This window comes from Micromonospora parva, assembly GCF_000718515.1.
Classification (GTDB): domain Bacteria; phylum Actinomycetota; class Actinomycetes; order Mycobacteriales; family Micromonosporaceae; genus Micromonospora; species Micromonospora parva.
In genome coordinates, this window is the sequence record NZ_JNZS01000009.1 from 282,948 (window position 1) to 397,440 (window position 114,493).

The following is a 114,493-nucleotide window of genomic DNA, read 5'->3' on the forward strand; positions in this document are numbered from 1 at the left end:
CGTCGTTGCCGTCCACCCGTACGCCGGGGAAGCCGAAGCCGGCGGCCCGCTGGTAGAGCGGGACCCGGGTCTGCCGCTCCAGCGGCTCGGAGATCGCGTACTGGTTGTTCTGGCAGAAGAAGACCAGCGGCGCGTTGAACACGCTGGCCCAGACGAACGCCTCGTTCACGTCGCCCTGGCTGGTGGCGCCGTCGCCGAAGTAGGCGATCGCGGCCTCGCCGTCGTCGGTGCCGGTCTTGCCGTCGATGGTGATGCCCATCGCGTAGCCGGTGGCGTGCAGGGTCTGCGCGCCGATGACGATCGTGTACATGTTGAACTTGAACTCGTTCGGGTCCCAGCCGCCCTGGTCGACGCCGCGGAACAGGCCGAGCGGCATGATCGGGTCGATGCCCCGGCAGTAGAGGACGCCGTGCTCCCGGTAGGTCGGGAAGGCCATGTCCTGGGCACGCAGCGCCCGCCCGGAGCCGACCTGGGCGGCCTCCTGGCCGAGCAGGCTGGCCCAGAGGCCCAGCTCGCCCTGGCGCTGGAGAGCGGTCGCCTCGGCGTCCAGCTTCCGGACCAGCACCAGGTCACGGTAGAGCCCGCGGTACTCCTCGTCGGTGAAGTCGACGCGGTACTCGGTGCCGTCCGGCCCGGTGGCGCTGTCGATCCGCTCGCCGTCGGGGGTGAGTAGCTGCACCAGCGCGGGGTCGCCGGCCGTGCCCTTCCTGGAGCGGGGTGCGGCCCGCCTGCTGCGGGTGGTGCCCCCGGGGTCGCCCTTTGCCATCGGTCTCTCCCTGTCGTGTCTGCGTCGGCACCGGGGGGTCACCCGGCCACGCAACTCGTGCGCCTGCCCGGCTGCTGCCGGACCGGTTCCTGGCGGCCGCGCCTAGCCCCGGTGGGGGTTGCCGCACGGCGTGAACCGGGTTCTGGCCGAACCCGGATCGGGGAGCGCCGGCGCCGGGCCGCGCCTGCCGCGAGGGTGCGCGGAGGTCACGGCTGCGTTGCCGTCGTGCTCCATATTCGCAGAGCAGGTGAGCGCGCCCACAGTACGCCTGCCCCCGCATTCCGACCGACCCTGCTTTGACGCCGTTTGTCGCCATCGTGACGGCCCGCGTCTCCCAGGCGTTGCGGCATGAATCGTCACCGTTCGGCCAGCACCGCGTGTCGACACGCGGTGGAGGTTGGCTGACGGAGGGTGACTGCGCGAGGCTGATTCCCGCAGGATCGCGCCGATCGGGTGAATTGTCGGGTTTGACCCGACGGTTTCCGTCCGCGCCCGCCAAGGACCCGACGACCCGACGACAAGGAGTGTGCGGTGTACGAGCCAGGTGACGGTCCCGGCGCACCAGCACTTGGTCGGCACCGGTCGGCCGGCGGCTATCGCGGGGTGGTCGGCGTTCACCGTGCCCCCAGCGCCGGTGGCCCCACCCGCGGTTACCTGCTCACCGTCGCGCTGCTGGCCGGCACCGCGTCGATGCCCATCCTCGCCGCGATCAGCGCGGGCTCGGCCACCCCGGGCAGCACCGCCCTGCCGGACAGCAGCACCCCGTTCATCCCGACCCCCTCCGTCGGGCCGGTGGTGATCCCGCTGCCGATGGCCAGCCAACCGCCGCCTCCGCCGCTCGGCACGCCCAGCGTCGGCCCGACCAGCGGCTGGCTGACCGCCGCCCCACGACCTCCAGCGCACGGACCCGCCGCCGCCGATCCCGGGCCGGACCTGCGCACCAGCGCTCCGCCCGTCGCGCCGAAACCCACGCGAGGCACCTCGCCGCCCGTACCCCCGCCCGTCGCTCCGCCGCCCCACGACCCCGACCCGACCGACCCGCCGGACCCGGACCCGACCGACTCCACCGATCCGCCGGACCCGGACCCGGACCCGACCGAGCCCACCACCGACCCAACCGATCCCACCGATCCGCCCGACCCGGACCCCACCGACCCTGGCCCGACCGGCTCGGCCGACCCCGATCCGACCCCGACACTGACGGTGGACCCGACGCCGGACCCGACACCCACGCCGACCGACGACGCGACCGCGACCGCCGTGCCGACCAGCACCCGGTCCGTGCCGGCCCCCACCCCCACGCCACCCGCAGTACCGACCCGCCGGCCGGGCCCGGCGAACCCGTCGCCGTCGGCCGTCGCCCCGACCCCCCACGTCAGTCCGGCTCCGCTGCCCGGACCGACACACCCCCTGGCTTCGCCGACGGTACGGTGACGATCAGGCTCGGCCCGTCCGGCGTCGGTGCTGATCGGCAACAGGCGCGTACCGGAGGGGGTGGCGTGGGCGGCGGTGCGGAACTCCGCCCGGTCACCACCCGACCCGGGCCGGGGCTGTGGATCGCCCGGCTGGTCACCGAGGTGACCGCACCGGCGGTGCTCGTGTCGCTGCTGATGCTCACGGTGAGCTGGCACAGCGCGAACCGCCCCGGTCAGGGTCTCGTCTGGGGGCTACTCGCCACGCTCTTCGTCACCGGCATTCCGTTCGCCTACATCGTCGGCGGGGTACGCCGTGGCCGGCTCACCGACCACCACGTCGGCCGCCGGGAGCAGCGCCGCGCGCCGCTGCTCGTCGGCCTCGGCTCGGTCGCCGCAGGGCTCGCCCTGCTCGCCGTGCTCGGCGCGCCCCGCCCGGTGCTGGCGCTGGCGGTGGCCGGGCTGGTCGGCCTCGTCGTCGCCGTGTCGGTCAGCCACTGGTGGAAGATGTCGATCCACTCGGCGGTGGCCGCCGGCACGCTGGTCATCCTGATGTTGACCTTCGGGACGCGGCTGGTCGCGGCCGCACCGCTGCTGGCGGTGGTCGGCTGGTCCCGGGTACGGCTGCGCGACCACACGGTGCCGCAGGTGCTGGCCGGTGGTGTGCTCGGCGCGCTGATCGCCGCTGTGGTCTTCGGCCCGTTGCGCTGACCCGCCACCCAGCAACCGAGGCGGGTCGCGGGCCGCTCAGTGACCGGGGAGGGGTCGCGGGCCGCCGCGAGGGCGGGCGGCGCGGAGCCACCCACCCCCGGGACACGGTCAGGCGCCGTCGTCGGCGAGCCGGTGCCGGTTCGCCTCGATCCAGGCGTCCAACGCGGCCGGATCGTCCGGGTCCACCCCGTCGGCCATCAGCTGCGCCACCGCCGCGGTGGCCGGGCTGCGCCGCTCACCTGTCGAGTAGAGCCGGGCGAACTCCGGCACCATCTCCTCGATCGCCTCGTCGGTGCGCGTCACCGCCGCCTCGGGCAGCCCGCGCTGGCGCGACGCGTACCGCGCCCAGGCCCGCAGCACCCGGGGCAGCATCGCCGCGTCGTCCATGTCCAGCACGGCCCGGCGGTGCACCCAGTCGAGCAGGAAGAGCCCGGACACCGCCGGGCTCCAGCGCATCGGATCGGCGTCCGGGAAGCTCGCCGAGTGGTCCAGCAGCAGGCTCAGGCAGAAGTGCAGGGAGGCCAACTCGGGGCCGTCGACGGCGTCCAGCCCGAACCGGACGGCTTCCGGCGCGGCGAGGAACCGCCGGACCAGGTCCGTGCGCTCGGCGGCGGAGAGCGGCTCGACCTCCGCCGGGCCGGTCGGACCGGCCGCGGTGGGCAGCATCGCCAGCCGGGCACCGACCAACGCCCGGTCGGTGGCGAGCGAGCCCTCACCGGGCAACTCGCCCAGGTCGTCGGTGACCGCCAGATGACGCGCCACCTCGCCCCGGAGCCGGGCCGGATCTTCGGTACGGAACCAGGTCAACTCGTCGTCGGCGCACATCTGCCGGACCTGGTCCAGGATCCGTTCGGCCGGCCCGCCCACGAAGATGTCCTTGGTGATGCCGATGTTGTGGTCCACCAGGGCCACCAGCGCGTGCTCCGAGCCGCCGGACTCGTCGTCGTAGGCGAAGGTCGCCAGGTAGGAGGTCTGATCGCCGTACACGTCGCCGTACGCCCAGCTGCCGGTGAGGTGCACCCGGCCCAGCTGCGCTGTCCAGCTGGGCGCCTGGCTGCCCGGACGGACCCGCTCGGTGCCCTCGGCGGTGGGGACGAGCGTGGCGAACACCTGCCGGATGGTGGTCGCCGCCGCGACCCGGCGGCGGCTGGTGGCGGCGAGGAAGCCGGTGACGAACTCCCGTACGGCGGCGTCGCGGTCGGTCTCCGCGATCGCGTAGACACTGCCGAGCAGGGCGCTGCCCAGCATCTCGGCGTCGAGGGCGGACTCCAGCTTGGTCACGTCGCGTGCGGCGTGCAGCACCGCGTCGTAGGGGGTCTGAGGCGTGGCCATGCTCCGACCCTACGCCGCTGTGGGCGTACGGAGAGCGGTAGCGGGCCGTGCGGAGCGTCAGCCGCGTGCGGCGTCCCGCAGCGCGTCGCGGGCCTGCGCGTACGAGCCCAGCACGATCCGTACCGGGGTCAGCACGTACTCGTCGCCCACCTGGGCCACCCGCGCCGTCAGCCGCTGTTCGGCGCGGGCCCGGGCGCGTCGGGCGGCCCACCGCACCACCGGTCGGGTCAGCACCGCCACCAGCAGCCCGGCCAGCAGGCCACCGAGCAGCAGCGCTGTGGGCAGCGGCACCGCGCCGACCATCGGGTTGTCCAGCGCGGGCAGGCCGAGAACCCGCAGCGCGTAGCCGAGCACCAACCAGCCCAACCCGACCACGGCGGCCAGGGTGACCAACCACTGCACACCGCCGACGGCACGCCACCACACCGGTCGACGGTCGAGGCCGAGGTCGGTGCCGGCGATCGTGCGGTCCAGGGCGTCCGGCAGGTCGCCGAGGCGGGACCGGGCGGCGGACGTCACCGCGCCGGGCCAGGCGGCGGGCAGGTCGGCGGCGGCCCGGTCAGCCACCGCGCGGATGGCGAGGCCGAGCGCCGAGCGTTGGGCGGCCGTCGGGTCCGGTACCGAGGTGGCCGCGACCAGGCTCTCCGCCGGGTCGCTCTGGTCGCCGGGCGGGCCCGGCAGGTGCAGCCGGCGCAGCGGGTCGGGTCGCAGCCGCCGCCAGCCCCGGACCACGGGCCAGCCGGTGGCCGCGCCGGCCCGGTGCCGGTACGCCCGCTCCACGGCCTCGGTCACCGCGGGCACCCCGGCCGCCCCGGCCAACGCCCGGTTCAGCCCGTTGACGGCGGTGTCGTCCGGCCCACCCGCCGGCCGGGCCGAACCGACAAGTTGGTCCAGGCCGGCGACGACCGTGTCCACATCACCGGCGAGGCGGCGCAACGCGGCCTGCCGTTCGGCCACCGTGCGCTCCATGGTGGCGCGCAGCCCGACCATCCCGGCCGGATCGACGGCGGTGGTGGCCAGCAGGGGAACCCCGGTCAGCCCGTCCGTGTCGAGCAGCCGGCGCAGGTCGTCCAGGACCCGCGGCACCTCGGCCGGGGACAGCCGGTCGGCCTGGTTCAGCACGACCACCGTGACGTCGCGGTGCCGGTGGAACTCGCGCAGGTAGCTGTCGTGGATGACCCGGTCGGCGTACTTCTGCGGGTCGACCACCCAGACCACCTGGTCGACGAGGCCGAGGAGCCGGTCCACCTCAAGTCGGTGCGATCGCTGCACCGAGTCGAAGTCGGGCAGGTCGAGCAGGATCAGCCCGTGCAGGGCCGTCTCGTCGTCGGCGTCCAGGGCGCTCTCCCGGACGAAGCGGTGCCGGGGCAGTACGCCGATCCAGTCGAGCAGATGGTTGGCGCCCTCCAACGGCCCCCACACGCAGGCGTGGGTGACGCCGGTGGTCGGCCGGCGGACCCCGACCGGCGAGAGTTCCAGCCGCGCCAACGCGTTGAAGAGGCTGGACTTGCCGCTGCCAGTGGCACCGGCGAGGGCGACAACGGTGTGGTCCCGGGACAGCGCGAGCCGGGTGCCGGCCCGCTCGACCAGTGTGTGCGCGGGCACCAGGTCGCCGTCCGGCAGCAGACCGTCCACGGCGGTCAGGAACCGGCGTACCGCGTCCAGTCGGGCGATCAGCGCGTCGGCGTCGACCCGCTGGTCCCCGCGGAACACCTCGCGTACCCGGCCGGCGATGTTGCTCACCGGGAACCCTCCTCGTCGCCGGCCGACAGGCCACTGCGGTGCCGGGCCAGCTCGACCCGGCCGGCGGCCCGGCGCAGCCCGTCGCCGGCGTCCGCGGCCGGGCGGGCCTCGGCGGTGCGGCTCAGGAAGCGGTCGGCCTCCGCGTCCAGCAGCGTCCGCACCCGGGCCAGCAGGTCGGTGCGGGCCTTGGCGGCGAGGGTACGCACCGCCTGGTCGCCGAAGATCGCCTGGAGGACGGCCTGCGCGGCGACAGTGGTGCCGGCCCCGGTGGCCAACTCCAGCCCGGTCGGGATGAACGCGGTGGAGGCGAAGACGGCGATCATCACGGCCAGCCCGGTGGCGTTCACCGCGTACGCGGCGGTGCGGGCCACGAACCGCTTGTCACCGCCCTCGACCCGGACCAGCTCCAGCACTCCGCGCTGCCAGTCCCGGACCATGCGCTCGGCGCGTTCGGGTAGGTCGTCGCTCGGGTGGGCGAGCGCCGGGTCGAGCAGCCCGGCGCCGGCCGGGTGTGCCTTCCACCCGGTGTACGCGGACTCGGCGGCCTCGGAGGCCACCCCGCGCAGCAGCGTCACCAGCTGGGACTCGATGGCGTTGCGCAGCTCGACGGCGGGTGCCGGGCGACCGGTGACGGCGGCCACGACCCGGTCCCGGAGGCGGCCGATCCGTGCCTCCAGCGTGCGGAACAGCTCGCCGGTCCCGACGAACTCCTGCCAGCGGGCGAGCACCTCGCCGCGCAGCAGCCGGCCGTCCTGAAGCCCCTGCTCGACGGTGCGCTCGGCACCCCGGTACGCGGCCCGGACCCGTTCGTCCAGCCCATCGGCGGCGGCTAGCTGCTCGTCGGCGGCGTCGGCCAGGTCCTCCACTGTGGGATGCAGCGCGGCCAGCGCCCCGTCGAGGGTCTGGCGGACCACCGCGGCCCGCGCGTCAGCGTCGGCGGCCAGCCGGGCGAACCAGTCGGCCAGCGGCGCTGTCACCCCCTCGGGCAGCAGCCCCTGACCGTCAACCCAGGTCTCCGGCAACACGAACAGCGGCGCCCGGTCGAGGTCCTGCTCGGCGAGCATCTCGGTCAGGTGTGCGGCGATCTCGTCGGTGGCCTCAGCGGGCACCCGGTCCAGCACCATGGCGATCACCGCGCCGCGCGCCCGGGCGCTGCGCAGCAGCTCCCACGGCACCGCGTCGGCGTACCGGGCGGCGGTGGTGACGAAGAGCCACAGGTCGGCGGCGGCCAGCAGTTGGGTGGCGAGCGCCCGGTTGGCGTCGACGACCGAGTCGATGTCGGGCGCGTCGAGGAAGGCCAGCCCGGCGGGCAGGGCCGGGGCGGTGACGAGGTGCAGGGCGCGCGGATCGTCGCTCGGCTCGGTGGTGCGGGTCAGCCCGGGCAGGAGGTCACCCTGCCGGAACCACGCCGCGTCGGACGGGTTGCAGACCAGCACCGGGGAGCGGGTGGTCGGCCGGAGCACGCCGGCCGCGCTGACCCGGGCCTTGACCAGGCTGTTGACCAGCGTCGACTTGCCCGCGCCGGTGGAGCCGCCGACCACCACGAGAAGGGGGGCGTCCAACCGGGCGAGCCGGGGCAGCAGGTAGTCGTCGAGCTGGTCGGTGAGGGCGGTCGCGGTGTGCCGGGCGGAGCTGGCAGAGGGCAGCGCGAGGGGATACCGGGTCGCGCCGATCGCCTCCCGGAGGCCCGACAGTGCGCCGGGGAGGCTGTCGTCCCCGGTGGTGGCGGGCGGCTCCTCCGCGGCGTCCGGCGGGTCGGTGCGGGCTGCGACGGCGGGCGCACCGGAACGGGTGGCGGGATCGCCGTGCGTCGTCACCGCTAAAGCGTGCCCGACCGATGCAAGGGAAGACAACCGGACGGTAATAACGGCTGGGTTGCGTCGGGTTGACTCAAGTCGACTTGACGATTGGCCAACGCGTGGCACTATTGAGTCAAGTTCACTCAACTTGTGGTGGGGCCCGCTGCGGGCGGTGCTCGCCAGCAGCCCACGGGCGACGCCCGTCACCTGCACAACCTTACGAAGCGAGGAAGCGAACATGGCACGTGCGGTCGGTATCGACCTCGGCACGACGAACTCCTGCGTCAGCGTTCTCGAGGGCGGTGAACCCACCGTCATCGCCAACGCTGAGGGGTCGCGGACGACTCCGTCGATCGTCGCGTTCGCCCGCAACGGCGAGGTGCTCGTCGGTGAGGTCGCCAAGCGCCAGGCGGTGACCAACCCGGACCGGACGATCCGGTCGGTCAAGCGCGAGGTCGGCACGAACTGGTCCGTCGACATCGACGGCAAGAAGTACACCCCGCAGGAGATCTCCGCCCGGACGCTGATGAAGCTCAAGCGGGACGCCGAGGCGTACCTGGGTGAGCAGATCACCGACGCGGTGATCACCGTTCCGGCCTACTTCAACGACAGCCAGCGGCAGGCCACCAAGGAGGCCGGTGAGATCGCCGGCTTCAACGTGCTGCGGATCGTCAACGAGCCGACCGCGGCCGCCCTGGCGTACGGGCTGGACAAGGGCTCCAAGGAGCAGACCGTCCTGGTCTTCGACCTCGGCGGCGGCACCTTCGACGTGTCGCTGCTGGAGCTGGCCGAGGGCGTCATCGAGGTCAAGTCGACCAGCGGTGACAACCACCTCGGCGGCGACGACTGGGACCAGCGGATCATCGACCACCTGGTCAAGACGTTCCGTGGTGAGCACGGCATCGACCTCGGCCAGGACAAGATGGCCCTCCAGCGGCTCCGTGAGGCCGCCGAGAAGGCCAAGATCGAGCTGTCCGCCGCCACCACCACCAACATCAACCTGCCGTACATCACCGCTGGCGCGGCCGGCCCGCTGCACCTGGACGTGACGCTCAGCCGCGCTGAGTTCCAGCGGATGACGCAGGACCTGCTGGACCGTTGCAAGGGCCCGTTCGAGCAGGCCGTGAAGGACGCCGGGATCAAGATCTCTGACGTCGAGCACGTCATCCTGGTCGGCGGTTCGACCCGGATGCCCGCCGTGACCGACCTGGTCAAGCAGCTCACCGGCCGCGACCCCAACAAGGGCGTCAACCCGGACGAGGTCGTCGCCGTCGGCGCCGCCCTCCAGGCCGGTGTGCTCAAGGGTGAGGTCAAGGACGTCCTGCTGCTCGACGTGACCCCGCTGAGCCTGGGCATCGAGACCAAGGGCGGCATCTTCACCAAGCTGATCGAGCGCAACACCACCATCCCGACCAAGCGCTCCGAGGTCTTCACCACGGCTGACGACAACCAGCCGTCGGTGCTGATCCAGGTGTTCCAGGGCGAGCGGGAGATCGCGGCCTACAACAAGAAGCTCGGCACCTTCGAGCTGACCGGCCTCCCGCCGGCGCCGCGCGGCGTGCCGCAGATCGAGGTCGCCTTCGACATCGACGCCAACGGCATCGTCAACGTGCACGCCAAGGACCTGGGCACCGGCAAGGAACAGAAGATGACGATCACCGGCGGCTCGTCGCTGCCGAAGGACGACATCGAGCGGATGCGCCGGGACGCCGAGGAGCACGCGGAGGAGGACAAGCGCCGCCGCGACGACGCCGAGACCCGCAACGTGGCCGAGGCGCTGCAGTGGCAGACCGAGAAGTTCCTCGCCGAGAGCGGCGACAAGCTGCCCAGCGAGAACCGTGAGCAGCTCAACGAGGCGCTCGGCGAGCTGCGCGGCGCCCTCGGCGGGCAGGATGTCGAGAAGATCAAGTCCGCGCACGAGAAGCTGGCGCAGGTCTCCCAGCAGGCCGGCTCGCTGCTCTACTCGCAGCAGGCCGAGCAGGGTCAGCAGCCGGGTGGCGAGCCCGGCCCGGGTGCGACCGGCGCGACCGGCGCGCAGGCCGGCGGCGCCGACGACGTGGTCGACGCGGAAATCGTGGACGAGGACGGCAAGAAGTGACCGTCGGCCTCCGACACGTGTCCACCGCGAAGGGGATGAGGTAGCCGCATGACGCAGAAGCCACGAGCCGCCGACCCGGGCGAGACCGGGTCGACGCCGGGTGGCTCCGCGCCCACGGAGCAGACCACCGGCGACGGGGAGCGGGTCGTCATCCGTAACAACCGCAAGCTCGTCGACACCGCCGAGCCGGAGGGCGCCGCCGCCGACGCTGAGGCCGGCGTGCCGGCCGAGGGTCTGGTCGAGGACGCCGAGGTCGTGGTCGACGAGATCGAGGTCGAGGTCAACGCCACCGACGGGCCGGAACCGTCCGGCCCGCCGGTGGTGGACGCCCCGGCGCAGCCGGTGGACGGCGGCGGCACGGGCACCTCGCTCGGTGCCGAGCTGGAGGCGCTCCGGGCCGAGCTCGACGAGCGGACCAGGGACCTGCAGCGGGTGTCGGCGGAGTACGCCAACTACCGCAAGCGGGTCGACCGTGACCGCAGCCTCGTGCAGGAGCAGGCGACCGGCTCGGTGCTGGCCGCGCTGCTGCCGATCCTGGACGACCTGGACCGGGCCCGGGAACACGGCGACCTGGTCGGGCCGTTCGGCACGGTGGCGGAACAGCTCACCACCGCGCTGGGCAAGTTCGGCCTGAACGCCTTCGGCGAGCAGGGCGACCCGTTCGACCCGACCCGGCACGAGGCGGTCGCGCACCAGACCTCGGCCGACGTCAGCGAGCCGACCTGCGTGCAGGTCATGCGACGCGGCTACCAGCTCGGTGAGCGGCTGCTGCGCCCCGCGCTGGTAGCGGTCGCGGATCCGGAATAGTGCCAGCCAGTGACCAGGCCGTCCCGCCCACCGCGCAGCGGTGGGCGGGACGGCCGGGCCACCAGGGTCGGAAGGAGGTGGACCGGTGAGTTCGAAGGACTGGATCGAGAAGGACTTCTACGCCGTGCTCGGCGTGGACAAGGCCGCCTCCGCGGATGACATCAAGAAGGCGTACCGCAAGGTGGCCCGGGAGTCGCACCCGGACCACAACCCGGGCGACCCGAAGGCCGAGGAGCGGTTCAAGGCCGCGTCCGAGGCGTACAACGTGCTGTCGGACAGCGGCCGCCGCCGCGAGTACGACGAGATGCGCTCGCTCTTCGGCTCGGGCGCGTTCCGGCGCAACGCCCGGGGTGGTGGCCAGCCGGGTGGCATGCCGTTCGACGTCTCCGACATGTTCGGTGGCGGCGGAGGCGGCGATCGCCGCTTCGGAGGCGCCGGCTTCCAGGACCTGTTCAGCTCGATCTTCAGCGGCGGTCAGGCCGGTGGGCAGGCCGCGCCCCGCGGTCCGGCCCGTGGCCGGGACGTGGAGACCGAGGTGGCGCTGGACTTCGGCGACGCGGTGCGCGGGGTGACGCTGCCCCTGACGCTGCGCGCGCCGGGGGTCTGCGACACCTGCCACGGCAACGGGGCCAAGCCCGGCACCCAGCCGCAGACCTGCCCGGTCTGCCACGGTGCCGGGGTGACCACCCGCAACCAGGGGTCGTTCAGCTTCTCCGAGCCGTGCCGCAACTGCCAGGGCGTCGGCACCGTGGTCGAGGAGAAGTGCCCGGAGTGCCACGGCAGCGGCGGTGTCACCAAGACCCGCACCATGAACGTGCGCTTCCCGGCCGGTGTGGCCGACGGTCAACGCATCCGGCTGGCCGGGCGCGGCGAGCCGGGCGAGCGCGGCGGTCCGGCCGGTGACCTCTTCGTGCACGTCAAGGTTCGGCCGGACGAGTTGTTCGGGCGTACCGGAGACGACCTGACGCTGACCGTTCCGGTGACCTTCGCGGAGGCCGTGCTCGGCACGGACCTGCGGGTGCCCACGCTCGACGGCGCGGTGACCCTGCGGGTTCCGCCGGGGACGCCGAGCGGGCGGGTGCTGCGGGCCCGGGGCAAGGGTGTGGTCCGCCGTGATGGGCAGGCTGGTGACCTGCTGGTGACGTTGGACGTGGTGGTGCCGGCCCGGTTGTCCGACGAGGCGCGCACGGCGCTGGAGTCGTTCGCCGAGCAGACTCCGCCGGCGGCCCGGGAACATCTCGACGCACGGGTGCGTCGAGTCAGTTAGTCCGGTGGAGGGGACGCGGAGGTGAGCGGGATGTCGGGCGAGTTCCTCGGTTCGGGCGACCCTGCCTACGAGGCCAAGGTGCTGATGATCTCGGTGGCGGCGCGGATGGCGGGGATGCACCCGCAGACGCTGCGCCAGTACGACCGACTCGGGCTGGTGCAGCCCGGTCGAGCGGCCGGTGGCGGGCGTCGTTACAGCGTCCGCGACGTGGTGCTGCTGCGCGAGGTGCAGCGGCTCAGCCAGGACGACGGGATCAACCTGGCCGGCGTCAAGCGGATCATCGGGCTGGAGCGGCTGCTGGAGCAGGCGCAGCAGCGGGTGGCCCGGCTGGAGGCGGAGCTGGACGCCGCGTACCGCCGGGTGGCCGAACTGGAGTCGCTGGCCCGCTTCCCGGGCCGGGATCTGGTGCCGACCAACCGCACCTCCACCGCCCTGGTGGTGTGGCGCCCTCGCCGCACGCCCGATCGCTGACCTGCCGCTCACCCGGAGCTGTCTGCCCGGCCCGGACCGCGCTGGATTTCCCGGCGCGGTCCGGGCCGCTTCGGTTAGCCTGTCGATAAGGGTTCAATCGGCTTAAATCGGACCCACCGGCATGGCGAGGGGGAGCGATGGCGGAGCCGGCGAAGAAGATGGCCCAGCAGACGGAGGACCGGTTGGAGAAACTGGCCGAGACCGTCCGCGAGAAGTTCGACAAGGTCACCGAGGGGACCTACCGGGACCGGATCATCGCGGGCCGGTTCGCCGAAGACGGCGAGCGCGGCGGCGAACCGGGCCGAGCCGAGACGGAACGCAAGCAGGACTGACCGGTGACCGACGTGCGGGCCGGGACCCACGGGGGGTCCCGGCCCGTTCGCCGGTTGGGTGCGGGCCGGGACGCGGGGGCGCAGCGGCGGGGGTCCTATACCGAGCCTTTGGAGCTGAATCGTTTACGACATCACGCTGTGGTCCGCACCTGTCACGTCAGGGACCCCAACCGGTGAATCGTTTGCGACATCAGCTCCACAGCGGCGCAGGAACCAACACCCCGCTGCGCAGACCGCTGGCGATCAGCCCGCTCTCAACCGAGGCGGCGGTTTTCGCGGACCAGGCCGCCCTCGCACCAGTCCCGGTAGACGAAGAGATCCGGTCGGGCCAACAGCACCCGGCCGTTGTGCGCCCAGATCTTCATCAGCTCGTCGCCGTCCCGCTCGGCCTGTTCGACGAGCTTGCGGAAGCGGCGCTTCGGGTGGGCGCGGAAATTCGTCCGGATGCCGTCGGCCGCGTAGATGTACAGGCAGTGCAGCGCGAAACGCCGGGCCGGGCAGGTCGGATCCATCGCTAACTCGAAGAGCGTCAACACCAGTCGGTCGCCGGAGACCAGCAGGTCCCAGTCGGGTGGCATCGAGGCCAACGGCACCGAATCGGGCTTGTACGCCCAAGCTCGCAACTCCGCCGGAGTCGGATCGACGGGGTTGGCGAAGCCGTGGAACGTCGATTCCTGCACGCTCACCGGCCAACCTTCCGCTCTCGCCCGCGTTTTGGCAACGCTGCCTGCGGACCCTGGCTGCTGCGGCGAAACGGTAACCCGCCCACGCTTTGCTGCGGTAGCCCCCATGAGGAGCAATTCCGCAACCGTTGGCGGGAGGGGCATTACGCCCCTCCCGGTGGCCGTCCCGCGGGTTCAGGTGGTGCTCAGTGCAGTGGGTCGGGGACCGGTGTCGACTCCCGCCGCTGGGCCGCCGCCCGAGTGCGCAACCACCGCTTGAACCACGGGAAGTCAGGCAGTCGGGCCAGAATCGGTCCGGTCACCACGGTGATCAGGACGTACGTCGCGGCCAGCGCCGCCAACCGTGGCTCGACGCTCCCGGCAGCCACCGCGAGCCCGGCGATGACGATGGAGAACTCGCCTCGGGGTACGAGTGCCAGGCCGGTCCGCCATCGACCGGGTTCCGCGATGCCGACACGGCGGGCGGCGAGGTAGCCGGTGAGCGTCTTCGTCCCCATGGTGACCACGGCCAGGGCGAGTGCCGGCAGCAGGACCGGCGGGATGTCCTGCGGGTCGGTGGTCAGGCCGAAGAAGACGAAGAACACCGCGGCGAACAGGTCCCGCAGGGGTGAGAGCAGCTCGGTGGCGTGGTGCGCCACCGGGCCGGAGAGGGCGATGCCGACCAGGAACGCACCGACCGCCGCCGACACCTGGAGCGACGCGGCGATGCCGGCGATCAGCAGGGTCAGACCGAGTACGCCCAGAAGCAGCGCCTCCGGGTCCTTCGCCGACAGGGCGGCGGAGATGAGGTGGCCGTAGCGGATGGCGAGGACCAGCACGAGCAGTACGGTGCCCACCGCGACGGTGAGCGCGATCCCGCCGCCGAGCAGGCCGGTGCCGGCCAGGACGGCGGTGACGAGCGGCAGGTAGAGAGCCATCGCCAGGTCCTCGATGACGAGGACCGAGAGGATCACCGGGGTTTCCCGGTTACCGAGCCGGCCCAGGTCGGCGAGGACCTTCGCGATCACGCCGGAGGAGGAGACCCAGGTGATGCCGCCGAGTACCAGGGCGGCGACCCAGTCCCAGCCGAGCAGCAGGGCGAACCCCGCGCCGGGCAGCGCGTTGAGGACGCCGTCGATCAGCCCTGCCGGCGCTGCCGAGCGCAGGTTGCCGACGAGTTCGTTGGCCGAGTATTCCAGGCCGAGCATCACCAGCAGCAGGATGACGCCGATCTCGGCGCCGACGGCGAAGAACTCCTCGCTGGCGTCCAGCGGCAGCAGCCCGCCGTGCCCGAACGCCAGCCCGGCGAGCAGGTAGAGGGGGATGGGAGAGAGGCCGAAGCGCCGGCTGAGCCGGCTGAGGAGCCCAAGCAGCAGCAGCAGCGCACCGACTTCGATGAGCAGCGTGGTGAAATCGTGCATCCGCCTCAGCCGTCCGGGTCACTGTCGGCGAGGATGGCGGACACGCCGTCGAGACCCCTGCGGGTCCCGACAACGACCACCACGTCGCCGGCCGCGAAGCGGAAGGAGGGGAGTGGCGAAACGATCACTTCGCCTTCGCGCAGCACTGCCACGATGGAGGCGCTGGTGCGGGTACGCGCCTTGGTGTCGCCGAGCTTCCGGTTGACGTACGGCGACCCGGCCGTGATGGCGATCTGCTCGGTGAGCAGACCGGCGGCCTGCTCGCGGAGCCCGGAGAGCTGACCGAGCATCAGCGACGCACCGAGAATGTCGGCCAGTGCCTCGGCCTCGTCGTCGGTCAGCGGAATGTCCGACTGACAGGCGTCGGGGTCGTCGGGGTCGTAGAGGACGAGATCACGGCGGCCATTGCGGTGGGAGACGACGCCCAGGCGGCGTCCGGACTCCGTCACCAGATCGTGACGTACCCCGATCCCGGGTAAGGCGGTCTGCTCGACACGTACTCGCACTCACCCAGGCTACCGCTTCGTGAACAGAAGACAGATCTTGGAGGGAGCAGGCCCAACCGTGGGTGATCGACTCAGCCTTCACGATGTCGGGGTGTCCGGACAGCCCGGACACCCCGACCCTCAGCGAACCGAGTCGATCAATTCGGTCGGCGGAGGCTGGCGAAGAACTCGCTGATGTCGGTGACCAGCACCTCGGTGGCCTGGTGGGCTGCGTAGTGGCCGCCGACGTCGCCCCGACCGGCGACGTCGGTCGCGTACGCCGTCCACCGGACGATGTTCGCGTGGTCCCGTTCGGCGAAGCGGCGGATGGACTGGAAGTCGCCGGGGAACATGGCCAGCGCGGTCGGAGCGGTGGTCGGCCCGGCCGGCGGCTCGCCGGCGTGCGCGTCCTCCCAGTAGAGCCGGATCGCCGAGGCGGCGGTCCCGGTGAACCAGTAGAGCGCGACGTTGGCCAGGATGAAATCGGCGTCTAGGCTCTCGTCGAAGAGCTGGGCGTTCCAGGCGAGCAGCCCCACCGGTGAGTCGGCCAGCCCGAACGCCAGGGTCTGCGGCTGCTGACTGTGCACCTGGTTGAAGGAGAACTTGTTCTCGTAGAACCACTGGAGGTGCCCGAGCGCCGCCTGGTCCGCCTCGGAGAGCCCGGCGAACTCGGCCGGGTCGCCGGAGGGGAACGAGAAGAGCTGGGTGACGTGGACGCCGAGCACCCGCTCCGGATCGATCCGGCCCAGCTCCGGCGCGATCATCGAGCCGGCGTCGTTGCCGACCGCGCCGTAGCTGTCGTACCCCAGGCGGTTCATCAGCTCGGCCCAGGCGCGGGCGATGCGGAACCGGTTCCAGCCGGCGTTGCGGGTCGGGCCGGAGAAGCCGAAGCCGGGCAGCGACGGGATGACCACGTGGAAGGCCGGCGCGTCCGGGTCGGTGGGCTCGGTGAGCGGGGCGATCACGTCGAGGTATTCCAGCACCGATCCGGGCCAGCCGTGGGTGAGCACCAGCGCGGTGGCGTCCGGCCGGGACGAGCGGACGTGCAGGAAGTGGATCTGCTCGCCGTCGATCTCGGTGACGAACTGGGGGTGGGCGTTCAGGCGGGCCTCGACGGCGCGCCAGTCGAACTCACCCCGCCACCTGTCGACGAGGGCGCGGACCCGCTCGGTGCCCATCCCGTAGGAGTCGCCCGCGCCGGGCAGGTCGGCGGGCCAGGTGGTGCGGCCCAGCCGGGCGGCCAGGTCGTCGAGGGCGGTCTGCGGGATCTCGACGCGGAACGGGCGGATCGCGGTGTCGCTCATGCCGGAACTCCTTCGGAACGGAATGTTTCGTTCTGCAATCACAGTAGCAGAGCGGAACGATCCGTTCCACTGTTAGGCTGACGACATGTCATCGACTTCCGGCAAGACGCTGGGCGGTCGCCGCGCCCAGGCCGCCCGCAACGACGAGGTCATCCTCGAAGCCGCCCGCGCCGTCTTCCTCGACGACCCGAAAGCCCCGATCGCCGCCGTCGCCGACCGCGCGGGCGTCGGCATCAGCGCGCTCTACCGGCGGTACGCGGGCAAGGAGGACCTGCTGCGTCAGCTCTGCCACGACGGGCTACGCCGGTACGTCGCAGAGGCCGAGACCGCCCTCGCCGAGCCGGACGACTGGGCCGCGTTCACCGGCTTCCTCGGCCGGATCGTCGACGCCGACGTGCACTCGCTCACCGTCCACCTGGCCGGCACCTTCACCCCGACCGAGGAGATGGGGCGGGACGCGGTGCGCGCCGGTGAGCTGGCCAGCGCCCTGGTCGACCGGGCACGCGCCAGTGGGCGGCTGCGCCCCGACGCCGTCGTCCAGGATCTGGGGTTGCTGTTGGAGGCGTGCGCCGCGGTGCGCGTACCCGATCCGGAGCGGACCCGCCAACTGCGCCGCCGGCAGCTCGCGGTCCTGCTGGCCGGCCTGTCGGCGGTGCCGGACGCGGACCCGCTGCCCGGCCCGCCGCCGGCGGCCGGCGAGTTCGACTGGCGGTGGCGGCGCCGGGAGTGATGGGCGTCACGCGCTAAGGTTGAGCGGAATACGCTCAACTCTGGTTGTGTCCAATCCAGTGGACAACGCCGATCCGGGGGAGCCCATGAACACCGAAAGACTCACCACCAAGAGCCGGGAAACCATCACGGGCGCCGTCGCGCTGGCCAACCAGCGTGGTCACGCAACAGTGGAGCCCTGGCACCTGCTCCTGTCACTCCTGGACACCGACGGTTCGACAGCCACCGGTCTGCTGCGCGCCGTCGGGGCCGACCCGACCGAGCTGCGCCAGGCCGCCCAGCGTGCTGTCGACAACCTGCCGGCCGCCCGCGGCTCCAGCATCGCCGAGCCGACGTTGGCTCGGGAGTTCGTCAACGCCATCGGCGCCGCCGAGCAGATCGCCCGGCCGCTGGGCGACGAGTACACCTCCACCGAGCACCTGCTCGCCGGCCTGGCCCGGGTGGGCGGGGCGGTGTCCGGCGCGCTGAAGACCGTCGGCGCCACCGAGGAGGCTCTGGTCGCCGCCTTCCCGACCGTTCGCGGTGGGGACCGTCGGGTCACCACAGCCGACCCCGAGCAGACCTACCAGGCCCTGACCAAGTACGGCGTCGACCTCACCGCCAGCGCCCGGGACGGCAAGATCGACCCGGTCATCGGGCGGGACTCCGAGATCCGTCGGGTCATCCAGGTGCTCTCCCGGCGTACCAAGAACAACCCGGTGCTGATCGGCGAGCCCGGCGTCGGCAAGACCGCGATCGTCGAGGGTCTGGCCCAGCGGATCGTCACCGGCGACGTGCCCGAGTCGCTGCGCGACAAGAAGCTGATCTCGCTGGATCTCGGCGCGATGGTCGCCGGCGCGCAGTACCGCGGGCAGTTCGAGGAGCGGCTGAAGTCCGTCCTGGAGGAGATCAAGAACTCCAACGGGCAGGTCATCACGTTCCTCGACGAGCTGCACACAGTCGTCGGCGCCGGCAAGGGCGAGGGCTCGATGGACGCCGGCAACATGCTCAAGCCGATGCTGGCCCGTGGTGAGCTGCGGATGGTCGGCGCCACCACGCTTGACGAGTACCGCGAGCACATCGAGAAGGACCCGGCGCTGGAGCGCCGCTTCCAGCCGGTGCTGGTCGGTGAGCCGACCATCGAGGACACCATCGGCATCCTGCGCGGGCTCAAGGAGCGCTACGAGGTGCACCACGGCGTACGGATCACCGACGCCGCGCTGGTCGCCGCCGCGACCCTGTCTGACCGCTACATCACCGACCGGTTCCTGCCCGACAAGGCGATCGACCTGGTCGATGAGTCCGCGTCCCGGCTCCGGATGGAGATCGACTCCCGGCCGGTCGAGGTGGACGAGATCGAGCGGGCGGTCCGCCGGTTGGAGATCGAGGAGATGGCCCTGGCCAAGGAGCCGGACGCCGCCTCCGCCGAGCGACTGGAGCGACTGCGCAAGGAGCTGGCCGACAAGCGCGAGCAGCTCACCGTGCTCTCCGAGCGCTGGCAGACGGAGAAGAGCCACATCACCAAGCTCTCCACCGCCAAGGAGGAGTTGGAGCGCCTCGGTGGTGAGGCCGAGCGGGCCGAGCGGGACGGGGAGCTGGAACGTGCGGCCGAGCTGCGCTACGGCCGGATCCCCGCCCTGAAGGTCGAGCTGAAGCAGGCCGAGGAGGAGCTGGCCCAGCTCCAGGCCGACGGCGCGATGCTCAAGGAGGAGGTCGGCGCGGACGACATCGCCGCTGTGGTCGCCTCCTGGACCGGCATCCCCGCCGGCCGCCTGCTGGAGGGTGAGACGGCCAAGCTGCTGCGGATGGAGGATTCGCTGGGCGGCCGGGTGGTCGGCCAGGGCGAAGCGGTCGGCGCGGTCTCCGACGCGGTACGCCGCGCCCGCGCCGGCATCGCCGACCCCGATCGCCCGACCGGCAGCTTCCTCTTCCTCGGCCCCACCGGCGTCGGCAAGACGGAGCTGGCCAAGGCCCTCGCCGAGTTCCTCTTCGACGACGAGCGGGCGATGGTCCGCATCGACATGAGCGAGTACGGCGAGAAGCACTCGGTCGCGCGCCTGGTGGGTGCGCCGCCCGGCTACGTCGGCTACAACGAGGGTGGTCAGCTCACCGAGGCGGTACGCCGACGGCCGTACTCGGTGGTGCTGCTGGACGAGGTGGAGAAGGCCCACCCGGACGTCTTCGACGTGCTGCTCCAGGTGCTCGACGACGGGCGGCTCACCGACGGCCAGGGCCGCACTGTCGACTTCCGCAACGCGATCCTGATCCTCACGTCCAACCTCGGATCGTCGGTGATCAGCGATCTGACGCTCGCCGACGAGCAGCGCCGGGAGGGTGTGCTGGCCGTGGTCCGGTCGCACTTCAAGCCGGAGTTCCTCAACCGGCTGGACGACATCGTGGTCTTCGCCTCGCTGCGCGGAGACGACCTGCGCTCCATCGTCGACATCCAGTTGGACCGGATGCGGCGGCGGTTGGCCGACCGCAGGTTGGGCCTGGAGGTCACCGATGCGGCCCGGGACTGGCTCGCCGAGCACGGCTACGACCCGATCTACGGCGCCCGTCCGCTGCGCCGCCTGGTGCAGAGCGCGATCGGCGACCAGCTGGCGAAGGCGCTCCTGTCCGGCCAGATCCGCGACGGCGAAACGGTAAAGGTCGACCGCACCCCGGAAACCGGAACCCTCTCCATAACCCCCGCCTAATCCCACCCCTCAACGCGGTGATCAAGAGGTTTGCGTCAGGTTCGCGTCTTCGCATGACGCAAACCTCTTGATCAACAGGGTGGGGCGGGGGTGGACGGGGAAAGGGGTGGGGCATGTTTGGGATTGGTAGGAAGTGGGAGCGGGACCTTGGTGCGGCCGCCGACGAGTTGGCGGCGGCTGACACGCTCGCCTTCGGGGGAGTTGGCCTCGCCGGCACGTTGTTGCCGGTGACGGAGGCGTACGAGCGGGTGTCGGCGGCCCTCGACGACCACCCCGAGGAGGTCCGCCGCCAACTTGACCGGGTGCTTGCCGACGGCACACCCGCTGGCCGGGCGTACGCGGCCACGCTGCTGGAGCGTGTCGACCCGGCGGCGGCCCGAGCGGCGTGGACGTCGCTGCGGGACGACCCGAGCGAGTTCACCACCTTCGTCGGCTGCGTCATGGACCGCGAAACCCTGGGCACCTACGCCAGCCGGCGGCTCGCCGCCGCCTGAGCCATGCGCAGCAGGCGGCGCCACCGGTGCCGTCGGTAGCTGAGCTGTCGGTCACGGTACGGGTCCCGCTGGTGCCGAAGGTTGTTACCGTCTGCGCCGACGAACCTGGGGAGGTAGTCGGGTGAACGCGCTGGTGACGTACCTGGCGGCGGCGCTTGCCGTGCTCGTGGTGACCGTGCTCCTGTTCGTCGCGCGGGCCCGCCGGACAACCCGGCCCGGCGGCCTGCCGCCGTCCGGCCGGCCAGCGGGCGGCCCGGCGCAGTCGCCGCGCGGTGGCCCGCTCCGCCTGACCCCCGGCGACCGCGTGCGGATCCGCGAGCGGGAGTACGCGGTGAGCGCCACCATCCGCCTGGTCGAGGGTGACTGGAGCTGGGTGCAGCACCTGCTCGACGACGGATCCGGCACCCGCCACCGGCTCTCCGTGGAGGACGGCCCCGAACTCGAGCTGGTGTTCTGGACCGCCGAACCGAGTGCCACCGTCACGCCGGGCGCCCCGACCATCGAACTCGGCGGGCGGCGCTTCACCTGGGCCGAGACCGGGCAGGCGCGATACACCGCCACGGGCGAGACCGAGCTGCCGTCGACCGGCACCATGCGCTATCACGACTACCAGTCCGGTGGCGCCGCGCGGCTCTCCTTCGAGGCGTACGGCGAAGAGGGCTGGCGGGTTTCCCGCGGTGACCTGCTCGGGCCCGCCGACCTGACGATCCACCCCACACCCGAGCTCCGCTGAGCTGGACCGGTGGGCGCGCCGAGCTCGTCGCGACATGCCGAACTGGCCGGTTGTCGATACGGTGTGGGCGCGATCTTAGGGAAGGAGAATCGTGGTCGATTCCCAGCGCACACCGGCCCGTCAGCGGCCATCCATTGTGTCGATTTCCAGCTACCTGCTCTTCCTGTTCCTGGCACTCCAGGTGATCAGCCTGATCATCACGCTCAGCACCTTCGGCAAGACGCGGGACGCGATTCGTGACGCGTATGCGGACAGCACCGCCGAGGGCGCCGACCAGGTGGCCGACGTCTTCGCCGTGATCGGCATCGGCGGCAGCGTCGTGCTGCTGCTGCTCGCGGTCGTGTTGGGCGTGCTGGCCCTCTTCAACAACCAGGGCCGCAACGGCGCCCGGATCACCACCTGGATCGTCGGCGGCATCATGGTCTGCTGCGTCGGCGGTGGCCTGCTCAGCAACGCGGCCGGCGGTCTCAACGCCGGTGGCGGGACCGGCGGCGACGGGCCCAGCCCGGAGGAGCTCCAGCGCCGCCTGGAGGAGGCCCTGCCCTCCTGGGCCACCCCGGTCAGCCTCCTGCTCAGCGTGCTCAGCCTGATCGCGCTGCTCACCGCGCTGATCCTGCTGGCGCTGCCGAAGGCGAACGAGTTCTTCCGCAAGCCCACCGCGGCCTGGGAGCCGCCGACCCCGGGTGCCAGCTACCCGGGCTACCCGCAGGCGCCGGGTCAGCCCGGCTACCCGCAGGCCTCCGGCGAGCCGGGCTATCCGTCGAGTGGGGAGCCGAGCTACCCGCCGCCGGCAGCGGACCGGCCGGACGCGACGCCGCCCACGGACCGGCGGGACGACACGCCGCCCACGGACCGGCCCGGGTCAACCCCGCCGTCGACGAGCTGACGGCTCGATAAGCACGACGCCGACGATCCCTCCGAGTAGGTTGCAACCCGACGCCTACCGGAGGGATTCGTCGTGTCGTACCCGGATTCGCCACCGGCCCGCCGGCCCGCCGCCGTCCTGTCGGCCGCGTCCGTGCTGTTGGTGATGGCGGTCGCCGCGCTCGCGTACGCCGTGGTCGATCTGGTGGTGCTGGGCGCGACGGTCGACGCGTTCCGTTCCGCCGCCGGCAACACGTCGGCGAGCCCGGAGCAGATCGACGACGTGGTGACCCTGCTCCGGGCCTCCATGGTGCTGTCGGCGGTGGTGGCGGTGCTCTCCGCGCCGCTGCTCGCCGGCCTGGCCCTCGGGCTGCTGGCCGGTCGCAACGGCGTGCGGGTGGCGACCTGGGTGGTCAGCGGGCTCGGCCTGCTCGCCGGCTGTTGCAGCGTGGCGGTGGTCGTCGGCGAACGGGCCGCGCCACTGCGACTGGGCTCGGGCGAGCAGGCTCTCGCCGAGTTGCTGGGCCTGATCGGCGACGCGTACCCGTCCTGGTGGATTCCGCTCAACGCCGGGCTTTCCGTCGCACAGGGGCTCGGTTACCTTGTAGTAGCCACGCTGCTGGCGCTGCCCGCAACGAACAGCTGGTTCGGCCGCCACCGCTCGGCCACGCCAACCGCACCGCCCACGTTCACGCCCGCCCCGCACCAGCCCGCGCCCCCGTTCCCGCCCAGGTGAGGACCGCCACGTGACGCTCGACCCCACCACCGCCGAGCGGCGAGCCCTGATCACCGGGGCCACCGCCGGCATCGGCGCGGCGTTCACCCGGCGACTGGCCGCCGACGGCTGGCACCTGGTGCTGGTTGCCCGAGACGAGGCGCGGTTGGGTGAGCTGGCCACCGAGTTGGGTTCCGCGTACGGCCGCGAGGTGGAGACGATCCCGGCCGATCTGTCCACCGACGACGGATGTGCGACGGTGGAGCGGCGGCTCGCCGAGGGCAGCCCGGTGCACCTGCTGGTCAACAATGCGGGCATCAGCCTGAACAAACCGTTCCTGCGTTCCACGGCTGAGGACGAGGCACGACTGTTGCGCCTCAACGTGCACGCGGTCATGCGGTTGACCCTCGCGGCGGTTCGACCGATGACCGAACGGCGAAATGGGGCAGTGATAAATGTCTCTTCGGTCGCCGGTTTCGGTACGGCCATGCCCGGCTCGACCTACTCGGCCAGCAAGGCGTGGGTGACCAACTTCAGCGAGTCCGTCGGCCAGTCGACGCGGCCGTTCGGCGTTCAGGTGATGGCTCTCTGCCCCGGCTACACCCGCACGGAATTCCACCAGCGGGCCGGCATCAACATGTCCAAGACGCCGGAGTGGCTGTGGCTGCGAGCCGAGGATGTGGTCGACGAAGCCTTGCGTGACCTGCGCAAAGGCAAGATGGTCAGCATCCCGGCGTGGAAGTACAAGGTGGTCGTCGCCGGTATGCGACACGCGCCGCGCCGACTGCTCCAGGCGGTCGCCCGGGACACCCGCGGCCGGATCGGTCGCGACGAGCGCTGAGCTTCGACAGGCCCGTCGGCCCCGAGCCGGCGGCGGGACGGCGTTGGCGCGCCGCTGTCAGACCAGTCGCTGAGCGTAGTCGAACATCGCCAGTCATCGGTTCCCCCCGGGGCTGATCAGGGTGGACCCCGCACACGGCGTTCAGAGTTGCGCAGTAACCTCTATCGCCATGGGGGACCACGACGACCTGCGTAAATTCATTACCGACCTGGCTGTGGTCCATGGCCGGGTCGTGCTCTCGTCGGGGCGCGAGGCAGACTGGTACGTGGATCTGCGGCGCGTCACGCTCCATCACCGGGCCGCTCCTCTGGTCGGCCGGGTGTTGCTGAACCTCACCGCCGACTGGGAGTTCGACGCGGTCGGGGGCCTCACCCTTGGTGCGGACCCGGTCGCCCTCTCGATGCTGCACGCCGCCGCTCCGACCGGCCGGGCCCTGGACGCCTTTGTGGTGCGCAAGGCGGGCAAGGCCCACGGTCTTCAGCGGCGGATCGAGGGGCCCGAGGTGGCCGGCCGCCGCGTGTTGGCGGTGGAGGACACCTCCACGACGGGCGGAAGTGTTTTGACCGCTGTCGAGGCGCTTCGCGAGGCCGGGGCGGAAGTCGTGGGTGTGGTGGTTATTGTTGATCGAGGCGCCGGCGACGCGGTGCGAGCCGCCGGATTGCCGTACCGGGCGGCCTATACGTTGGCTGACCTCGGCCTTGTGGCGTAAAAGTCTGCCGATTCGGATCTGCTGATATGCAGGCGGATCGATGCTGCTGGTGGAAGGATGGAATACGTGGGAACTGCGTTGGCCGAAATGACTATGCCTCAGATCTCGCCGCTAAACGGCGAGCCGATCGAACGTGCCGATGCCGAGCGTCTGGCCGGGGTCCTCAAGGCCCTTGCTGACCCTGCTCGGTTGCGGCTGCTCAGCCTGATCCAGTCGGCCCCCGAGGGCGAGGCGTGCGTCTGTGACCTGACCGCACCGCTCGGCCTCTCTCAGCCGACGGTCAGTCATCACCTGCGTATCCTCACCGAGGCCGGCTTGTTGCAGCGGGAGAAGCGCGGTGTCTGGGCGTACTACAGCCTGGTCCCGAGTGCGATCGCGACGATCGCCGACCTGCTGACCCCGCCGCGTAAGCGAGCCACCAAGAAGGCTCGCTGACGTAGGCATCACACGCCGCCCCGAGCCGGGGCGGCGTCCGGTGGCGAGCCAGGGGTGGCGCCACCGGTGGTTGACACCTGCTCGTCCCCGGTCGCACCGCCGGAGGCCGGGTTCGACACGCTGACGGCCGACCCCCTCGCCAGGGGGCCGGCCGTCGTCGTACCCCTCAACGGTCCTGACCGTGCTCCGGGCGCTGCTGGCCGTGCGGGTGCCGGTCGTGGTCGAACGCCTCGCGGGCCGCCTCCACCGCTCCGGCGGCACTGGCCGCCGCGACCATCGCGACCGCCTCGCCGCGCTTGCGAGCCCGCCGGTCGCGAAGGAACTCGAAGAAGATCGGCAGCACCGAGATCAGGATGATCAGGGCGACCACCGGCAGGATGTAGTGGTCGATCTTGTCGCCGATGGCCTGGTAGATCTGCTCGGCCAGCAGGTAGCCGATCAGCAGGATGCCGTCCACCCAGAGCACCGCGCCGACGATGTTCCACAGCAGGAACTTCTTGGCCGGCATGCCGAGCGCGCCCGCGACCGGGTTGAGGAACGTCCGGACGATCGGAATGAAGCGCGCCAGCACCACCGCCTTAGCCGGGCCGAACTTCTGGAAGTAGTACTCGGCCTTCTCCACGTACTCCTTCTTGAAGAGCCGCGAGTTCGGTCGTTCGAACATCGGCCGGCCGTACCGCGCGCCGAGCCAGTGCCCCAGCTGGGCGCCGACGATCGCGCAGATCGGGCCACCGATCAGCAGGCCGGCAAGGGAGAGGCGGGTGCCGTCGCCGAAGATCGCGTCCGCGACCGGTGACGAGGCGACCCCGGCGAGGAACAGCAGCGAGTCACCCGGGAAGAAGAAGCCCACCAGCAGGCCGGTCTCGGCGAAGAGGATCACCCACACGCCGATCAGCCCGAAGGTCTGCAACAGATCCTTGGGATCGAGCGGGTTCAGGGCGACGCTCTCCACGAGAGCGCGGGTCTTCTCAGCTGTGTCCACGGCCACAAAGGGTACCGAAGCCCGGGGCCCCGGCCGCGCCGGACCGGCCCCTCACCACCCGCCCGCGCCGTACGGCGCGGGCGGCAGCGTCCCGGCGTCGTGGGGTGCAATGACGGTGCCCCGCCGACCGTGGTGGTCGACGGGGCACCGGTGCCGCGGGGTGGATCAGGCGACGAAGCGGGTCCGGCGGCGCTTGGCCACCAGGTAGCCGCCGACGCCCGCGGCGAGCAGCAGCGCGCCGAGGCCGGCGATCAGGCCGGTGGACTGGCCGGTGATCGGCAGCGAACCACCGTCGCCGTCGCCGTCACCGTCGCCACCGCCCGTGCCGCCGGCCGCGTTCACCAGGATCTTGGCGACGTCGTTGGCCGGCTTCAGATCGTCGTAGAAGCCGCCCTCGCACTCGCACGGCACGTTGACCTTGACGGTGCCGGTGGCGTTGGTGATCACCTTGTCGATCCGGAACGTGAACTCACCGGCCAGCGTCTCGCCCGCAGGTGCGAACGGGCCCGGGTAGCAGCGGTACTCGCCGGCGCCGGGGCTGCCCGCCTCCGGCCACTCAACGTCGTTACCGGTCCGCGGCGCGCACTCCATCGGCACCGCGATGGCGGTGGTGCCGGTCGGCACCGTCACGTCGACGTACGTCACGTTGGCCTCGCTGCGGAGGTAGTCCAGCGTTGCCGGACCGTTGTTGCGGAAACCGAGGGCAGCGGTCAGCTCGGCGCCCTTCTTGCCGTTGAGCGTGGCACCGACGGCTTCCAGGTCGGCCCCGTTCTTGCCGGTGACGTCGACAGCCAGCCCGCTGAAGTTGTTGTTGGGTTCGGTGTCGGTCTGCACGGCACGGGCCGCGCGAGCGGCGGAGACCGCCTTCAGCGACAGCGTCTTGCCGTTGCCGCGGCGGGCCTTCTCCGCGCCGGCCTCGTCGCGGATCGCGAGGAGGTCCTCGAAGTCGGCCGGGGTCATGAACCAGGCGTAGCTGTTTTCGCGACCCGGCGCGTAGGTGTCGGTGGCCAGCTCGTAGTTGAAGGTGGCCGTCGCGCCAGCGGAGGCCGGGATCTTCTCATCGAAGATGCAGGCGAAGAGGAAGTCCTCGGCGTAGAGGCAGTTGTCGAACCGCTCCTTGGTCCGGATGCCGTAGTCGGTGTCGAACATGGCCACGACACCATCGACCTCGGTCGTGCCGACATTGAACACCGTCACCGGGGCCTGGAACTTGCCGCCGGGTGCCGCCGTCACCGTGGTGTCCGGCCCGCCCTGCAGGTCGACGCCCTCGCCGACCCGGACCCGAGAGGTGTAGCTGGCGATGTCCTTACCGGCGGCCTTGAGGCTGATCTTCAGCTCGCCGGTGTCGCCGTTCGTCGCCTTGTCGGTCGGCGCGATGACGACCTCGCCGAAGAAGCCGCCGAACAGCTCGTCAATGGTCACCGGGACCTGTTCGCGGCAGAGAAGTACGCCATCGCCGTCGGCGGCGCAGTCGTTGCCGCTCTCGCCCGCCAGCGTGATCTTGCCGGCGAGGCTGCTGTAGTCGTAACGCACCGAGACCTCGTTGAGCACCGTGGACTCGCTGCTGTACAGGGACGGAGACCGGACGACGCCAGCAGAGTCGGCGGCGACGGTGACGTCCTGGAAGTACAGGTCGAACTCGGCCGCAGGGGCGGCGAAGGCGGGGGTGGCGGAGGCGGCGACGAACGCGCCTGCGACGCCCAGCCCGGCGAGCCAACGCCGGGTGGAGTGGGTGAGCATGAGGGGGTTCCTCCAGTTGGGGGATCAGGTGGAGCCTGCGGATCTTAAGGAATCGCTCAGGCTCACTGCACCCCGTGGAGCCGCCCATTGCCTAAGACGAGCCAAAAGGTTGATCAGAGTCACCGCAATGTTCGGTCGGTCCGCTCCCGTCATCTGTGACAGGAGCCCCCGGGAGGTGCAGTGACGTACGAGGAGTTCGCGGACACGCGGCTGGCCCCGCTGCTGCGGTATGCGGTGATGCTGACCGGTGACCCGCACCAGGCCCAGGACCTGGTTCAGGAAACCATGGTCCGGGTCCAGCTCAACTGGCGTCGGGTCGCCCGCGCGGACTCGCCGGAGCGGTACGTGCGCCGGATGCTCACCAACCAGTACGTCGACTGGCGGCGCGGCTCGTGGGTTCGCCGGGTGCTGCTGCGCGGGGAACCCGACGCGTCGGTGCCGGCGCTCACCGACCATGCCCAGTCCGCCGTGGACCGGGATCAGATCTGGTCCTGGCTGTCTCGGCTGCCACGCCGGCAGCGGGCCGCTCTGGTGCTGCGTTACTACGAGGACCTGCCCGACATGGAGATCGCCGACATCCTCGGCTGTGCCGTCGGGACCGTTCGTTCGTCCATCTCCCGGGCCCTGGCGACGCTCCGGGCCGAGTACGTGGAGGCGTGACCATGATCGAGGATGACCTGCGTGCCGCGTTCGTTCGGCACGAACCGTTGACCCCGTCGACCGGCCCACTGCGGGCGTCGATCGACCGGCTCGCCGCTACCCGCCGTCGCCGCCGGCAGCGGTTCCAGGCCGCCGGTGTCACGCTCGCCCTGCTCGCCGCGCTCGGAGTCGGGGTGCCGCAACTGCGCCCCGACCGGCCGGTCGACGGCCCGTCGCTGTCCGGTCAACCGGCTGGCACGCCGTCCGAGGCGCTGAACGTCCTGCTGCTCGGGGTCGACGGCTTCGGTGAGCAACCGTCGTACCGGTTGGCGGACTCCGTCCTGCTGGTGCACATCCCGGCCGACCGGAGCCGGCCGTACCTCATCTCGTTGCCGCGCGACCTGGGGGTGTCGATCCCCGGCCGGGGGGTCGACAAGCTCAACAGCGCGTTCTTCACCGGTGCCGGCGAGCCCCGGCCCGACCTGGACGCCGGCTACGACCTGACCCGCCGGGTGGTCGCCGACCTGACCGGGGTACGCGTCGACGCCGGCGCGGTGCTGACCTTCGCGGGGCTGCGCCGGATCACCGACGCGGTCGACGGGGTGCAGGTCTGCCTGCCGAAGGAGGTCGAGTCCTGGCACACCCGTCGGACCTTCCCGGCCGGCTGTCAGCGGCTCGACGGCGCTGCCTCGGTCGACCTGCTGCGGCAACGGCGGGACCTTCCCGACGGCGCGTTCGACCGGGACCGTAACGCCCAGCGCTATGTCGCCGGTCTGATCCGAGCGGTGTCCGCTAAGGACGTGCTGAGCAACCCGGTGCGGCTCGCCGGGCTGCTGTCGGCCCCCGGTAAGGGTCTGGCGGTCGACGACGACGGCCTGCCGCTGACCAGGCTGGTGGCGGTGCTACCCGAGATGGACAGCGTCGACCCGGTGGGGCTCAGCCTCCCGGTCGGCGAGCCGGTGGACGACCGTACGCTGCTGCCGCTGGACCCGAAGCTGGGCAAGGCGTTTCTCGCCGCGCTGGCCGAGGACCGGTTGGCGCAGTGGGTGGCCCAGCACCCGGAGCGGGTCAACCCCGTTCGGTGACGGGGGACGGGGCGTTCGCGACGGTGCCCCGCCGGCCGGGTACGGGACGGCGGGGCACCGGTCGTGCGGGGTGGGTCAGGCGACGAAGCGGCTGTTCCGGCGGCGGGCGATCAGGTAGCTGCCCGCACCGGTGACGAGCAGCAGGACGCCGAGGCCGGCGATCAGGTTGGTGGGGGCGCCGGTGATGGGCAGCGAACCGCCGCCGCCGCCACCGCCGCCATCGCCGTCGTCCTGACCGCCGCCGCTCTGGGCCGCGTTGACCACGATGGCGGCCTTGTCGTTGGCCGGTTTGATGTCGGCCTTGAAGCCGCCACCGGCGGGGCATTCGCACGGCGCGTTGACCCGTACCGCGCCCCGGGCGTTGGGGATGACCTTGTCGATGCGCAGCCGGAACGCCATGGTGTAGGTCTTCCCGGCCACCAGGAGCATCTCCGACGCGCACAGGTACGTGCGGGTGCTGTCCTGCCGCAACCAGCAGTTCTTGGGAACCTCGACGGCGGAGGTGCCCGGCGGCAGCTCGACGTCGGTGTGGGTGGCGGCCTCGTACTCCTCGCTCACATTGTCGAGCGTCGCCGGGCCGTTGTTCCGGAAGCCGACGGTGGCCGTGACGACGGTGCCGGCCGTGCCCTTGAGCGCGGCCCCGATCGCCGCGAGGTCGGTGCCGTTCGTGCCGGTGGCCTTGATGGTCCACCCGGTGTAGTCGTTGCCCGGGTTGACGTCGGTCTGGTCGGCCTGCCGGGTGGCGCCGGACGTCTTGGCCAGGGTCAGCTTCGGGCCGCTGCCGGGGGTGGCCGCCCGGGCGCCGACTGCTTTCCGCACCTTGGTCAGGTCCTCGAAGTCGGCCACCGTCATGAACTGGGCGTAGCCGGACTGGTTGGTGGGGGCATAGGTGTCCCTGGCGAGTTCGAGTTTCAGCGTGGCGGCCAGCCCGGTGCCCACCGGGATCTCCTCGTCGAACTGACAGGAGACCAGGTGGTCGTCGGCGTAGCGGCAGTTGCTGAACCGGTCAGTGGTCCGGATCGAGTAGGCGAGGTCGAAGACCGCGACGAACCCCTCGACCGTCCGGTCGCCGGCGTTGGCCACGACCAGCGGCACCGAGAACTTCCCACCCGGCTTGGCCGAGGCGGTGGTGAACGGCCCGCCGGCCAGGTCGACGCCCTCGCCGACCCGGACGCGCGAGGTGTAGCTGCCGCTGCGCCCGCCGGCCGCCTGGAAACTGACCACGACGTCCCCGGAGTCACCGGGCTGCGCATCCTCGGTGAGGCCGATGCGCACCCGCTTGAGCCCGTTGCGGTAGATCCCGCTGCCGAGCGGCGGCTCCTCGTAGAGGACGACGTCGAAGGGCTCCTCGCAGACGAGAACGCCCGGCTCCGGGGCGGTGCACCGCTGGCCGTCCTCCTCGGAGACGACGGTGATCTTGTTGGCCAGGGAGCGATAGTCGTACCGCACGGAGACCTTGGACAGGGTCGTCGGCTCGTTGGCGTACAGGAGCAGGGCGCGGGTGGCCGGCTCCGAACCGACGGCCAGTGTGGTGTCCTGGAAGTAGGGCGCGATCGGGGCCGCGGCGACGGCGGGCGTGGCGGAGGCAGCGACCAACGCGCCGGCGGCGCCGAGCCCGGTCAGCCAGCGGAGCCAGTGCTTGAGCATGGGGGTCCTCCCGTGGGGATGCCTATGGCGCTCGTCCAACCTAGGGAGCCGTCAGCTCCTCCGGTAACCCTTTGGGATCGATATTTGTCGAACGGCCCGAACGGTTGAGCACCCTCTGGCGCAACGGGCAGCCGTCCCGGTGGCGGGATCAGCGGTAGTCGTCCTCGTCCCCGGTGACCACCCGGGCCTGCTCCATCGCGTCCCAGTCGTCGACCTCCAGGCCGCGGTGCGGCTCACCGTCGGTGTCGGCGGGGCCGGCGACGGTGGCCTGCTCGACCGCGTCCGCCGGATCGGCCTCCGGGTCGCGTTCGTCGGCTGCGAGGTGGTCGCCGGGGGTGAAGTCCTCATCGGGCTGACCCATCGTCCCTCCCGGGGGTCTCGGGGCACGGTTCCCACCCACCGTACGGGCTGGGCGGGCGTACCGCCCGGAAGCGGAGTAGGCCGAATCAGCCCTCGGCGACGTGACCCGATGCCAGGATGGTGCCGTGGGCTTCCTCATCAGACTGGCGATCACCGCTGTCGCGTTGTGGATAACCACGCTGATCGTGCCCGGGGTGGACGTGCACGCCCGATCGGGTGGCAACACCGCCCTCACCCTGATCGTGGTGGCGCTGATCTTCGGCGTGATCAACGCGGTGCTCAAACCGGTGATCCGGGTTGTCGGCTGCGTGTTCTACCTGCCGACCCTGGGCCTGTTCGCGCTGGTGGTCAACGCGTTGCTGTTCCTGCTCACCGACCGGATCGCCCGCGGGCTGGACCTGCCGTTCCAGGTGGACGGATTCTGGGCGGCGTTCTGGGGAGCCATCGTGATGACAGTGGTGACCTGGTTGATCAGCGTCATCGTGCCGGACAACCCGGGCCGCCGGTGAACGGCTAGCACCCGGGTCGGTTGTTCCGGCGCACCTCACCTACGGGATACTTCCGGCGGAGGACAGCGCGGTCCGGCGCACAAATGAAGAACAGCGGCCAGCACGGCCGAGAGTGGTAAGTAAGGAGCGCATCACATGCCCATCGCTTCCCCCGAGGCTTACGCGGAGATGCTGGACCGCGCCAAGGCTGGCCGGTACGCGTACCCCGCGATCAACGTGACCTCCTCCCAGACGCTGAACGCGGCGCTCAAGGGCTTCGCCGACGCGGAGAGCGACGGCATCATCCAGGTCTCCACCGGTGGCGCCGAGTACCTCTCCGGCCCCTCGATCAAGGACATGGTCACCGGTGCCGTCGCGTTCGCCGCGTACGCGCACGAGGTGGCCAAGAAGTACTCGGTCAACATCGCCCTGCACACCGACCACTGCCCGAAGGACAAGCTGGACGGGTTCGTCCGTCCGCTGATGGGCATCTCGCAGGAGCGGGTGAAGCGCGGCGAGCAGCCGCTCTACCAGTCGCACATGTGGGACGGCTCGGCCGTGCCGGTCGCGGAGAACCTGGAGATCGCCGCCCAGCTGCTCGACGAGGCAGCCAAGGCCAAGATCGTCCTTGAGATCGAGGTCGGCGTCGTCGGTGGCGAGGAGGACGGCGTCGAGAACGCCATCAACGACAAGCTCTACACCACCACCGAGGACGGCCTGGCCATGGTCGAGGCGCTCGGCCTCGGCGAGAAGGGCCGCTACATGGCGGCGCTGACCTTCGGCAACGTGCACGGCGTCTACAAGCCGGGCAACGTCAAGCTCCGTCCGGAGATCCTCAAGCAGATCCAGGACGCCGTCGGCGCCAAGTACGGCAAGGACAAGCCGCTCAGCCTGGTCTTCCACGGCGGCTCGGGCTCCCTGCTCAGCGAGATCCGCGAGGCGCTGGACTACGGCGTGGTGAAGATGAACATCGACACCGACACCCAGTACGCCTTCACCCGCCCCGTCGCGGACCACATGCTCCGCAACTACGACGGCGTGCTGAAGATCGACGGCGAGGTCGGCAACAAGAAGCAGTACGACCCGCGCGCCTGGGGCAAGGCCGCCGAGGCCGGCCTGGCCGCCCGGGTCGTCGAGGCGTGCGAGCACCTGCGCTCCACCGGCACCACGATGACCAAGTAACGACGTCCCACCCACGGCCGGCTCCCCGCACGGGGGCCGGCCGTCGTCGTCAGGTCGTCAGGTCGTCAGCAGGCGTACGGCCTCGCGAACGTCATCGGTCAGGTGGATCGTCGACGACAGGTCACCGAACGGGGACGCGGCCAGCAGCGGGCGCAGCAGCGCCTCCACCGGCAACTCCCCGGTCCAGTAGTCGCGGTCCAGGAAGATGTACGCCCCGCTGGCCCCGTCGGTGCCGTAGTAGGTCTTGGTGGCCGCCTGGAACACCTCCTGCACGGTGCCCGCCCGCCCCGGCGCGAAGACGATGCCACCCCGGGCGAGGCGCAGGATGGTGTCCTCCCGGATCGCGTTCGAGAAGTACTTGGCGATCCGCCCCGCGAACAGGTTCGCCGGCTCGTGCCCGTACAGCCAGGTCGGAATGGCCAGCCCGCCCGCCCGCGCCCAGCCCAGCTCGGCGCCACGCTGCCGGGGCACCCCCGCGTACCGTTGCCGGACCGTCAACGCCGTGGCCGTGTACCGGTGGTGGTCGGTGAAGTCCGGGGCGGTGGCCAACAGGTCGATCGCCGCCGTGACCTCGGCCGCCGGCTGGTCCGCCAGGTAGGCGCCGAGGTTCGCGGCCTCCATCACCCCGGGGCCGCCACCGGTCACCACCAGCCGGTCGGCCCGCGCCAGCTCCCAACCCAGCACGGCCGCCATCCGGTACGCGGGACTGCCGCGCCGCACCGCGTGGCCACCCATGATGCCCACCACCGACTGCGGCCCGTACGCAGCCAACCAGACCCGGGTGGCGTCGGCCAGCGCGTTGTCCACGCCGTGGTCGTGCAGCCGCTGACCCAGCGCCTCCCTGACGTCCGGCAGCGCGCCGCCGTGCGCCCGGTAGTGGTCGTACACCCGGGTGTCGTACATCCCGGTGAACCCGCCCTCGGCGAACCCGGCGGCCAGCTCCTCCGGGGTGTAGAGGTGGGTCGGCTGGGTCGGGTACGGCAACCCGGAGAACGGCGGCACCACGTTCGCGCCGCGCCGGACCAGGTCGGCGCCCACGTCCCGGGCCGCGAACCGGCAACCGACGAAGAGGGTGCCGGTGACGTCGACACCGGTCAGGTCGGGCACCGGCGCGAGGTCGAGCCGCAAACCCTGCACGGTCAGCCCGGTCAGCCGACCGGTGGTCAGCTGCTGGTCGAACTCGGCCCGGGTCTGGATCTCGCCGGCGTGCAGGTGCGGTTCGATGACGTCTGCGGGAGGTGGGGTCGGCACCGGGCCATCCTGCCCCTCCGCCGGGGCAGGTCAAACCTCGGGCCGGGGGCGGAACCGACAGGAGCCCGGCGGTCGTGGCCACCGGGCTCCTGCATAACCGGTTCCTGGGGAGGCTCCGGACCATTAGTTGTAATGGAAAACACCAGGCGGCGGCATAGGCCGCAGGCGTGACCAACTCCTCAGCCGTTCAGCGGAACACGTCGGCCGACCCGCTCGCGTGTCGCCCTGTCCAGCGGGTTGAATGGGGCGATGCAGAACCTTTTGCCAGAGCCACCGGCCACCCGCCTGCCCGTGAACGACGAGGCCGACGCCGCCCTGGCCGCCGCCAACGAGGCCGGCACCGATGAGGCGTACGCCGACGTGGCGGCCGGCTTCCCGACCTACAGCGCCGCCTGGGCGGAGCTGGCGGCGCGGGCCTTCACGCAGGGCCAGGTGGTGACGGCGTACGCGTACGCCCGCACCGGCTACCACCGGGGCCTCGACCAGCTGCGCCGCAGTGGGTGGAAGGGGCACGGCCCGGTGCCGTGGTCGCACGAGCCCAACCAGGGTTTCCTCCGCTGCCTGTACGTGCTGTCCCGGGCGGCCGACGAGATCGGCGAGGCCGACGAGGCGGCCCGCTGTGCCCAGTTCCTGCGCGACTGCGACCCGGAAGCGGCGGACGCGCTCGCGAGCAACTGACCCCACCCCGACGGCCGGCCCGACATCGGGCCGGCCGTCGGCGGGTCACAGCCCTTCGGCGACCGCGGCGGCGATCTTCAGCCAGGCGTCCCGGGTGGCCGAGGAGAGCCCGCCGTACCGGATCGGCTCGCCACTGTCGATGAGTCGCTCGTACGGGGCCAGCAGCACCGCCCGGGTGCGGGCCGCGAAGTGCTCCTGGATGGCCGGCAGGTCGATCTCCTTGCGGGACGGCGGCATCGACACCACCGTCACGGCCTGCCGGACCAGCCGTTGCCGGCCGCTCTGCTCCAGGTGGTCGAGCATCCGGGCCGCCGTCTCGGCGGAGTCGTTACGAGCCGACATCGTGACCACCAACTGGTCCGTGGCGTCCATCGACGCCTGCCAGTTCTGCGCCCGGACGTTGTTCCCGGTGTCCACGAAGATCAACTTGTAGAACCGGCTGACCACCTCACGGATCTCGGCGAACGCGGCGGCGGTCAACATCTCGCCACCGGTGGCCGACTCGTCCGAGGCCAGTACGTCGAACATCCCCTCGCCCTGGGAACGCACGTACTGCGACAGGTCACCCACCCGCCCGTGCGCGCCCTGGAACTGCCCGAGGTCACGCAGCATGTCCCGCACCGTGCGGGAGTGGAAGTCCTGCTGGGCGCGCATCCCCAGGGTGCCCTGGGTCTCGTTGTTGTCCCAGGCCAGCACGTAGCCGCCACGCTTCTGACCGAACGTCATCGCGAGCAGCAGGATCGCCACCGTCTTGCCCGCGCCACCCTTCGGGTTGACGACCGTCACCTGCCGCAGACCGCCGAAGTTGCGGCGCACCATCTCGATGTCCCGCTTGAGCTCCTGCTCGTGCCGGCCCGGGGCGAGCCGGAGCAGGCCCATCTTGTTGACCACCGCGCGTACACCCATGGTCGCCACCGGGTCGGCGGGTCGGACCTGGCGGCGTCGGGCGAAGTCCTCGGCGGTCGGCGCGGCGGTGTCCTCCGGTGTCCAGCTCGCGTCCGGGTACGCCGTCGCGTCCGGGTACCCCGGTGCCGGCACCCGGGTCACCCCGTCGGCCTCCTGGTACGGCTGCCCCGGCGTACCGGCGGGTGAACCCTGCTGCCAGGGCGGTGGGTACCAACCCGGCGAGGGCGGGAACGGTCCCGGCGGTGGGGTCGCCGGCCCGGCCTGTGACGCGACGGGCGGCGGCGCGGGAGGGCCGGGCGGCGGGTAGCTGAACTGCGTCACGTCGGGCGGCGGCGGAATCTGCGCCGAGCCGGTCTGCCCGGGGACGGGCGGCTGCCCCGGGTGCGCCTGCGCGGGACCGACGTACGGGACGACGGGAGGCGGGGGCGGAATCGGAGGCGTCGCGCTGGCCTCGTCCTGGGCGGGTGCCGCTCCAGCCGGGCGTTGCGGCGGATACGCCCACGGCGACTCGGCGATCGGCCGCCCCGGCCCATCGGCGGGCCCGTCTGCACCGGGCCCGCCTGCCTGCGGTGCCGGTCCACCTGCCTGTGCGGCCGGCGTATTGGGGTGCGCTGTTGGTCCGCCGGCCTGCACCGTCGGTCCATTGGGCTGCGCTGTCGGTCCGTCGGGCTGTGGTGTCGGTCCGGCCGCTGCGCTGCCAGCGGCCGAGGGGGCTGCCGGCGCTGGGCCGGTGGTGCTCGGGCTGCCGGTGGTGCTCGGGCTGCCGGTGGTGTTCGGGCTGCCGGCGGACGCGGTGGCGGCGGGGACGGCCCGCTCGGTGGTCGCCGCGGTGGGGTCGGTGGCTGCGGGGCGATCCAGGGTGAAGGGCAGGTCCAGGTCGACACCCCCCGGCGCGACCGGAGCGGCGGTCGGAGCCCGGTCGCCGGGCGGTACGTGCGCCGCCTCGCCGGCCCGGCTGGCCACGTCGGGCGCGGCACCGGCCGCGTCGTGCGGGGCGGGTCGGCCGTCCCCCGGCGCGGGGGCGACGTTCGGAACCGCAGCGGCAGCGGTCGCGGGCAGGCCGGCGTCACCTGACCCGCCGTTGCTTCCGGGGCCGGGTGCCGGCGGTGTCGGCTGGCCACCGGTCGCTGGCGGCGGGGGCACGGCGGCCGGATCGGTCGCCGGTGGCCAGCTCGGCTGCGCCGGCGCCCAACCCGACCCGACGCCGGACGGGCCGCCGGGCCCCCAGCCGGGGGCCGGGACGGCGCCGGTGAGCGACGGGTAGTCCGACGGCGAGGGCGGTGACTGGGCCGGGGCGCCGGGCTGGCCGGGAACCGGCGGTCGCCCGATCGGAGGCGCGGCCACCGGTGGCGTGACCGGCGCTGTGACCGGCGACGGCCCACCCCGTTGCTCGGCGACCGCAGCCCAGGGCGGGGCGGTGCCCCGGTCGCCCGGATCCGGCGGCCAGAGTGGTTCGATGTCCCGCTCCGGCGCCGGCTGCTGGCCGGGCACCTGCGCCCGGTCGGCGTTCTCGTCCATTACGGCCCTCCCCAGTCCTCCTGCGAGGATAGGCCCATTCGCCGGGCAGGGCCGATCGGCGCAGGCGGGTCGGCCGGTCGATGCGTCGAGGTCAGCTCGACCAGACCGCCCAGGCCCCCGGCTCGATCCACCAGGAACGCTTGCGGGTCAGTTCGCCCTCGACACCATCGTCGAGGTACGGCACCTTGCCCTCCCGGGGCAGCACCGACACCGCCCGTCCACGGGCCCGCCGAACTTCGAGGCGTACCCGCTTGCGTCCCCAGGCCGAGCGGACGACAACCGGCACGGCCACCGCGACCTCGACCTGGCCGTCGGCCGGGTCCGGCGCGGTCAGCAGCGTGACGTCGTCGAGCGTCGCGTACCCGCCGGCGTTGCCGACCGCGCAGGCCAGCAGCGGTTCCGCGCCGTCGGTGAGAATGGTGTCGTCGACCTCCACCCGGGCGCGCCAGTGCAGCGGCCGGCCGGCGTCGTCGGCGGCGCCGAGCAGCGCGCCGTCCAGGGTCACCGAGCCGCCGTCGTTGCGGAGCAGGTCCAGTCGGCGCGGCGTGCCGTCCAGCACCGCGGCGGCCACCGCCGCCGGGTCCCGGGGCAGCCCGAGCTGCGCCGCCAGGTCCCGGTGGGTGCCGCCACGGGCCGGGTCGAGCGGGAGTACGGCCACCGGCGGCAGGTCGGGCAGGGTCCGGTTGCCGGGCAGGTCCGCCGGGCGCTTGCTGGGCGCCGGGGCGTACCGCTTGACCAGCCGGCGCAGCACGGCCCGCAACTGCCCGTCGCTGGCCGTGGCGACGACCAGCCGGGTCTTGCTGTCCGGGTCCGGCCAGGTGAGGCCGTCCGGGCGGGCCGGGCCGTCGAACCGGGCCAACACCGCGTCGATCTCGGCGTCGGAGCGGGCGGTGATCGTCTCCACCCGGGCGCCCCGGGCGTTCAGCGCGTCGGCGCAGGCCAGCACCGGCACCCGTGGCCGTTCCGTCGCGCACTTTTCGGCTTCGGCCTGATCGCTGCTTGGCTGGCCGGCGTCGGTCTGGCCCGTCGGGGCGGTGTCGGCCCCCGTCGCGCCGCCACAGCAGGCCCCGCCGCTGCCACAGGCCCCGGGAGCGTCCCGCTCCGAACCGAGGGTGAGCAGCACCACGTCGTACACGGAAGGAGCCTCCTGCCTCTCGACGCGACCCCTGCCGGCCACGCCGTCATTACTTGTTAACCTGACACCCCGGGCTCGCCGAGCGGTCGCCACCTGGCACCCGAGCCTTCTGGAGGCGGAAAAGATGCCAGCGATCGTGCTCATCGGCGCTCAGTGGGGCGACGAGGGCAAGGGCAAGGTTACCGACCTGCTGGGTGAGCGGGTCGACTACGTCGTGCGCTACTCCGGCGGCAACAACGCCGGACACACGGTGATCACCCCGGACGGCCAGAAGTACGCGCTGCACCTGATGCCGTCCGGCGCGCTCTCACCGGACGCGATGATCATCATCGGCAACGGTGTGGTGGTCGACCCGAAGGTGCTGCTCGCCGAGATCGACGGCCTGGCCGAGCGCGGCGTCGACGTGTCCCGGCTGCGGATCTCCGGCGACGCGCACCTGATCATGCCGCACCACCGGGCGCTGGACCGGGTCATCGAGCGCTACCTCGGCTCGTCCCGGATCGGCACCACCGGCCGTGGCATCGGCCCGGCGTACGGGGACAAGGTCGCCCGGATCGGCATCCGCCTCCAGGACCTGCTCGACCCGGGCATCCTGCGCAAGAAGCTGGAACTCGCGCTGCGCGAGAAGAACCAGATCCTGTTCAAGGTCTACAACCGCAAGGCGATCGACCTCGAGGCGACAGTCGAGGAGTACCTGGAGTACGCGGAGCGGCTCAAGCCGTACATCGCGGAGACCCGGGCGATGCTCTGGGACGCCCTGGACCGGGGCGAGACGGTGCTGCTGGAGGGCGCCCAGGCCACCATGCTCGACATGGACCACGGCACCTACCCCTTCGTGACCTCGTCCAACCCGACCGCCGGTGGCGCCTGCGTGGGCGCGGGCATCCCGCCGACCGCGATCAACAAGGTCATCGCGGTGAGCAAGGCGTACACCACCCGGGTCGGTGCCGGGCCGTTCCCGACCGAGCTGTTCGACGCCAACGGGGACCACCTGCGCAAGATCGGCGCGGAGTACGGCACCACCACCGGGCGGGAGCGCCGGTGCGGGTGGTTCGACGCTGTCGTGGCCCGGTACGCCTGCCGCCTCAACGGCGTCACCGACCTGGTCATCACGAAGCTGGACGTGCTCACCGGGCTGCCCAAGGTGCCGATCTGCGTCGGCTACGAGATCAACGGCGTGCGGGTCGACGACATGCCGATGAGCCAGACGGACTTCCACCACGCCAAGCCGGTCTTCGAGGAGCTCGACGGCTGGTGGGAGGACATCACCAAGGCCCGCACCGCCGAAGACCTGCCGGAGAACGCCCGCCGCTACATCGCCCGGGTCGAGGAACTCTGCAACACCAGGGTGAGCGTCGTAGGCGTAGGCCCAGGCCGAGAAGAAAACGTCCACCTCCACCCCCTCCTGCCCTAACCCCACCCCCACCCCCCTTTCTGCGTTGATCATGAGGTTGACGGAGTGTTCGATCTACGAATGCCCCGTTAACCTCATGATCGACGGGAGAGCTGGCGGGTTTTGTCCACAGGGTTATCCACAGGGGTGGTCGGGTGGCTGGTGAACGGCCAGCGTGGTCGTCGTGGATCGTGCAGACCTTGTACGCGTCATCGCCGGCGACCAGGATGGCTTGATCACTCGAGCGCAGGCGTTGCGTGCCGGCTTCAGTCGACACGACATCGACCATCTGGTGACCGTCGGGCGGTGGCGACCACTCGCACGAGCGGTCTACCTGGTCCGCAGCCGCTCCATCGAATCACCGGACCGTCAGTGTCGTATCCGCGCCGCTGTGCTCTCGTTGGGCCCGCAGGCTCACGCGGTGTTCGGTACAGCGGCAGAGCTGCACGGCATTGCCGGTCTGCCGCGTCGCGACGAAATCCACGCGGCGCTTCCGGGCAGGGCGGCGAAGCTGGCGCGGGTGTCGGACCCTGCAATCGTGCTGCACCAACTCGAACACCCTCTGGGCGCCGTGGTGCAGGTGAACGGGATCGCGGCTACGGAGCCACGGCTGACCGTGTCCGAGATCATCCTGCGGGAGTGCCGGTACTCGGCGGTCTCGGTGCTCGATTCCGCCCTCAACCGGGGGCTACTCACGCCCGAATGCCTGGCAATCATTCCAGCGCTGATTCGAGGCCGACGTGGTGCGGTCGCAGCACGCGGCTACCTAGCTGAGGCGGATGGCCGGGCACAGTCGCCGCTGGAGACTCGCTCTCGACTGCGATGCGTCGACGGGGGAGTTCCACCGGACACGCTGCAGTTGGAGGTGCGTGACGACGACGGCTATCTGCTCGGCATCGGCGACCTGGGCTGGCGCGGTCCAAGGCTGATCGCCGAGGCGGACGGCCGAGACGCGCACGGCACCCCGGAGGCCGCCTACGCCGACCGCCGTCGCCAGAACCGCCTGGTCAACGCCGGATGGACCATCCTCCGTTTCACCTGGCAGGACACCCTCCACCCCACCTACATCCCCCAAACGGTCCGCCAAGCGATCGCAGCCCTTCACGCCCGTCGATCATGAGGTTAACCGGCCAGTGGATCATCAGATGGCCCGTCAACCTCATGATCAACTAGGCTGGGGAGGGGGACAGTAGGATCTCGGGCGTGCGGGTTCTTTTGGTGGGTGGCGGTGGGCGGGAGCATGCGCTCGCGCTCGGGTTGGCGGCGGACGCGGGCGTTTCGGCGGTGATTGCGGCACCGGGTAATCCGGGGATCGCGAGCGTGGCCGAGCTGCGGACGGTCACTGCGACAGACCCGGCCGCGGTGGCGGCGCTGGCCGTGGAGACGGCGGCTGACCTGGTGGTGATCGGGCCGGAGGCGCCGCTGGTCGCCGGGGTCGCCGATGCGGTCCGCGCCAAGGGCATCGCCGTGTTCGGTCCGTCCGGCGCGGCCGCCCAGCTGGAGGGCTCCAAGGCGTTCGCCAAGGACGTGATGACCGCCGCCGGTGTGCCGACCGCCCGGGCGTTCGTTTGCACGGACGAGGCGAGCACCGCTCGGGCGCTGGACGAGTTCGGCGCGCCGTACGTGGTGAAGGACGACGGGCTCGCCGCCGGCAAGGGCGTGGTGGTGACCGACGACCGGGCCGCCGCGCTGGCACACGCCAACGAGTGTGGCCGGGTCGTGGTCGAGGAGTTCCTCGACGGCCCGGAGGTCAGCCTCTTCGTGGTCACCGACGGCGAGGCGGCGCTGCCGCTGGTGCCGGCACAGGACTTCAAGCGGCTCGGCGACGGCGACACCGGGCCGAACACCGGTGGCATGGGCGCGTACGCACCGCTGCCCTGGGCCCCGGCTGGCCTGGTCGACGAGGTGATGCGCGACGTGGTGCACCCGACGCTGGCGGAGATGCGCCGCCGGGGCACCCCGTTCGCCGGTCTGCTCTACGTGGGGCTCGCGATCACCGCCGCCGGCCCTCGGGTGATCGAGTTCAACGCGCGTTTCGGTGACCCGGAGACCCAGGTGGTGCTCGCGCTGTTGGAGACGCCGCTGGGTGGGCTGCTGCACGCGGCGGCCACGGGCACGTTGGCCGAGCACCCGCCGCTGCGGTGGCGGGACGGCAGCGCCGTGACCGTGGTGCTCGCCGCGCCGGGTTATCCGGCCGCGCCGCGCACCGGTGACGTGATCACCGGCGCGGAGGGTCCGGGCATCATCCACGCGGGCACCGCCCGCCGGGCCAGCGACGGCGCGTTGCTCTCCGCCGGCGGCCGGGTTCTCTGCGGTACGGCCACCGGCGCCGACCTGGCCGCCGCGCGGGACGCCGCGTACGCGCTGGTGGACGGGGTGGAATTGGCCGGCTCGCAGCACCGCACCGACATTGCCGCCGCCGCCATCGACGGCCGGATCACGATTCCCGGCTGAAACCGGGCAACCCCCGGCCGCCCCGCCGCCGTTTGAGCGGTGAGACGAGGGGGTGGCCGGAATGCCGGTCGATGTCGAGGGTTACCGCGACTACGTCGGTGCGCGGCTGGAGCCGCTGCGCCGCACGGCGTACCTGCTCTGCGGTGACTGGCACACGGCCGACGACCTGGTGTCGACGGCGCTGGTCAAGTTGCTCCGGCACTGGTCGCGGGTATCAGTCATGGCCAACCCGGACGCGTACGTCCGGCGGACCCTGCTGCGGGTCTGGCTGGACGAGCGGCGTCGGCCGTGGCGGCGGGAGGCCGCCTGGGCCGAGGTGCCGGACAGCGCGGTCGCGGCCACTGGCACCGACGGCGCGGCGGACCGCCTGACCATCCTCGCTCTGCTGGCCGAGCTGCCGCCGCGTCGCCGTGCGGTCCTCGTGCTGCGCTACTTCTGCGACCTGTCCGTCGAGGAGACCGCGCAGGAACTTGGCTGTACTCCGGGCACCGTCAAGAGCCAGTCGGCGCGTGGTATCGAGGCGATGAGAGCCCGCCTCGCCCCGATGCCGGATCGAGTCGAGGAGGTACGCAACGATGGATGAGCTTCACGACCAGCTGCGTGCGGCGGTCGCCCAGGCGCCGCCGACTCGGATCGACGTGGACGAACTGATCCTGGCCGACCGGCGTCGCCGCCAGCACCGGGCGTGGGCGTTGACCGGCTCCGGGGTTGCCGTGGCGATGATCGCATTGACGTCGACACTGGTCACCGGACCGTACCGGGACGCGCGGGAGCCGACGGCGAACACCGGCCCGTCACTCTGTGCCCAGCCGAACGCGTCTGCCGGCGGGTCCGAGCCGCCGTTCGAGCGGTACGGCACGGCGCACCCGTTCCCGTCGGAGCCGCCGGCCGCCGCCGTGGTCCGACTGACCGTGGCGCTGCGCACCGCCCTGAGCGTCAACCTGCCTCGTGAGCTGACTGTCGATTCGGGGGTGCCCGGGTGTCCGCTGCCGCAGCTGTCGTACGAGCGCACGATAACGGGGTACGTCTACGGGGTGACGGTCAAGCTGTCCAGGGGTGGTGACCAGGGCGATCTGGTCATCGGGATGCGTCCGACCCTCGGGGCGGTTCTTGGATGCCGGGCCGGCCCGTCCGGTAACGACTGTTCGGTCGAGCGGTTCCCGGACGGGACCGAGGCGGCCTCGGGTACCGATGCCGACTCGGCGGGTGCCGGCTCCCTTACCGCGACGGTGCTGCGTCCCGATGGGACAACGGTGGTGGTCAAGCTGGATCAACCCGGTGCGTCCGTGGACCAGCTGTTGCTGACCGAGGATCAGCTGGTGACCATTGGCCGGTGGCCGGGTTTCAACCTGTACCCGTGAGCGACGCGCTTCCCAACCGTCAGCCGTAGTAGCGGCGGAGTTCCCTGGTGAGCACCTTCCCGGTGGCATTGCGGGGCAGGTACTTCACGAAGATCACGTCCCGGGGCATGCTGAACCGGGCCAGGAAGTGCCTGACGTATTCGCGTACCGCCTCGGGGTCGAGCGTCTCCCCGGGGTGCAGGGCGAGGAACGCGGAGAGGCGCTGGCCGTAGTCGGGGTCGGGCACGCCGATCACTGCCGCCTCGCGGACCTGTGGCAGTTGCGCGAGCAGGTCCTCCACCTCGGACGGGAAGACGTTCTCGCCGCCGGAGACGATCATGTCGTCGGCCCGGCCGTCGACGAAGAGCAGACCGTCGGCGGTGAGCCGGCCGAGGTCGCCGGTGTCGAGCAGGCCGTCGCGGGTTTCCCGGTTGGCACCGGAGGTGTAGCCCTCGAAGAGCATCTCGTTGCCGACGAAGATCCGCCCGACCTGTCCGTCCGGCACGGGTTGGCCGTCGTCGTCGAGTATCTGCAGTCTGGTGCCGTGCGGTGGACGACCGGCAGTGGTGGGCGCCTGGCGCAGGTCCCGGGGGTCGGCGATGGAGGCCCAGGAGACCTCGGTGGACCCGTAGAGGTTGTAGATGACGTCTCCGTAGACGTCCATGAACGTGGAGGCCAGCCCACCGGGCAGGGCGGAGCCGCTGACCGCGACCACGGTGAGTGGCGGGCGCGGGTCCGGCGGGGGCACCTCCAGCAGTCGCTGCAGCATCACCGGTACGGCGAAGAGCGCGTTGCACCGGTGCGCGGTCAGGGCGGCGAGCGTGGCGGTCGGGTCGAAGCGACGGTGCAGCACGATGGTGGCCCGCAGCGCCAGGCAGACCTGGAGGGCGGCGAATCCCCAGGTGTGGAAGATCGGCGCGGCGATCATCACCCGGTCCCGGGCGTGCAGGGGGATGCGGTCGATGATGGACACCAGCGGGCCGAAGCCGCCGGGCGTGGGCCGTCGGGCGCCCTTGGGCGTGCCGGTGGTGCCGGAGGTGAGCACGATGATCCGGCCGTCGCGTTCCGGCGGGTGCAGGTCGCCCGGGAGTGCCCCGGCCACCAGTTCCTCGCGGGCGCGTTCGTCGAGCCGGGTCAGTTCGGCGGGGAGGCCGAGGACGCGCTCGGTGAACTCGTCGTCGTGCACGAGTAGCCGCAGCCGCTGTTCCTCGGCGACGGTGCCCAGTTGGGCGGCGCTGAGCCCGGTGTTGACCAGCACGGCGTCGACGCCGAGCAGGGTGGCGGCGACGATGGTCTCGATCAGCCCGTGGTGGTTGCGGCAGAGCACGCCGATCCGGTCGCCGGCCTGGACGCCGAGCCCGGCCCGCATCGAGCGGGCCATCCGTTCGGCCCGGTCGAGCAGTTCGTGGTAGGTCAGCTCGACGCCGTCCTCGTCGATGACGGCTGGACGGCCGGGGTCCCGGGCGGCTGCTTGGCGTAGCTCGCCTGCCAGGCTCCACCCCCACGTCCGCAACGCGTTGAGCTGCGAGGCGACCCGGATCGGGCTGCCGGGGGTGAGCAGCCCACGACGGGTCAGCGTGGCGACGATGAACGGCAGGTCCATGCCGCAGACCTCCTTGGGGTGGTACGCGGACGGGGCAGCGGCTACCCCGTCCATCAGGGCTTCTTTCTTTGATCATGCACTGGGCGCGGCTGAGGGCCCAGTTGGCGTCGGCGTGGGGTGACGAAGACGGCACAGATCGTGGAATCCGGGCCGCGTCGGCCCGACCGGCGCGAAGGCGGTCGGGCCGACGGCGGTCAGCGGATCTGCATCCCGGAGATGGCCCGGGAGATGACCAGTCGTTGGATCTCCGAGGTGCCCTCGAAGATGGTGTAGATCTTGGCGTCCCGGTACCAGCGCTCGACCGGGTGGTCACGCAGGAAGCCGGCCCCGCCGAGCAGTTGCACCGCCTTCTCGGTGACCGAGACCGCCACCTCGCCGGCCTTGAGCTTGGACATCGAGCCCTCGCCGGCGGTGAACGGGCGGTTGTTGCGGCCCATCCAGGAGGCCCGCCAGACCAGCAACCGCGCCGCGTCGATCTCCATCCGCATGTCGGCCAGCGCGAACGCGACCGCCTGGTTCTCGATGATCGGGCGTCCGAACTGGACCCGGTCCTTCGCGTAGTCCAGCGCGTACTCGTAGGCGGCGCGGGCCACGCCGAGCGCCTGGGCGCCGACGGTGGGTCGGGACAACTCGAAGGTGCGCATCGCGGCCTGTCCGCTGGCCCGTTGCCCGGAGCGGGCGCGCGCCAACCGTTCGTCGAGGGCGTCCTTGCCGCCGAGCAGGCAGCGGCCGGGGACGCGTACCCCGTCGAGGAAGACGTCGGCGGTGTGGGACGCGCGGAGGCCGAGTTTGCGCAGCTTACGGGTGGCGGCCAGGCCGGGGGTGCCGGGCGGTACGACGAACGCCGCCTGGCCGCGCGAGCCGAGCGTGGGGTCCACCGAGGCGGTGACCACGTGCACGCCGGCGATGCCGCCGTTGGTGGCGTACGCCTTCTGGCCGGTGAGCACCCACTCGTCGGTGGCCTCGTCGTAGACGGCCCGGGTGCGCATCGCGCCGACGTCGGAGCCGGCCTCCGGCTCGCTGGTGCAGAACGCGGCGACGGCCGGCGAGTCGACGTCGCCGAAGCACTGCGGCACCCACTCGACCATCTGGTCGGGGGTGCCGGCGCCGTAGATGGCGGCGACGGCGAGGGAGGTGCCGAAGATGCTCAGCCCGATGCCGGCGTCACCCCAGAAGAGTTCCTCGCTGGCGATGGGTAGGGAGAGCCCGGTCGGGTCGGCCCAGCAGGTGGCGAGGAACTCGAAGCCGTAGAGGCCGACCTTGGCGGCTTCCTGGATCACCGGCCACGGGGTGTCCTCGCGTTCGTCCCACTCGGCGGCGGCTGGGCGCACGACCTCGGCGGCGAAGCCGTGCACCCAGTCGCGTAGATCCCGCTGTTCCTCGTTCAGGTCGAGCGAGAACTCAGCCATGTCAGGCCTTGGGGATGTCGAACAGGTTGGCGATGTTGGCGGCGAGGCCGAGGTCGCCCTTCGCCTTCAGCTTGCCGGTCATGAACATCATCACCGGGTTGGCGCCACCGGAGACGATCTTCAAAAACTCGACCGGGCCCATGGTGAGGCTCAGCTTCGGGTCGTGCTGCGGGGTCTCGTTGACGACGCAGGTGCCGTCGGCGATGACCACCTCGTAGGTGTCGCTGCCGCCGTCGGGCCGCCCGGTGATGATCCAGTGGATGACCGCGTTGGTGGAACCGGCCCGGTCGGCGCGGAACAGCGACGGCATCCGACCGAACACCTCGCCGAGGACCTTGTCCCGCATGTCACCGGACATCACCTGGGCGATCTTGTCGTCCGGGGTGGACTTGACCAGCTGGGCGAACTCCTTGGGGCCGACGTTGGCGAAGGTGGCCGGGTCGAAGTCAGTCATCAGGTGCGCCTTCCGAAGATTTGGCTACTCGCGCGTAACCCTACGCACGAGTAGGTATGCTCGCAAGGTGTCCACCGTTCCCGCCTTCAAGCGCCTGCCACGCGCCGTCCGCGAGCAGCAGATGCTCGACGCGGCCGTCAAGGTCTTCTCCCGACGCGGCTTCCACGCCGCCAGCATGGACGAGATCGCGGAGGACGCCGGCATCTCCAAACCCATGGTCTACGCGTACCTGGGCACCAAGGAGGAGCTCTTCGTCGCCTGCCTGCACCGGGAGGGCACCCGGATGATGCAGGCCATCGCCGGGGCGGCGGCCCCCGACCTGCCAGCCGACGAGCGGCTCTGGCGCGGGCTGAGGGCGTTCTTCGGCTTCGTGGGCGCGCACCGGGACGGCTGGGCGGTGCTCTACCGGCAGGCCCGGGGCGAGCAGCCGTTCGCCGGCGAGCTGGCCACCATGCGGGCCCGGCTGGTCGATGTGGTCGCCGGGATGCTCGACCACGCGCTGCGCGCCGAGGGCCGCGAGATCGCCGCCCTCGACCTGGAGGTCGTCGCGTACGCCCTGGTTGGCGCGACCGAGTCGCTGGCCGACTGGCTCGCGGACCACCCGGACGCCGACCCGGAGAAGACCGCCACCCGGATGATGAACGTGGCCTGGCTCGGTGCCGCCCAACTCCTGCACGGCGTCACCTGGCGTCCGCCGGTCGACTGACGGCCCCGGCGCGGACCGCGTCGCCGCCCGACTCGTCGGCCCGCGCCGCACGCCGTCGACGCCCGCGGAGCCAACGCACCACCTCGACGACCACCGTCACCGTCAGCGCGAGGCCCAGACCGAGCAGGAGCCCACGCAGCGGGTCCTGCTCGAAGGCCAACCCGCCCAGATAGCCGACCAGCGCCGAGTAGAGCCCCCACGACCCGGCGGCGAGCGCGTCGAAGGCCAGAAAGCGTCGCCGGGGATAGTGGACAGCGCCCATGGTGAGGGTGACAGCGGTCCGGCCGCCCGGCACGTAGCGGGCCACGGTGAGGATCAGCCCGCCGCGCGTCGCGATTCCCCGCCGGGCCCGGTCGACCGCGGCCCGGCGTCGACTTCCGGGCGGCAGCCGGTCGAGCAGCCGCGCGCCACCGCCCCGTCCGATCGCGTACGAGACGTGGTCGCCGACCAACGCCCCGGCGGCGGCCACCAGGACCACCGCCGGCAGGTACGGCGCGCCGGAGGCCGCGAAGACTCCAGCGGTGATCACCGCCGTCTCGCTCGGCACCACCGGGAAGAAGCCGTCGAGCACCGCGATCGCGAAGATCGCCAGGTACACCCAGGGCGAGGACATCGTCTCGTGCAGCAGGTCGAGTAGATCCATGATCCTGATGCTGGTGGGAGCGGCGGCTGCCGCCATCGGCCAGTGGTCAGCCGGGCCCCACTACTTAGGTCGCATCCGGCCCCGACGGCGGGTAGGGGTCATCCCTCACGCCACCCCGGTCTGGCCGCGCGGGACGCCTCGATCCGGCCGCCGAGCCCTAAGCTCGCAGCGTGGCCTCCAGCGCCGTCGCCGTCCGGCGGGCCGTCCAGCGGTACGCCTCGGTGCTGCTCGCCGTCACCGTCGCGGCAGCCGTCTGGGCCAGCTCGACCGGCGACATCGGCGTCCGCTCCCCGCTGCCGGGCGTCGTCGCGTTCGTCCTCGCGGTCGCCTCGGGTTGGGCCGCCGGCATGATCCGGACGCGCCGCTGGCCGTTGTTCCTGGTCGCGGCGGTCGGCTGGCTGGTGCTCGCCGCCGCTGCGGCCGGGGTGGTCGCCTCGTACCAGGCGGGCCTGCGGCTGCGCGGTCGACGGCTCGCCGGCTACCTCGCCGGTGCGGCGGTGGTGCTCGCCGGTGGGGTGCTGGTCGGGCTGGAGGTGGGCGGCACCCGCCGGATCACCACCGCCACCAGCGGCAACGTGCTGATCCTCGCCGCCGGTCTGGTCGGGCTTCCGTTGGTCTTCGGCCTCTGGGTGCGGGCGCGCCGGGACACCCTCGCCGCACTGCGGGACCGGGCCGAGCGGCTGGAACGCGAGCAGGAGGCCCGCGCCGACCAGGCCCGTGCCGAGGAGCGGACCAGGATCGCCCGGGAGATGCACGACGTGGTGGCGCATCGCGTCTCGTTGATGGTGGTGCATGCCGGCGCGCTGGAGGTGACCGCCGTGGACCCGGCGACAGTCGAGGCCGCCGCGCTGATCCGGACCACCGGGCGGCAGGCGCTCACCGACCTGCGTGAGGTGCTGGGCGTGCTGCGACAGGCCGGCCCGGCCGTGCTGCCGGAGCGCGGACTGGACGCGCTGGACGAGTTGATCGGGGAGTCCCGGGCTGCCGGGCTGCGGGTGTCCCGGCAGGACGAGGGTGTGCCGACGGCGCTACCGGCGACCCTGGGGCGTACCGCGTACCGGGTGGTCCGGGAGGCGTTGACGAACGTGCGCAAGCACGCCGCCGACGCCGAGACCGTCGTGGGCCTGCACTACCTGCCGGACGGGCTGGAGGTGCTGGTCCGTAACGGTCCGTCCGAGGGTGGGACGGCGCTGCCCGGTGCCGGCCAGGGGTTGCTCGGGCTGCGTGAGCGGGTGGAGTTGCTCGGCGGCCGACTGGAAGCCCGGCCCGCGGACGGCGGCTTCCTGGTTCGGGCTCTGATCCCGCTGGCGGATGCGGCGTGATCCGGGTGGTGGTGGTCGACGACGAGCACCTGGTCCGTGCCGGCCTGCGGCTGATCCTGGAGGCGGCCGAGGACATCACCGTCGTCGGTGAGGCGGCCGACGGTGCCGGCGCGGTGGAGCAGGCGCACCGGTTACGCCCCGACGTGGTGCTGCTCGACGTGCGGATGCCGGGCGTCGACGGGCTGACCGTCGCGCCCGAGGTGGTCTCCGCCGGACCGAAGGTGATCATGTTGACCACCTTCGACCTCGACGAGTACGTGCACCGGGCGTTGCGGGCCGGGGCGGTGGGATTCCTGCTCAAGGACACCCCACCCCGCGAGCTGGCCGCCGCCGTCCGGACGGTGGCGGCCGGGAACGCGATGCTCGCCCCGACGGTGACCCGGCGCCTGATCAGCTCGTTCGCCGAGCGTGGTCCGGCCCGTCGGGAAGCGGCCCGGCAGCGACTCGCGCCGCTCACCGCGCGCGAGCTGGAGATCGTCCGGGAGGTGGCGCGCGGGCTCGGCAACGCGGAGATCGCCAGACAGCTGACGATGAGCGAGGCCACCGTGAAGGCGCATGTCAGCCGGGCGCTGGCGAAACTCCAGGCGGGCAACCGGGTGCAGCTGGCCATCCTGGTGCACGACGCCGACCTGCTCTGACGAACGGCAGGCCGATCCGGCCCGGTCAGTGGCGGGCGGCGGCGCGGCGGTGCGCCCGGTGCCGCAGCCACCGGACGCCCTCGATGCCCAGCGTGACGATCACCGAGAGGCCGATCCCGGCGAGGACGCCCTTGACGGGGTGGCGTTCGAAGGCCAGCCCACCGAAGTAGCCGAGCAACCCGCAGTACAGGGCCCAGGTGACCGCCGCGATCGCGTCGTAGAGCAGGAACGACCGGCGGGGATACCGCACCGCGCCCATGGTGAGGGTGACCGCGGTCCGGCCGCCCGGCAGGTACCGGGAGGTGGTCAGGATCAGCCCACCGCGTCGGTCCAGCGCGCGGCGCGCCCACTCGGAGCTGGCCCGTCGGCGGCTGCCGTCGGGGAATCCGGCGAGCCGGTTCGCGCCGCCACCGCGCCCGATGGCGTACGACACGTGGTCGCCGGCACAGGCGCCCACCGCGGCGGCGACGATCACCGCCGCCAGGTTGGGGTTGCCGCTGGTGGAGAGCACGGCGGCGGTGATGACGGCCGCCTCGCCGGGCACGGCCGGGAAGAACGCGTCGACCGCCGTGAGCCCGAAGATCAGCAGGTACACCCACGGTGAGGTGACCAGCTGTCGGAGCAGGTCGAGCGCGGAATCCATGTCCCCATGCTCGCCGGGTACGACCCGCCCGGTGGCCGAAGCCGCGGGATCACCCCCACCTCTCCCCGCGCCGATCTTGCACTTTGTGCCTGGACCAAACCCTGCAAGTGCCGCATAACGACAACCGAAAGTGCAAGATCGACGGGTTGGGGGCGGGGCGGGGTTGGGTTGGGCGGGTGGGTTAGGCCGTGCGGGCCAGGGCCTGTGGGGCGAGCAGCGGGCCGTGTGGGGTCTTGTTGTCGGCGGTGGGGCCGTGTGAGGTGAGCACCACCGGTGTGTCCAGCTCCGCGCCTACCGCTGCTGGCCAGTCCTGCGGCGCTTCGTCGTACAGCGGGCGGGAGCGCAGCAGGCGGGCGGTGAGCGCGGCCTGCCGGTCCAGGTCACCCGGTGGGCCGGGGGTGAGCCGGTCGGTCGTGTCGTAGCGGCGGCAGATCCGTAGCCCGGGGCCGGCGAGGTCGAGGTGGGTCAACGCCAGGCCGTCGACACCGCCCGCCGCGGCGAGGGCGTACCGGTGGGCGACCGCGTCGAAGTGGCCGAACCGGAACCTGCCCTGCCACGGGTTGGTGCCGTTGTGCCGGTCGGTGAACGGCAGCGCCGGGTCCTCGGTCACCAGCGGGCCGGCCCCGTGCCGGGTGGTGACGACGCGCAACACCCCGATCCGGGTCACGTCGCCGGGCCGGCCCGCCTCGGCGAGCAGACTGTCGACGTTGGCGAACGTGGTGGTGCTCCAGGTGGTGTACGGGTGAAAGCCGTGCCACTCGTCGAGCAGCACCCCCTGCGCACCCTCGAAGACGCAGGTCCCGGTGCGCAGCGCCCCGGCCAGCCAGCTGCTGTCGACGATGGCGACCCGCCCGGCGAACCCGGTGAACGCGGGCAGGCAGTCCTCGATCGGTGGCGCGTCCAGCGGGCCCAACTCGGCGGTCAACCGGTCCCGCAGGACGGTCAGCCGACGGCGCAGCAGTGCGGGGCTGTGGCAGTCGGCGACCCGTGGCGCGTCGTCCGGGTGGGCGAGACCGTACGCGACGGCCTCGCCCACCCCCAGCCCGCAGGAGCCGTGCCGGTCGGCTCCCCGGGCGATCTCGCGGGCCCGGTTGGCGGCCCGGTGGTACGGGGTGGCGAGCAGCGCGTCCCCGTCGACGGTCAGCCGGTCGAGCGCGTCGGGCACCCCGACCGTGGCGAGGTGGTCGGCCTCGGCGGCCAGCGCCAGCGGGTCCACCACCACGTGCCGGGACAGGTGCGTACGCACACCCGGATGGAACGTGCCCGCCCCGAACTGCGCGAACGTGTGGTGCCGCCCGTCGCGCAGCACGACGTTGTGCGCCGCCTGCGCGCCCCCGTTGAAGCGGACCACGGTGTGCACTCCACGGGTGGCGCAGAGCCAGTCCACGACAGTGCCCTTGCCGGCGTCGCCGTAGCCGAGGTCGACCACCGCCACATGGTTCACAGCCGGGTCACCCCGCCGGTGGTGTCGCGGAACGCCGGCAGCGTCGACACCTCGGCCCGCCGTCCCCGGCCCAGGCGGGCCAGCGCCTTCGACACGGTCCCGGTGGCCGTGGAGCCGGCCCGGTCCAGGTGGCGGAGGCCCTCGTCCAGGTCGATCGCCTGTTCGCCGAGGCCGATGGTGAGTGCGATGGTCTCGCAGACCGCGTCGAGGTCGTCGAGGACGACGGCGTTCTGCCCGAGCAGGTCCCGCCAGAAGTCGAGCACCGTGGCGTTGCCGGCGTAGTGGCTGCCGGCGGGGAGCAGGTAGTAGGTGTCCCAGCGGCTGGTCACCTCGTCGACGACCTGCCGCAGCGGCACGTCCTCGGCGAGGTTGTCGCCGGTCAGGGCGGCCACCTCCCGGGCCTTCACCTGCGGGTACGCCAGCTCGTCGCCGATGATGAACAGGTAGCCGCGTCGACCGCGCTTCTCCCAGTTGTCGGTGACGGTGTGCCGGGCCATGAAGTACATGGCCAACTCGTACGACTCGCTCATCTGCCCGCCGCCACCGCCTTCGAGGACGATCCGGCCGAGGTCGTCGTCCATCCGGTTGTCCGACTCGAACTGGCCCACCTGCAACGGCACCCGGTCGCAGGTGGCGTCGCCGATCGCGCCGAACATGATCTGCGGGTCGCTGGCGTACCCCTGCCGTTGCAGCAGCCCGAGCAGCTGCGGCAGCTTGGTCTGCAGGATCCGTGGGACCGTGCGCATCGAGCCGGTCACGTCGAAGAGCACGGCGACGGGCGTCGAGCTGGGGTGTTCGGCGGAGTCGCGGCTCTCGCGCATCGCGTCGCGGGGGTCGAGCGCGGGGTGCACGGTGCGCGCTCCGCTGTCGCTGTAGGAGAAGGCGCTCTTGCCGGTGGACCGGCGGTAGCGGTCGGCGGCGTCGTACACGTCGGTGGACCAGATTCCACTGCCCATGACAGCTCCTTAGCGGGTGAGGGTGAAGGGGCGGAAGGTGCGGGGCCCGTAGAGCCGGTCCAGCACCTGGTCGAGTTCGCGCAGCAGGCCCCAGGCGTCGTCGGGCCGGTCGGAGAGGCGGCGCTGACGGCAGCCTTGGGCGAAGGTGAGCAGCTCGCGCGGCGCGTGGCGGTTGAGCAGCGAGGTCATGCAGCGGGTGGCCATCCAGATGTCGGTGCCCGGCCCGCACTGCCGCTTCTGGGCGATCTCGGGCGGGTACCAGTCCTCGTGGCCGGGCACCAGCGCCGGGATCGTGCTGCCGACGGGGGCGGAGAAGCACCAGTCGACCAGCACCACGCCGTGGGCGTCCGGCTCGATCAGGACGTGTCGCGGCAGGACCGCGCCGTGCACGATGCCGGCCCGGTGGGCCAGGCCGAGCACCACCAGCAGCCGCCGCCACATCCAGGCCACGTCCCGGGCGTCCAGCCCGTCCGGGTACGCGCGCCGCACCTCGTCGAGGGTGTGCAGGCCGGATGCGGTGGCGAGCACGTTGATCCGCCGTTCGGCGCCGGTCACGCTGTCGCGGTGCCGGAATTCGTCGACGAGCCTCGGCACGTACGGCAGGTAGCGCGGGTCGCCGCGCTCGGCGATGGTGTGCAGGGCGTGCGCCTCGCGGGCCATCAGGTCGTTGTCGGTGGGCTGTCGGGGCAGCTTGAGCAGCCGGTCGTCGCCGACGTCGTAGAGGTCGGCGAGATCGCCGGAGTGGACCGGCGCGCCGAGGCGGTAGTCGCCGAGGACGGTGACCCGCCGGGCCTGCCACCGGGTGGTGACGTGGATGAAGGCTTCGGTGGCTTCGGCGCGTACCGCAGGGTCGGTCGGCAGGCGGTCGGGGTGCAGGGCCGCGACCAGCTCGCGGTAGCGGCGGGCCGACTGATCGGTGCCGAACAGGTCGGTGTCGGTGCGGGCGGCAGCGACCAGGCGGATGGCCTCGGTGGTCATCACCGCACCGTCTCCTCGCGGGCGGGGCGCAGAAGCGCCGGGTGCAGCAGCCGGGCGTCGCCGGCCCGGTAGAGCCGGGCGCGGGGACCGCCCCGGGCCCCACCGCGCTCGGTGCTGGCGCCGGTGCTCTCCACGAAGCCCGGCACGGAGAGCACCTTGCGGTGGAAGTTGCCGGCGTGCAGCGGGTGCCCCCAGACGGTCTCGTAGACGGCCCGCAGCTCGCTGATGGTGAACTCGGCGGCGAGGAAGCGGGTGGCGAGCGGGGTGTACTCCAGCTTGGAGCGGGCCCGTTCCAGCGCGTCGTCGATGATCCGGCCGTGGTCGAAGGCGAGCTGTCGGCTGGTCAACGCGGTCACCGGCAGCCAGATCGCCTCGTCGGCGTCGCTGCCGGCCGCGGGGTCCGGCAGGTCGGGAGCGAACGCGAGGTGGGCGATCGAGACGACCCGCATCCGCGGGTCCCGGTCGCGAGCGCCATAGCTGCCCAACTGCTCCAGGTGTACGCGGCGCAGCTCCTCGCCGCCGAGCCCGGTCTCCTCGGCCAACTCCCGTCGGGCGCCGGCGGTCAGGTCCTCGTCGGGGCGGACGAAGCCGCCGGGCAGCGCCCAGTGCCCGGCGAAGGGTGCCTCGCCGCGCCGGATCAGCAGCAGGTGCAGCGCGTCCTCGCGGATGGTCAGCGCCACCACGTCGACGGTCACGGCGACCGACGGGTAGGCCCGGGGGTCGTACGCGGCCAGGAACTCCTGCTCGTTCATCGTGTCACTCTCATTCTGAGAACATCTCTCTGTGAGAACAACTTAACGCATGGGGGCGCCGTTGCCAAGAGGGCGCAATCAGCGCACGGGACGCTTCGGTGCGCTCAGCGCAGGTGACCCGTCAGGTGTGGTCGACCACGGGAGTCGTGCAGTGTGAAGCCGCCGTCCGGAAGCAGCGCGAAGCTCACAGTGCTCGGCAGAGGCACGGGCAGCTTGAAGGCGACCTCGACGGTGTACGCGTCGGGCAGTCGGGCCTCCAGCGCGGCCAGGCAGCGCGCCTTGCTCCACATGCCGTGCGCGATCGGCCGGCGGAAACCGAACAGCCGCGCCCCGAGTCGGGACGTGTGGATCGGGTTGTGGTCGCCGGAGACCCGCGCGTACTCCGTACCGACGCGCGGGTCCACCCGCCAGCGGGCGGTGGCCGTCGGCGGCGCGGGCCGTTCGCCCCGGTCGCGTCCGCCGGGCGTGCGCTCCCGACCGAGGTACGTCGAGACGCCGCGCCACACCTCCTCCCCGTCGACCGAGCCGACCAGCACCACGTCGACCTGCCGCCCCCGGTCGTGTGGGCGCAGATTCTCCGCGTACGTGGTGAAGTCGAGGGTCTCGTCGGCGGTGATCGGGCGGCGCACGGTGATCCGGTTGCGCACGTGCACCAGACCGAGCAGCGGGACGGGGAAGTCCGGCGCGGTCATCAGGCGTAGGGCCAGCGGGAAGCCCATGACGTGCGGAAACGTCGCGGGCAGCCGATCGCTCAGCCGGAACCCGCAGACCCGGTCGTAGTCGGCCAACCGCCCCCGGTCCACTGTCACCCCGCCCACCGTCAACTCGACCGCCGGCAGGTCGGGCCCGCGCCGCCCGCCCCCGAGGCCCGGCAGCGCGCCGAGCAACGCCCGTCGGTGCAGCGCCCCGGCCGCCGGCATCCGAGCCAGCTCGACACTGGTACGACCGCCCGGTCCCGGCTGCCCGCCCATCACGCCCCCAGCAGGCTCTGCCCGCACACCCGGACCACGTTTCCGCTGACCGCGCCGCTGGCCGGCCAGGCCAGCCAACCGATCGTCTCGGCCACGTCCACCGGCAACCCGCCCTGGGCCAGGCTGTTCATCCGCCGGCCCGCCTCGCGGACCACCAGCGGGATGCGCGCGGTGAGCCGGGTCTCGATGAAGCCCGGGGCCACCGCGTTGACGCTGATCCCCCGTTCCCGCAGGGTCGGGGCCAGTGAGTCGACCAACCCGATCACGCCAGCCTTGCTGGTGGCGTAGTTGGTCTGCCCCCGGTTGCCGGCGATCCCGGCGATCGAGGAGACCGAGATGATCCGTCCGCCGGTCGGGATCAGCTCCCGCTCCAGCAGCACGTCGTTGATCCGCTCCTGGCTGGAGAGGTTGACGTCGATGACCTGGTCCCACCGGTCGGCGTCCATCCGGCCGAGCGTCTTGTCCCGGGTGATGCCGGCGTTGTGCACCACCACGTCGACCCGGCCGTGCCGGCTGGCCAGGTGCTCGGCGAGTCGGGTCGGCGCGTCCGGCGCGGTCAGGTCGAGTTGGACGGCGGTGCCGCCGATGTCGTTCGCCACCGCGGCGAGCGCGTCGCCGGCCGCCGGGATGTCCAGGGCCACCACCGTCGCGCCGTCGCGGGCCAGCACCTTGGCCAGCGCCGCGCCGATGCCCCGCGCGGCGCCGGTGACCAGCACCACCTGACCGTCCAGTGGGCGGTCCCAGTCGGCCGGGGCGCTCGCCGTGCCGCCGCCGACCCGCACGACCTGCCCCGACACGTACGCGGACCGCCCGGACAGCAGGAAACGGAGGGTCGATTCGAGGCTGGTGGCCGTGCCCGCGGCGAGGGTCGGGCCGTCGGCGCGGCTCACGTAGACGAGTTGCGCGGTGCTGCCCCGGCCGAATTCCTTGCCGATGCTGCGGACCAGACCTTCGAGGGCGCGCTGGGCCGTCGCCTCGCGGGGTGTCGCGCACTCCCGTGGCGGGGTGCCCAGCACGATCACCCGACCGCTGGGCAGCACGGCCCGGGCCTGCGGGTGGAAGAAGTCGTAGAGCTGGCGCAGCTCGGTCGAGTCGGTGACCCCGGTGGCGTCGAAGAGCAGTGCCCCGTACCGCTGCCCGGTGGCCGCCGGGTCGGCCAGCTCGACCCCGGCGGCGGTCAGCATCTTGGCGAGCGGCTCGGCGAGCCGGCCGCCGGTGGCCGCGCCGAGCAGCGCCGGCCCGGGCAGCAGCGGGTCGCCGGGGTGGTGCCGGCGCAGTCGGGGCGGGTCGGGCAGCCCGAGGCGCTTGACCAGCGCGCGGCCGGCGGCCGATTGGACGAAGCTCGCGTACCTGTCGGTCATGGGCGTAGCCTACTGGCGAGTAGGGTTTGAGCAACACATCTTGAGGAGGCGGATCGTGCAGAGCATCCGGCGGGTCGCGGTCATCGGGGGCAACCGCATCCCCTTCGCCCGTTCCAACTCCCGCTACGCGGACGCGTCGAACGCCGACCTGCTCGGCGCGGCGCTCGACGGCCTGATCGCCCGCTACGGCCTGGCCGGGCAGCGGGTCGGCGAGGTGGTGACCGGAGCGGTGCTCAAGCACTCCCGCGACTTCAACCTCACCCGCGAGGTCGTCCTCGGCTCCCGGCTCGACCCGCACACCCCGGCGTACGACATCCAGCAAGCGTGCGGCACCGGCCTGGAGGCGACGATCCTGGTCGCCAACAAGATCGCCCTCGGCCAGCTCGACGTGGGCATCGCCGGCGGCGTGGACACCACCTCCGACGCCCCGCTCGCCGTCAACGAGGAGATGCGCCGCACGCTGCTCAAGCTCAACAGCGCCCGCACCCTGGGCGAACGGCTCAAGATCGCGGCGAAGCTGCGCCCGCTCCAGCCGTTCAAGCCGGACATCCCGCGCAACGCCGAGCCGCGTACCGGCCTGTCCATGGGTGAGCACGCCGCCCGAACCGCAGTGCGGTGGCAGATCGACAGGCGATCCCAGGACGAGCTGGCGCTGCGCTCGCACCAGCGGCTCGCCGCCGCGTACGACAGGGGCTTCTTCGACGACCTGATGACGCCGTACCTGGGGCTGACCCGCGACGCGAACCTGCGCCCGGACACCAGCGTGGAGAAGCTCGGCTCGCTCAAGCCGGTCTTCGGCACCCGTGGCCCGGACGCCGAGCACGCCACCATGACCGCCGGCAACTCGTCGCCCCTCACCGACGGCGCATCCACTGTGCTGCTGGCCAGCGAGGAGTGGGCGGCGGCGCACAACCTGCCGGTGCTGGCCTGGTTCAGCTGGTCGGAGACCGCGGCTGTGGACTTCGTCCACGGCGACGAGGGTCTGCTGATGGCACCCGCGTACGCGGTCCCCCGGATGCTGGCCCGCGCCGGCCTGACGTTGCAGGACTTCGACTACTACGAGATCCACGAGGCGTTCGCGTCGCAGGTGCTGGCCACCCTCGCCGCCTGGGAGTCGCCGGAGTTCTGCAAGGACCGGCTCGGCCTGGACGCGCCGCTGGGCGCGGTCGACACCGACCGGCTCAACGTCAACGGCTCGTCGCTGGCTGCCGGGCACCCGTTCGCCGCCACCGGCGGGCGGATCGTTGCCACACTGGCCAAACTGCTGGCCGAGAAGGGCAGCGGACGCGGGCTGATCTCCATCTGCGCGGCCGGCGGTCAGGGCGTGACAGCCATCCTGGAGCGCTGAACGCACGACGGTCCGTCCCTTATCGGGACGCCTGCCGGCGGGCGTTAACGGACCGTTCAGGAGTTGGTCCGCTGGCCGAGGGTTTACCACGCGATCGTGATCGTTGCCGCGCTCTCGGCGCGGGAACTGCTCACTCCTGCGTGCGGAACGGGGCGTGTCACCGTGGAGTCAGCCCTCAGCCGGACGACCACCCTCTCGGTGGTCATCCCGATGTTCAACGAGGCTGCGGTCATCCCAGCGCTGGTCGCCCGGCTGCGACCGGTGCTCGACGCGCTCGCCGTCGACTACGAGGTGGTCGCCGTCGACGACGGCAGCCGGGACGACACCGTGTCGGCGCTCTTCGACCACGGCCGGGAGTGGCCGCAACTGCGGGTGCTCCGGCTGCGGCGCAACAGTGGCCACCAGGCGGCGTTGACCGCCGGCCTGCACCGGGCCGTCGGCCAGTGGGTGGTCAGCCTCGACGCCGATCTCCAGGATCCGCCGGAGACCATCGCCGAGATGCTCCGGGTGGCCCGCGAGGACGGGGTGGATGTCGTCTACGGCGTTCGCGCCGACCGCAGCACCGACACGATGTTCAAGCGCAACACCGCCCGCGGCTACTACTGGGCGATGCGCCGGCTCGTCGGCGTCGACCTGCCCGCGCAGGCCGGCGACTTCCGGTTGCTCAGCCGGGACGTGATCGAGGTGCTGCGCCGGTTGCCCGAACGCGCCCCGGTCTATCGGCTGCTGGTGCCGTCGCTCGGCTTCCCCTGCGCCGAGGTGCGCTACGACCGGGAGGCCCGCGCCGCCGGCGAGACGAAGTATCCGCTGCGCCGGATGATGGCCCTGGCCTGGGAGAGCACCGCGAACTTCTCCGCCGCGCCGCTGCGCCTGGCCACCTGGCTGGGGATGTCCAGCTTCCTGCTCTGCCTCGCGCTGATCGTGTTCGGCATGGTCGTGCACGTCTCCGGCGCCACCATCCCCGGCTGGACGTCGATGTTCGTCGCGGTGCTGCTGCTCAGTGGGGTGCAGTTGATCTGCCTCGGCCTGTTGGGTGACTACGTCGGCCGGATCTACGCCACGGTGCAGAACCGGCCCGCGTTCCACATCGGGTTCGACTCCCGGGACGAGCGGGATGAGCCCGCGGGTGCGAAGCCCGTCGCACGGGGCGACGACCGTACGCCGAGCTTCGATTCGGTGGTCGGCGTCCGTGGCTGACACCCTGGTGGCCGAGCGGATCGACACCCCGACCCCGACGTCGCGCCGGACCGTTCTCGTACCGCTGCTCAGCACGCTCCCGTGGGCGCTGGTGATCGCCGCGCTGCTCGTGGTCTGGTCGCGCGGCGGCGTGCCCGGCTTGGACCTCGCCCGGTTCGGCGCGTACTGGGTCCTCGCGTTGGTGCTTCCCGGGACCCTGGTGCACCGTGCGCTGCGCGGCAGCCGGGGCAACCTCCCGGAGGACCTCGGCTACGGCGCGGCCACCGGCCTGCTGTTGGAGATCGCCGCCTGGGCGTTGGCCGCCGCGACCGGTCAGCAGTCCCTGTTGCGGTGGTGGCCGCTGCCCGTCCTCGTCGCGTTCGCCGCCGTCCCCCGGCTGCGCCGGCACTGGCGGGTCGGCGGGCGCCGTCCACTGCCGCTGGCCTGGCACTGGGGGATGGGCGCGGCGCTGCTGCTGGTGCTGGCCTGGGGCTACACCCAGTGGCGGATGGTTCCGCTGCCGCCGGTGTACGGCAGCTACTACCAGGACGTGCTCTACCACCTGGGTCTGGTGCAGGAGCTGACCCGGGCGATGCCGTTCGAGTTGCCGCACGTCGCCGGGGAGGCGCTGCGCTACCACTACCTGTCCGACGCGCACATCGCCAGCGGCAGCATGATCACCGGAATCTCGCCGGCGGTGGTGCTGCTGCGACTCTGGCTGGTGCCGGTGATCGGTACGGCGGTGCTGCTCGCGGCCGGGCTCGCCCGCGACCTGAGCGGGGCCGTCTGGGCCGGTCCGGTGGCCGCCCTCGCCGCCTTCACCGGGAGCACTGTCACGCTCGGCTCGCCAGTCGGCGTATCCGGCGAGATGCCGCTGTCGTACGCCAGCCCTTCCCAGACGTACGCGCTGGTGCCGCTGTTGCTGCTCGCAGGGCTGGTCGTCGACGTGGCCCGGGGGCGGTCTCTCGGCGCGGCCTGGCCGCTGGTTCCGGTGCTCGGGCTGGTCTGTGCCGGGGCGAAGTCCAGCGCGGTGCCGCCGCTGATCGCCGGCCTGGGTCTCACCGTCGTCGTGTTCTGGTGGCGCAGGCGACAGGTCCCCCGACCGGCACTGGTGGCGCTGGCCTGCCTGGTGGCGGCGATGGCGCTCGGTTTCCGGCTGTTCGCCGGTGGCGGGGCGGGCACGTTGCGCGTGCAGGCGTTGGCGTTGCTGCACTTCATCGCCCCGTACGCGGAGACCCTCGGCACGGGTGACGGAATCTGGCCGAGCGCGCCGCTGCCGCCGGGCATCAACGACGGTGGTGTTCTCGGCTGGCTGCTGGCGTTCGCCGTGGTCGCCTGGTGGGTGCTGGGTCAGACGCCCCGGTGGGTGGGCATGGGCCTGCTCGTCGACGGTGGGCACCGGGCCGATCCGGCCGTCTGGCTGCTCGCCGGCACGGCACTGGCCGGGGCGGGAGCCACCTGGGTGTTCCAGCACCCGTCGATCAGTCAGATCTACTTCTGGATGGGGGTCATCCCGGTCGGTGTCGTGCTGACCACCTGGTCCCTCGCCCAGGCCCGGGCGCCCTGGCCGGTGCTGGTGGTGCCCGCCGTGGCCGGCGCGCTGGCGGGGCTCGCCACGGCCGGCACGGTGGTGGGCTTCGCCGTGCCGAGGATCAGCCGTCCCGGCACCCCCACCACCTCGACCGTCGAGGGCTGGCTGCGGGTGCTGGGTCTCTCGGCGGCCCGGTACGTGCTGTTCGTGGCGGTGGCCGCCGCGCTCGCCGTCGGAGTGGCCGCCCTGTGGCGGCGCCGCGTCCCGTCGTCGGTCCCGGGGCGGGCCGCCCCGGCGGGTCGTCGGCGGGCGGCGGCGATCGCCCTGGCCGGGGTGACTGCGGCGATGCTCGGTGCCAGCGCCGCCGTCGTCGTGGGCGGGACCGTCCGTTCGGTGCTGACCGAGCCGGTGCCGGCGACCGGGCCGCAGGCGTACGCGCTGACCGCCGACGAGATGCGCGCGGCGCTGTGGCTGGACGACAACGCCGCCGACGACGACGTGGTCGCCACCAACGTGCACTGTCGGCCGGTGCGGACCACCCCGCACTGCGACGCCCGCGCGTTCTGGGTGACCGGCCTGGGCGGGCACCGCACGGTGGTGGAGAGCTGGGGCTACACCGACGAGGTGGTGGCCGCGCACGGCGTCGAGAACCTCGGGTACGCCCGACAGAGCTTCCCCGATCAGGCGTTGCTCGCGCTCAACGACGGGGTGTTCAGCAGGCCGACCCGGGCGGACCTGGACCGGCTCCGCACCGAGCACGGGGTCCGGTGGCTCTTCGCCGACAGCCGGGCGGGCGCGGTGTCGGCGGAGCTGGCCGGGTTGGCGCAGGTCCGGCTGGTCGCCGGCCCGGTCACCGTCTACGAGCTGAACCGCCAGTGACGACCTGAGCACCCCCGGCCCGGTCCCGGCGTCCACCAGCGGGTGCGGGACAATGAGGTACGTGACGACGATCCCCAACGTGCTGGCCAACCGGTACGCCTCGCCCGAACTGGCAGCCCTCTGGTCCCCGGAGGAGAAGGTCCGGATGGAGCGGCGGCTCTGGCTCGCCGTGCTCCGCGCCCAGCGCGACCTGGGCGTGCCGGTGCCGGACGGCGTGGTCGAGGCGTACGAGCGGGTGCTCGACCAGGTCGACCTCGCCTCGATCGCGCAGCGGGAGCGGGTCACCCGGCACGACGTGAAGGCCCGGATCGAGGAGTTCAGCGCGCTCGCCGGGCACGAGCACGTGCACAAGGGGATGACCTCCCGGGACCTCACCGAGAACGTCGAGCAGCTACAGGTGCGCGCGTCGCTGGAGCTGATCCGCGACCGGGTGGTGGCCACCCTGGCCCGGCTCGCCTTCCTGGCGTACGAGCACTCCGAGCTGGTGATGACCGGCCGTTCGCACAACGTCGCCGCCCAGGCCACCACGCTGGGCAAGCGCTTCGCGTCGGCGGCGGAGGAACTGCTGATCGCGTACGACCGGCTGGAGGAGCTGATCGCCCGCTACCCGCTGCGGGGGATCAAGGGACCGGTCGGCACGGCAGCCGACCAGCTCGACCTCTTCGACGGCGACGCCGACAAGGTGGCCGAGTTGGAGCGGCGGGTCGCCGAGCACCTGGGGTTCTCCCGGGTGCTGGACAGTGTCGGGCAGGTCTATCCGCGTTCACTCGACTTCGACGTGCTGGCCGCGCTGGCACAGACCGCCGCCGCGCCGTCGTCGCTGGCCACCACGATCCGGTTGATGGTCGGCCAGGAGCTGGCGACCGAGGGCTTCAAGCCGGGTCAGGTCGGTTCGAGCGCGATGCCGCACAAGATGAACACCCGCTCGTCGGAGCGGGTGAACGGCTTCGCCGTGATCATCCGGGGTTACCTGTCGATGGTCGGCGAGTTGGCCGGTGACCAGTGGAACGAGGGGGACGTGTCCTGCTCGGTGGTCCGCCGGGTGGCGTTGCCGGACGCGTTCTTCGCCGCCGACGGGCTGTTCCAGACGTTCCTCACCGTGCTCGACGAGTTCGGCGCGTACCCGGCGGTGATCAACCGGGAGCTGGAGCGGTTCCTGCCCTTCCTGGCCACCACGAAGATCCTGGTCGCGGCGGTCCGTCGGGGCGTCGGCCGGGAGGTCGCCCACGAGGTGATCAAGGAGCACGCGGTGGCGGTGGCGCTGGCGATGCGCGAGAAGGGCGCACCGGAGAACGACCTCTTCGACCGCCTGGCGGCGGACGGCCGGCTCGGCCTGTCCCGCGCCGACATCGACACCCTGGTCGCCGACCGCAACGCCTTCGTCGGTGCCGCCCAGGCCCAGGTGGCAGCGGTGACCCGCCGGATCACCAAGGTGGTGCAAACCCACCCCGACGCCGCCACCTACAGCCCACCCCCCATCCTCTAACCCCAGCCACCCCCACCCTCTCCCGGTGATCAAGAGGTTTGCGTCAACTTCGATCTCCCTGGTGACCGAAACCTCTTGATCAACAGGGCAGGGTGGGCCGGGTGTCAGTCGCCGGTCGGGGTTTCGGCGGCGGTTCTCAGGTTGGGGGCGCTGGCGGGTTCGGCGATGCCGCCGGGAGATCCGGTGAAGCCCGCCGGCTCCGCGGTCTCCGCGGCGACCGCCGGCTGGTCGGCCGGCATGACCTCGGGCATCTTGGGTACGGCGACCACGGCCGTCCCGTACGCGCAGATCTCCATCCACATCTCGCCGCAGTCCCGGCTGTCGAATCGCATGCCGATCACCGCGTTCGCGCCGAGCCGCAGGGCCTCCTCGCCGAGGCGGGCCACCGAGTCGGTGCGCCACCGGGTCAGATTGTCCGGTGCCATCGGGTCGTACGCGCCGCCGCGCAGGTTCTTGACCCCCTCGCGGTACGGGTTGCGCGTCCTGGCCATCGATGACACCACCTCACCGAGAATCTGGCGGATCTCGTAGCCGGGCAGTTGCTCTGTCGTCACGACCAGCACGTTTCCGATGCTGTCAGGAGTGGCGCGACCCGATCGTGTGCATTGTTCACCTGATCGGATGCTGCAAAACAGCGCGGCGCGGACGGCCGGCACGTGGCCGACCATCCGCGCCGCGCCGGGCGCTAACCGTCAGACACCGGCCACCGAGGTGATCCAGGCCCGGTTGTACGCAACACTGCCGTAGTTCTGGATGCTCGACCCGTCGGCGGTGGAGGCGACGCCGACCTGCTGGCCGTTGTAGAACTGCGGGCCGCCGGAGTCACCGCGCCAGGCGTTGCCGTTGATCCGGGTGCTGCGGATCGCCTGGCCGCCGTACGCGTCGGTGACGCTGTTACTGGTCACCCGGACGCTGGCGGTCTTCAGCTGGGTGGACGCCGAGCAGCCGCTGTAGCAGGTCATGCCCCAGCCGTAGATCGAGTTCGTCGAGTTGATCGGCGGGTTGCTGCTGGCCAGGCTCACCGCCGAGGTGCTGACGGGGCTGGAGAGCCGCATGAGCGCGAGGTCGTAGCGGGTGTAGGTGGCGCTGACCGTGCGGGTGACCCCGCCGGAGGTGCGGTTCACGCTTCCGATGCGCACCGACATGGTGCCGCTGATGCAGTGCCGGGCGGTGAGCACCCACTGCGCGGCGATGACGCTGCCGGAGCAGGTGAACGAGCCGTTGCTGAGCACCGCGGCGGCCCAGGGCGCGGACGAGACGGTGCTGCCGCCGATGATGAGTGGACTGACCGGGGCGGCGGACGCTGCGGACGTGACGCCGAGGGCGCCGACCAGTGCGGTGCTGAGGACGGCGAGCAGGGGGCGGATGCGCATCGGGTGGACTCCTTGGGCGGGGCGGACCCGGGGTCGCCGGGTGCGGATGGGGCGGCAACGGGGATTCCCGTGGACGCATGAATCGACCTACATCGATGTACAGTAGGTCCCGCCGCGATCATTATCAAGGACCTGATCGAGTTTGATCAATGTAACGATTCAGCCACCCGCAGCGCCGTATATGTCCTGCTGAGGCCACCTGTAGCGCCTGACGGGCCACCCTGGGCGCCGATAGTGTTGAGCACTGCCTGAACTCCAGCCGGCCGGTGCGCCCGCGGCGATATCTGCCAGGTACGCTGGCTGCGCTCGCCCATTGTGGGTCGGCACCCAACTGCGTACACAGTCAGGAGTGCCCAGTGCCTCGCGTCGTCGTCGACGTCATGCTCAAGCCCGAGATCCTCGATCCGCAGGGCCAGGCCGTCGCAAACGCGCTGCCCCGGCTCGGCGTCAGTGACGTCGCCTCGGTTCGGATCGGCAGGCGGATCGAGATCGAGTTCACCGGTGAACCGGACCTGGACCGCGCTCGGGAAATTGCCGACAAACTGCTCGCCAACCCGGTCATCGAGGACTTCACCGTCCGCCTGGTCGAGGCCGACGAGACCGCGGATGCCCGCTCGTGACCGCCCGGGTCGGTGTGGTCACCTTCCCCGGCTCGCTCGACGACGGGGACGCGGCCCGGGCCGTCCGGATCGCTGGCGCTGAGCCGGTCCGGCTCTGGCACGGTGACCCGCAGCTGCACGGGGTCGACGCGGTCGTCCTGCCCGGCGGGTTCTCCTACGGTGACTACCTGCGGTGCGGTGCCATCGCCCGGTTCGCCCCGGTGATGGAGACGATCGTGGACGCCGCCCGGGGCGGTCTGCCGGTGCTCGGCATCTGCAACGGCTTCCAGATCCTCTGCGAGGCGCACCTGCTTCCCGGCGCGCTCACCCGCAACCAGCACCTGCACTTCCGCAACCGGGACCAGGTCCTGCGCATCGAGTCGGTCGGGACGGCGTGGACCAACGCGTTCCAGCCCGGCCAGGAGGTGCTGATTCCGGTCAAGAACGGCGAGGGCTGCTACGTCGCGGACACCGCGACGCTGGACCAGCTCGAAGGCGAGGGCCGGGTGGTCGCCCGCTACGTCGGCGGCAACCCCAACGGGTCCCAGCGCGACATCGCCGCGATCACCAACGCCGCCGGCAACGTGGTCGGCATCATGCCGCACCCCGAGCACGCGGTGGAGGCGCTCACCGGCCCTTCGCTGGACGGCCTCGGCTTCTTCACGTCGGCCCTCAAGCACCTGGTCGGGGCGCCGGCATGAGTGCGAGCAGCGGCTCCGGCGGGCACCAGCGCAGCGAGGAGAGGTCATGACCACCCATCCGGACCCGGTACGCGACACCCCGGAGGCGTACTCCGCCCCGGTGCAGCCGACCGAGCCGAGCCCGGCCCAGCCGGTCGCACCCGCGACCGCTCCCGCCCAGCCGGCCACCGCCGTCTGGGCCGAGGGCGTGGACACCGTGCCGCGCGCCGGTGGCACTCCGGGCGAGCTTCAGCCGTACACCGAGCTGGGCCTGCGTGACGACGAGTACGACCGGATCCGGCAGATCCTCGGCCGCCGGCCCACGCAGTCCGAGCTGGCCATGTACTCGATCATGTGGAGCGAGCACTGCTCCTACAAGTCGAGCAAGGTGCACCTGCGCCAGTTCGGCGAGAAGGCCCCGCAGAGCGACCGGCTGCTCGCCGGCATCGGTGAGAACGCCGGTGTCGTGCAGGTCTCCGACGAGCTGGCGGTGACCTTCAAGGTCGAGTCGCACAACCACCCGAGCTTCGTCGAGCCGTACCAGGGTGCGGCGACCGGCGTCGGCGGCATCGTCCGCGACATCCTCGCCATGGGTGCCCGCCCGGTCGCCGTGATGGACCCGCTGCGCTTCGGTGCCGCGGACCACCCGGACACCGCCCGGGTGCTCACCGGTGTGGTCGCCGGCGTCGGCGGCTACGGCAACTGCCTGGGCCTGCCCAACATCGGTGGCGAGCTGGTCTTCGACCCCTCCTACCAGGGCAACCCGCTGCTCAACGCGCTCTGCCTCGGTGTCCTGCCGGTCGACCGGCTGCAGAACAAGGCCGCCGCCGGCCCCGGCAACGTGGTCGTCCTGATGGGCGCCAAGACCGGCCGCGACGGCATCGGCGGCGTGTCCGTGCTGGCCAGCGCCACCTTCGACGAGGGCAGCGAGGCCCGCCGCCCCGCCGTGCAGGTCGGCGACCCGTTCACCGAGAAGCTGCTGATCGAGGCGTGCCTCGAGCTGTACGACGGCCAACTGGTCGTCGGCATCCAGGACCTCGGCGGGGCCGGCCTGACCTGTGCGCTCACCGAGACCGCCGCCGCTGCTGGCACCGGCATGCGGGTCTGGCTGGAGCGGGTCCCGCTGCGCGAGCCCTCCATGAACCCGCACGAGATCCTGGCCAGCGAGTCGCAGGAGCGGATGCTGCTCGTCGTCGAGCCGGACAAGCTCGACGCGGTGCTCAAGACCTGCGAGAAGTGGGGCGTCCTCGCCACTGCCATCGGTGAGGTCACCGCACCGGAGCCGGACGGCCGCCCGGGTCGATTGCTGATCACCTGGCAGGACCACCTGGTCGTCGACGTGCCGCCGGGTTCGCTCGTGGACGACGGCCCGGTCTACGCCCGCCCGATGCGGGAGCCCGCCGACCTGATCCTGCTCCAGGCCGACCGCGCCGAGACGCTGCCCCGCCCGGCCGACCCGGAGGCGCTGCGGGAGACCGTGCTGCGCATGATCGCGTCGCCGAACCTGGCCGACAAGACCTGGGTCACCGAGCAGTACGACCGCTACGTCCTGGGCAACACAGTGCTCGCCCAGCCGGAGGACGGCGGCGTGATCCGGATCGACGAGCGGACCGGTCTCGGCGTGGCGCTGTCGGTGGACGGCAACGGCCGGTACGCCCGACTGGATCCGTACAACGGCACCAAGCTGGCCCTGGCCGAGGCGTACCGGAACGTGGCGGTGACCGGCGCGAAGCCGATCGCCGTGACCAACTGCCTCAACTTCGGCTCTCCCGAGGACCCGGGCGTGATGTGGCAGTTCGCCGAGGCCGTGCGCGGTCTGGCGGACGGCTGCCTGGAGCTGGGCATCCCGGTGACCGGCGGCAACGTCAGCTTCTACAACCAGACCGGTGCAGCGGCCATCCACCCGACCCCGGTGGTCGGCGTGCTCGGTGTGCTGGACAACGTCGCCGATCGGGTGCCGATGGGCTTCGTGCCGCGCGCCGGTGGCGACCACGACCAGCTCTACCTGCTCGGCGAGACGAACGTGGAGCTGTCCGGCTCGGAGTGGGCCTGGGTGACGCACGAGCACCTCGGCGGCATCCCGCCGCAGGTCGACCTCGCGCGGGAGAAGGCGCTCGCCGAGCTGCTGGCCGAGGCGGCCCGCGTCGGTCACCTCAGCTCGGCACACGACCTCTCCGACGGTGGCCTCGCCCAGAGCCTGGTCGAGTCCTGCCTGCGGCGGGGGGTCGGTGCCCGGATCGCGGTGCCGGAGCAGTTCGCCGAGGGATCCATGCCGTTCGTCTACCTGTTCAGCGAGTCCGCCACGCGGGCGCTGGTGTCGGTGCCGCGTGGCCACGACAAGGCGTTCGCGGCGCTCTGCGCCGAGCGGGGCGTGCCGTTCGAGCTGATCGGCGTCACCGACCCGTCCGGTGGGGCGCTCGAGGTGCACGGCCAGTTCCGGATCGGCCTGGACGAGCTGCGCACCGCGCACACCGAGACGTTGCCGCGCCTCTTCGGGGGATCGGCGGCCGTCGAGGTGCCCGCGCCGGCCGCCGGTGTGGCGGGTGCGGTCGAGGCTGTTCCGCTGCCGGGCGAGCCGGCCGAGCCGGTCGACGCGGCCGAGGTGGTCTCCGAGCCGATCGCCTCCTCGGGCCCGTCCCCGGAGACCGGGGCGGTCGAGCCGATCGGATCAGAACAGCCCGCTGCGGCGTCCGAGTCTGACCCCGGTGTCACCGAGCCGTCGACCGACGAGCGCTGAGGCGTTGACGGCCGCTGTCTACGGCCAACCCGGATCCGGTGCCCGGTTCGACTGGGGGCTGACCGGGGCGGCCGAGCTCGGTCGGGTCTGCGCGGCGCTGGTGGTGGTGGACGTTCTGTCGTTCACCACCACCGTGGAGGTGGCGGTCGCCCGGGGCATGCGGGTGCACCCGTTCCCCTGGGGTGAGCAGGCCGCCGAGTACGCCGTCCGGGTCGGCGCGACCGCTGCCGTCGGGCGGCGGCAGACGACCCCGGACCATCCGTGGTCGCTCTCGCCCGCCGCGCTGAGCAGCGCACCCGTGGTGGCGGACCTCGTGCTGCCCTCGCCGAACGGCTCCGCCATCAGTGCCGCCGCCAGCGCCACCGGCCTGCCGGTGGTCGCGGCGTGCCTGCGCAACGCACGCGCCGTCGGGGGTTGGCTGCGCCGCCAGGGGTACGGCACTGTGGACGCCCCGATCGGCGTGATCGCCTCGGGGGAGCAGTGGCCGGACGGGTCGCTGCGCCCGTCGGTGGAGGACCAACTCGGTGCCGCGTCGGTGCTGGACGCCCTCTCCGGCGTACCGGGTGGGCTGTCGGTGGAGGCGGCCATGGCGCTCGCCGCGCTGGCGAGCACCCCGGATGTGCCCGCCGCCGTGCGGGGCAGCGTCTCCGGGCGGGAGTTGACCGAGACCGGCTTCGCCGCGGACGTGGAGGTTGCCGTCCGGATCGGCGTGTCGGACGTGGTGCCGGTGCTCCACCAGGGCGTCTTCTCCGCCGCCTGAGCGAGCCGGCGAGACCGGTCGCCCGCCAGCCAGGCCCGTCGCAGCAGCAGGGCGGCGCGCCAGGTCAGCGGCGGCTGCCCGCCCCGCCGGCGAGGCCGGTCGCCCGCCAGCCAGGCCTGCCGTCCGCCGACGAGGCCTGCCGTCCGCCGACGAGGCCTGCCGTCCGCCGACGTCGGCTACGCCGTGGCCCCGCCCGCACCGGTCGTCTGCTGCCGACCATGATCGACTCGCGTTTCAGGAAATCGGGGTGTCCGGGTCGGTGGGACACCCCGACTCCCTGAAACGCGAGTGGATCTACTGCTGAGCAGGGGCGCTGCAACAGCCGGCCTGGAGCAGGGTAGGTCCTGGGACGGCGGCCGCCGTCTGCCACGACGAAACGGCCACCCGGATCTCCGGGTGGCCGTTTCGCTGCGCTGTGGTGGGGTCAGTCGTCCAGCCAGTCGAGGCGGCGACCGCCGCGCTCGGTCGGCGGCGGGGTGTCCGGTCGGTTCCGCCCGGCGGGTTGGCCGTAGCCGCCCTGGTCGTAGCCACGGTCGTCGTAGCCGCCGCCGCGCTGCGCCGGAGGCTCCTGGCCGTAGCTGCCGCCCTGGTCGTACCCGCCAGCCTCCGGGCCGCCGTACCCCGCGGTCGGCTCAGCGGCGCGACCACCGTACGGGGCGGGATCGGGCTGGCCGTACGCCTGCCCCTGATCTGGCTGGTAGACGCCGGTGGCGTACGGGTCGGCCGGGGCCGGGTACTGGGTGCTGTCGCCGGTGTACCGGCCGGTCGGCTCGTCGAACCGCTCGCCGTAGGCCGCTCCGCCAGCGGGAGCCGGCGGGTAGGCGGCGGTGCCGCCCGGGGCGTCGTAGTCACGACTGCCGTAGCCGCCACCGGAGGCCGGGGCATTGCCGTAGCCGCCGCCAGAGGCGGGCGCGCCGCCGTAGCCGGCACCGGAACCGGGCGCGGCACCGTAACCGTCACCGGCCGCACCGGCGCCGTAGCCGCCCTCCGGGCCGGGAGCGCCGTAGCCGCCACCCGAAGCGGGCGCGTTGTCGTAGCCGCCGGCACCGTAACCACCGGGCGCTGGCTCGTCGCCGTAGCCGGCGCCGCCCCAGCCCTGCTGGCCCGCGCCGCCGTACGCCTGCGCGGGCGCGCCGTACGGGTCCGGCGGAACGTCGTCGACCACCGGGCGGTGCATCATCGTCGGGGCCTCGCTCAGCGCCGCGCCGCCGACCATCGTCGGGTCCGGTCCACCGCCGGGACGACCGCCGACCACCCGGGTCTGGTCGTCGGCACCGCGGAATCCACCCCGCGAGGGCGGCACCACACCGCCGCCACCGGCGGCGTCCGGAGCGTCGTCGTCGCCGTTCTCGCGGCGCTTCATCCAGAGCAGCACGATCGTGCCGACACCGGCGGCGACCAGGAGACCACCGAGCAGGATGATGAGGTACGAGCCGATGCCGCCGCTGTCCTCGGTGTTCGCGGCGTTCGCCGGAGCACCCTGGCTGGGCTCCTCGGTGGGTTCCTCCTCCTCGGTGCCCTCCTCGACCGGCTCATCGCTCGGAGTGGCCTCGGGGGTGGCGGACGGGGTGGCGCTGGGCGTCACCTCGACCCTGATCGCGAGGCTGATCCGTTGCCCGGTGACGGCCTGCCCGGCGGCGGCGTTGATGGTCTTGGTGGCCACCACGTTGTCGAAGCTGGCGCCGAGATCGATCCGGCCGGGTGCGATCGGCTTGTCGGTGGTGCCGGTGAAGCGGAAGTCGCCGCTGCCGTTGCTGGTGGTGTCGAGCTGCCGGCCGGTGCTGTCACGCAGCATGACCACCGCGTTCGCGACCGCCTTGCTGTCCGCCTGCGAGATCACCTTGCCGGAGATCGACCGCACGGTCTGGTTCTGCGGCGGCGGCGCCGCCTTGGCGACCAGCGTGACGGTGGTCGACGCCTCTTCGCTCTGCTTCACGACCCCGGTGGAGTCCGTGGCCTTGACGGTGATCGTGGCGCTGCCGTTGGCGACGTCATCGGCGGCCTTGAAGGTGGCGTCGAAGGTGCCACTCGATGTCACCCGGCCGCGAGAACATCCGTCAACACAGGTCAGCTTCGAGTTGCTCGAGCTGAAACTGATGTCGGCAGGCCCCGCGTCACCCTCGAAGGAAAGCCGGTAGCTGATCTTCGTGGTCTTGCCGGCCTCGACACTGCTCGGCGAAGCCGAAACATCTGTAACGTTGGGCGCGGCCATGGCCGGTGTGGCGGGGACGGCGAGCAGAGCGCCGGCAACCAGCGCTACGACCACACCGGCCCGCTGCTTCCAGGCACGTCGGTGTGTTGACACGTCCACCGCCTTCCGGGCTGACTTCCCTCTGACCGGCGGGGCGCCGGGCCGGGGATCATCACGGTACGAATACGCCGTCGGCAACTATGCCTTGTCCGACTGCATGAGCGCGACCCAGGGCCAGCGTCGCGTCTCTGGCCCGCGGGTCGTATCGTCCCGTCGTGTCCTCTCCGCACAGTAAGTCCGCTGCCGTTACGGCCGCGTTGTCGGCGCTCGACGAGGGGCGTACACCCGAACGGCCGGTGTTCCGCGAGGCGGTCCGGTCGTTGTTGGCCGTCCTCGCGGAGCGCGCCCCCGGCCGATCGGTGGAGGTGCGCGTACCACCATACGGGGCGATCCAGTGCGTCCCGGGGCCTCGACACACCAGAGGAAACCCACCAAACGTGGTCGAGATGGCCCCGAACACCTGGTTGGAGCTGGCGACCGGCAGGGTTGGCTGGGCGGAGGCGGTCACCGACGGTCGCGTGCAGATGAGCGGCAACCGCGCGGACCTGTCGGCGTATCTGCCCCTCTAGTCGTGCGGATGTCCCACTCAGCGTGACGCTCAGCAGGGAAATCGTGACTATCTGTACTGACTGCGATTCGCGTACACTGTCAGGCGACGACAGTGGTCCCGGCAGAGGAGTGTGGATCCGCCCGTGATCCCCGCCCGGCCCGGTCCAGACCCAGCATGAGGGAGCGGTAGGTGCCCCGAGGCGACGGCCGGCTGAGCCACGACCTTGATCCCCAACGACCTGGCCCCCAGGATGCCTGCGGCGTCTTCGGCGTCTGGGCCCCCGGCGAAGAGGTCGCCAATCTGACCTATTTCGGCCTCTACGCCCTGCAGCACCGCGGCCAGGAGGCGGCGGGCATCGCGGTGAGCGACGGTTCCGGCGTGGTGGTCTACAAGGACCTCGGCCTGGTGGCGCAGGTCTTCGACGAGCCCACCCTGGCGAGCCTGCGCGGTCACCTGGCGATCGGGCACGCGCGATACTCCACCACCGGCGCGTCGAACTGGGAGAACGCCCAGCCGACGATCCGGTCGACCACCTCCGGGACGACCGTCGCCCTGGCCCACAACGGCAACCTGGTCAACACCGCCGAGCTGGAGAAGGAGGTCGCCGAGCGCGGCCTCGTCGCGGACGGTTCGACGAACGACACCTCCCTCGTGACGATGCTGCTCGCCAGCCGACCGGATCTGTCGGTCGAGGCGGCGGCCATGGAGGTGCTGCCGCAGCTGCGCGGCGCGTTCAGCTTCGTCTTCATGGACGAGTCGACCCTCTACGCGGCCCGCGACGCCCACGGTGTCCGCCCGCTGGTGCTCGGCCGCCTGGAGCGCGGCTGGGTGGTCGCCAGCGAGACGGCCGCGCTGGACATCGTCGGTGCCAGCGTGGTGCGCGAGGTCGAGCCGGGCGAGCTGATCGCGATCGACGAGAACGGCCTGCGCTCGACGCGGTTCGCCGCGCCGGAGCCGAAGGGCTGCCTCTTCGAGTACGTCTACATCGCCCGCCCGGACGCCACGATCGCCGGGCGCAACATCCACGCGGCGCGGGTGCAGATCGGCCGGCAGCTCGCCAAGGAGCACCCGGTCGAGGCTGACCTGGTGATCCCGGTGCCCGAGTCGGGCACTCCCGCCGCGATCGGTTACGCGGAGGCGTCCGGCATCACCTACGGTGCCGGCCTGATGAAGAACCCGTACGTGGGTCGTACCTTCATCCAGCCGTCGCAGACCCTGCGTCAGCTCGGCATCCGGCTCAAGCTCAACCCCTTGCGGGAGAACGTCCGCGGCAAGCGCCTGGTGGTCGTGGACGACTCGATCGTGCGCGGCAACACCCAGCGCGCCATCGTGCGGATGCTGCGTGAGGCGGGTGCGCTGGAGGTGCACGTCCGGATCTCCTCCCCACCGGTGAGCTGGCCGTGCTTTTACGGCATCGACTTCGCCACCCGGGCGGAGCTGCTGGCCAACGGGTTGGACAACGACGGCATCCGGCGCTCCATCGGCGCCGACACGCTGGGCTTCGTTTCCCTTCCTGGCCTGATCGCCGCGACCGAGCAGCCGAAGACCCGGTTGTGTCGGGCGTGTTTCGATGGGGAGTACCCGATCGAGCTGCCGGCCGGCAACCTGATCGGAAAGCACGTGCTCGAAGGGGTGGGCCGACGCGTCGCCAACTCGACGCCGGAGGCCCTGCCCACCAACGGCTCGTCCGTCGCCACTCCGGGTGGCGTTACCGCAAACCGCCCGTAGCACCAACCGGCGCGGCCCGGCTACCGCCGGCGGCACCGAGAACCAAAGGGGAGAACCGTGACGCACGTGTCCGAGCGCAGCGGCGCAGGAAGCAGCCCGACCGGCGCCGGCGGCGACCGCCAGCCGTGGACGGGCGGCGCAGGCCGCCAAGCGCGCAAACGCTCGGTCTCGTACGCCGACGCCGGCGTCTCCATCGACGCGGGTGACCGCGCGGTGGAGCTGCTCAAGTCGAAGGTCCGGCAGACCCGTCGCCCCGAGGTGCTCGGTGACCTCGGTGGCTTCGCCGGCCTGTTCCGGCTGGACACGAAGAAGTACAAGAGCCCGATCCTGGCGTCCTCCACCGACGGGGTGGGCACCAAGCTGGTGATCGCCCAGCAGATGGACATTCACGACACGGTCGGCATCGACCTGGTCGCGATGGTCGTCGACGACCTGGTGGCCTGCGGCGCCGAGCCGCTGTTCCTGCTCGACTACATCGCCACCGGCGAGGTCGTTCCGGACAAGGTCGCCGAGATCGGCGCGGGCATCGCGGACGGCTGCCGTTACGCCGGCTGCGCGCTGCTGGGCGGGGAGACCGCCGAGCACCCCGGCGTCCTGCGCCCGGACGAGTACGACATCTCCGCGACCGGTGTGGGTGTGGTCGAGGAAGCCGACATCCTCAGCCCCGAGCGGGTCGAGGTGGGCGACGTGGTGATCGCCATGCGCTCCTCCGGCCTGCACTCCAACGGATACTCGCTGGTCCGGCACGTGCTGCTCGGCGCGGCCCGGATGCGTCTGGACATCGTGATCGACGACTTCGGTCGGCAGCGGACCCTCGGTGAGGAGCTGCTCACCCCGACCAAGATCTACGCCAAGGACTGCCTCAAGCTGATCGCCGAGGCCGAGGTGCGGGCGCTGTCCCACATCACCGGTGGCGGCATCCCCGGCAACCTGGTCCGGGTGCTGCCCGAGAACGTCGACGCGGTGGTCAACCGGTCCACCTGGAAGCCGCAGCCGATCTTCGATCTGATCCAGACGAAGGGCCGGATCGACGACCAGGACATGGAGTCGACCTTCAACATGGGCGTCGGCATGTTCGCGATCGTGTCGGCCGAGGACGCCGACCGCGCGCTGGCCACTCTGACCGGCCGTGGCGTCGAGGCGTGGCAGGCCGGCGAGATCATCGAGGGCACCGGCAACGTGCAGATGGTGGGTCAGCACACCCGAGGATGATCACCCTCCGGTGATCGTACGGGCACCTGATCAGGGCTTCACCCGAGTGGCCAATGCCGCCTAGCCTGAAGGGCACCCTCAGGCTAGGCGGAGGAGGGCGATGGCTGCTCGGGGACAGTCGTTCAGCGGGATGCGCGGTCTGGCCGCCGTCCCGTCGTACGTCGTGATGCAGCCCACGACCCTCTGCAACCTCGACTGCGCGTACTGCTACCTGCCGTTTCGGGCGGCCGACCGCCGGATGCCGGTGGCGGTGGCCGAGGCGGTAGCGGCAGCGGTCAACCCGTGGGCGGCGACCGGTCGCTTCTCGGTGGTGTGGCATGGCGGCGAGCCACTGGCCGCCGGTCGGGAGCACCTGGCCGATCTGATCGCGCCGTTCGGGCCCGAGGTCGAGCACCATGTGCAGACCAACGCCACCCTCATCGACGACGACTGGTGTGACTTCTTCGTCCGGCACGAGATGCGGGTGAGCGTGAGCGTCGATGGGCCCCGGGCGCGCAACGGCGACCGGGTCAACCGGGGCGGTCAGCCGGCGTACGACCGGATCCTGCAGGGCATCGCGGCGCTGCGCCGGCGCGGTCTGCCCTTCTCCGCGCTGGCGGTGGTGTCCCGCCCGGAGCCGGGGCTCGCCACCGAGCTGTACGACTACTTCCTTGAGTTGGGCTGCGACGTGCTGGGCATCAACATCGAGGAGACCGAGGGTGTCAACACCCGCGACAACCGCCACGACCCGTTGGCGGTGTCGGCGTTCTGGGCGGAGCTGGTCGGGGCGTGGCGCCGGGAGCCCCGGATCCACCTCCGCGAGATCGAGTGGTCGTTGCGCTACGCCGCGGCGGTGCTCGGCAACTCGGCGGACGGGCTGCTGCCCCGGCAACTGGACCCGATCCCGACGATCGGTCACGACGGCTCGGTGATCGTGCTGTCGCCCGAGCTGGCCGGCTTCACCGATCCCCGTTACGGCGACTTCAGCAGCGGCAACGTGCTGACGACCCCGTTGGCGCAGATCCTCGGCGACGCGGCGGCAACGCCGTGGGTGAGGGAGTTCCTGGCCGGGGTGGAGGCGTGTCGGACGTCCTGCCCGTACTTCGGTTTCTGCGGTGGTGGTCACGCCGCCAACCGCTACTTCGAGCTGGGGCGTTTCGACGGTACGGAGACCGAGCACTGCCGCAACAGCAAGATCCGCCTATTGGAGGGAGTGTTGGAGCATGCCCGAGATCACCAGGCACCGGCGGCCTGAGCACGAAGCGGACGACGGAGTGACCAAACGGGTGCGGGACGCGGGTCCCGCGCTGGTCGCGCTGCTCCAGGAGGCCGAGGACGCACGGCGGCTACGCGCGGAGGTGTCGGGCGGAGACGGCTCCAGCGCGGTCTGCGCATGGAACCACTTCGAGAACATCCCGACGTTCTACAACTGGAACAACCGCCCGCGCTGAGGGGAGCCGTTGTCAGGGGCCTGTCGAGCGGCCGGATGGCTCCGGTCGGGCCAGGCCCCTGATCGTCGGCGACTGCACCTGCACAGGACGTGCGTGAGCACGCGGGGGTTACCGCGTGCTCAGCTGCGTCGAGAGGTCAGCGGGTCGGACGGACCCAGGGATCCGGATCGTCGTCCGCGTGATCCTCATCATCGTCGTCGACGAACTCTTTAGAGTCGTCGTCGAAGTGGTGCTCAGACTTACCAGCACCCGCCAGTTCGCGCTGCAAGGCGGTGAGGTCGGTGTTCGGGGAGTGGTACTTCAACTCCCGCGCCACCTTAGTCTGCTTGGCCTTAGCACGGCCGCGCCCCATGGCTCGACCCCCTCGCACAGAATGCGGGGCAGCCCGAAGGCGGGCCCCGATGACGTCAGGCATCTCTCGTGGCTCTTACGGTACATGGGGATGCCAACGTTCGGCACCTCGGGTTACCGTCAGCCGGCTCTGCGCGTCGCGTCGATCCGGCCGTCACCCAGTGTACCGGGTAAGGAGCGGAACGGTTAGCGCCCGTGACACCGGACAAACCGCATCAAACTTGACCCGGGCTCAGCTTACCCAGCCATGCCGGCAGCCGCGGCCCGGAGGCGGATCTCGTCGATCCGCCTCCGGGAAGGCTCAGCGCAGGTGGATGGCGCGCAGCCGGCCGACGTCCGCCATCCGCCGCTCGGCCAGCCGGTCGGCGGCCACCGCCGGCGGCACGCCCTCCGCGTCAGCCAGGTGCAGGATCTCGCGGGTGGTGTCGTAGATCCGGGTCGCCCGCAGCTTCGCCCGCTCGAAGTTGAAGCCCTCGATCTCGTCGGCCACCTGGATGACGCCGCCCGCGTTGACCACGTAGTCCGGGGTGTAGAGGATGCCCCTGTCGGCCAGCAGCTTCTCGATGCCCGGGTGAGCGAGTTGGTTGTTCGCCGCTCCGGTCACCACCTTGGCGCGCAACGCCGGCACGGTGTCGTCGTTCAGGGCGCCGCCCAGCGCGCACGGTGCGTACACGTCGAGATCCGCGGCGACCAGCGCGCTGGAGTCGTCGACGAGGGTGACCTGCGGGTGGTTGGTGCGCACCCACGTCAGCGCCTTCGGGTTGACGTCGGTGGCGACCACCTCGGCGCCGTCCTCCAGCAGGTGCCCGGTGAGGTACTTGCCGACCTTGCCCAGGCCGGCCACGCCGACCCGCCGGCCGCGCAGGCTCGGGGTGCCCCACACGTGCTCGGCCGCGGCGCGCATCCCCTGGAAGACACCCCAGGCGGTGAGGATCGACGAGTCGCCGGCCCCGCCGTGCTCCACGCTGCGCCCGGTCACGTACCGGGTCTCGCGGGCCACGACGTCCATGTCCGCCACGTAGGTGCCGACGTCGCAGGCGGTGTAGTAGCGGCCACCCAGCGACTCCACGAAGCGGCCGTACGCACGCAGCAGCGCCTCGCTCTTGATCTGCTCCGGGTCGCCCCAGATGACCGCCTTGCCGCCGCCCAGGTCCAGCCCGGCGAGCGCGTTCTTGTACGCCATCCCACGGGACAGGTCCAGCACGTCGGCGAGGGCCTCGTCCTCGCTCGCGTACGGGTAGAAGCGGGTGCCGCCGAGCGCCGGGCCCAGCGCGGTGGAGTAGATCCCGATGATCGCCTTCAGGCCGCTCTGCTTGTCCTGGCAGAACACGACCTGTTCGTGACCTGTCGATCCCGGGTCGTCGGTGCTGGCGAATACGCCCATGGTTGGCTCCTACTGTGGTGTGCGTCCTTGTGGGGCGCGGACCTGGTGGACCCCGGCGGGGATGCTGCCGGTGTGATCGAGCCTAGTATCGGCCGCCGCGCGGGCGCTCGACACGCCTGCGCCGTCCCACGGTGCGGCGCGCGTGCTCCGGCCGCTGACCGCGTACGGGCGTGGTTCGTGGGAGGATCGCGCGGTGCCGTCGCTCTTCGCTTCTTACCTGCGCGTGTACGAACCGTTGGCCGCCTTCGATCGAGACCGGCAGAGCTACTGGCGCCGGTACGTCTCGGAGGGGCGCGCGATCGGCCCGGTCGAAGGGCCCGGTCGGCAGCGGACGGCGGTGATCGAGGCGCTGGGCGCCGGCTGGACCCGGCTGCCCGACCTGCCGGAGGAGGCGTACGTCCTGGAGACGGACGACAGCCTGCTGGTCTGCCCGTGGAACTTGCGCATCCGGGTCGCTGAGGCCGCGCTCAGCGCCCGGGACGGGGTGCCCTCGGTGCTCGCCGACGCCTTCGTGCCGCCGGTGCTCGCGGGGCAGGCCAGGGCGGTGGTGGATGACTGGCGCAGTGGCGCCCGGGTGCTGGAGCACGGGGTGCCCCGGGTGCACGAGCAGATCGCCACCTGGGGCGTACCGCTGCGGTGGTTCGTGCTCTTCGACCCGACGGAGCGGGACCTGGTCACCCAGCCGGGCCGGCGGGCGCTGCGCTACCGCACCGAGATCTCCAAGGCCCGACGCCGTTCGTCCCGGGCGTTGTCGGTGCTGCGCAAGTCGGTGGGCGAGGCGCCGATCACCGAGGCGGTGGAGGAGGCGGCCCGCTGGCTGGAGGAGTTCCACCCACGGTCCATGGTCGAGTTGGACTACGGGGGTCTGGTCGACCTGCTCTCCGACGAGACCCTGGCCGCTGACGACTCGCCCGAGCTGGTCGCCGGCGGCCTCGCCGGGCTGTCGCGCGGCGAGGCCGAGGAGGCGTCCGCCGCGTACGACAAGTTGGTGGCACGGTGGCGCGCGGTGCAGCTGCTGGAGCGGTGCAACTAGGGCATATCACCCTAGGAGCGCTCCCAAGGTGAGTTGCGCTCGTAGTTGACGCATCACGAACCGTGATCATGAGTCCCAATAAGGTACTTTCTGCCGTGTAAAAGTCGTAAAAATCGGGCATGGTTCATCCGTCCGTCTAGGGACCTTCATCCGTTCGGCCCATGTCGGACATCGGGGACTAGCCGGACCATGGGAGACGCGTCGGCCGGCGGGACCCCGGCCGATGTCTATACATGTGGAGGAGTGACCGATGGCATCGCGAACGCACGAACCAGAGCCGCTACTCACGCCGGCCGAGGTGGCGTCGATGTTCCGGGTCGACCCGAAGACGGTGACCCGTTGGGCCAAGGCTGGCAAGCTCAGTGCCATCCGCACCCTGGGTGGCCACCGTCGGTACCGCGAGTCGGAGGTCAGGGCGCTGCTGCAGGGCCAGATCCCGCAGCAGCGGCAGGGCGACTGAGCCGGCAACAGTTTTTGGTCAGGGGCGGTGGATCTCGATCCGCCGCCCCTTTCCATGCCCGCCGAGCACGACGCCGGCAGCGGATCAGCGCCGCGGCTCGGCCAACGTCACCCGGATGCCGACCGTGCCGCCCTCGCCGCGGCGCAACCGGCTGCCCAACAGGCTCAGCCGACCGATCAGGCGGTACTTGTGCTTGAGCAGGTCGCGGACCCGACCGGTGTCACCACCCCCGTAGATCGTCGCGTGAGCTGACACCTCCGCCCCGTGTGGCCGACCGCGCACGTCGCACGGCGCCACCGTCACGTCGCCGTTGCGGCGGATCCGCTTCACCTTCCCCGAGTCGGCCCGGGTCCAGACCGCCAACGCGTCACCGTCGCGTACCGCCCAGACCGGGGTCGGCACCGCCCGACCGTCCTTACGGAAGGTCGTGAGCAGGATGTACTTCTCGGCCGACAGCCGGTCCAGCATGGTCACGCCGCCAGGATACGACCGGCGCGGGCCGCTGAGTGGCCAGATAGCGTGAACGTCGTGACGGTTGAGCCTCTAATCGGTGACGTGATCGGCGAACTGCTGCAGGACACGCTCGCCGTGGCCACCGGAGTGGGCCCCCGACCCCTGGTCGGTGGCCGGCTACCGCGACCGGTCATCGAGATCATCGAACGGGACGACGGGCTGATCAACGGCGCTCCGGCCGCGCACTACCTGGACGGGCCGGCGCAGTGGCAGCCGTACGACCACCGCGCGGTGGACCGGGCGCACGGCGAGATGCTGGACATCGGCACCGGAGCCGGCCGCATCGCGCTGCACCTCCAGGAGCGCGGCGTACCGGTCACCGGGCTAGACACCTCCGCCGGCGCGCTGGAGGTGTGCCGGCGGCGCGGGGTCCGGCGGCTGGTGCACGGCACCGTCGAGACGCACGTCGCCGACGGCGCCCGGTACGACACGTTCCTGCTGCTCGGTAACAACCTCGGACTGTTCGAGGGGCGGGAGCGCGCCCCCGGGTTCCTGGCCGCGCTCGCCGCGCTGGCCCGACCCGGGGCACAGATCATCGCGCAGGGCACCGACCCGTACGGCACCCGCGACCCGGTGCACACCGGCTACCACGAGCGCAACCGTCGGCGCGGCCGGCTCGGTGGCCAACTGCGGCTGCGGCTGCGCTACCGCGAGTTGAGCACCGAATGGTTCGACTACCTGGTCTGCTCGGCGGACGAGTTCGCCGCCCTGGTGCACGGCACCGGCTGGCGGTTGACCGATGTGGACGACCGCGACGCCCCCTACTACCTGGCCACCCTGCGCCTCGTCGGCTGAGCGACGGCCCCCGCGTTCCGCGGCGCGGAGGCGGGGGCCGTCGTACGTCTCAGACCTGGACGGTCGGGGGGAGCTGCTCGGGCGGCAGACCGCCGTCGCCGTCGACCACCTCGTCCGGCTGGCCGTCCTCGTCGATGTCGACCATGGTGATGTCCACCTTGCCGTCGCCGTCGGTGTCGAACTGGAACAGGTCGGCCTTGCCGTCGCCGTCGGTGTCCACCACCCACACGTCGGTCTGACCGTCGTTGTTGGTGTCGGCGCGCAACAGTTCGACCCGCTCGTCGCCTCGGGTCTCCACGATCTCCCCCTCGGTGACGCTCTCCGGTGCCTGGCTCATCTCGATGCGGTCCTTCCCTCGGTTGACGGGCCGTCAGTACCCGATCCGGCGCTCCCCCACGCATGGGCCGGGTCGTCGCGCTGTCTACTGTCGCAGCATGAGCGAGCGGAGCGGGCGGGACACCCGGGCCGGCGTGGCGGCGACCCCGCGCGTCGGCGGGCGGGGCAGGGAGGCGTGATGAGCGATCGTTTCGTGGTCGTCGGGGCCGGCACCATGGGGCTCGGAATCGCGTACGTGGCGGCCGGCGCCGGACACGCCGTCGAGGTGGTCGAGGTGGACCCCGAGCGGGGCGCGGCCGCGCAGAACCGGCTCGCCGAGCTGTGGGAGCGGGCGGTGCAGCGCGGGAAGCTGAGCGCCGACGAGGCCGCCGCGAACCGACAGCGGGTGACGCTGCGCCCCACCCTCGCCGAGGTGGCACCCGCCCCCCAGGTGATCGTGGAGGCGGTGCCGGAGCGCCTCGATCTGAAGCGGGCGGTGCTGCGGGATGCCGCCGCGCTGCGCCCGGAGCTGCTGGGGAGCAACACCTCCAGCATCGCCATCGGCGCGCTGGCCGCCGGGCTGGACGCGCCCGAGCGCTTCCTCGGCCTGCACTTCTTCAACCCGGTCTGGGCGATGACGCTGCTGGAGATCGTGGTCGGCCCGGCCACCGCCGAGGAGACCACCGCCGCGGCCGTCGCGCTCGCCGGCCGGCTGGGCAAGGACCCCGTCGTCGTACGCGACCTGCCCGGCTTCGCCACCTCCCGGCTCGGGGTCACCCTCGGCCTGGAGGCGATCCGGATGGTCGCCGACGAGGTGGCCAGCCCGGCGGACATCGACAAGGCCATGGTGCTCGGCTACCGGCATCCGATCGGGCCGTTGGAGCTCACCGACCTGGTCGGCCTGGACGTGCGGCTGGACATCGCCCGCACCCTCCAGACCGCGTACGGGGACCGGTTCGCGCCGCCGCCGCTGCTGGAGGAGATGGTGGCCGCCGGGCGGCTGGGTAAGAAGTCAGGGCACGGCTTCTACCGCTGGGAAGGCGGTGTCAAACAGTGAGCGGGCTGCGGATCGAGGAGCGGCCGGACCGGCTGATGGTCACCCTGGACCGGCCGGAGAAGCGCAACGCCATCGACGCCGACCTGATCGCCGAGCTGCACCAGGTCTGCGCCGAGCTGGAAGCCCGTCCGCGTCTGCTGCTGCTCACCGGTGGCACGGCGGGCATCTTCGCCGGTGGCGCCGACATCGGCCAGCTCCGCGAGAGGGGTCGCACCGACGCCCTCGCCGCGATCAACTCGGCCGCCTTCGCCCGCATCCGGGCGCTGCCGATGCCGACGGTGGCGGCCGTCGACGGCCCGGCGTTGGGCGGTGGCGCGGAGCTGGCGTACGCCTGCGATCTGCGGGTGTGCACGGGCCGGGCGGTCTTCGGGCAGCCGGAGGTGCGGTTGGGCATCCTGGCCGGCGCCGGCGCGACCCACCGGCTGCCCGCGTTGATCGGCGAGGGTCGGGCCAAGGAGCTGCTCTTCACCGGCCGGCGGGTGGACGCCGAGGAGGCGCTGCGGATCGGCCTGGTGAACCGGGTGGTGGACGAGCCCGACGAGCTGCTGCCGGTGGCGCACGCGGTGCTGGACGAGATCGCCCTGGGTTCACCGTTGGCCGTGCGGCTGACCAAGCTGGCGGTGGACGCGCCGGCCGCCGCGCACCCGCACCTCGACCTGGTCAGCCAGGCGGTGCTCTTCGAGGACGAGGAGAAGCACCGCCGGATGACCGAGTTCCTGCAGCGCCGCCGGCCGCGCTGACCCCGTACCCGAAAACGGCCGCACCGGCGAGAAGCCGGTGCGGCCGTCGTGGGCCTCGGATCCTGCTTACTGCCCGATCTGCACCCCGGCGTCGGCCAGGCCGCGGATCACCTGGGCGGACTCACCGAAACCGATGATCAGTACGGCGTCCGCACCGAACTCCTTGATCTCCTTCGCGCCGCCGCTGAAGTCGACCGGGGCCGCCTTCGCGTCGGCCGGCGGCTCGTACGTCAGCAGCTTGAGCCGGTCGTCGGGAATGCCCGCCTTGGCCAGCTCGTCGCGGACGGTGGCCTGCAGGCCCTCGCCGTAGGAGTCCTTGCGGGCGACGATGACGATCTTCTGGGACCCGTCGCGGAGGATCACGTCGGCCAGTGCCCGGCCCTGGAGGCTGTCCGGCGGGGCGGTGCGGAAGTAGAGGCCCTTGTCCTCCACATCGGTCAGGCCGCTGTCGGTGTTGGACGGGGAGAAGAGGATCTTCCCGGCCTGCACCACGTCCGGCAGCACCTCCCGGGAGATACCCGAACCACCCGCGCCGATGATCACGCTGACGCCGTCCGTCACGTGCTTGGCCACCGTCGCCTTGGCCACCGCCGGGCTGGTGCCGTCGTCGCCGTCCTTCCACGTCACCGGCTTGCCCAGGGCGCCACCCGCGGCGTTGATCTCCTTGATCGCCAGCGCGGCGCCGGCGGCCATCGGGGGATAGGCGATCGCGAGGTCACCGGTCTTCGGCAGCAGGCCGCCCAGGACCAGCGGCTCCTGGTCGGGGTCCCCACCGGCGCGCTGCTTCTTCGGCCTCGGCGGCGTCTTGGTGCTCGCCGCCGACTCGATGCCGGCGCCGACGAACTCGGTCTTGCCGTCGTTGATCTGCTGCCCGTCGAAGGTCAGCGTGGCGTAGCTCGCGGTGGCCGGCTCGCCCTTGTCGGTGAACCCCGCCCGGGTCAGCGAGACGCTGCGGTACTCGATGTCCTGCCCGTTACGGGCCAACGCGAGACAGCTGGCGGGGTCCTCGCAGCGCTGCCCGTCGTTGGTCACACCGACGATCTGCTTGGCGATGTCCGCCGGGTTGGTGCTGCCGGCCAACTGCGCGGCGAGCACGGCGATCACCACCGCGTCGTACGTCTCGGCGGAGTAGAGGTAGTCCGTCAGCGCCGGATTGACGGCCCGTAGCCGGCTCTTGAAGTCGTCGGGCAGCGGGGTGAGCGGCGTGGTGCCCTTCATCCCGTCGACGAGGCTCGCCCGTTCCTTCAACTCGGCAGGATAGGAGTTGAGCATGTTGCCGTCCGTGCCGTAGAGGCGCACCTGTTGGGCGCTTGCCTCCTCGGGCTTGTCATCCCCGCAAGCGCTCGTGGCGAGCAGGATCGTCGCGCAGGCAGCCAGTGTGGCTACCCGCGAGCGGCGTGTTACGAACATGGGTCGTCCTTCCTCCGGCGAAGGTCCGCTGCGCACATTAGCGTGCCGAGGCCGGCGGCGGGACCGTGGAGGCGGCGTAATGCGCAGGTCGCTCGCATTGAACACGGACAGTGACGGTTGCTGGGGGACTTGACCACCCGTCCTACTGTGCGCTGAGTGACCGACCTACCACAGCAGACGTTCGATGACGCGGCCGCCGTGCTCCGTTCGGCGCTGACCGGCGATGGAGACGCGGTGGTGGGAGCGTTCGACGCGGTCGTCGACCGGGCCGGCCTGAGCGGCGCGTACGGGGTCGCCTGGTGCCTGGCGGCGACAATGCTCGGTGACGCGCCGGCGGCGAGCGGGGCGGCGCTCGACTTCCCGGGGATCGACCAGGCCGGGTACGACACCCGCTGGGTGGCCCGCTTCGTCAGTGCGTACGCGAATCAGGACGAACCCACCGGTGAGGCCCTGTTCGGCGCGGCGGCGGCGGATGGGCTGCTCCCGGACTGCCTGCTGACGCTTGCCGGCTCGACGATCGCCACCCTGCGCAGCCGCGCCGGCTGACGCGTCGGCCGGCCGCGGCGGGTGCGGCGTTGTCGGCGGGTCGCGGCGTCCGTCGGGGGGCGGACGCCGCGACCGCGTGGGTCGGTCAGAACGCGTGGTACGCGATCAGCGGCTCGTACTCGTAGCGCAGGTTCTCGAAACGGACCCGGAAGTTGACGCCGTCCTTGACGTTGGTCGCCACCGTGATCCAGCCCGAGTTGGCCGGCAGGTAGGTCCAGTAGTTACAGGCGCTCGTCTTGTCCACGAAGATCACGCATGCTTCGGTGGCGTACACGCTCGCGTTGCGGACGTTGATGTCGCGACAGCGCGTCGTGGTGCGGTACTGACCCGCCGAGCCGCCGTAGCGGCCCGTCTCGAAGTACGACCGGACCGCCCCGCCGTAACAGGTGGCGAGCGGGGCGAACGCGTTCGGCCCGGAGCTGACCGGTGTGGTCGGTGTTGTCGGCTCCGCCCGGGCGGGCGTGCCGGCGGCGATCAGTGCGGTGGCGGTGGCGACGGCGAGCAGGCGAGCGGTCGGGGATGGCATTCGTTCCTCCGGAAACAGGTAACTGACCGTCCGTATAGGACTGATCATCTGATCGTGACGATGATACGTATCGATCGATTCCGGCGCGGCCCCGACGATGTCCGGCCGGTGTGGTAGCTCTGTAGGCATGTCCGAGGCCATCCTCAGCAAGGTGCGCAAGCTGCTGGCCCAGGCCGAGGATCCAGCCTGCACGCCTGCCGAGTCGGCCGCGTTCACCGCCAAGGCAACCGACCTGATCGCCCGCTACGGCGTGGACCGGGCCCTCCTCGCCGCCCGCGACCCCACCACCGACCCGGTCGGTGACCGGGTGCTGGACATCGTCGCCCCGTACGCCCGCGACAAGGTCGGCCTGCTCGCCGCGGTGGCCGAGCCCCTGCGCTGCCGCTGCGTACGCCGCCGGCAGGGCAACGGGTTCACCCTGCACCTCTTCGGCTTCGCCAGCGACCTGGAACGGGTCGACCTGCTCTTCACCTCACTGCTCGTGCAGGCGGCGCACGGCCTGGCCGCCACCGAGGTGCCGGCCGACGACCACCCCGCGGCCTTCCGGCGCTCCTGGCTGGCCGGTTTCGCCGAGGTGGTGGGCGGCCGACTCTGGGCGGCTGAAACCGCGGCGGCCAGCGAGTCGGGTACGCCGTCGATGGCGCTGGTGCTGGCCGACCGGTCCGACCGGGTCCAGCGGCGGCTCACCGAGGAGTACCCGCGGCTGCGCACCGCACCGCCGCGCCGGTTGGGTGGCACCGGCTTCGGCTCGGGGGCCGAAGCCGGCCAACGCGCCAACCTCGGTGGTCGGGACCTCGGCGGCGCCGCTGCCGGTCGGCAACTCGGCCGGTGATCTCGTGGGCCGTCAGGCCGTCGTGGTGGGGCGGTGGCGCGACACCGCGGCGACGTAGCGGGTGAGCAACTCGTGCCAGCCGGCGGTGAGCGCCTTGCGGTAACCCTCGGCAGCCTCGCCGTGCCGGTCGAAGTGCCGATGCTCCAGGTCGACCCGGGTGCGTTCCGGCCCCTCGGAATGGAACAGCACCTCGACCTCGCTCGCGCGGGCCGGGTCCGGCACCGGTGCCCGATCCGGGCCGATCTGCCAGACGAAGACAAGCCGGCGGGGCGGATCCCAGGTGAGCACCCGACCCCAGTCGGCGCGGAAGCCGTACGGGCCCAACTCGTAGAGCATGCCACCGGCCCGCGGCTCCATGCCCAGCTCGGCCAAGGCGTCCGGGCCGGACCAGGTGTACTCGGTGACCCACCAGTCGGTCAGCTCATCAGTGAAGACCGCGAACGCGTGCTCGGCGGAGCCCGGGACGACAAGGCCGCACCGGAGAGAGAATTGGCCGACGTCCTGCCGGATGTCGGCCGGATCAGTCAATTCCTGTCCCATAGGCCCGGACCATACCGGCTGATGCCCGGCTGTGCAGCTTCGCGCGGTGCCCGGTTCCAGACAGAGTGTCGCCGGGTCGTCACGGACGGGATGCCGCGCCGGAAAGCGGGTAACCGCGCCCAACGGCTTCGGACGACCGGGCCGGAACGCAGGCGGGGCGGGAGAGCATGAGCGAGAGCGGACAGCAGCGGGAGCCGGACCGGAACGTCGACAGCGGGAACCCGGACGTCCTGCTCGACATTCCGAAGGTCTCCGTCGACTCCATCCGACTGGCGGTCGACGGCCTGGAGGCCGACCTGTCGCTGCGCGCCCGAGTGGCCAACCTGCTCCAGGTCGACGCCGGCGTACGGGTGCACCTCAACGGTGGCGAGTTGAACGTCAACGGGGTGAACGCCGAGGCGCAGCTGCGGGTCCGTTTGGAGCAGCTGACCAGGATCCTGGGGCGAGCGCTCGACACACTCGACAACAACCCACAGATCATCGAGGCGCTCGCGCACACTGCCGTCGACGACGTGGAGCGCAGCACCCAACAGGTGACCTCGGGCGCGGCGGAGATCAAAGCGTCGAGCCGGCACTCGGACCGCCTACGCGACGAGCCGGGCCGGCAGGTGGGCGCAGCCGGACCGTCAGTCGACCGTGGTCGGCCGGCTTCCGCTCGGCAGGTTCTCGGTCAGCCGGGTTCTGACCAGCCTGAACCTGGTCGGCCGGGTTCTGATCGGCCTGCGTCTGGTCAGCCGGGGCCTGATCAGCCGGGGCCTGGTCGGCGGGGTTCTGATCGGGCGGATGCGGGTCGTGAGGATGCCGGTCGGTCCGGGGTCGGTCCGGCCGGGTCGGCACCAGATGCTGGCGGCCCCGGACCGCGAGCTGGCGGCCCCGGGTCAGCTGACCAGGGGCATTCGCAGGGACAGCGGCCGGCCGGGGCGGGCCAGGGGCCGCAACGCCCCGAGGGGCTGGCGGGGACGGCGGCCGCAGAAGGCCGCGGCAAGCCCGATCAGTCGGCTGGGGCCGGTCCGAGCCCGTCCGGGGATGGCGACGGTGGTCTGCCGGGCGCGGCGCAGGCGGCGGCCCAGAGCGCCGCGCAGAGTGCGGCCCAACTCGCCGAGCAGGCGGGGGAGACGTTGCGACAGGCCGGACGCAGCGTGTGGGAGGCGATTCAGGGCGGCGTCGCGCAGCACCGCCCGCAGGGTCGCCGCGACTGACACCGCCCCGCCGCTACTGACGCTGCCCCGCCGCCCGCCGCGACCGACTGGTAGCCGCGAGGCGTGGGTGATCGACTCGGTTTCCTTGATATCGCGGTGTCGCGCGCGCTGGGACACCGCGATGTCACGAAAGTCGAGTCGATCAAGCGGACCCGGGGTGGTGCTGGTCACGCAGCCGGGTTGGGCTGGGCGTGTGGGCTGGCCGGAGGTCGTCGGCGCAAGCACCGGAAACAGCAAGATCCCCACCTGCGAATCCGCTGGTGGGGACCTCTGTAGCCCGGCGAAAGGCTATGTGGCCAGGGGCGGGGTCGAACCGCCGACCTTCCGATTTTCAGTCGGACGCTCGTACCAACTGAGCTACCTGGCCGTGCCGCTCGGCTCATGTTACCCGGCAACCGGACGAACCGGTGGCAAGGCGACCTGCTCCGATACGCAGAACGCCGCGCGGGGCGCGGCGTCGGCGCTGCGGTCCTGACGGGACTTGAACCCGCGACCTCCGCCTTGACAGGGCGGCGAGCACTCCAACTGCTCCACAGGACCTAGCTTGTGTTGCTCCGGCTTGCGCCGGTCGTGCCCCCAACGGGATTCGAACCCGTGCTACCGCCTTGAAAGGGCGGCGTCCTGGGCCGCTAGACGATGAGGGCGGCCCCGCCATCATTGCACACTCGCAACTTCAAGCGGACTTGCTCCCATCCGGCCCCGCCGGAGGCTTCGAAAGCATACGTGATGCCCGGCCGGTCGACAAAATCGGTATCACCAAGGGCTTGGGGTGGGTCATAACGGCAGGTCAGGGCGGTTCTAGTGGAGTCGGGTGATGCCGAAGCGCCGCTTCAGATCGGCGATCATCTTCGGGCAGGCGGCGAGGGTCGCGGCCCGATTTCCGCCACCGTCGTGCAGCAGCACGATGGCCCCGGGGCGGGTGGCGGCGTGCACCCGTTTGCCGATGGTGGCCGCGGTGGGCTTGTCCCAGTCCTGCGGGTCGACCGACCAGTGCAGCGGGCGCATGCCGAGGTTCTTGGCCACCCCGAGCACCTCCGACGTCCACCGGCCGCCCGGTTGCCGGTAGAACGGCACCTTCGCGCCGGGAGAGGCCTTCTGGATGGCCTTGTTGGTGCGGTCCAGGTCGGCCCGAATCTCGGCGACGGGTCGGCGGGCGAGATCGAGGTCGTGTCGCCAGCTGTGGTTGCAGAGCTGGTGTCCCTCCCGGACGATCCGTCGGACCAGCTCCGGGTGGCGCTGCACCTCCCGACCGACGACGCAGAAGGTCGCTGTCACCTTGGCGGCCTTCAGTTGGTCGAGCACCTTGGGTGTCCAGGCTGGGCTGGGCCCGTCGTCGAACGTCAGGGCCACCGGGCGTACGCCGGTGTTGCGACCCAGACCGGCGGGCAGCTTGGCCGGCAGCGGCCGCAGTGGCGGCTTGGCCGGCTTGGTGACACTGGGGTGCGGTTTCGGGGTGGGTGGCGCGGTCGATTCCGGCGGTGGGGCACCGACGGGTGCGATGGTGCGGTGCGGCTGGGCACAACCGGACAAGACCAGCGCCACGGCGAGGACGGACGCCAGGACGGCACGGGCTTGCATCTGCTCGCTCCCGGAGGGGTCGGGGTAGGCGGACCCGCCCGACGGTAGTTCACGCCGCCAGCCGGCGACAGTGCGATCAGTCACGCCTCGACTGGTGCAGGGCGTCGCGCACGGCAGCGGAGAGTGAGACCGCCTCGGCCAGGTCCACCGGCCGCACCACCCCGGCGGGCAGGGTGTCGGCGCGCCAGCCGGGGCCGGCGGCGAGCACCAGCAACGGGCGTCGGGGTGCGGCCAGGAGCGCGCTGAGTTGGGCCGGGTCGGCGGTGGCCCGAGTGTGTGACCAGAGCACCACGGCGGCCGGTCCGGTCCGGTTGACCGCCTCGACGAGCGCGGCCACCGGCACCCGGGCGCCGAGCATCCGGTAGCTGACACCGGCCTCCGCGAGTGCTGCGGCCAGCGCCTCCAGCGGCAGGGTGTGCTGTTCCTCGTCGGCACAGGAGAGCAGGATCCGGGCCGGCCCGGTGGGGACCTTGGCCCGGCTGGCCGCCGCGAGCGCTTCCGAGACGCAGCGGGACATGAGGTGTTCCACCTCGATCAGGCCGGAGGTGGCGGCGTGCCGTTCGCCGATGCCGGCGAGGACCGGGCGCAACAGGCTGTCCCAGGTGGCGACGACGCCGTCGGCGGCCAGGGCGTGCGCGATCGTCTCACTGATCGCCGCCGCGTCCAGGCGCATCGCCGCCCGGGCCAGTCCGCGGGCCGCCGGGCCGGCACGGCCGACCGGGATGGTGCCGCCGCCGTCACGGCCGGTCGGGTGGATCCGGGTGGGGGTGACGGTGCCGTTGGCCGTTGGATCCGGAGCCTGGCGGGCCCAGCGGGCCGCCTCGGCGGGGCTCACCCCCTCGGCGGTGAGTCGCCGCATGATCTCGAGGCGGACCAGGTCGGAAGGGGTGTACCGGCGGTGGTGACCGGGGATGTGTTCGCTGGGACCGAGCCCGTAGCGCTGGTGCCAGGTGCGGAGGGTCGTCACCGCGACCCCCAGCCGGCGTGCGACAGCGCCCGCGCTCAGCGCCTCATCGACCACCCGACCGCTCCGCCGTGTCATCCGCCGACGATCCGGGCGGGGTCATGACCGGACCGGTTGCGCCCGACCGGGACCCCGAGGGGCGGAGCAGCCGGTTCACCACCCCGCCCAGCCAGGGCGCGTACGACCGGGGGTCGAGGGACAACTCGGCCTCCAGCGCGGTGGGGTCGGCCCACCGCAGCTCGGCCACCTCGTCCGGGTCGGGCAGCAGCGGAGCGCCGGGCAGGAACTCGCCTCGCAGCACGTGGTCGTACTCGAACTCGACCCGACCGGTGGCCGGGTCCTCGGCGTAGTAGACGTAGATGCCGACCTCGGTCAGCTCGACCGGGCCCGCGCCCAACTCCTCACTCAGCCGGCGGTTGGCCGCCTCGGCGAGCGACTCCCCGGGCTGCGGGTGGCCGCAGCAGGAGTTGGCCCAGCGCAGCGGGAACCGGGTCTTGGCGGCGGCCCGACGCTGGAGCAGCACCTGGCCGTCCGGGTCCATCAGTAACACCGAGAAGGCCCGGTGCAGTTGCCCCGGGGGTTGGTGCGCGGCGGCGACGGTCGTCTCGCCGTGGGCCTTGCCGGTCTCGTCGACGAGTTCGACGAGATGTTTTTCGCGGCTGCTCATCGACCTTCCCCGGTGATTCGGCCGGCGGCGAGCTTGCCGGAGATGAGCACCATCGGTACGCCCACGCCGGGCTGGGTTCCGGAGCCGACGAACACCACGTTCGACAGGTCGCGGTGCAGGTTGGACGGGCGGAACGGGCCGGTCTGGAAGAGGGTGTGCGCGGCGGCGAACGGGGTGCCCGCTGCCATTCCCTGCTCCTCCCACTCGGCCGGGGTGACCGCCCGTAGCACCTCGACCCCGGCGCCGAAGCCGACGTAGCCGCGCTCCTCCAGGGTGCCGATCAGCTGCTCGGTGTAGCGCTTGGTCAGGTCGCCGCGCCACTCGAACGGCGACCGGTGCAGGTTGGGCACCGGGGCGAGCACGTAGTAGGTGTGCCGGTCCGCCGGGGCCACCGCGGGGTCGGTCCGGCTCGGGTTGGTCACCAGCAGCGACGGATCGGTCATCAACTCGCCCCGCCGGATGACCTCATCGAAGGTGCCCTTCCACGCGCGTCCGAAGTGGATGTTGTGATGGGCGATCTTCGCATAGGACTGTCGGGAGCCGACGTGCAGAACGACGCAGGACGGCGAGTAGGTGAGCCGACGGCGCGGCTCGGCGGGGAGCAGGTCCCGGTAGGCGACCGGCAGGTCGGGGTTGAGCACCACCACGTCCGCCGGCACCAGCTCGCCGTCGGCGGTGAGCACGCCGGTGGCCCGACCGTTCGCGGTCTCCACCCGGGTCACCGTGGTGTCGTACCGGATCTGCACGCCGTGCTTCTCGGCCGCGCCGGCCATCGCCCGGGAGACCGCGTGGATGCCGCCGCGCGGGAAGTAGACCCCGGCCACCGAGTCGAGGTACGCGATGACCGCGTAGATGGCCAGCGCGTCGTGCGGCGCGAGGCCGGCGTACATCGCCTGGAAGGAGAAGATCCGCTGGGTACGTGGGTCCCGGAAGAACTGGTTGATCTTCGTCTGGAGGCGTCGGAAGGCCCCGCCGCCGAGCAGCTTGAGCAGGTTGCCGGTGATCAGATCGGTCGGCGCGTCCAGGTTGCGCTCGATGAAGTCGGTGCGTTCCAGCCGCCACAGCTCCCGCGCGTACTCGACGAACCGCAGGTAGCCGTCGGCCTCCCGAGGCCCGCAGACCCGGGAGATCTCGGCCGCCATCCGGGTGGTGTCGGTGAGCACGTCGAGGGTCGAGCCGTCCGGGTAGTACGCCCGGTAGGCGGGATCGATCGGGGTCAGGTCCAGCCAGTCGCGCAACTCCTCGCCGACCGCGCCGAGCGCCTCGGCGATCAGGTCGGGCATGGTGAGCACTGTCGGCCCGGTGTCGAACTCGTAGCCGTCCACGCCCAGCCGGCCGGCCCGCCCACCGGGCACCGGCTCGCGTTCCAGCACTGTCACCTGTCGACCGCTGCCGGCCAGGTGCAGGGCACAGGCGAGCCCACCCAGCCCGGCTCCGACGACCACCACCCGGTCCGTCCGTCCGCTCACCGTCCGCACGTGACCACCTCCTTGCTCAAGTCGCTCATCAGGCCCGCCGGTTGGTTGCGGCGGTGGCCAGCCCGGTCAGCGCGGTGCGCGCCGTCTGGTCCACGGGTGCGGCGTCGAGCGCGGCCAGCGCGTCGCTCACCCGTTCGGCGATCATCTGCTCCACCCGGGTCACCGCGCCGGTCTCGGCGACCAGCCCGGCGAGCTTGTCGACCGGTCCGTCGGCGGCCCGCTCCAACGCGGTGAGCTGGGCCGGGGTGGCCAGCTCCCGGGCCAGCATGAGCAGCGCTGTCGGTTTGCCGGTGCGGAGGTCGTCACCGGTCGGCTTGCCGGTGGCCGCCGGGTCGCCGTAGACGCCGAGCAGGTCGTCGCGGAGCTGGAACGCCTCGCCGACAGCCAGGCCGTAGCGGGTGTAGGCGGAGACCAGCGGCTCGTCGGCGGGCACCCCGGCCAGTGCGGCTCCGAAGAGCAGTGGTCGCTGGACGGTGTAGCTGGCGGTCTTGTAGCGGGCCACCCGCAGCGCCCGGTCGACCGACCAGCTGGCTGGGGCGTTCTCGCCGAGCACGTCGAGGTACTGCCCGGCGACCGTCTCCACCCGCATCTGGTCGTAGCAGCGGCGCACCTCGAAGAGTCGGTTCGACGGCACCGAGGCGTGGGCCAGCAACTGGTCGGCCCAGACCATGCAGAGGTCGCCGACGAGCACGGCGACGGCCTCGCCGAACCGGCCGGGGTCGCCCCGGTGGCCGGCGGCGAGGTGCTGTTCGGCGAGCGCGACGTGTGCGGTGGGCCGGCCACGGCGGGTGGTGGACGCGTCCATCACGTCGTCGTGGACCAGCGCGAAGGTGTGCAGCAGCTCCAGCGCGGCCAGCGCGGGCAGCACCGGCGGCAGCGCTGCGGTGCCGCCGACCGCCCCGCGCCAACCCCAGTAGGCGAACGTGGACCGGATCCGTTTGCCGCCGGCCAGGACGGCCTCCCGGGCGGTGGCGGCGAAGCTTCCCATCGATGGGTCGATGTCGTGGAGGGTGTCAACCTCGGCGGTGAGGAAAGAGTCCAGGGTCTCGTCGACCGCCGTTACCAGATCGTGGGTGTACGCGGCCAGAACGGCGCGGACCGGATCGTCCCCGTCCGCCGGCCCAGCCGGCGCCACGCGGGTCACGTCACCCGCAACTGCGTCGTTGGCCATGTGGCCGAGCGTACCCTAGGCTACGGGTTGCGTCGATTGGTGCGTCGATAAATTAGAGGAGGGCCGGTGGAAACCGATCTCACCGCTGCCTATGACCGGTGTCGTGAGCTGCACAAACGCCACGGCCGCACCTACTATCTCGCCACCCGCCTGCTTCCCGCTTGGAAACGACGGCATGTGCACGCCCTCTACGGGTTCACCAGGTACGCGGACGAGATCGTCGACCGCACCGAGGCACTGCCGCCGGCCGAGCGGGCCGCCCTGCTGGACAACTGGGCCGGCCAGTTCGTGGCCGGTCTGCACGGTGCGTCGGTCGACGACCCCCTGTTGCCGGCCGTGCTGCACACGATCGCCGTCTTCGACCTCGACCGGGACGACTTTGCGTCGTTTCTGAAGAGCATGGCGATGGATCTCACCGTCACCGCGTACCCGACCTACGACCACCTGCTCGACTACATGGAGGGCTCGGCGGCCGTCATCGGCACCATGATGCTGCCGATCCTGGGCAGCTCCGACCCGGTGGCGGCTCGGGAGCCGGCCCGACAGCTCGGCTTCGCCTTCCAGCTCACCAACTTCATCCGGGACGTCGCCGAGGACCTCGACCGGGGCCGCACCTACCTGCCGGACGAGGACCTGGCGAAGTTCGGTGTCACCCGCGAGGAGTTGGTGGCGGCCCGCGACCGGGGCCGCGGTACGCCCCGGATCCGCGAGCTGATCGAGTACGAGGTGACCCGCGCCCAGGCGCACTACGCCGCCGCCGCACCGGGCATCACCATGCTCGCGCCCGCCTCGCAGGCCTGCATGCGCACCGCGTACGCGCTCTACGGCGGCATCCTCGACGAGGTGGCCGCGCAGGATTACGACGTCTTCGTTCGGCGGGCCCTGGTGCCACAGCGGCGACGGATGGCGGTGGCCGCGCGGGCCCTGCTCACCCCGACCGGGACCCCGGTCGTCATTCCCGGGCCGGCGATCCACCCGCAGCGCCGGTGACCGCGAGTACGGCGGTCGTGCTCCTCACCCGCGACCTGCGGGTGCACGACCACCCGGCGTTGGCCAGCACCTGCGCGGCCTTCGACCAGGTGGTGCCGCTGTACGTGCTCGACCCGGCCCTGGCCGGCCGGTCCGCCAACCGCACCCGCTTCCTGCACCAGGCACTGGCCGACCTGCGCGCCCAACTCCGCGACCTCGGTGGCGACCTGGTGGTCCGGCACGGTGACCCGGTGACCGAGACGATCCGGCTGGCCGCCGAGGTCGACGCCACCGCCGTGGCGCTCTCGGCCGACGTCAGCCACTACGCCAGCCGGCGGGAGCGGCGACTACGCGCCGAGTGCGAGCGGCACCGGCTGCACCTGCGACTGTTTCCCGGGCTGACAGTGGTCGAGCCGGGTGCGTTGCGGCCCGGTGGCGGCGGTGACCACTACCGGGTGTTCAGCCCGTACCACCGGGCCTGGGCGGTCCACCGGTGGCGCGAGGAGCTGGCGGCACCGCGCCGGATCGCGCTGCCCGCCCGGGTCCGGGTGGGCCAGCTGCCGGCGCCGCCCGCCGGCGACTCGCCGGAAGCGGCCGTCGGTGGCGAGCGGGTGGCCCGGCAACGGCTCACCGACTGGCTGCCCGAGCTGACCCGGTACGGCGATCAGCACGACGACATGGCCGGCGACGACACCTCGCGGCTGAGTCCGTACCTGCGCTTCGGTTGCGTGTCGCCGCTGGCGGTGGCGAACCGTGCCGGGGACCGGTCCGGCCCGTTCGTCCGGCAGCTCTGCTGGCGGGACTTCTACTACCAGGTCACCGCCGCGTTCCCGGAGATCTCGACCACGGCGTACCGGCGGGGAGCCACCGAGCGGTGGCGTTACGACGACGACGCGTTGGCGGCCTGGACCGAGGGCCGGACCGGGATGCCGATCGTCGACGCCGGGATGCGCCAGCTGCGGACGCAGGGCTGGATGCACAACCGGGCCCGGCTGATCACGGCCGGCTACCTCACCACACACCTCGGTCAGGACTGGCGCTCCGGGGTGGCGGTGTTCTTCCGCTGGCTGCTCGACGGGGACGTGGCGAACAACTCCGGCAACTGGCAGTGGGTGGCCGGTACCGGCAACGACACGAAGCCCTACCGGGGGTTCAACCTGGTCCGGCAGGCCGAACGGTACGACCCGGCCGGCGACTACGTGCGTCGGTGGGTGCCGGAGCTGGCGGGGGTGCAGGGCAGGGCGGTGCACCAGCCGTGGAAGCTGCCCGACCAGCTCCGGCGGGCGGTGGACTACCCGCCACCGTTGTCGGTGCCCGGCACCGACCCGGTCTGGCTGCGCTGACCACCACGTCAGAGCACCGAGTGCAACGCCTCGACCAGCTCGTCCACCCGGTCGTGTTCGGCGAGGTGCGCGGTGGCGTACGAGAAGGTGTAGCCGCGCTCCGGGTCGGCCCACGCGCTGCTGCCGCCGATGCCGCCCATGCCCCAGCTGCCGTCCGGCTCGCGTTGCATGCCCAACGTCCACTGGACCGGGCGGTCCAGCACCAGGTCCGGCCCGTCGTACTGGACCCGGGTGGTCTCCGCGATCAGCGCCGGGCTGACCAGCCGGACACCGTCCAGGACACCGCCGGCCAACAGCCCGGCGTAGAGCCGGGCCAGGCTGGGCGCGGTGGCGTGCAGGTTGACCGCGGGCATCTCGGCGCCCCGCCACAGCGGGCTGTTCAGCACGGCGAGGTCCAGCCCGCCGGCCGGGTTGCCCAGCGCCCGCGCCCGCAGTGACAGCGGTTCGCCGAGCTTCCGAGCGGGCCACTGCGGGTCGCCGTACCGCAGGTCAGCGCAGCGCAGCTGGTCCGCCTCGGCCAGCCCGAAGCCGAGGTCGAGCTGCCAGGGGTCCGCGATCTCCTCGGCCAGGAACCGGCCCACCGACCGTCCGTCGACCCGGCGGACCAGCTCGCCCACCAGATGCCCGTACGTCCAGGCGTGTTCCCCGGCGACCGAGCCCGGTGACCATTCGGGGTCGGCGGCGGCCAGGTCACCGGTGAGCAGCGCCCAGTCGGCGATCGCGGTGGCCGGTCGGGGCACCGGGAAGGCCGGCAGCCCGGCGGTGTGCGACAACACCTGCCGCACTGTGGCGGGAGTACGGAACTCCGGCCAGTACCGGTCCATCGGTGAGTCGAGGTCGACAGTTCCCCGGTCGACGAGCAGCAGCAGGCAGAGCGCGGCCACCGGCTTGCCGACCGAGTAGACGTTGACCAGCGTGTCCGGCAGCCACGGCGCGGCGCCCGGCCGGTGGCCGCCGCGCGAGCCGCCGACCAGGTCCACGACCGGCTGCCCGTCGTACCAGATGGTCAGGGCGGCCCCGGTCTCCCGTCCGGAGGCGAGCAGGTCGTGGAAGTGGTCCCGGACCGGAGCGAAGCGTGTGTGCATCCGGTCACGGTAGGCGTCCGGGCCGGTGCGCGTGCCGGCTTTTCCGCCGACCTCGGTGGCCGGGGTGGTGTCGCCGGGGGATGCTGTTTGGTGTGGCGGAGCCGGAGCTGGTTGATGTGGTCGTGGTCGGGCTCGGAGTCGGCGGCGAGGAGGTGGCCGAACGGCTCGCCGAGGCCGGCCTGAGCGTCGTCGGCGTCGAACGGGATCTCGTCGGCGGGGAGTGCCCGTACTGGGGCTGCATCCCGAGCAAGATGATGATCAGGGCGGCCAACGCGCTCGCCGAGGCCCGCCGGGTCGACGGGCTCGCCGGGACGGCGCAGGTCCAGCCGGACTGGGCGCCGGTGGCGAAGCGGATCCGCGAGGAAGCCACCGACACCTGGGACGACACGGTCGCGGCCGAGCGGTTCATCGGCAAGGGCGGCCGGCTCGTGCGGGGCAGCGGGCGGCTCGACGGTCCGCGCCGGGTCCGCGTCGGTGACCAGGTGTTCGAGGCCCGGTACGGGGTGGTGCTGGGCACCGGTACCCGTCCGTCGGTGCCGCCGATCGACGGCCTGGCCGACACGCCGTACTGGACCAACCACCAGGCGATCGAGGTCGAGGAGCTGCCGGAGTCGCTGCTCGTGCTCGGCGGCGGCGCCATCGGTCTGGAGTTGGCGCAGGTCTTCGCCCGCTTCGGGGTCCGGGTCACAGTGGTCGAGGCGCTCGACCGGGTGCTGGCCATCGAGGAGCCCGAGGCGTCCGAGGTCGCCGCCGCGGCGCTGCGCGCCGACGGCGTGGAGATCCACACCGGGGTACGCGCCGAACGGGTCGAGCACGACGGGACCCGGTTCACACTGCGGGGTGAGGGCGGCGCGGAGTTCACCGCCGACCGGCTGCTGGTGGTGACCGGGCGCAAGGCCCACCTGGCCGAGCTGGGTCTGGACACGGTCGGGCTGGACGCCAGCCAGCGGTTCCTGCCGGTCGACGACCGTCTGCACGTCACCGAGCATGTCTGGGCGGTCGGCGACCTGACCGGCGAGGGTGCCTTCACCCACATCGCCATGTACCAGGCGGGGATTGTGATCGCGGACGTCCTGGCCCACGCCCGGAAGGCGAAGGCCGGGGCGGACGCCAGCGGCACCTCCAGCGTGGTCGGCGGAGCGATGGGCGCGTCCAGCGCACTGGCCGCCAGCGGTTCGAGCGGATCTGCCGGCACCGTCCCGCGAGCCGACTACCGCGCGCTGCCCCGGGTGACGTTCACCGACCCCGAGATCGGTGCGGTCGGGCTCACCGAGCAGCAGGCACGTGAGCGCGGCATCAACGTGCAGGTGGGCTTCACCAAACTCGGCAGCTCGACCCGAGGTTGGATCCATCGGGTCGGCGACGACGGTTTCATCAAGCTCATCGCGGACGCCGACCAGGGCGTGCTGATCGGTGGCACCTCGGTCGGCCCGGCCGGCGGTGAGGTGCTGTCCGCACTGGTGGTGGCGGTGCACGCGGCGGTGCCGCTGAGTCAGCTCCGGCACATGATTTACGCGTACCCGACCTTCCACCGGGCCATCGAGTCCGCCCTGCGCGATCTGTCCTGACCCCCTGCCCGGGTGTGCGCCGCTCCGCGCCCCCGCCCCGCAACCCGCAAGATCGCGCAACATCCAGGATGTCGTGGGCATCCCGGCGTTCCGTTGCCAGTACATCCTGGATCGAGCGTGACCTTGCCGGCCGTCGACGTGGCCACCCGTACCCGATCGGCCGCCGGGGCGTCGGAGGCATGCGCCGCACGCGCGAGCAGCCGGCCAGCAAGCGCGGCGCAGTTTGCTGTTCATTTCTTTCATGCAGGTGACGTACGATTGCGGCCGTGACCAAGCGGTTGACAGAAGTTGCCAAGAAGGCGGGCGTCAGCGAGGCCACCGTCAGCCGGGTGCTCAACGGCCGGGACGGCGTCTCCGAGGCGACCCGGACGGCCGTGCTGACGGCGCTGGACGTGCTCGGTTACGAGCGGCCGACCAAGTTGCGTGGCGAACGCGCCCGGCTGGTCGGGTTGGTGCTGCCGGAGTTGCAGAACCCGATCTTCCCGGCGCTGGCGGAGGTCGTCACCGGCACGCTCGCCCAGCGCGGCTACACCCCGGCGCTCTGTGCCCGCACCATCGGCGGCGTCTCCGAAATGGACTACGTGGAGATGCTCCTCGACCACCAGGTCTCCGGGGTGATCTTCGCTGGTGGTTCGTACGCGCTCGCCGACGCCCGGCACGACCACTACCGCCGGCTGACCGACCGAGGGCTTCCGGTCGTGCTGGTCAACGCAGGTGTCGACGAGCTGGGGTTCCCCCGGGTCTCCACCGACGACGCGGTGGCGGTGGAGCAGGCGTACGGGCACCTGCGCTCGCTCGGGCACGAGCGGATCGGCATGGTGCTCGGCCCGGAAGGGCATGTGCCGTCCCGGCGCAAGCTGGACGCGATGATCCAGGCTGCGGGTTGGGGCGAGGGCGACGCTGAGTGCGTCGAGCGCTCCAGCTTCTCGATGGAGGGGGCGCGGGTCGCCGCGACGAAGTTGGTCGAGCGGGGCGTGACCGGCATCATCTGCGCCAGCGACGTCCTGGCGTTGGGCACGATCCGCGCGGCCCGGCGGCTGGGCCGTTCGGTGCCGGCCGACGTGTCGGTGGTGGGCTTCGACGACTCCGCGTTCATGACGTGCACCGACCCGCCGTTGACCACGGTGCGGCAGCCGATCGAGACGATGGGGCAGGCCGCCGTAGATCTGCTGGTCACCCAGATCGAGGGTGCCGGCGTGTTGCAGGACGAGCTGCTGTTCGAGCCCGAGCTGGTGGTACGCGGCTCCACCGCTCCCGCTCCTCGTCGCTGACCGACCCGGGGTGATCCGCCCCCGCTGAAACGACGCTTCGGCCGTCGACCGCCTCGCGCGGTCGGCGGCCTTTCGTCGTTGCCGGAACCGCGTCGGCCGGGTCCGAACCGCCGCCCGTCCATAACTGTCCAAAAGCCACCAAGTCAGGGCAGTTCCAGTGTTCCGTCGGCATCTGTCGTTAGTAAGTCGTGTCCTTTCAGAACACGATCGAAACCTTGCTGGAATGAGTCGGTCTCGCTACAGTGACTCCACTCACACCTGGCTCCGACGCAGCTACTGGGCGTCAGGTCGTATCACCGCAGATCAGCGAAGGTCATTGGAGACACCCGTTCCCGAAGGGATGGACAGATGTCCGTACCGCAATACCGAAAGGCTGCGGCGGTCGCGCTCGTGGCCGGCCTGGGGCTCAGCCTCACGGCGTGCTCCACGAAGAGTGACGACAAGGGCGCGACCGCCGGCGGCAAGGTCACCATCACGGTGGACTGCCAGCCGGTCGGTGCCCAGAAAGAGCTGCTGAAGAACTGGAACGACGACGTCGCCGAGTTCCAGAAGCAGAACCCGGACATCGTCATCAAGAGCGTCAGCGTTGGCGAGCAGTGCAACAACCCGCCGGACTTCACCGCCCGTCTGGCCGGCGGCACCGTGACCGACGTGTTCTACGGGTACATGACCGACCTCCAGCAGGTGCTCGACTCCGGTCAGGCGATGGACATCAGCCAGCACGTCAACAAGGACGCGATTCCGACCTGGGACAGCGTCGACCCGGCGCTCAAGGAGGTCTTCAGCGACGGCGGCAAGCTCTACGCCGTTCCGGTGAAGAACTACTCGATGGGCCTGGTCTACAACAAGGTCCTGTTCCAGCAGGCCGGGCTCGACGTGAACAACCCCCCGAAGACCTGGGCCGACGTCCGGGCCGCCGCCAAGAAGATCTCCGCGCTCGGCAACGGCATCGCTGGCTACTCCGAGTACAGCGCCGGCAACACCGGCGGCTGGCACTTCACCTCCCTGCTCTACTCGCAGGGCGGCCGGGTGCTCAGCGAGGACGGCAAGAAGGCCGACTTCAACAACCCGATGGGCAAGCAGGTCCTGCAGAACCTCAAGGACATGCGGTACGGCGACAACAGCATGGGCGCCCGTCAGCTGCTCCAGTGGGGCGACCTGCTGACGAACGCCGGCGCTGGCAAGGTCGGCATGTTCATCGGAGCGCCGGACGCCACCCAGGCGATCGTCAGCCAGTTCCAGGGCAAGTTCCAGGACTGGGCGATGGCTCCGCTGCCCGGCCAGGACGGCGCGGCGAAGGGGACCCTCGGTGGTGGCGAGGGTTACTTCTTCAAGAAGGACCTCACTCCCGAGCAGGTCAAGGCCGGTCTGAAGTGGATCGCGTACCAGAAGCTCACCCCGGGCAAGGGCCAGTTCGACTACGTCCGGGCCAAGCCGCAGAACTATCCGGTGGGTCTGCCCCAGCCGCTGCTCTTCGCCAACGGCAGCGACGCGCAGAAGCAGGAGCTGGAGCTGCGCAAGGCGAACGCGAACGTCGACACGGCGAACTTCGCGCTCTTCGAGGCGACCCCGGTCCCGATCAAGGGTGAGCCGCGCAACGCCCAGGCCATCTATGCGGTGCTCGACGCCGCGATGTCGGGTGTGCTGACCAACCCGAACTCGAACATCGACGCCCTGCTCAAGACCGCCGAGGAGAAGGTCAACCAGCTCCTCGCCGCCGAGAGCTGACCGCTCGTGTGGGGGTCGGGACGCCGACCCGACCCCCACGCCACTCGCACCACGCCTCGACGTCACCGACTCACCCAGGAGTTGCCTTGGCGATCACCACCGTCCCGGAGACCCCCAGGAAACCGGGCCGTCCGCCGTCGCCGTACTCGGCGAGGCCGCAGCGCACGGGCCTCGGCCGCAAGGTACGGGACAACCTCACCGGGCACGCGTTCCTGATCGGTGCGGTGCTCTGCTTCGTCGTCTTCTCCTGGTACCCGATGGTCCGCGGCATCGTCATGAGCTTCCAGCGGACCCGGCGCGGCGAGACCACCTGGGTGGGCTGGGACAACTACACCCGTCTCATCGCCGACCCGAGCTTCTGGCCCGCGTGGAAGAACACGTTCTACTTCACCGGGCTGGCGCTCGTCCTCGGGTACGCGGTGCCGTTCTTCGTGGCGATCCTGCTCAACGAGTTCCGCCACGGCAAGGGCTACCTGCGGATCCTGGTGTACCTGCCGGTGATGCTGCCGCCGGCCTCCGCGCTGTTCCTCTTCAAGTTCTACGCGTACGACCCCAGCGAGGCGGGGCTCTTCAACGCGATCCTCAAGGCGTTGCACCTGCCCACCTCGCAGTGGATGCAGTCGCCCGAGATGACGATGCCGGCGATGGTGGTCGCGTCGACCTGGATGAACATGGGCGGCGCGGTGCTCATCTACCTGGCGTCGCTGCAGAACATTCCCGGCGAGCTCTACGAGGCCGCCGAACTCGACGGCGCCGGAATCTGGCGGCGGATCCGTCACGTGACCATCCCGCAGACCCGGTTGATCCTCGCGCTCCTGGCGATGTTGCAGATCGTCGCCACGATGCAGCTCTTCATCGAGCCCCTGATCCTCGCCAACGGCGCGGGCGCGGAGGACTCGGCTACCTCGGTGGCGTACCTCATCTACCAGCACGGGTTCTTCCAGAACGACCTCAACGGCGCCGCCGCCCTGGGCGTGATCATGCTCGTGGTGCTGGCCGGCTTCTCCGCCGTGTACGTGCGGCTGACTGCGAAACAGGACTAGGACGGCGAGGAATGGCACAGGACTCCGCAGCCCGGACCCTCATCTCCCAGACCCAGATCAGCCGGGGGCGTGGCCGGATCATCTACTGGACGCTGCTGGTCGTCGTCGTGGCGGGGTTCACGCTCGTCTTCCTCGGGCCGCTCTACTGGATGGTCACCGGCGCGCTCAAGTCCGGCCAGGAGATCGCCCAGACTCCGCCCTCGCTGTTCCCGAAGGACCCGCAGCCGCAGAACTACATCGACGCGTGGAACAACCTGGACCTCGCCAAGCTGCTCTTCAACACCTTCTACTACGCGATCGGCGCGGTGCTGTTCCAGCTCGTCCTCGACACCGCCGCCGCGTACTCGTTGTCCAAGCTCCGGCCGATCTTCGGCAACGTGATCCTCGCCCTGATGCTGGGGACGCTGATGATCCCGGCGATGGTCCTCATCGTCCCGCAGTACGTGACGGTGATCGACCTGCCGATCGTGCACATCAACCTGCTCGACTCACCGTTCGCCATCTGGCTGCCACTGGTCGCCAACGCGTTCAACATCTTCCTGCTGAAGCGGTTCTTCGACTCGATCCCGGAGGAGTTGATGGCGGCCGCCCTGATGGACGGGGCGACGTCGCTGCGCACCCTGTGGTCGATCATCCTGCCGCTGTCGCGTCCCATCCTCGGCGTAGTGTCGATCTTCGCGGTGACGGCGGTCTGGAAGGACTTCCTCTGGCCGAAGCTGGTCATGCCCTCGCCCGAGACCCGGACGGTCAGCGTCGGCATCTACGCCTTCGCCGGCGGTACGCCGATGAACGTGGTGATCGCCGCGTCGGTCATCGCCGCGATCCCCACGGTCATCATCTTCCTGATCTTCCAACGCAACATCATGTCCGGTCTGACCACGGGCAGCATCAAGGGATAGCCATCACCGGATCCCTCCGCGCGGCGAACGACGACCGTTCGCCCGACACATGACCAGGTCCGGCGAACACGCCGACGTACTGACGCAGAAAGCAGGTGCTCGTGTCCACAGCTGACAGAAGTCCGTGGTGGCGGGGAGCGGTGATCTACCAGGTGTATCCCCGGAGCTTCGCCGACGGCAACGGCGACGGCATCGGCGACATCGCCGGCATCCGGTCCCGGCTCAACCACCTGTCCGCGCTCGGCGTCGACGCGATCTGGTTCAGTCCCTGGTACCCGTCCCCGATGGCCGACGCCGGCTACGACGTCTCCGACTACCGCGACATCGACCCGGTCTTCGGCACCCTGGCCGAGGCGGAGGCGCTGATCGCGGAGGCGCACGAGCTGGGCATCCGGACCATCGTCGACGTGGTGCCGAACCACTGCTCGGACGCGCACCCGTGGTTCCAGGCCGCGCTCGCCGGCGGGCCGGGGGCACCCGAACGGGACCTGTTCTGGTTCCGGCCCGGCCGGGGACCCAACGGCGACGAACGGCCCACCGACTGGGTCGGCGAGTTCGGCGGCGAGACCTGGACCCGCACCACCAACCCGGACGGCACCCCCGGCGACTGGTACCTGCACCTGTTCGCCCCGCAGCAGCCGGACTTCAACTGGGACCACCCCCGGGTGCGGGAGGAGTTCGAGGACATCCTGCGGTTCTGGTTCGACAGGGGCGTGGACGGCATCCGGATCGACTCGGCCGGGCTCCTGGTCAAGGACGGGACGCTGCCCGAGGTCCGACCGGACCAGCCGCACCCGTTCCACGACCTCGACGGGGTGCACGACATCTACCGGGGCTGGCGTCGGGTCGCCGACGAGTACCCCGACCGGGCGCTGATCGGTGAGGTGTGGCTGCCGGACCGGCAGCGGTTCGCCAACTACCTGCGCCCGGACGAGCTGCACGCCGCGTTCAACTTCGACTTTCTCGGCTGCGCGTGGGACGCCGCGGCGCTGCGGGAGAGCATCGACGGGACGCTGAGCGCGCACGCGCCGGTCGGCGCGCCGGCCACCTGGGTGCTCTCGAACCACGACGTCACCCGGCACGTCACCCGCTACGGCCGGGCGGACACCCGGTTCAGCTTCGCCGCCAAACGCGAGGGCATCCCCACCGACCTGGAGCTGGGCACCCGCCGGGCCCGGGCCGCCGCGCTGCTCTCCCTGTCGCTGCCCGGTGCCGCCTACGTCTACCAGGGCGAGGAGTTGGGCCTCTACGAGGTCGAGGACATCCCGTACGCGCTGCGCCAGGACCCGATGTGGGAACGGTCCGGCCGGATCGACCCCGGTCGGGACGGCTGCCGCGTGCCGCTGCCCTGGGCCGGGGACGAGCCGCCGTTCGAGTTCAGCCCCGAGGGTGCCGCCGCGCCGTGGCTGCCGCAGCCGGCGGACTGGAAGGACCGCACGGCCCGCGCGCAGACCGGCGACTCGGCCTCGATGCTGGAGCTGTACCGGGCGGCGATCCAAGCGCGGCGGGCCGAACCGGCGCTCGGTGACGGCACGCTCACCTGGCTGCCGGCCCCGGACGGGGTGCTCGCGTTCAGCCGCGGTGGTGGCTTCACCTGCCTGGTCAACCTCTCCGACACGGCCGTGCCGTTGCCCGCCGAAGCGGAGTTGCTGCTGGCCAGCGGGCCGCTCGACGAAGGGCTGCTGCCCTGCGACACAGCGGTCTGGCTGCGTACCCCCGACGTGGCGGACGGGCCGCGCGCGGCGAAGGGAGCCGACCAGACCTGACCGCTTCGGTGCCGGCGGCCCCGTCCCTGCCGCCGGCACCACCTCACCCCAGGAAGGAGGAACGACGGGCGTACCCCCGCACCCGTCGACGGGCAACGCACCGACACCCACCCCCGAAAGAGGTGTAGCGACCCATGTCCAGAACTGGCACCACACGAGGCACGCCGCCGAGCGGCCCGCCCCACCCCGTCCCCGCCACCACCCGCACCGGTCGACGGCTGCTCGCCGGTGCGCTCGCCGGAATGCTTCTCGTCACCGCGCCGGTCGTCACCCCCACGGCCAGCGCGGCACCGAAGGCCGACCCCTCCGCCGCAGCCGCTCGCGTGGCCATGCTCGCCGGCCTTTCCGCGACCATGACCGCCAGCAGCTACAACCAGAACTACGTCGCGGTCAACGCCAACGACGGCAACGCCTCGACCTACTGGGAAAGCGCCAACAACGCGTTCCCGCAGTGGATCCAGGCGGACCTGGGCGCCACCGTCACCGTGGATCGGGTGGTGCTGAAACTGCCGCCCTCGTCGGACTGGCAGACCCGCACGCAGACCCTGTCGGTGCTGGGCTCGACCAACGGCTCGTCCTTCACCACCCTGAAGGCGTCCGCCGGCTACACGTTCAATCCGAGCAGCGGCAACACCGCCACCGTCAGCTTCACCGCCGCCAGCACCCGCTACGTACGCGTGCAGGTCACCGGCAACACCGGCTGGCCGGCCGCGCAGTTCTCCGAGGTGGAGGTGTACGGCGCCACCGGCAGCACCGACACCCAGGCCCCGAGCGTCCCGGGCAACCTGGCGTACACCCAGCCGGCCAGCGGGCAGATCCGGCTCACCTGGTCGGCGTCGACCGACAACGTCGCTGTGACGGGCTACGACATCTACGCCAACGGCGCGCTGCGCGGCAGCGTCAACGGCTCGACAGTGACGTACACCGACAACCAGGCGGACAGCGCCACCGTCTCGTACTACGTGCGGGCCAAGGACGCGGCCGGCAACCAGTCGGCGAACAGCAACACCGTGACCCGGACCGGCACCGGCACCCCACCGACGGGGAGCAACCTGGCGGTCGGTAAGCCGATCACCGCCTCCGGGTTCGTGCACACGTTCGTGGCCACCAACGCCAACGACAACAACGTGGCCACCTACTGGGAGGGCAACGGCAACCCGAGCACGCTGACCGTGCAGCTCGGCGCGAACGCCAGCCTCAGCCAGATCGTGCTGAAGCTCAACCCGGACTCGGCGTGGGGCACGCGTACCCAGAACATCACGGTGCTCGGCCGGGACCAGGCCTCGTCGTCCTTCACCACACTGGTCGGGGCGGCGAACTACACCTTCAACCCGGGCAGCGGCAACACGGTGACCATCCCGGTCTCCGGCGCGGCCGCCGACGTACGGCTCTCGATCGCCTCGAACACCGGCGCACCGGCCGGGCAGGTGGCCGAGTTCCAGGTCTTCGGCACCCCCGCGCCGAACCCGGACCTGACCGTCACCGGCATGTCGTTCAGCCCGTCCGCCCCCGTGGAGACCAGCACCATCACGCTCTCCGCGACGGTGCGCAACGCCGGTTCGGCGGCCTCCGGGGCGACGAACGTCAACTTCTACCTGGGCGCCACCCGGGTCGGCACCGCGTCGGTCGGCAGCCTCGCGGCCGGCGCGTCGACGACTGTCAGCGCCAGCATCGGCACCCGCGACTCGGGCAGCTACCCGCTGAGCGCGAAGGTCGACGAGTCGAACACCGTCGTCGAGTCCGACGACACCAACAACAGCTACTCCAACCCCAGCCCGCTGGTGGTCGGTGCGGTGGCCAGCTCCGACCTGGTCGCCTCGGCCGTCGACTGGTCGCCGGGCAACCCGCCGCCGGGCAGCACCGTCACCTTCTCCGTGTCGATCCGCAACGCCGGCAACCAGGCGTCCGCGTCGGGCGCGCACGACATCACGCTCACCGTGCTCAACGAGTCCGGCACCGCCGTCCGGACCCTGACCGGCTCCTACTCCGGCGTGATCAACGCCGGTGCGACGGTCGGACCGGTCAACCTGGGCACCTGGACCGCCGCGAACGGCAAGTACACCGTCCGGGTGGTGCTCGCCGTGGACGGCAACGAACTGCCGGTCAAGCAGACCAACAACACCACCGACCGCCCGCTCTTCGTGGGGCGCGGTGCGAACCTCGGCTACGACATGTACGAGGCCGAGGACGGCACCACCGGCGGCGGCGCCGGGCAGGTCGGCCCGAACCGGGACATCGGCAACCTCGGCGGCGAGGCGTCCGGGCGTCGGGCGGTCACCCTGAACAGCACCGGCGCGTACGTCGAGTGGACCACCCGGGCGGCGACCAACACCCTGGTCACCCGCTTCTCGATTCCCGACGCACCGGGCGGCGGGGGGATCGACTCGACGCTGAACATCTACGTCAACGGCACCCTCCACAAGCCGATCAACCTGACCTCCAAGCACATCTGGTTGTACGGCGCGGAGGCCAGCCCGAGTGACTCGCCGAGTGCCGGCCCGCCTCGCCACCTGTACGACGAGGCGAACGTGATGCTGAACTCGACCATCCCGGCCGGCAGCAGGATCCGTCTGCAGAAGGACCCGGCCAACACCACCACGTACGCGATCGACTTCGTCAACCTGGAGCTGGTCGCACCCCGGGCCAACCCGGACCCGGCCCGTTTCCGGGTGCCGTCCGGCTTCAGCCACCAGGACGTGCAGAACGCGCTGGACGCGGTCCGGATGGACACCACCGGCAACCTGGTCGGCGTCTACCTGCCGGCCGGCACCTACGAGACCGCCCAGAAGTTCCAGGTGTACGGCAAGCCGATCACCGTGACGGGCGCGGGCATGTGGTACACCCGCTTCCAGACGCCGACCGGCCAGCAGAACACCGACGCGGGCTTCCGGGTGGAGTCCTCGGCCAGCGGGTCGTCCTTCTCGCACCTGGCCTTCTTCGGCAACTACACCAACCGGATCGACGGGCCGGGCAAGGTGTGGGGTGAGCTGAAGGACGTCGACAACATGACCCTGGACAGTGTCTGGGTCGAGCACACCGTCTGCGCGTACTGGGGGGTGAGCGTCAGCGGGCTGACCATCAAGAACAGCCGCTTCCGCAACACCTTCGCCGACGGGGTGAACCTGACCAACGGCAGCACCAACAACCTGATCACCAACACCGAGGGGCGGTCGAACGGCGACGACGCGTTCGCCCTCTTCTCGGCGACCGACCAGGGTGCCTCGGTCGGCAACAACGGCAACGTGTTCGAGAACCTGACGGCCACGCTGACGTGGCGGGCGGCCGGGTTGGCGGTCTACGGCGGCTACAACAACATCTTCCGCAACCTCTACATCGCGGACATGTTGACGTACTCCGGGATCACCATCAGCTCGCTGGACTTCGGCTACCCGTTCATCGGGTTCGGGGCCAGCCCGCCCACCCAGTTCCAGAACATCTCGATCGTCAGAGCCGGCGGACACTTCTGGGGCTCCCAGACGTTCCCCGCGATCTGGGTCTTCTCCGCATCCAAGGAGTTCCGCGGCATCCGGGTGTCCGACGTGGACATCGTCGACCCGACGTACACCGGGATCATGTTCCAGACCAAGTACAACGGGTCGCAGCCGGAGAACCCGATCACCGACACGGTCTTCACCAACGTCTCGATCAGCGGCGTCCGCAAGAGCGGTGACGCGTACGACGCGAAGTCCGGCTTCGCGATCTGGGCCAACGAGATGCCGGAACCCGGTCAGGGCCCGGCGGTCGGCTCGGTCACCTTCACCAACCTGCGGCTGACCAACAACTACCAGGACATCCGCAACACCACGACAACCTTCACCATCAACCGCAACTGAGCTAGCGCGTGGTCGACGCCGTCGGGAGGGTCCCCTCTTCCGGCGGCGTCGTGCCGTGCCGGCCCGCGCCGGCGGCAAACCGGGCCGCGCCGGCCAGCGCGTCCGCCGCCAGCGAGTCCATCCCGTACGCCAACTCGGTCGCCAGCGCCTCCGGCTCCGGCCGCCCCGCGCCGGCCAGCACCGCGGCCCGGTCGTTGCGCAGGCAGGTCTGCGGGTGCCGGGCGATCGACGCCGCCAACTCCTCGGCCGCCGCCCGCGCCTGGCCGGGTGGCACCACCCGGTTGACCAACCCCATCGTGTACGCCTCATCGGCCGGCACCGGGCGGCCGGTGAGGATCAGGTCCATCGCCCGGCTCTCGCCGATCAACCGGGGCAGCCGGACAGTGCCGCCGTCGATCAACGGCACTCCCCAGCGGCGGCAGAACACGCCGAGGGTCGCATCGGACTCGGCGACCCGCAGGTCACACCAGAGCGCCAACTCCAGGCCGCCGGCCACCGCGTACCCGGAGATCGCCGCGATCACCGGTTTGCCGAGCGTCATCCGGGTCGGACCCATCGGGCCGTCCCCCTCCGGCTCCACCCGGTTGCCGCTCGGCGTGCCGATCGCCGTGAGGTCGGCACCGGAGCAGAACGTGCCCCCGGCACCCCAGAGCACCGCCACCGCCGAGTCCGGGTCGGCCTCGAAGGCCCGGAACGCGTCCGCCAGCGACCGCGCGGTGGGACCGTCGACGGCGTTCCGCGTCGCCGGCCGATCCAGCACCACTGTGCTGACCGGTCCACGCCGCTCCACCCGCACACCCATCCCGCCAGCATGCCCGGCCCGCCGCACCCCCACAATCCCCGTCGATCTTGCACTTCCGGGTGGCGTTATGCGGATTGTGCCCCGGACCCTCGGCGCAGGGCCTGCACGATCGGCGGCGTGGGGGTGCGGCAGGTTTGTCGCCGCCGACCGGTTTGCGACGACGATCGCCGGGAAGTCGGTACTCGTGCGAGCACTATTGACGAAAGTTGAGCAGGACTCCCGGCTGGATGGCGCGGGTGACCGGTTGCAGAAGGTCGTCCTGGGGACGCTGCGTCCGCGCCGGCTGCGCGATCTGCTGCACGGGGTGACCCTCGGGCACCCGCTGCACCCGGCGATGGTGCAGGTGCCGGTCGGTGCGTGGATCAGCGCCGCGGTGCTGGACCTCATGCCCGGGCAGCGCCGGCCGGCCGCCGTGCTGGTCGGTCTGGGCACGGTCAGCGCGCTGCCAGCGGCCGTCGCCGGTCTGAACGACTGGGCGGCGCTCGCCCGGGACCAGCGTCGGGTCGGCCTGGTGCACGCCGCCGCCAACACCGTCGGCATGGCGATCTACGCCGGCTCGCTGGCCGCTCGGATGTCCGGCCGCCACGGGATGGGCCGCGCGCTCGGCTTCCTCGGGCTCTCCACCGTGAGCCTGGGGGCGTACATCGGGGGTCACCTCGCGTACAAGCAGGGGGCGCAGGTCAACCAGAGCATCTCCGAGCTGCACCGGATGACCGACGGTTGGCACTCGTTGGCCGACATGGCGACGTTGCCGCAGCGCACCCTGATCACCCGGGAGGTGGACGACAACATCTCGGTGATCCTCTACCGGCACGGTGACGAGGTGACGGTGATGTTGGAGCGCTGCCCGCACCAGAGCGGGCCGCTCGGCGAGGGCGAAGTGCAGGAGATCGACGGTCACGCCTGTGTGGTCTGCCCGTGGCACGGCAGCGCGTTCCGGCTCAACGGCGGCGAGGTAGTGCAGGGGCCGTCCGGCAACGACCAGCAGGTCCTGCCCACCCGGATCCAGAACGGCGTGCTCCAGACCCGCCTGCCCTGACCATCGGCCGCGACCGCTGCTCTGGTCGGCGGCGATGCTTGTGCACGGACCCCATGGAGCGGGCCGGCCGCGACACGTCGGCGCACCTGGTAACACTCCGTGGCGACCCCGGAGGCAATGACACGCTCGACGCCGATGCCTGTGGGTCATCTTTATGACTCACAGGCATCTCGCTTCCCGAGGAATTGCCTCGGGGCGCTCCCGCTGCGGCCGGGTGACCAGACCGTCGCCACCGTGCTGGCCGGTCGCCGTGGCCAGGCGGCACACCCCCGCACCAGACGCGGAGCCTGAACAGGGCCAGCCGTGCGACAGCGTCGCGCGGGTCGATCTCCTCAGCTGCGTCGGTGGCGGCCGACCGGCGGTCCGTCCGGTACGGAATCCAACCCGTGCTCACCGTTGAACAGCCCGCCTTCGGCACCGGCGCCGGCCCAGCCGTCGTCGCCACTCCACTCGCCAGCGCCGTCGGTAGCCATTCCGCCGCCGGCGGGTGCCGCGCCGCCGCGGGAGGATGCCGTGCCGCCGCCGGCGGGTGCCGTGCCGCTGCCGGTAGGTGCGACGCCGCTGCCATTAGGCGTCATCCCGGTGCCGCGAAGTGCGAGATCGTTCCCGCCCGGTGCCGCGCCACCGGTCGGTGTCGAGGGGCCCTCGATGGCCGCCGCCCGGCTGGCAGCCCACGCGGCCCCGCTACCGGCCGCCCCACCACTGGTCGGCCGGCCCGCCCCGCCAGTGCTCAGCCCTGCCCCATCGCCGCTCCGGCCCGCCCCGCCAGTGTTCCGGCCCGCCCCGCCGCTGCTGCTCCGGGCCGCGCCGCCTCGGGGTCTGCGGGAGGGAGCGGCCAGCCGGGGAGCGCCGGCTGCGGTGGCCGGGCGGCGGCGCAGTCCCAGGACAGCGCCGATCTGGGCGCCGACGATGCTCGCCACGGCCAGTACGGCGGAGACCGCCAGCGGGCGGTTCACCCGATCGACGTCACCGGCCCGGGCCGCACCGACCGTCATCGCGGGCGGCTGGCCCGTCGACTGCGTACCGCTGGGTGGTGCCGGGGTCACCCGCGGGGGTGCGGCCTGCTCGGGTGCTGGCCGGGGCGCGGGCGGCTTCGGCGCCGTGGGCCGGTCGACGAGCCGGCCGGTGGCGTGCTGCCGGGCCCCCTGGTCGGTGGCCTCGGTGGGCAGTCGGAGTAGTTGGCCGGGGCGGATCCGGTCCGGGTCGTCGAGCTTGTTGAGCTTGGCGAGCTGCCGGTAGTCGCCGAACTCGTCCAGGTACCGCTCGGCCACCTCCCCGAGGTAGTCGCCCCGCGCCACCCGGTACACCGGTGCGGCCTCGTCGGTCGCCGCCGGGCCGCCGGGTGCGGCGAGCCCTGCCCCGGCCAGGCCGAGCAGCCCGCCCCGGGCCACCGGCGCGGCAGTGTCCGGTGTCGTCGCGGCGCGGGTCGGCGCGGCCAGCGTGGTGACGGCCGGTGCGCCCGGATTCGCGTACGCCGGAGCTCCATAGACCGCCGCGGCGCTGGCGGCGGCCGGGCTCGCCACCAGGATCAGCGCCACCGAGCCGACCAGCGCGGCGGCGGCCTTCTGCTGGCGGCCCATTCCGGGCAGCTTCGGCGCCGGCCGGCGCAGGGTCTGCGCGCCCAGCTCGACGAGGACGGAGAAGGCGAACGTGGCCCAGCCGAACCAACCCGCAACGGCCAACGCCCGCAGGAAGAGCTGGCCGTCATCCCGGCTGGTCAGCGCGGTTCCCACCTCCCCGAGGGTGGGCAGGTGATCGGGCAGGGGGTTACCGGCGAAGGCGAGCAACGCGATCGGCGCGCCGACCAGCAGCACCAGGAGCACGGCCAGTGCGCCGATGCCGGTGAGGATCCGTCCGGTCCGCCGTACCACGGACCCACCCGATACGGGCATGGCTGCCTTCCTTCCTACGCTGCTGCGGTGATGGCACGTGCGGTCGCCTCGCCGGTGACGGTGACCGTCTTGTCCTGGACGAACGGTCCGAGCATCGAGCGGTGGTAGGTGATGGAGACGGTCACCCGGATCAGGATCTCCCCGTCGACCTCGGGAAAGCTCACGGTGTGGCCGGCGGCCTTCGCGGCAGCCAGGTAGTCGGCGACCGCCACGCGTGCCTGCGGCTGGTCGATCCGTTTCGGGCCGCCCTCGATGGCGGTGGCCCGGTCGATGGCCTGACCGCCGGCCCGAGCCGCCTCGGCGGCCAGGTTCTGGGCCCGTTGCAGGGTGCGGAGCTGACCGGCGCCGTCGAAGGAGAGACCGATGATGGCCAGTACGCCGATCATCGTCACCGCGAGGAAGATGCTCACCCGGCCGTGCTCACCTGCCCGCGCGGGCCCGGCGGCCGACGTGGTGGCCGTCATCGCCGA

Annotated in this window: 105 protein-coding genes, 3 tRNA genes and 1 pseudogene (2 of these 109 only partly in view); 60 read left to right on the forward strand and 49 right to left on the reverse strand. The window is 71.7% G+C overall.

Going from position 1 to position 114,493, the window contains the following annotated elements; translation table 11 throughout:
• Positions 1-766: the 5' portion of a pyruvate dehydrogenase (acetyl-transferring) E1 component subunit alpha gene (gene pdhA / locus IF22_RS0114220; RefSeq protein ID WP_030332072.1), read on the reverse strand. Its footprint begins 410 nt before the window's first position; 766 of the gene's 1,176 nt are visible here — the first part of the coding sequence; its start codon is at positions 764-766; its stop codon lies beyond the left edge, outside the window.
• Between the two features lie 531 nt (positions 767-1,297).
• On the opposite strand from pdhA, the gene IF22_RS35010 reads away from it, so the two are divergent.
• Together IF22_RS35010 and IF22_RS0114230 are read left to right on the forward strand one after the other, a co-directional pair.
• Positions 1,298-2,200, forward strand: a complete 903-nt coding sequence (locus IF22_RS35010; RefSeq protein ID WP_030332074.1) for a hypothetical protein — start codon at positions 1,298-1,300, stop codon at positions 2,198-2,200.
• Positions 2,201-2,265: 65 nt separating this feature from the next.
• Positions 2,266-2,889, forward strand: a complete 624-nt coding sequence (locus IF22_RS0114230) for a phosphatase PAP2 family protein (RefSeq protein WP_051708464.1) — start codon at positions 2,266-2,268, stop codon at positions 2,887-2,889.
• Positions 2,890-2,997: 108 nt separating this feature from the next.
• On the opposite strand, the gene IF22_RS0114235 is transcribed toward IF22_RS0114230, so the two are convergent.
• The 3 genes from IF22_RS0114235 to IF22_RS0114245 are packed head-to-tail and all read right to left on the reverse strand — an operon-like array spanning position 2,998 to position 7,781.
• Complete coding sequence (locus IF22_RS0114235; protein ID WP_030332077.1) at positions 2,998-4,221, reverse strand: hypothetical protein; 1,224 nt, start codon at positions 4,219-4,221, stop codon at positions 2,998-3,000.
• Positions 4,222-4,278: 57 nt separating this feature from the next.
• Entirely contained in the window at positions 4,279-5,964 is a 1,686-nt protein-coding gene (locus tag IF22_RS0114240) for a GTPase (RefSeq protein WP_030332078.1), read from the reverse strand.
• Positions 5,961-7,781, reverse strand: coding sequence for a GTPase domain-containing protein (locus tag IF22_RS0114245; RefSeq protein WP_030332080.1), 1,821 nt, complete (start codon positions 7,779-7,781; stop codon positions 5,961-5,963). Before IF22_RS0114245 ends, IF22_RS0114240 begins: the two co-directional genes overlap by 4 nt.
• Positions 7,782-8,001: 220 nt before the next feature.
• Here IF22_RS0114245 and dnaK point away from each other — a divergent pair, with 220 nt between their 5' ends.
• The 5 genes from dnaK (at position 8,002) to IF22_RS0114270 (ending at position 12,738) form a co-directional block, all read left to right on the forward strand.
• Entirely contained in the window at positions 8,002-9,861 is a 1,860-nt protein-coding gene (gene dnaK / locus IF22_RS0114250; RefSeq protein ID WP_030332082.1) for a molecular chaperone DnaK, read from the forward strand.
• Between the two features lie 48 nt (positions 9,862-9,909).
• A complete protein-coding gene (gene grpE / locus IF22_RS0114255) occupies positions 9,910-10,668 on the forward strand; it encodes a nucleotide exchange factor GrpE (RefSeq protein WP_030332083.1) in 759 nt (252 codons plus the stop codon).
• Positions 10,669-10,753: 85 nt separating this feature from the next.
• Positions 10,754-11,935, forward strand: coding sequence for a molecular chaperone DnaJ (gene dnaJ / locus IF22_RS0114260; RefSeq protein WP_030332085.1), 1,182 nt, complete (start codon positions 10,754-10,756; stop codon positions 11,933-11,935).
• 30 nt (positions 11,936-11,965) lie between these two features.
• Positions 11,966-12,406 (forward strand): heat shock protein transcriptional repressor HspR, encoded by a 441-nt coding sequence (locus IF22_RS0114265; RefSeq protein ID WP_030332087.1) that lies wholly within the window; start codon positions 11,966-11,968, stop codon positions 12,404-12,406.
• A gap of 137 nt (positions 12,407-12,543) precedes the next feature.
• Positions 12,544-12,738, forward strand: a complete 195-nt coding sequence (locus IF22_RS0114270) for a hypothetical protein (protein ID WP_030332091.1) — start codon at positions 12,544-12,546, stop codon at positions 12,736-12,738.
• A 254-nt stretch (positions 12,739-12,992) separates the two neighbouring features.
• On the opposite strand, the gene IF22_RS0114275 is transcribed toward IF22_RS0114270, so the two are convergent.
• The 4 genes from IF22_RS0114275 to IF22_RS0114290 form a co-directional block, all read right to left on the reverse strand.
• Positions 12,993-13,424, reverse strand: a complete 432-nt coding sequence (locus IF22_RS0114275) for a hypothetical protein (protein ID WP_030332093.1) — start codon at positions 13,422-13,424, stop codon at positions 12,993-12,995.
• A 182-nt stretch (positions 13,425-13,606) separates the two neighbouring features.
• Positions 13,607-14,821 (reverse strand): cation:proton antiporter, encoded by a 1,215-nt coding sequence (locus IF22_RS0114280; RefSeq protein WP_030332095.1) that lies wholly within the window; start codon positions 14,819-14,821, stop codon positions 13,607-13,609.
• Between the two features lie 5 nt (positions 14,822-14,826).
• Positions 14,827-15,327: a cation:proton antiporter regulatory subunit gene (locus IF22_RS0114285; RefSeq protein WP_030332098.1), complete on the reverse strand. Its 501-nt coding sequence runs from the start codon at positions 15,325-15,327 to the stop codon at positions 14,827-14,829.
• A 137-nt stretch (positions 15,328-15,464) separates the two neighbouring features.
• Positions 15,465-16,610 carry an epoxide hydrolase family protein gene (locus tag IF22_RS0114290; RefSeq protein ID WP_030332100.1) on the reverse strand — a complete coding sequence of 382 codons (1,146 nt, stop codon included), beginning with the start codon at positions 16,608-16,610 and terminating at the stop codon, positions 15,465-15,467.
• 85 nt (positions 16,611-16,695) lie between these two features.
• Here IF22_RS0114290 and IF22_RS0114295 point away from each other — a divergent pair, with 85 nt between their 5' ends.
• From IF22_RS0114295 to IF22_RS0114335, 9 genes are all read left to right on the forward strand, one after another.
• Complete coding sequence (locus IF22_RS0114295; RefSeq protein ID WP_030332102.1) at positions 16,696-17,340, forward strand: TetR/AcrR family transcriptional regulator; 645 nt, start codon at positions 16,696-16,698, stop codon at positions 17,338-17,340.
• Positions 17,341-17,425: 85 nt separating this feature from the next.
• Positions 17,426-20,017, forward strand: coding sequence for an ATP-dependent chaperone ClpB (gene clpB, locus IF22_RS0114300; RefSeq protein ID WP_030332103.1), 2,592 nt, complete (start codon positions 17,426-17,428; stop codon positions 20,015-20,017).
• A 113-nt stretch (positions 20,018-20,130) separates the two neighbouring features.
• Positions 20,131-20,511: a hypothetical protein gene (locus IF22_RS0114305; protein ID WP_030332106.1), complete on the forward strand. Its 381-nt coding sequence runs from the start codon at positions 20,131-20,133 to the stop codon at positions 20,509-20,511.
• Positions 20,512-20,632: 121 nt separating this feature from the next.
• Positions 20,633-21,244 carry a DUF4178 domain-containing protein gene (locus IF22_RS0114310; protein WP_030332108.1) on the forward strand — a complete coding sequence of 204 codons (612 nt, stop codon included), beginning with the start codon at positions 20,633-20,635 and terminating at the stop codon, positions 21,242-21,244.
• A gap of 91 nt (positions 21,245-21,335) precedes the next feature.
• Entirely contained in the window at positions 21,336-22,130 is a 795-nt protein-coding gene (locus IF22_RS0114315) for a hypothetical protein (protein WP_036411460.1), read from the forward strand.
• 72 nt (positions 22,131-22,202) lie between these two features.
• The gene (locus IF22_RS0114320) at positions 22,203-22,844 is read left to right on the forward strand and encodes a hypothetical protein (RefSeq protein ID WP_030332119.1); all 642 of its coding nucleotides are present in this window, start codon (positions 22,203-22,205) and stop codon (positions 22,842-22,844) included.
• Between the two features lie 10 nt (positions 22,845-22,854).
• Positions 22,855-23,664, forward strand: coding sequence for an SDR family NAD(P)-dependent oxidoreductase (locus IF22_RS0114325; protein ID WP_030332121.1), 810 nt, complete (start codon positions 22,855-22,857; stop codon positions 23,662-23,664).
• A gap of 169 nt (positions 23,665-23,833) precedes the next feature.
• Positions 23,834-24,373, forward strand: coding sequence for an orotate phosphoribosyltransferase (gene pyrE / locus IF22_RS0114330; RefSeq protein WP_030332123.1), 540 nt, complete (start codon positions 23,834-23,836; stop codon positions 24,371-24,373).
• 57 nt (positions 24,374-24,430) lie between these two features.
• A complete protein-coding gene (locus tag IF22_RS0114335; protein ID WP_030332125.1) occupies positions 24,431-24,808 on the forward strand; it encodes an ArsR/SmtB family transcription factor in 378 nt (125 codons plus the stop codon).
• Between the two features lie 166 nt (positions 24,809-24,974).
• Here the strand turns inward: IF22_RS0114335 and IF22_RS0114340 are convergent, their stop codons facing one another.
• Positions 24,975-25,796: a DedA family protein gene (locus IF22_RS0114340; RefSeq protein WP_030332126.1), complete on the reverse strand. Its 822-nt coding sequence runs from the start codon at positions 25,794-25,796 to the stop codon at positions 24,975-24,977.
• Positions 25,797-25,955: 159 nt separating this feature from the next.
• Complete coding sequence (locus tag IF22_RS0114345; protein WP_030332128.1) at positions 25,956-27,530, reverse strand: LPXTG cell wall anchor domain-containing protein; 1,575 nt, start codon at positions 27,528-27,530, stop codon at positions 25,956-25,958.
• A 180-nt stretch (positions 27,531-27,710) separates the two neighbouring features.
• Here IF22_RS0114345 and IF22_RS0114350 point away from each other — a divergent pair, with 180 nt between their 5' ends.
• Positions 27,711-28,190 (forward strand): SigE family RNA polymerase sigma factor, encoded by a 480-nt coding sequence (locus IF22_RS0114350; RefSeq protein ID WP_030332130.1) that lies wholly within the window; start codon positions 27,711-27,713, stop codon positions 28,188-28,190.
• A gap of 2 nt (positions 28,191-28,192) precedes the next feature.
• Positions 28,193-29,254 (forward strand): LCP family protein, encoded by a 1,062-nt coding sequence (locus IF22_RS0114355; protein WP_030332131.1) that lies wholly within the window; start codon positions 28,193-28,195, stop codon positions 29,252-29,254.
• 75 nt (positions 29,255-29,329) lie between these two features.
• On the opposite strand, the gene IF22_RS0114360 is transcribed toward IF22_RS0114355, so the two are convergent.
• Together IF22_RS0114360 and IF22_RS0114365 are read right to left on the reverse strand one after the other, a co-directional pair.
• The gene (locus tag IF22_RS0114360; protein WP_030332133.1) at positions 29,330-30,901 is read right to left on the reverse strand and encodes an LPXTG cell wall anchor domain-containing protein; all 1,572 of its coding nucleotides are present in this window, start codon (positions 30,899-30,901) and stop codon (positions 29,330-29,332) included.
• 148 nt (positions 30,902-31,049) lie between these two features.
• Positions 31,050-31,262: a hypothetical protein gene (locus tag IF22_RS0114365; RefSeq protein ID WP_030332135.1), complete on the reverse strand. Its 213-nt coding sequence runs from the start codon at positions 31,260-31,262 to the stop codon at positions 31,050-31,052.
• A 124-nt stretch (positions 31,263-31,386) separates the two neighbouring features.
• On the opposite strand from IF22_RS0114365, the gene IF22_RS0114370 reads away from it, so the two are divergent.
• Positions 31,387-31,770 (forward strand): phage holin family protein, encoded by a 384-nt coding sequence (locus IF22_RS0114370; RefSeq protein ID WP_030332136.1) that lies wholly within the window; start codon positions 31,387-31,389, stop codon positions 31,768-31,770.
• Between the two features lie 135 nt (positions 31,771-31,905).
• The gene (gene fbaA, locus IF22_RS0114375) at positions 31,906-32,931 is read left to right on the forward strand and encodes a class II fructose-bisphosphate aldolase (protein ID WP_030332138.1); all 1,026 of its coding nucleotides are present in this window, start codon (positions 31,906-31,908) and stop codon (positions 32,929-32,931) included.
• Positions 32,932-32,988: 57 nt separating this feature from the next.
• Here the strand turns inward: fbaA and IF22_RS0114380 are convergent, their stop codons facing one another.
• On the reverse strand, positions 32,989-34,182 hold the full coding sequence (locus IF22_RS0114380) for an LOG family protein (protein ID WP_030332140.1): 1,194 nt from the start codon (positions 34,180-34,182) through the stop codon (positions 32,989-32,991).
• Positions 34,183-34,431: 249 nt separating this feature from the next.
• Here IF22_RS0114380 and IF22_RS0114385 point away from each other — a divergent pair, with 249 nt between their 5' ends.
• Complete coding sequence (locus tag IF22_RS0114385) at positions 34,432-34,860, forward strand: DUF3151 domain-containing protein (protein WP_030332142.1); 429 nt, start codon at positions 34,432-34,434, stop codon at positions 34,858-34,860.
• Between the two features lie 45 nt (positions 34,861-34,905).
• On the opposite strand, the gene IF22_RS0114390 is transcribed toward IF22_RS0114385, so the two are convergent.
• Together IF22_RS0114390 and IF22_RS0114395 are read right to left on the reverse strand one after the other, a co-directional pair.
• On the reverse strand, positions 34,906-37,284 hold the full coding sequence (locus IF22_RS0114390; protein WP_030332144.1) for a MinD/ParA family ATP-binding protein: 2,379 nt from the start codon (positions 37,282-37,284) through the stop codon (positions 34,906-34,908).
• 91 nt (positions 37,285-37,375) lie between these two features.
• Positions 37,376-38,419, reverse strand: a complete 1,044-nt coding sequence (locus tag IF22_RS0114395; protein WP_030332145.1) for a diacylglycerol kinase family protein — start codon at positions 38,417-38,419, stop codon at positions 37,376-37,378.
• A 124-nt stretch (positions 38,420-38,543) separates the two neighbouring features.
• Between IF22_RS0114395 and IF22_RS0114400 the strand changes: the two genes are divergently transcribed.
• The 5 genes from IF22_RS0114400 to IF22_RS0114420 all read left to right on the forward strand — a co-directional run bounded on the left by IF22_RS0114400 (position 38,544) and on the right by IF22_RS0114420 (position 43,627).
• Positions 38,544-39,833, forward strand: a complete 1,290-nt coding sequence (locus IF22_RS0114400; RefSeq protein ID WP_030332147.1) for an adenylosuccinate synthase — start codon at positions 38,544-38,546, stop codon at positions 39,831-39,833.
• 163 nt (positions 39,834-39,996) lie between these two features.
• Positions 39,997-40,932, forward strand: coding sequence for a type IV toxin-antitoxin system AbiEi family antitoxin domain-containing protein (locus IF22_RS0114405; RefSeq protein ID WP_030332149.1), 936 nt, complete (start codon positions 39,997-39,999; stop codon positions 40,930-40,932).
• Between the two features lie 83 nt (positions 40,933-41,015).
• On the forward strand, positions 41,016-42,266 hold the full coding sequence (purD, locus tag IF22_RS0114410; RefSeq protein ID WP_030332151.1) for a phosphoribosylamine--glycine ligase: 1,251 nt from the start codon (positions 41,016-41,018) through the stop codon (positions 42,264-42,266).
• A gap of 61 nt (positions 42,267-42,327) precedes the next feature.
• The gene (locus tag IF22_RS0114415) at positions 42,328-42,849 is read left to right on the forward strand and encodes a SigE family RNA polymerase sigma factor (protein ID WP_030332153.1); all 522 of its coding nucleotides are present in this window, start codon (positions 42,328-42,330) and stop codon (positions 42,847-42,849) included.
• Complete coding sequence (locus tag IF22_RS0114420; RefSeq protein WP_030332155.1) at positions 42,842-43,627, forward strand: hypothetical protein; 786 nt, start codon at positions 42,842-42,844, stop codon at positions 43,625-43,627. Before IF22_RS0114415 ends, IF22_RS0114420 begins: the two co-directional genes overlap by 8 nt.
• 19 nt (positions 43,628-43,646) lie before the next feature.
• On the opposite strand, the gene IF22_RS0114425 is transcribed toward IF22_RS0114420, so the two are convergent.
• From IF22_RS0114425 to IF22_RS0114435, 3 genes are all read right to left on the reverse strand, one after another.
• Positions 43,647-45,209, reverse strand: a complete 1,563-nt coding sequence (locus IF22_RS0114425; protein ID WP_030332156.1) for an AMP-binding protein — start codon at positions 45,207-45,209, stop codon at positions 43,647-43,649.
• Positions 45,210-45,403: 194 nt separating this feature from the next.
• Entirely contained in the window at positions 45,404-46,618 is a 1,215-nt protein-coding gene (locus IF22_RS0114430; RefSeq protein ID WP_030332158.1) for an acyl-CoA dehydrogenase family protein, read from the reverse strand.
• Position 46,619: 1 nt separating this feature from the next.
• Complete coding sequence (locus IF22_RS0114435; RefSeq protein ID WP_030332160.1) at positions 46,620-47,072, reverse strand: SCP2 sterol-binding domain-containing protein; 453 nt, start codon at positions 47,070-47,072, stop codon at positions 46,620-46,622.
• A gap of 67 nt (positions 47,073-47,139) precedes the next feature.
• Here IF22_RS0114435 and IF22_RS0114440 point away from each other — a divergent pair, with 67 nt between their 5' ends.
• Positions 47,140-47,778: a TetR/AcrR family transcriptional regulator gene (locus tag IF22_RS0114440; protein WP_030332161.1), complete on the forward strand. Its 639-nt coding sequence runs from the start codon at positions 47,140-47,142 to the stop codon at positions 47,776-47,778.
• Here IF22_RS0114440 and IF22_RS0114445 read toward each other — a convergent pair.
• Entirely contained in the window at positions 47,753-48,424 is a 672-nt protein-coding gene (locus IF22_RS0114445) for a DedA family protein (RefSeq protein ID WP_036411517.1), read from the reverse strand. The two genes, IF22_RS0114440 and IF22_RS0114445, sit on opposite strands and share 26 nt — an antisense overlap.
• A 167-nt stretch (positions 48,425-48,591) precedes the next feature.
• On the opposite strand from IF22_RS0114445, the gene IF22_RS0114450 reads away from it, so the two are divergent.
• Both IF22_RS0114450 and IF22_RS0114455 read left to right on the forward strand, forming a co-directional pair.
• Positions 48,592-49,743: a sensor histidine kinase gene (locus IF22_RS0114450; protein ID WP_051708466.1), complete on the forward strand. Its 1,152-nt coding sequence runs from the start codon at positions 48,592-48,594 to the stop codon at positions 49,741-49,743.
• Complete coding sequence (locus IF22_RS0114455; protein WP_030332168.1) at positions 49,740-50,381, forward strand: response regulator; 642 nt, start codon at positions 49,740-49,742, stop codon at positions 50,379-50,381. The genes IF22_RS0114450 and IF22_RS0114455 overlap by 4 nt, the downstream gene beginning before the upstream one ends.
• A gap of 25 nt (positions 50,382-50,406) precedes the next feature.
• Here the strand turns inward: IF22_RS0114455 and IF22_RS0114460 are convergent, their stop codons facing one another.
• From IF22_RS0114460 to IF22_RS0114490, 7 genes are all read right to left on the reverse strand, one after another.
• A complete protein-coding gene (locus tag IF22_RS0114460) occupies positions 50,407-51,024 on the reverse strand; it encodes a DedA family protein (protein WP_030332169.1) in 618 nt (205 codons plus the stop codon).
• Between the two features lie 181 nt (positions 51,025-51,205).
• Positions 51,206-52,468 (reverse strand): adenylosuccinate synthetase, encoded by a 1,263-nt coding sequence (locus IF22_RS0114465; RefSeq protein ID WP_030332171.1) that lies wholly within the window; start codon positions 52,466-52,468, stop codon positions 51,206-51,208.
• The gene (locus tag IF22_RS0114470; protein ID WP_030332173.1) at positions 52,465-53,424 is read right to left on the reverse strand and encodes a hypothetical protein; all 960 of its coding nucleotides are present in this window, start codon (positions 53,422-53,424) and stop codon (positions 52,465-52,467) included. Before IF22_RS0114470 ends, IF22_RS0114465 begins: the two co-directional genes overlap by 4 nt.
• A 9-nt stretch (positions 53,425-53,433) precedes the next feature.
• Positions 53,434-54,402 (reverse strand): serine/threonine protein kinase, encoded by a 969-nt coding sequence (locus IF22_RS0114475; protein ID WP_245233625.1) that lies wholly within the window; start codon positions 54,400-54,402, stop codon positions 53,434-53,436.
• Positions 54,402-55,154, reverse strand: coding sequence for an NUDIX hydrolase (locus tag IF22_RS0114480; RefSeq protein WP_030332177.1), 753 nt, complete (start codon positions 55,152-55,154; stop codon positions 54,402-54,404). The genes IF22_RS0114475 and IF22_RS0114480 overlap by 1 nt, the downstream gene beginning before the upstream one ends.
• Before the next feature lie 104 nt (positions 55,155-55,258).
• On the reverse strand, positions 55,259-56,125 hold the full coding sequence (locus tag IF22_RS0114485) for a MaoC/PaaZ C-terminal domain-containing protein (RefSeq protein WP_030332179.1): 867 nt from the start codon (positions 56,123-56,125) through the stop codon (positions 55,259-55,261).
• Entirely contained in the window at positions 56,125-57,486 is a 1,362-nt protein-coding gene (locus tag IF22_RS0114490) for a 3-oxoacyl-ACP reductase (protein WP_030332181.1), read from the reverse strand. The genes IF22_RS0114485 and IF22_RS0114490 overlap by 1 nt, the downstream gene beginning before the upstream one ends.
• A 55-nt stretch (positions 57,487-57,541) precedes the next feature.
• Between IF22_RS0114490 and IF22_RS0114495 the strand changes: the two genes are divergently transcribed.
• The 4 genes from IF22_RS0114495 to purB all read left to right on the forward strand — a co-directional run bounded on the left by IF22_RS0114495 (position 57,542) and on the right by purB (position 63,906).
• On the forward strand, positions 57,542-58,834 hold the full coding sequence (locus tag IF22_RS0114495) for an acetyl-CoA C-acetyltransferase (RefSeq protein WP_030332183.1): 1,293 nt from the start codon (positions 57,542-57,544) through the stop codon (positions 58,832-58,834).
• 162 nt (positions 58,835-58,996) lie between these two features.
• A complete protein-coding gene (locus tag IF22_RS0114500) occupies positions 58,997-60,031 on the forward strand; it encodes a glycosyltransferase family 2 protein (RefSeq protein WP_280940603.1) in 1,035 nt (344 codons plus the stop codon).
• Positions 60,024-62,420 (forward strand): hypothetical protein, encoded by a 2,397-nt coding sequence (locus IF22_RS0114505; protein WP_030332187.1) that lies wholly within the window; start codon positions 60,024-60,026, stop codon positions 62,418-62,420. The genes IF22_RS0114500 and IF22_RS0114505 overlap by 8 nt, the downstream gene beginning before the upstream one ends.
• Before the next feature lie 61 nt (positions 62,421-62,481).
• The gene (purB, locus tag IF22_RS0114510) at positions 62,482-63,906 is read left to right on the forward strand and encodes an adenylosuccinate lyase (protein WP_030332189.1); all 1,425 of its coding nucleotides are present in this window, start codon (positions 62,482-62,484) and stop codon (positions 63,904-63,906) included.
• Positions 63,907-64,010: 104 nt separating this feature from the next.
• Here purB and IF22_RS0114515 read toward each other — a convergent pair whose 3' ends face one another.
• Positions 64,011-64,574 carry a YbjQ family protein gene (locus IF22_RS0114515; RefSeq protein ID WP_081883826.1) on the reverse strand — a complete coding sequence of 188 codons (564 nt, stop codon included), beginning with the start codon at positions 64,572-64,574 and terminating at the stop codon, positions 64,011-64,013.
• A 24-nt stretch (positions 64,575-64,598) separates the two neighbouring features.
• Positions 64,599-65,279 carry a S1 family peptidase gene (locus IF22_RS0114520; RefSeq protein ID WP_030332192.1) on the reverse strand — a complete coding sequence of 227 codons (681 nt, stop codon included), beginning with the start codon at positions 65,277-65,279 and terminating at the stop codon, positions 64,599-64,601.
• A 356-nt stretch (positions 65,280-65,635) separates the two neighbouring features.
• On the opposite strand from IF22_RS0114520, the gene purS reads away from it, so the two are divergent.
• From purS to IF22_RS0114540, 4 genes are read left to right on the forward strand one after another with little or no spacing between them, the layout of a single operon-like run.
• Positions 65,636-65,899, forward strand: a complete 264-nt coding sequence (purS, locus tag IF22_RS0114525) for a phosphoribosylformylglycinamidine synthase subunit PurS (RefSeq protein WP_030332194.1) — start codon at positions 65,636-65,638, stop codon at positions 65,897-65,899.
• Positions 65,896-66,579 (forward strand): phosphoribosylformylglycinamidine synthase subunit PurQ, encoded by a 684-nt coding sequence (purQ, locus tag IF22_RS0114530; RefSeq protein WP_030332195.1) that lies wholly within the window; start codon positions 65,896-65,898, stop codon positions 66,577-66,579. Before purS ends, purQ begins: the two co-directional genes overlap by 4 nt.
• Positions 66,580-66,625: 46 nt before the next feature.
• A complete protein-coding gene (gene purL, locus IF22_RS0114535) occupies positions 66,626-69,295 on the forward strand; it encodes a phosphoribosylformylglycinamidine synthase subunit PurL (protein WP_030332197.1) in 2,670 nt (889 codons plus the stop codon).
• Between the two features lie 4 nt (positions 69,296-69,299).
• Complete coding sequence (locus IF22_RS0114540; RefSeq protein WP_030332199.1) at positions 69,300-70,055, forward strand: 2-phosphosulfolactate phosphatase; 756 nt, start codon at positions 69,300-69,302, stop codon at positions 70,053-70,055.
• Between the two features lie 424 nt (positions 70,056-70,479).
• Here IF22_RS0114540 and IF22_RS0114545 read toward each other — a convergent pair whose 3' ends face one another.
• Positions 70,480-72,366, reverse strand: coding sequence for a carboxypeptidase-like regulatory domain-containing protein (locus IF22_RS0114545; RefSeq protein WP_030332200.1), 1,887 nt, complete (start codon positions 72,364-72,366; stop codon positions 70,480-70,482).
• 155 nt (positions 72,367-72,521) lie between these two features.
• On the opposite strand from IF22_RS0114545, the gene IF22_RS0114550 reads away from it, so the two are divergent.
• The 5 genes from IF22_RS0114550 (at position 72,522) to amcA (ending at position 77,226) form a co-directional block, all read left to right on the forward strand.
• Entirely contained in the window at positions 72,522-72,875 is a 354-nt protein-coding gene (locus IF22_RS0114550) for a sterol carrier family protein (protein WP_030332202.1), read from the forward strand.
• Positions 72,876-73,045: 170 nt separating this feature from the next.
• On the forward strand, positions 73,046-74,584 hold the full coding sequence (gene purF, locus IF22_RS0114555) for an amidophosphoribosyltransferase (protein WP_030332203.1): 1,539 nt from the start codon (positions 73,046-73,048) through the stop codon (positions 74,582-74,584).
• 57 nt (positions 74,585-74,641) lie between these two features.
• Positions 74,642-75,796, forward strand: coding sequence for a phosphoribosylformylglycinamidine cyclo-ligase (purM, locus tag IF22_RS0114560; protein ID WP_030332204.1), 1,155 nt, complete (start codon positions 74,642-74,644; stop codon positions 75,794-75,796).
• A 130-nt stretch (positions 75,797-75,926) separates the two neighbouring features.
• Positions 75,927-77,030 carry a cyclophane-forming radical SAM peptide maturase AmcB gene (gene amcB / locus IF22_RS0114565; RefSeq protein WP_342446906.1) on the forward strand — a complete coding sequence of 368 codons (1,104 nt, stop codon included), beginning with the start codon at positions 75,927-75,929 and terminating at the stop codon, positions 77,028-77,030.
• On the forward strand, positions 76,999-77,226 hold the full coding sequence (gene amcA, locus IF22_RS0114570) for a multiple cyclophane-containing RiPP AmcA (protein WP_030332206.1): 228 nt from the start codon (positions 76,999-77,001) through the stop codon (positions 77,224-77,226). Before amcB ends, amcA begins: the two co-directional genes overlap by 32 nt.
• A gap of 136 nt (positions 77,227-77,362) precedes the next feature.
• Here the strand turns inward: amcA and IF22_RS0114575 are convergent, their stop codons facing one another.
• Together IF22_RS0114575 and IF22_RS0114580 are read right to left on the reverse strand one after the other, a co-directional pair.
• Positions 77,363-77,578, reverse strand: coding sequence for a DUF3073 domain-containing protein (locus tag IF22_RS0114575; protein ID WP_030332207.1), 216 nt, complete (start codon positions 77,576-77,578; stop codon positions 77,363-77,365).
• Positions 77,579-77,878: 300 nt separating this feature from the next.
• Positions 77,879-78,961: a Leu/Phe/Val dehydrogenase gene (locus IF22_RS0114580; RefSeq protein WP_030332208.1), complete on the reverse strand. Its 1,083-nt coding sequence runs from the start codon at positions 78,959-78,961 to the stop codon at positions 77,879-77,881.
• 193 nt (positions 78,962-79,154) lie between these two features.
• Between IF22_RS0114580 and IF22_RS0114585 the strand changes: the two genes are divergently transcribed.
• Together IF22_RS0114585 and IF22_RS0114590 are read left to right on the forward strand one after the other, a co-directional pair.
• Entirely contained in the window at positions 79,155-79,994 is an 840-nt protein-coding gene (locus tag IF22_RS0114585) for a DUF8083 family protein (protein WP_030332210.1), read from the forward strand.
• A 250-nt stretch (positions 79,995-80,244) separates the two neighbouring features.
• On the forward strand, positions 80,245-80,454 hold the full coding sequence (locus tag IF22_RS0114590; RefSeq protein WP_007073996.1) for a BldC family transcriptional regulator: 210 nt from the start codon (positions 80,245-80,247) through the stop codon (positions 80,452-80,454).
• Positions 80,455-80,538: 84 nt separating this feature from the next.
• On the opposite strand, the gene IF22_RS0114595 is transcribed toward IF22_RS0114590, so the two are convergent.
• A complete protein-coding gene (locus IF22_RS0114595; protein WP_030332212.1) occupies positions 80,539-80,928 on the reverse strand; it encodes a PPOX class F420-dependent oxidoreductase in 390 nt (129 codons plus the stop codon).
• 54 nt (positions 80,929-80,982) lie between these two features.
• Here IF22_RS0114595 and IF22_RS0114600 point away from each other — a divergent pair, with 54 nt between their 5' ends.
• Positions 80,983-81,762 carry a class I SAM-dependent methyltransferase gene (locus IF22_RS0114600; RefSeq protein WP_030332213.1) on the forward strand — a complete coding sequence of 260 codons (780 nt, stop codon included), beginning with the start codon at positions 80,983-80,985 and terminating at the stop codon, positions 81,760-81,762.
• Positions 81,763-81,811: 49 nt separating this feature from the next.
• Here the strand turns inward: IF22_RS0114600 and IF22_RS0114605 are convergent, their stop codons facing one another.
• On the reverse strand, positions 81,812-82,099 hold the full coding sequence (locus IF22_RS0114605; protein ID WP_030332216.1) for a hypothetical protein: 288 nt from the start codon (positions 82,097-82,099) through the stop codon (positions 81,812-81,814).
• A 177-nt stretch (positions 82,100-82,276) separates the two neighbouring features.
• On the opposite strand from IF22_RS0114605, the gene IF22_RS0114610 reads away from it, so the two are divergent.
• Both IF22_RS0114610 and IF22_RS0114615 read left to right on the forward strand, forming a co-directional pair.
• On the forward strand, positions 82,277-83,134 hold the full coding sequence (locus IF22_RS0114610; protein WP_030332217.1) for a 3-hydroxyacyl-CoA dehydrogenase family protein: 858 nt from the start codon (positions 82,277-82,279) through the stop codon (positions 83,132-83,134).
• Entirely contained in the window at positions 83,131-83,874 is a 744-nt protein-coding gene (locus tag IF22_RS0114615; protein WP_030332219.1) for an enoyl-CoA hydratase/isomerase family protein, read from the forward strand. Before IF22_RS0114610 ends, IF22_RS0114615 begins: the two co-directional genes overlap by 4 nt.
• A gap of 66 nt (positions 83,875-83,940) precedes the next feature.
• On the opposite strand, the gene IF22_RS0114620 is transcribed toward IF22_RS0114615, so the two are convergent.
• Positions 83,941-85,284 (reverse strand): ABC transporter substrate-binding protein, encoded by a 1,344-nt coding sequence (locus IF22_RS0114620; protein ID WP_030332221.1) that lies wholly within the window; start codon positions 85,282-85,284, stop codon positions 83,941-83,943.
• Between the two features lie 156 nt (positions 85,285-85,440).
• On the opposite strand from IF22_RS0114620, the gene IF22_RS0114625 reads away from it, so the two are divergent.
• A complete protein-coding gene (locus IF22_RS0114625; protein WP_030332223.1) occupies positions 85,441-85,830 on the forward strand; it encodes a hypothetical protein in 390 nt (129 codons plus the stop codon).
• Positions 85,831-85,915: 85 nt separating this feature from the next.
• On the opposite strand, the gene IF22_RS33080 is transcribed toward IF22_RS0114625, so the two are convergent.
• Positions 85,916-86,356: a hypothetical protein gene (locus IF22_RS33080; protein WP_051708467.1), complete on the reverse strand. Its 441-nt coding sequence runs from the start codon at positions 86,354-86,356 to the stop codon at positions 85,916-85,918.
• Between the two features lie 127 nt (positions 86,357-86,483).
• Here IF22_RS33080 and IF22_RS0114635 point away from each other — a divergent pair, with 127 nt between their 5' ends.
• On the forward strand, positions 86,484-87,188 hold the full coding sequence (locus IF22_RS0114635; protein WP_030332226.1) for a DUF2786 domain-containing protein: 705 nt from the start codon (positions 86,484-86,486) through the stop codon (positions 87,186-87,188).
• 12 nt (positions 87,189-87,200) lie between these two features.
• Here IF22_RS0114635 and IF22_RS0114640 read toward each other — a convergent pair whose 3' ends face one another.
• Positions 87,201-87,728 carry an SRPBCC family protein gene (locus IF22_RS0114640; RefSeq protein WP_030332229.1) on the reverse strand — a complete coding sequence of 176 codons (528 nt, stop codon included), beginning with the start codon at positions 87,726-87,728 and terminating at the stop codon, positions 87,201-87,203.
• Between the two features lie 167 nt (positions 87,729-87,895).
• Here IF22_RS0114640 and IF22_RS33780 point away from each other — a divergent pair, with 167 nt between their 5' ends.
• A complete protein-coding gene (locus IF22_RS33780; RefSeq protein WP_051708469.1) occupies positions 87,896-88,927 on the forward strand; it encodes a hypothetical protein in 1,032 nt (343 codons plus the stop codon).
• Positions 88,928-89,220: 293 nt separating this feature from the next.
• On the opposite strand, the gene IF22_RS0114650 is transcribed toward IF22_RS33780, so the two are convergent.
• The 8 genes from IF22_RS0114650 to IF22_RS0114685 all read right to left on the reverse strand — a co-directional run bounded on the left by IF22_RS0114650 (position 89,221) and on the right by IF22_RS0114685 (position 94,785).
• A tRNA-Phe gene (locus IF22_RS0114650) sits at positions 89,221-89,294 on the reverse strand.
• A gap of 99 nt (positions 89,295-89,393) precedes the next feature.
• A tRNA-Asp gene (locus IF22_RS0114655) sits at positions 89,394-89,467 on the reverse strand.
• A gap of 31 nt (positions 89,468-89,498) precedes the next feature.
• Positions 89,499-89,571: transfer RNA gene (locus tag IF22_RS0114660), tRNA-Glu, on the reverse strand.
• Positions 89,572-89,725: 154 nt separating this feature from the next.
• Positions 89,726-90,505 carry a polysaccharide deacetylase family protein gene (locus IF22_RS0114665; RefSeq protein ID WP_030332233.1) on the reverse strand — a complete coding sequence of 260 codons (780 nt, stop codon included), beginning with the start codon at positions 90,503-90,505 and terminating at the stop codon, positions 89,726-89,728.
• Positions 90,506-90,581: 76 nt separating this feature from the next.
• Positions 90,582-91,526 (reverse strand): MerR family transcriptional regulator, encoded by a 945-nt coding sequence (locus IF22_RS0114670; protein ID WP_030332235.1) that lies wholly within the window; start codon positions 91,524-91,526, stop codon positions 90,582-90,584.
• Positions 91,516-92,136, reverse strand: a complete 621-nt coding sequence (gene idi / locus IF22_RS0114675) for an isopentenyl-diphosphate Delta-isomerase (RefSeq protein ID WP_030332237.1) — start codon at positions 92,134-92,136, stop codon at positions 91,516-91,518. The genes IF22_RS0114670 and idi overlap by 11 nt, the downstream gene beginning before the upstream one ends.
• Complete coding sequence (gene crtI / locus IF22_RS0114680; RefSeq protein WP_030332239.1) at positions 92,133-93,614, reverse strand: phytoene desaturase family protein; 1,482 nt, start codon at positions 93,612-93,614, stop codon at positions 92,133-92,135. Before crtI ends, idi begins: the two co-directional genes overlap by 4 nt.
• Before the next feature lie 28 nt (positions 93,615-93,642).
• Positions 93,643-94,785: a polyprenyl synthetase family protein gene (locus tag IF22_RS0114685; protein ID WP_030332241.1), complete on the reverse strand. Its 1,143-nt coding sequence runs from the start codon at positions 94,783-94,785 to the stop codon at positions 93,643-93,645.
• Positions 94,786-94,851: 66 nt separating this feature from the next.
• On the opposite strand from IF22_RS0114685, the gene IF22_RS0114690 reads away from it, so the two are divergent.
• Entirely contained in the window at positions 94,852-95,775 is a 924-nt protein-coding gene (locus IF22_RS0114690; RefSeq protein WP_030332243.1) for a phytoene/squalene synthase family protein, read from the forward strand.
• Positions 95,772-97,097: a cryptochrome/photolyase family protein gene (locus IF22_RS0114695; protein ID WP_030332245.1), complete on the forward strand. Its 1,326-nt coding sequence runs from the start codon at positions 95,772-95,774 to the stop codon at positions 97,095-97,097. Before IF22_RS0114690 ends, IF22_RS0114695 begins: the two co-directional genes overlap by 4 nt.
• Before the next feature lie 8 nt (positions 97,098-97,105).
• Here the strand turns inward: IF22_RS0114695 and IF22_RS0114700 are convergent, their stop codons facing one another.
• A complete protein-coding gene (locus IF22_RS0114700) occupies positions 97,106-98,182 on the reverse strand; it encodes a serine hydrolase domain-containing protein (protein ID WP_030332247.1) in 1,077 nt (358 codons plus the stop codon).
• Between the two features lie 80 nt (positions 98,183-98,262).
• Between IF22_RS0114700 and IF22_RS0114705 the strand changes: the two genes are divergently transcribed.
• The 7 genes from IF22_RS0114705 (at position 98,263) to IF22_RS0114735 (ending at position 110,290) form a co-directional block, all read left to right on the forward strand.
• A complete protein-coding gene (locus IF22_RS0114705) occupies positions 98,263-99,750 on the forward strand; it encodes a dihydrolipoyl dehydrogenase family protein (protein WP_030332249.1) in 1,488 nt (495 codons plus the stop codon).
• Positions 99,751-100,016: 266 nt separating this feature from the next.
• Entirely contained in the window at positions 100,017-101,021 is a 1,005-nt protein-coding gene (locus IF22_RS0114710; protein WP_030332250.1) for a LacI family DNA-binding transcriptional regulator, read from the forward strand.
• 348 nt (positions 101,022-101,369) lie between these two features.
• Positions 101,370-102,749, forward strand: a complete 1,380-nt coding sequence (locus IF22_RS0114715; protein WP_030332252.1) for an ABC transporter substrate-binding protein — start codon at positions 101,370-101,372, stop codon at positions 102,747-102,749.
• 86 nt (positions 102,750-102,835) lie between these two features.
• Positions 102,836-103,792 (forward strand): carbohydrate ABC transporter permease, encoded by a 957-nt coding sequence (locus IF22_RS0114720; protein WP_030332254.1) that lies wholly within the window; start codon positions 102,836-102,838, stop codon positions 103,790-103,792.
• Positions 103,793-103,803: 11 nt separating this feature from the next.
• Entirely contained in the window at positions 103,804-104,691 is an 888-nt protein-coding gene (locus tag IF22_RS0114725; RefSeq protein WP_030332256.1) for a carbohydrate ABC transporter permease, read from the forward strand.
• Positions 104,692-104,792: 101 nt separating this feature from the next.
• Positions 104,793-106,457 (forward strand): glycoside hydrolase family 13 protein, encoded by a 1,665-nt coding sequence (locus tag IF22_RS0114730; protein ID WP_036411527.1) that lies wholly within the window; start codon positions 104,793-104,795, stop codon positions 106,455-106,457.
• Between the two features lie 134 nt (positions 106,458-106,591).
• On the forward strand, positions 106,592-110,290 hold the full coding sequence (locus IF22_RS0114735) for a discoidin domain-containing protein (RefSeq protein WP_081883827.1): 3,699 nt from the start codon (positions 106,592-106,594) through the stop codon (positions 110,288-110,290).
• Position 110,291: 1 nt separating this feature from the next.
• On the opposite strand, the gene IF22_RS0114740 is transcribed toward IF22_RS0114735, so the two are convergent.
• Positions 110,292-111,092: a crotonase/enoyl-CoA hydratase family protein gene (locus IF22_RS0114740; protein WP_051708473.1), complete on the reverse strand. Its 801-nt coding sequence runs from the start codon at positions 111,090-111,092 to the stop codon at positions 110,292-110,294.
• A 184-nt stretch (positions 111,093-111,276) separates the two neighbouring features.
• Between IF22_RS0114740 and IF22_RS0114745 the strand changes: the two genes are divergently transcribed.
• The gene (locus IF22_RS0114745; protein ID WP_030332264.1) at positions 111,277-112,131 is read left to right on the forward strand and encodes a Rieske (2Fe-2S) protein; all 855 of its coding nucleotides are present in this window, start codon (positions 111,277-111,279) and stop codon (positions 112,129-112,131) included.
• Positions 112,132-112,955: 824 nt separating this feature from the next.
• On the opposite strand, the pseudogene IF22_RS0114750 reads toward IF22_RS0114745, so the two are convergent.
• The 3 genes and pseudogenes from IF22_RS0114750 to IF22_RS0114760 form a co-directional block, all read right to left on the reverse strand.
• Positions 112,956-114,023: pseudogene (locus IF22_RS0114750) on the reverse strand (LysM peptidoglycan-binding domain-containing protein); the annotation flags it as partial.
• Between the two features lie 14 nt (positions 114,024-114,037).
• Entirely contained in the window at positions 114,038-114,487 is a 450-nt protein-coding gene (locus IF22_RS0114755; protein ID WP_030332268.1) for a pilus assembly protein TadG-related protein, read from the reverse strand.
• Positions 114,484-114,493, reverse strand: the final stretch of a protein-coding gene (locus IF22_RS0114760) for a TadE/TadG family type IV pilus assembly protein (protein WP_030332270.1). It continues 458 nt past the right edge of the window; 10 of the gene's 468 nt are visible here — the last part of the coding sequence; its start codon lies beyond the right edge, outside the window; its stop codon occupies positions 114,484-114,486. The genes IF22_RS0114755 and IF22_RS0114760 overlap by 4 nt, the downstream gene beginning before the upstream one ends.

Bases quoted from the DNA above. Each gene is read 5' to 3' on its own strand.
- IF22_RS0114235 (WP_030332077.1), bottom strand. From the start codon at position 4,221: ATGGCCACGCCTCAGACCCCCTACGACGCGGTGCTGCACGCCGCACGC.
- dnaK (WP_030332082.1), top strand. From the start codon at position 8,002: ATGGCACGTGCGGTCGGTATCGACCTCGGCACGACGAACTCCTGCGTC.
- grpE (WP_030332083.1), top strand. From the start codon at position 9,910: ATGACGCAGAAGCCACGAGCCGCCGACCCGGGCGAGACCGGGTCGACG.
- IF22_RS0114265 (WP_030332087.1), top strand. From the start codon at position 11,966: ATGTCGGGCGAGTTCCTCGGTTCGGGCGACCCTGCCTACGAGGCCAAG.
- IF22_RS0114270 (WP_030332091.1), top strand. From the start codon at position 12,544: ATGGCGGAGCCGGCGAAGAAGATGGCCCAGCAGACGGAGGACCGGTTG.
- IF22_RS0114280 (WP_030332095.1), bottom strand. From the start codon at position 14,821: ATGCACGATTTCACCACGCTGCTCATCGAAGTCGGTGCGCTGCTGCTG.
- IF22_RS0114290 (WP_030332100.1), bottom strand. From the start codon at position 16,610: ATGAGCGACACCGCGATCCGCCCGTTCCGCGTCGAGATCCCGCAGACC.
- IF22_RS0114295 (WP_030332102.1), top strand. From the start codon at position 16,696: ATGTCATCGACTTCCGGCAAGACGCTGGGCGGTCGCCGCGCCCAGGCC.
- clpB (WP_030332103.1), top strand. From the start codon at position 17,426: ATGAACACCGAAAGACTCACCACCAAGAGCCGGGAAACCATCACGGGC.
- IF22_RS0114305 (WP_030332106.1), top strand. From the start codon at position 20,131: ATGTTTGGGATTGGTAGGAAGTGGGAGCGGGACCTTGGTGCGGCCGCC.
- pyrE (WP_030332123.1), top strand. From the start codon at position 23,834: ATGGGGGACCACGACGACCTGCGTAAATTCATTACCGACCTGGCTGTG.
- IF22_RS0114335 (WP_030332125.1), top strand. From the start codon at position 24,431: ATGGAATACGTGGGAACTGCGTTGGCCGAAATGACTATGCCTCAGATC.
- IF22_RS0114345 (WP_030332128.1), bottom strand. From the start codon at position 27,530: ATGCTCACCCACTCCACCCGGCGTTGGCTCGCCGGGCTGGGCGTCGCA.
- IF22_RS0114355 (WP_030332131.1), top strand. From the start codon at position 28,193: ATGATCGAGGATGACCTGCGTGCCGCGTTCGTTCGGCACGAACCGTTG.
- IF22_RS0114360 (WP_030332133.1), bottom strand. From the start codon at position 30,901: ATGCTCAAGCACTGGCTCCGCTGGCTGACCGGGCTCGGCGCCGCCGGC.
- IF22_RS0114365 (WP_030332135.1), bottom strand. From the start codon at position 31,262: ATGGGTCAGCCCGATGAGGACTTCACCCCCGGCGACCACCTCGCAGCC.
- fbaA (WP_030332138.1), top strand. From the start codon at position 31,906: ATGCCCATCGCTTCCCCCGAGGCTTACGCGGAGATGCTGGACCGCGCC.
- IF22_RS0114385 (WP_030332142.1), top strand. From the start codon at position 34,432: ATGCAGAACCTTTTGCCAGAGCCACCGGCCACCCGCCTGCCCGTGAAC.
- IF22_RS0114390 (WP_030332144.1), bottom strand. From the start codon at position 37,284: ATGGACGAGAACGCCGACCGGGCGCAGGTGCCCGGCCAGCAGCCGGCG.
- IF22_RS0114400 (WP_030332147.1), top strand. From the start codon at position 38,544: ATGCCAGCGATCGTGCTCATCGGCGCTCAGTGGGGCGACGAGGGCAAG.
- IF22_RS0114415 (WP_030332153.1), top strand. From the start codon at position 42,328: ATGCCGGTCGATGTCGAGGGTTACCGCGACTACGTCGGTGCGCGGCTG.
- IF22_RS0114420 (WP_030332155.1), top strand. From the start codon at position 42,842: ATGGATGAGCTTCACGACCAGCTGCGTGCGGCGGTCGCCCAGGCGCCG.
- IF22_RS0114425 (WP_030332156.1), bottom strand. From the start codon at position 45,209: ATGGACCTGCCGTTCATCGTCGCCACGCTGACCCGTCGTGGGCTGCTC.
- IF22_RS0114430 (WP_030332158.1), bottom strand. From the start codon at position 46,618: ATGGCTGAGTTCTCGCTCGACCTGAACGAGGAACAGCGGGATCTACGC.
- IF22_RS0114435 (WP_030332160.1), bottom strand. From the start codon at position 47,072: ATGACTGACTTCGACCCGGCCACCTTCGCCAACGTCGGCCCCAAGGAG.
- IF22_RS0114460 (WP_030332169.1), bottom strand. From the start codon at position 51,024: ATGGATTCCGCGCTCGACCTGCTCCGACAGCTGGTCACCTCACCGTGG.
- IF22_RS0114470 (WP_030332173.1), bottom strand. From the start codon at position 53,424: ATGGGCAGTGGAATCTGGTCCACCGACGTGTACGACGCCGCCGACCGC.
- IF22_RS0114475 (WP_245233625.1), bottom strand. From the start codon at position 54,402: ATGACCACCGAGGCCATCCGCCTGGTCGCTGCCGCCCGCACCGACACC.
- IF22_RS0114480 (WP_030332177.1), bottom strand. From the start codon at position 55,154: ATGAACGAGCAGGAGTTCCTGGCCGCGTACGACCCCCGGGCCTACCCG.
- IF22_RS0114485 (WP_030332179.1), bottom strand. From the start codon at position 56,125: ATGGGCGGGCAGCCGGGACCGGGCGGTCGTACCAGTGTCGAGCTGGCT.
- IF22_RS0114490 (WP_030332181.1), bottom strand. From the start codon at position 57,486: ATGACCGACAGGTACGCGAGCTTCGTCCAATCGGCCGCCGGCCGCGCG.
- IF22_RS0114515 (WP_081883826.1), bottom strand. From the start codon at position 64,574: ATGGTCGGCCACGTGCCGGCCGTCCGCGCCGCGCTGTTTTGCAGCATC.
- IF22_RS0114520 (WP_030332192.1), bottom strand. From the start codon at position 65,279: ATGCGCATCCGCCCCCTGCTCGCCGTCCTCAGCACCGCACTGGTCGGC.
- purL (WP_030332197.1), top strand. From the start codon at position 66,626: ATGACCACCCATCCGGACCCGGTACGCGACACCCCGGAGGCGTACTCC.
- amcB (WP_342446906.1), top strand. From the start codon at position 75,927: ATGCGCGGTCTGGCCGCCGTCCCGTCGTACGTCGTGATGCAGCCCACG.
- amcA (WP_030332206.1), top strand. From the start codon at position 76,999: ATGCCCGAGATCACCAGGCACCGGCGGCCTGAGCACGAAGCGGACGAC.
- IF22_RS0114575 (WP_030332207.1), bottom strand. From the start codon at position 77,578: ATGGGGCGCGGCCGTGCTAAGGCCAAGCAGACTAAGGTGGCGCGGGAG.
- IF22_RS0114580 (WP_030332208.1), bottom strand. From the start codon at position 78,961: ATGGGCGTATTCGCCAGCACCGACGACCCGGGATCGACAGGTCACGAA.
- IF22_RS0114590 (WP_007073996.1), top strand. From the start codon at position 80,245: ATGGCATCGCGAACGCACGAACCAGAGCCGCTACTCACGCCGGCCGAG.
- IF22_RS0114605 (WP_030332216.1), bottom strand. From the start codon at position 82,099: ATGAGCCAGGCACCGGAGAGCGTCACCGAGGGGGAGATCGTGGAGACC.
- IF22_RS0114610 (WP_030332217.1), top strand. From the start codon at position 82,277: ATGAGCGATCGTTTCGTGGTCGTCGGGGCCGGCACCATGGGGCTCGGA.
- IF22_RS0114620 (WP_030332221.1), bottom strand. From the start codon at position 85,284: ATGTTCGTAACACGCCGCTCGCGGGTAGCCACACTGGCTGCCTGCGCG.
- IF22_RS33080 (WP_051708467.1), bottom strand. From the start codon at position 86,356: ATGCCATCCCCGACCGCTCGCCTGCTCGCCGTCGCCACCGCCACCGCA.
- IF22_RS0114635 (WP_030332226.1), top strand. From the start codon at position 86,484: ATGTCCGAGGCCATCCTCAGCAAGGTGCGCAAGCTGCTGGCCCAGGCC.
- IF22_RS0114640 (WP_030332229.1), bottom strand. From the start codon at position 87,728: ATGGGACAGGAATTGACTGATCCGGCCGACATCCGGCAGGACGTCGGC.
- IF22_RS33780 (WP_051708469.1), top strand. From the start codon at position 87,896: ATGAGCGAGAGCGGACAGCAGCGGGAGCCGGACCGGAACGTCGACAGC.
- IF22_RS0114665 (WP_030332233.1), bottom strand. From the start codon at position 90,505: ATGCAAGCCCGTGCCGTCCTGGCGTCCGTCCTCGCCGTGGCGCTGGTC.
- idi (WP_030332237.1), bottom strand. From the start codon at position 92,136: ATGAGCAGCCGCGAAAAACATCTCGTCGAACTCGTCGACGAGACCGGC.
- IF22_RS0114685 (WP_030332241.1), bottom strand. From the start codon at position 94,785: ATGGCCAACGACGCAGTTGCGGGTGACGTGACCCGCGTGGCGCCGGCT.
- IF22_RS0114700 (WP_030332247.1), bottom strand. From the start codon at position 98,182: ATGCACACACGCTTCGCTCCGGTCCGGGACCACTTCCACGACCTGCTC.
- IF22_RS0114705 (WP_030332249.1), top strand. From the start codon at position 98,263: ATGCTGTTTGGTGTGGCGGAGCCGGAGCTGGTTGATGTGGTCGTGGTC.
- IF22_RS0114715 (WP_030332252.1), top strand. From the start codon at position 101,370: ATGTCCGTACCGCAATACCGAAAGGCTGCGGCGGTCGCGCTCGTGGCC.
- IF22_RS0114725 (WP_030332256.1), top strand. From the start codon at position 103,804: ATGGCACAGGACTCCGCAGCCCGGACCCTCATCTCCCAGACCCAGATC.
- IF22_RS0114735 (WP_081883827.1), top strand. From the start codon at position 106,592: ATGTCCAGAACTGGCACCACACGAGGCACGCCGCCGAGCGGCCCGCCC.
- IF22_RS0114740 (WP_051708473.1), bottom strand. From the start codon at position 111,092: ATGGGTGTGCGGGTGGAGCGGCGTGGACCGGTCAGCACAGTGGTGCTG.
- IF22_RS0114755 (WP_030332268.1), bottom strand. From the start codon at position 114,487: ATGACGGCCACCACGTCGGCCGCCGGGCCCGCGCGGGCAGGTGAGCAC.